General features: G+C 68.3%; 71 protein-coding genes and 2 tRNA genes (1 of these 73 running past the window's edge). 17 read left to right on the top strand and 56 right to left on the bottom strand.

Going from position 1 to position 84275, the window contains the following annotated elements; genetic code table 11:
• From WC326_03595 to rpsL, 4 genes are all read right to left on the bottom strand, one after another.
• Positions 1 to 112 (bottom strand): GTP-binding protein (locus WC326_03595; protein MFA7330138.1); only part of this gene is annotated, 112 nt, incomplete at its 3' end.
• 229 nt (positions 113 to 341) lie between these two features.
• Positions 342 to 2420: an elongation factor G gene (fusA, locus tag WC326_03590; protein MFA7330137.1), complete on the bottom strand. Its 2079-nt coding sequence runs from the start codon at positions 2418 to 2420 to the stop codon at positions 342 to 344.
• Between the two features lie 40 nt (positions 2421 to 2460).
• Complete coding sequence (gene rpsG, locus WC326_03585) at positions 2461 to 2928, bottom strand: 30S ribosomal protein S7 (protein MFA7330136.1); 468 nt, start codon at positions 2926 to 2928, stop codon at positions 2461 to 2463.
• A 21-nt stretch (positions 2929 to 2949) separates the two neighbouring features.
• The gene (gene rpsL, locus WC326_03580) at positions 2950 to 3357 is read right to left on the bottom strand and encodes a 30S ribosomal protein S12 (protein MFA7330135.1); all 408 of its coding nucleotides are present in this window, start codon (positions 3355 to 3357) and stop codon (positions 2950 to 2952) included.
• Positions 3358 to 3743: 386 nt separating this feature from the next.
• Between rpsL and WC326_03575 the strand changes: the two genes are divergently transcribed.
• The gene (locus tag WC326_03575) at positions 3744 to 6242 is read left to right on the top strand and encodes a T9SS type A sorting domain-containing protein (protein ID MFA7330134.1); all 2499 of its coding nucleotides are present in this window, start codon (positions 3744 to 3746) and stop codon (positions 6240 to 6242) included.
• Between the two features lie 633 nt (positions 6243 to 6875).
• Complete coding sequence (locus tag WC326_03570) at positions 6876 to 8405, top strand: aldehyde dehydrogenase family protein (protein MFA7330133.1); 1530 nt, start codon at positions 6876 to 6878, stop codon at positions 8403 to 8405.
• Positions 8406 to 8513: 108 nt separating this feature from the next.
• On the opposite strand, the gene WC326_03565 is transcribed toward WC326_03570, so the two are convergent.
• The 46 genes from WC326_03565 to WC326_03340 all read right to left on the bottom strand — a co-directional run bounded on the left by WC326_03565 (position 8514) and on the right by WC326_03340 (position 59460).
• Positions 8514 to 9968 (bottom strand): hypothetical protein, encoded by a 1455-nt coding sequence (locus tag WC326_03565; GenBank protein MFA7330132.1) that lies wholly within the window; start codon positions 9966 to 9968, stop codon positions 8514 to 8516.
• Complete coding sequence (locus WC326_03560; GenBank protein MFA7330131.1) at positions 9965 to 11530, bottom strand: amidohydrolase; 1566 nt, start codon at positions 11528 to 11530, stop codon at positions 9965 to 9967. The genes WC326_03565 and WC326_03560 overlap by 4 nt, the downstream gene beginning before the upstream one ends.
• Positions 11531 to 11602: 72 nt before the next feature.
• Positions 11603 to 12460 carry a TIGR00282 family metallophosphoesterase gene (locus WC326_03555; GenBank protein ID MFA7330130.1) on the bottom strand — a complete coding sequence of 286 codons (858 nt, stop codon included), beginning with the start codon at positions 12458 to 12460 and terminating at the stop codon, positions 11603 to 11605.
• Positions 12460 to 14022 carry a ribonuclease Y gene (gene rny / locus WC326_03550; GenBank protein MFA7330129.1) on the bottom strand — a complete coding sequence of 521 codons (1563 nt, stop codon included), beginning with the start codon at positions 14020 to 14022 and terminating at the stop codon, positions 12460 to 12462. Before rny ends, WC326_03555 begins: the two co-directional genes overlap by 1 nt.
• Positions 14023 to 14296: 274 nt before the next feature.
• On the bottom strand, positions 14297 to 14587 hold the full coding sequence (locus WC326_03545; GenBank protein MFA7330128.1) for a hypothetical protein: 291 nt from the start codon (positions 14585 to 14587) through the stop codon (positions 14297 to 14299).
• 61 nt (positions 14588 to 14648) lie between these two features.
• The gene (locus WC326_03540) at positions 14649 to 14927 is read right to left on the bottom strand and encodes a hypothetical protein (GenBank protein MFA7330127.1); all 279 of its coding nucleotides are present in this window, start codon (positions 14925 to 14927) and stop codon (positions 14649 to 14651) included.
• A 1-nt stretch (position 14928) separates the two neighbouring features.
• Positions 14929 to 17331: a phenylalanine--tRNA ligase subunit beta gene (gene pheT / locus WC326_03535; protein MFA7330126.1), complete on the bottom strand. Its 2403-nt coding sequence runs from the start codon at positions 17329 to 17331 to the stop codon at positions 14929 to 14931.
• Between the two features lie 204 nt (positions 17332 to 17535).
• Positions 17536 to 18537, bottom strand: a complete 1002-nt coding sequence (pheS, locus tag WC326_03530; protein ID MFA7330125.1) for a phenylalanine--tRNA ligase subunit alpha — start codon at positions 18535 to 18537, stop codon at positions 17536 to 17538.
• 138 nt (positions 18538 to 18675) lie between these two features.
• Positions 18676 to 19026 carry a 50S ribosomal protein L20 gene (gene rplT, locus WC326_03525; GenBank protein MFA7330124.1) on the bottom strand — a complete coding sequence of 117 codons (351 nt, stop codon included), beginning with the start codon at positions 19024 to 19026 and terminating at the stop codon, positions 18676 to 18678.
• A 13-nt stretch (positions 19027 to 19039) separates the two neighbouring features.
• Positions 19040 to 19234, bottom strand: coding sequence for a 50S ribosomal protein L35 (gene rpmI, locus WC326_03520; protein ID MFA7330123.1), 195 nt, complete (start codon positions 19232 to 19234; stop codon positions 19040 to 19042).
• 2 nt (positions 19235 to 19236) lie between these two features.
• A complete protein-coding gene (infC, locus tag WC326_03515) occupies positions 19237 to 19770 on the bottom strand; it encodes a translation initiation factor IF-3 (GenBank protein ID MFA7330122.1) in 534 nt (177 codons plus the stop codon).
• A gap of 121 nt (positions 19771 to 19891) precedes the next feature.
• Positions 19892 to 21823, bottom strand: a complete 1932-nt coding sequence (gene thrS, locus WC326_03510) for a threonine--tRNA ligase (GenBank protein MFA7330121.1) — start codon at positions 21821 to 21823, stop codon at positions 19892 to 19894.
• Positions 21824 to 21916: 93 nt separating this feature from the next.
• Positions 21917 to 21990: transfer RNA gene (locus WC326_03505), tRNA-Val, on the bottom strand.
• Between the two features lie 295 nt (positions 21991 to 22285).
• Positions 22286 to 23710, bottom strand: a complete 1425-nt coding sequence (locus tag WC326_03500; protein MFA7330120.1) for an exopolysaccharide biosynthesis polyprenyl glycosylphosphotransferase — start codon at positions 23708 to 23710, stop codon at positions 22286 to 22288.
• Between the two features lie 40 nt (positions 23711 to 23750).
• The gene (locus tag WC326_03495) at positions 23751 to 25367 is read right to left on the bottom strand and encodes an SLBB domain-containing protein (protein MFA7330119.1); all 1617 of its coding nucleotides are present in this window, start codon (positions 25365 to 25367) and stop codon (positions 23751 to 23753) included.
• Between the two features lie 14 nt (positions 25368 to 25381).
• Positions 25382 to 26374, bottom strand: a complete 993-nt coding sequence (gene rfbB / locus WC326_03490) for a dTDP-glucose 4,6-dehydratase (GenBank protein ID MFA7330118.1) — start codon at positions 26372 to 26374, stop codon at positions 25382 to 25384.
• Positions 26375 to 26570: 196 nt separating this feature from the next.
• The gene (locus WC326_03485; GenBank protein MFA7330117.1) at positions 26571 to 28349 is read right to left on the bottom strand and encodes a hypothetical protein; all 1779 of its coding nucleotides are present in this window, start codon (positions 28347 to 28349) and stop codon (positions 26571 to 26573) included.
• Complete coding sequence (locus tag WC326_03480; GenBank protein ID MFA7330116.1) at positions 28349 to 29200, bottom strand: hypothetical protein; 852 nt, start codon at positions 29198 to 29200, stop codon at positions 28349 to 28351. The genes WC326_03485 and WC326_03480 overlap by 1 nt, the downstream gene beginning before the upstream one ends.
• Entirely contained in the window at positions 29200 to 29820 is a 621-nt protein-coding gene (locus tag WC326_03475; protein MFA7330115.1) for a hypothetical protein, read from the bottom strand. Before WC326_03475 ends, WC326_03480 begins: the two co-directional genes overlap by 1 nt.
• A gap of 42 nt (positions 29821 to 29862) precedes the next feature.
• Entirely contained in the window at positions 29863 to 30696 is an 834-nt protein-coding gene (locus WC326_03470) for a DUF6754 domain-containing protein (GenBank protein MFA7330114.1), read from the bottom strand.
• 135 nt (positions 30697 to 30831) lie between these two features.
• Positions 30832 to 32178: a TIGR00341 family protein gene (locus WC326_03465; GenBank protein ID MFA7330113.1), complete on the bottom strand. Its 1347-nt coding sequence runs from the start codon at positions 32176 to 32178 to the stop codon at positions 30832 to 30834.
• Positions 32179 to 32258: 80 nt separating this feature from the next.
• A tRNA-Ser gene (locus tag WC326_03460) sits at positions 32259 to 32347 on the bottom strand.
• A 361-nt stretch (positions 32348 to 32708) separates the two neighbouring features.
• A complete protein-coding gene (locus WC326_03455; GenBank protein ID MFA7330112.1) occupies positions 32709 to 33029 on the bottom strand; it encodes a heavy metal-binding domain-containing protein in 321 nt (106 codons plus the stop codon).
• Positions 33001 to 33522 carry a tRNA adenosine(34) deaminase TadA gene (gene tadA, locus WC326_03450; GenBank protein MFA7330111.1) on the bottom strand — a complete coding sequence of 174 codons (522 nt, stop codon included), beginning with the start codon at positions 33520 to 33522 and terminating at the stop codon, positions 33001 to 33003. Before tadA ends, WC326_03455 begins: the two co-directional genes overlap by 29 nt.
• Entirely contained in the window at positions 33519 to 34106 is a 588-nt protein-coding gene (locus WC326_03445) for a hypothetical protein (GenBank protein ID MFA7330110.1), read from the bottom strand. The genes tadA and WC326_03445 overlap by 4 nt, the downstream gene beginning before the upstream one ends.
• A gap of 83 nt (positions 34107 to 34189) precedes the next feature.
• Positions 34190 to 34990 (bottom strand): prepilin peptidase, encoded by an 801-nt coding sequence (locus tag WC326_03440; protein ID MFA7330109.1) that lies wholly within the window; start codon positions 34988 to 34990, stop codon positions 34190 to 34192.
• A 105-nt stretch (positions 34991 to 35095) separates the two neighbouring features.
• The gene (locus tag WC326_03435; protein MFA7330108.1) at positions 35096 to 36343 is read right to left on the bottom strand and encodes a type II secretion system F family protein; all 1248 of its coding nucleotides are present in this window, start codon (positions 36341 to 36343) and stop codon (positions 35096 to 35098) included.
• Between the two features lie 10 nt (positions 36344 to 36353).
• Positions 36354 to 38054 (bottom strand): ATPase, T2SS/T4P/T4SS family, encoded by a 1701-nt coding sequence (locus tag WC326_03430; GenBank protein ID MFA7330107.1) that lies wholly within the window; start codon positions 38052 to 38054, stop codon positions 36354 to 36356.
• 82 nt (positions 38055 to 38136) lie between these two features.
• Positions 38137 to 41094 (bottom strand): Ig-like domain-containing protein, encoded by a 2958-nt coding sequence (locus WC326_03425; protein ID MFA7330106.1) that lies wholly within the window; start codon positions 41092 to 41094, stop codon positions 38137 to 38139.
• An 11-nt stretch (positions 41095 to 41105) separates the two neighbouring features.
• Positions 41106 to 42554 carry a secretin N-terminal domain-containing protein gene (locus WC326_03420; protein MFA7330105.1) on the bottom strand — a complete coding sequence of 483 codons (1449 nt, stop codon included), beginning with the start codon at positions 42552 to 42554 and terminating at the stop codon, positions 41106 to 41108.
• A 33-nt stretch (positions 42555 to 42587) separates the two neighbouring features.
• Positions 42588 to 43121 carry a hypothetical protein gene (locus WC326_03415; protein MFA7330104.1) on the bottom strand — a complete coding sequence of 178 codons (534 nt, stop codon included), beginning with the start codon at positions 43119 to 43121 and terminating at the stop codon, positions 42588 to 42590.
• Complete coding sequence (locus tag WC326_03410; GenBank protein ID MFA7330103.1) at positions 43118 to 43813, bottom strand: hypothetical protein; 696 nt, start codon at positions 43811 to 43813, stop codon at positions 43118 to 43120. The genes WC326_03415 and WC326_03410 overlap by 4 nt, the downstream gene beginning before the upstream one ends.
• 20 nt (positions 43814 to 43833) lie before the next feature.
• Complete coding sequence (locus tag WC326_03405) at positions 43834 to 44442, bottom strand: hypothetical protein (GenBank protein ID MFA7330102.1); 609 nt, start codon at positions 44440 to 44442, stop codon at positions 43834 to 43836.
• 1 nt (position 44443) lies between these two features.
• Positions 44444 to 45502, bottom strand: coding sequence for a type IV pilus assembly protein PilM (pilM, locus tag WC326_03400; GenBank protein ID MFA7330101.1), 1059 nt, complete (start codon positions 45500 to 45502; stop codon positions 44444 to 44446).
• A gap of 37 nt (positions 45503 to 45539) precedes the next feature.
• Complete coding sequence (locus WC326_03395; GenBank protein ID MFA7330100.1) at positions 45540 to 47363, bottom strand: hypothetical protein; 1824 nt, start codon at positions 47361 to 47363, stop codon at positions 45540 to 45542.
• Between the two features lie 56 nt (positions 47364 to 47419).
• The gene (locus WC326_03390) at positions 47420 to 48061 is read right to left on the bottom strand and encodes a hypothetical protein (GenBank protein MFA7330099.1); all 642 of its coding nucleotides are present in this window, start codon (positions 48059 to 48061) and stop codon (positions 47420 to 47422) included.
• Positions 48058 to 48816, bottom strand: a complete 759-nt coding sequence (locus WC326_03385; protein MFA7330098.1) for a prepilin-type N-terminal cleavage/methylation domain-containing protein — start codon at positions 48814 to 48816, stop codon at positions 48058 to 48060. The genes WC326_03390 and WC326_03385 overlap by 4 nt, the downstream gene beginning before the upstream one ends.
• An 11-nt stretch (positions 48817 to 48827) precedes the next feature.
• The gene (locus WC326_03380; protein MFA7330097.1) at positions 48828 to 49283 is read right to left on the bottom strand and encodes a hypothetical protein; all 456 of its coding nucleotides are present in this window, start codon (positions 49281 to 49283) and stop codon (positions 48828 to 48830) included.
• Positions 49284 to 49307: 24 nt separating this feature from the next.
• Complete coding sequence (locus WC326_03375) at positions 49308 to 50375, bottom strand: type IV pilus twitching motility protein PilT (GenBank protein MFA7330096.1); 1068 nt, start codon at positions 50373 to 50375, stop codon at positions 49308 to 49310.
• A gap of 158 nt (positions 50376 to 50533) precedes the next feature.
• Positions 50534 to 50941 (bottom strand): prepilin-type N-terminal cleavage/methylation domain-containing protein, encoded by a 408-nt coding sequence (locus tag WC326_03370; GenBank protein MFA7330095.1) that lies wholly within the window; start codon positions 50939 to 50941, stop codon positions 50534 to 50536.
• A 395-nt stretch (positions 50942 to 51336) separates the two neighbouring features.
• Entirely contained in the window at positions 51337 to 53631 is a 2295-nt protein-coding gene (locus tag WC326_03365) for a TonB-dependent receptor (GenBank protein MFA7330094.1), read from the bottom strand.
• Between the two features lie 79 nt (positions 53632 to 53710).
• Positions 53711 to 55315, bottom strand: coding sequence for a FumA C-terminus/TtdB family hydratase beta subunit (locus WC326_03360; protein ID MFA7330093.1), 1605 nt, complete (start codon positions 55313 to 55315; stop codon positions 53711 to 53713).
• A 60-nt stretch (positions 55316 to 55375) separates the two neighbouring features.
• The gene (folE, locus tag WC326_03355; protein MFA7330092.1) at positions 55376 to 55951 is read right to left on the bottom strand and encodes a GTP cyclohydrolase I FolE; all 576 of its coding nucleotides are present in this window, start codon (positions 55949 to 55951) and stop codon (positions 55376 to 55378) included.
• Between the two features lie 37 nt (positions 55952 to 55988).
• Positions 55989 to 56645, bottom strand: coding sequence for an endonuclease III (nth, locus tag WC326_03350; GenBank protein MFA7330091.1), 657 nt, complete (start codon positions 56643 to 56645; stop codon positions 55989 to 55991).
• On the bottom strand, positions 56642 to 57034 hold the full coding sequence (locus WC326_03345; GenBank protein ID MFA7330090.1) for a DUF309 domain-containing protein: 393 nt from the start codon (positions 57032 to 57034) through the stop codon (positions 56642 to 56644). The genes nth and WC326_03345 overlap by 4 nt, the downstream gene beginning before the upstream one ends.
• Complete coding sequence (locus WC326_03340) at positions 57031 to 59460, bottom strand: PAS domain S-box protein (GenBank protein MFA7330089.1); 2430 nt, start codon at positions 59458 to 59460, stop codon at positions 57031 to 57033. The genes WC326_03345 and WC326_03340 overlap by 4 nt, the downstream gene beginning before the upstream one ends.
• Before the next feature lie 389 nt (positions 59461 to 59849).
• Between WC326_03340 and WC326_03335 the strand changes: the two genes are divergently transcribed.
• The 3 genes from WC326_03335 to WC326_03325 are packed head-to-tail and all read left to right on the top strand — an operon-like array spanning position 59850 to position 65609.
• Entirely contained in the window at positions 59850 to 60503 is a 654-nt protein-coding gene (locus WC326_03335; protein MFA7330088.1) for a PP2C family serine/threonine-protein phosphatase, read from the top strand.
• Positions 60500 to 63934, top strand: coding sequence for a protein kinase (locus WC326_03330; GenBank protein MFA7330087.1), 3435 nt, complete (start codon positions 60500 to 60502; stop codon positions 63932 to 63934). Before WC326_03335 ends, WC326_03330 begins: the two co-directional genes overlap by 4 nt.
• Positions 63891 to 65609 (top strand): ATP-binding protein, encoded by a 1719-nt coding sequence (locus WC326_03325; protein ID MFA7330086.1) that lies wholly within the window; start codon positions 63891 to 63893, stop codon positions 65607 to 65609. The genes WC326_03330 and WC326_03325 overlap by 44 nt, the downstream gene beginning before the upstream one ends.
• 51 nt (positions 65610 to 65660) lie before the next feature.
• Here WC326_03325 and WC326_03320 read toward each other — a convergent pair whose 3' ends face one another.
• The 5 genes from WC326_03320 to WC326_03300 form a co-directional block, all read right to left on the bottom strand.
• Positions 65661 to 66251: a hypothetical protein gene (locus WC326_03320; protein ID MFA7330085.1), complete on the bottom strand. Its 591-nt coding sequence runs from the start codon at positions 66249 to 66251 to the stop codon at positions 65661 to 65663.
• A 308-nt stretch (positions 66252 to 66559) separates the two neighbouring features.
• Positions 66560 to 67144, bottom strand: a complete 585-nt coding sequence (locus WC326_03315; protein ID MFA7330084.1) for a hypothetical protein — start codon at positions 67142 to 67144, stop codon at positions 66560 to 66562.
• A 236-nt stretch (positions 67145 to 67380) separates the two neighbouring features.
• Entirely contained in the window at positions 67381 to 67836 is a 456-nt protein-coding gene (locus WC326_03310; protein MFA7330083.1) for a ferritin family protein, read from the bottom strand.
• A 202-nt stretch (positions 67837 to 68038) separates the two neighbouring features.
• A complete protein-coding gene (gene gltA, locus WC326_03305; protein ID MFA7330082.1) occupies positions 68039 to 69478 on the bottom strand; it encodes an NADPH-dependent glutamate synthase in 1440 nt (479 codons plus the stop codon).
• Positions 69475 to 70338 carry a sulfide/dihydroorotate dehydrogenase-like FAD/NAD-binding protein gene (locus tag WC326_03300; protein MFA7330081.1) on the bottom strand — a complete coding sequence of 288 codons (864 nt, stop codon included), beginning with the start codon at positions 70336 to 70338 and terminating at the stop codon, positions 69475 to 69477. Before WC326_03300 ends, gltA begins: the two co-directional genes overlap by 4 nt.
• Positions 70339 to 70514: 176 nt before the next feature.
• On the opposite strand from WC326_03300, the gene WC326_03295 reads away from it, so the two are divergent.
• The 12 genes from WC326_03295 to WC326_03240 all read left to right on the top strand — a co-directional run bounded on the left by WC326_03295 (position 70515) and on the right by WC326_03240 (position 84136).
• The gene (locus tag WC326_03295; GenBank protein ID MFA7330080.1) at positions 70515 to 72494 is read left to right on the top strand and encodes a CHASE4 domain-containing protein; all 1980 of its coding nucleotides are present in this window, start codon (positions 70515 to 70517) and stop codon (positions 72492 to 72494) included.
• Entirely contained in the window at positions 72491 to 75034 is a 2544-nt protein-coding gene (locus WC326_03290) for a response regulator (GenBank protein ID MFA7330079.1), read from the top strand. Before WC326_03295 ends, WC326_03290 begins: the two co-directional genes overlap by 4 nt.
• A complete protein-coding gene (locus WC326_03285) occupies positions 75031 to 76734 on the top strand; it encodes a response regulator (protein ID MFA7330078.1) in 1704 nt (567 codons plus the stop codon). The genes WC326_03290 and WC326_03285 overlap by 4 nt, the downstream gene beginning before the upstream one ends.
• Positions 76731 to 77432, top strand: coding sequence for a TorF family putative porin (locus WC326_03280; protein ID MFA7330077.1), 702 nt, complete (start codon positions 76731 to 76733; stop codon positions 77430 to 77432). Before WC326_03285 ends, WC326_03280 begins: the two co-directional genes overlap by 4 nt.
• 75 nt (positions 77433 to 77507) lie before the next feature.
• Positions 77508 to 77693, top strand: a complete 186-nt coding sequence (locus WC326_03275) for a hypothetical protein (GenBank protein MFA7330076.1) — start codon at positions 77508 to 77510, stop codon at positions 77691 to 77693.
• Positions 77694 to 77697: 4 nt separating this feature from the next.
• Positions 77698 to 78633 carry a PAS domain S-box protein gene (locus WC326_03270; protein MFA7330075.1) on the top strand — a complete coding sequence of 312 codons (936 nt, stop codon included), beginning with the start codon at positions 77698 to 77700 and terminating at the stop codon, positions 78631 to 78633.
• A 151-nt stretch (positions 78634 to 78784) separates the two neighbouring features.
• Positions 78785 to 79339: a DUF2878 domain-containing protein gene (locus WC326_03265; GenBank protein ID MFA7330074.1), complete on the top strand. Its 555-nt coding sequence runs from the start codon at positions 78785 to 78787 to the stop codon at positions 79337 to 79339.
• On the top strand, positions 79336 to 80112 hold the full coding sequence (locus WC326_03260; protein MFA7330073.1) for a DUF1295 domain-containing protein: 777 nt from the start codon (positions 79336 to 79338) through the stop codon (positions 80110 to 80112). Before WC326_03265 ends, WC326_03260 begins: the two co-directional genes overlap by 4 nt.
• Positions 80109 to 81362: an FAD-dependent oxidoreductase gene (locus tag WC326_03255; protein MFA7330072.1), complete on the top strand. Its 1254-nt coding sequence runs from the start codon at positions 80109 to 80111 to the stop codon at positions 81360 to 81362. The genes WC326_03260 and WC326_03255 overlap by 4 nt, the downstream gene beginning before the upstream one ends.
• Positions 81359 to 82141 (top strand): DUF1365 domain-containing protein, encoded by a 783-nt coding sequence (locus WC326_03250; protein ID MFA7330071.1) that lies wholly within the window; start codon positions 81359 to 81361, stop codon positions 82139 to 82141. The genes WC326_03255 and WC326_03250 overlap by 4 nt, the downstream gene beginning before the upstream one ends.
• A 14-nt stretch (positions 82142 to 82155) precedes the next feature.
• Entirely contained in the window at positions 82156 to 83403 is a 1248-nt protein-coding gene (locus tag WC326_03245) for a cyclopropane-fatty-acyl-phospholipid synthase family protein (GenBank protein MFA7330070.1), read from the top strand.
• Position 83404: 1 nt separating this feature from the next.
• Complete coding sequence (locus WC326_03240) at positions 83405 to 84136, top strand: acyl-CoA desaturase (protein ID MFA7330069.1); 732 nt, start codon at positions 83405 to 83407, stop codon at positions 84134 to 84136.
• A 79-nt stretch (positions 84137 to 84215) separates the two neighbouring features.
• Here the strand turns inward: WC326_03240 and WC326_03235 are convergent, their stop codons facing one another.
• On the bottom strand, positions 84216 to 84275 hold the end of the coding sequence (locus WC326_03235; GenBank protein ID MFA7330068.1) for a hypothetical protein. The gene runs 1020 nt beyond the window's last position; the window shows 60 of its 1080 coding nt (coding positions 1021–1080); the start codon falls outside the window, past its right edge; the stop codon is at positions 84216 to 84218.

Raw genomic sequence — 84275 nt, 5'->3', positions numbered from 1 at the left:
TCGCAAGGGCCTGCGTGATCGCCGCCGTCAGCGTCGTCTTGCCGTGGTCCACGTGACCAATCGTCCCGACGTTCACGTGGGGCTTGGTCCGCTCGAATTTTGCCTTGGCCATTGGATCACTCCTACCTGATGTCTGAACTCATGCGGCCCACGCCGCCGTCGCCCCTGCGGACGACTCCTCCCGGCCCGGGCATCCACGCACACCACTCCGGGCGGCGCAAACGCCGTGCATGCCCTCCCCAATCCGGGAAGGCAGGTCAGATCCGACGCCACAACGGCGGCCGGACGATGTCCCACACTGTGAGTCGTTCGGTCAGGAACGCGAGCCCGGAGTCACCAGCCTACCGGCTGTTCTTCTCCAGGATCTTCTCCGCCAGACTCGCCGGAACCTGCATGTAATGCGAGAATTCCATGGAGAAGACGGCCCGTCCCTGCGTGATCGAACGGAGGGTAGTGGCGTAGCCGAACATCTCGGCCAGTGGAACGTTAGCGCGCACGACTTGCGCATCGCGGCGGGGTTCGATCCCGCTGATGCGTCCCCGACGGGAATTGATGTTTCCCATCACGTCGCCCATGTAATCATCATGGACGACCACCTCCACGCGCATAATTGGTTCCATGAGGACGGGGGCGGCCTTGTTGGCAGCCTCCTTGAAAGCCATGGAGCCGGCGATCTTGAAGGCCATCTCGCTGGAGTCCACGTCATGGAAGCCACCGTCGTAGAGGGTGACCTTGACGTCCTCCATCGGATAACCGGCCAGAACACCGTTCTTCATGGCCTCCTGGATTCCGTGCGAAGTCGGATTGATGTACTCCCGCGGAATCACACCACCCACAATCTTGTCTTCGAAAGTATACCCGGTTCCCGGCTCCCCCGGCTCCACGCGGATGACCACGTGGGCGAACTGCCCGTGGCCGCCCGTCTGCCGGACGAAGCGCATGTTGCTCTCGGCGGACTTCGTGATGGATTCCTTGTAGGCCACCATCGGGGCGCCCACGTTGGCTTCCACCTTGAATTCCTTCTTCATCCGGTCGATGAGGATTTCCAGATGCAACTCGCCCATGCCGGCGATGGTGGTCTGGCCCGTGTCCTTGTCCGTGCGGACCTGGAAGGTGGGATCCTCTTCGGAGAGCTTCTCCAGAGCCGTGGACAGCTTGTCCTGGTCGGCCTTGGACTTGGGCTCGATGGCGATGGCGATCACCGGTTCGGGGAAGGTGATCTGCTCCAGCACCACCGGGTGATTGATGTCGCAGAGCGTGTCACCCGTGCGGACCTTCTTCAGCCCGATGACGGCGGCGATGTCGCCCGCGTGCACTTCCTCGATGTCTTCGCGCTTGTTGGCGGACATCTGCAGCAGGCGGCCGATGCGCTCCTTCTTGTCCGTGCCCGTGTTCAGCACGCCGTCGCCCGTGGCGACCTTGCCGCTGTAGACGCGGAAGTAGGTCAGCTTGCCCACGAAGGGATCGGTCTGGATCTTGAAGGCCAGCGCGGCGAAGGGTTCGTCCAGCGCGCAGCGACGCTCCACCTGGACGTCGGTGCCGGGCTTGTGGCCGAACACCGTGGGCACGTCCAGCGGGCTGGGCAGATAGTCGCAGACACAGTCCAGCAGACGCTGCACGCCCTTGTTCTTGAAGGCGCTCCCGCACAAGACGGGGACGATGGACAGGTCGATGGTGGCCTTGCGGACGGCCGCCTGGACCTCGGCCACCGGGATCTCGACGCCGTCCAGGAATTTCTCCATTAGATGGTCGTCGTAGTCGGACACGGCTTCCAGCATCTTCTCGCGGTATTCGCGGGCCTGGGCCAGCATGTCCGCCGGAATGTCGGCCTCCACAAACAGCGAGCCCAGGGACTGCTCGTTGTAGAGGACGGCCCGCATGGTGATCAGGTCGATCAGGCCCGTGAACAGGTCGCCGGCGCCGATGGGGATCTGCAGTGGCACGGGATTGGCGCCCAGCCGGTTGCGCATGCCTTCCATCACGGCGTAGAAGTCCGCGCCGGTCCGGTCCATCTTGTTCACGAAGGCCAGGCGCGGCACGCGGTACTTGTCCGCCTGGCGCCACACCGTCTCGGACTGGGGCTCCACGCCGCCCACCGCGCAGAACAAGGCCACGGCCCCGTCCAGGATGCGCAGGCTGCGCTCCACCTCAGCGGTGAAGTCCACGTGGCCCGGAGTGTCGATGATGTTGATGTGGTGCTCGTTCCAGCTGGTGGAAATGGAGGCCGAGGTGATGGTGATCCCCCGGGCACGCTCCTGCTCCATCCAATCCATCACCGCCGCGCCGTCATGGACCTCACCCATCCGATGCACCTTGCCCGTATAGTACAGGATGCGCTCGGTGGTCGTGGTCTTGCCCGCATCGATGTGGGCCATGATCCCGATGTTTCGGGTTTTCAACAGCGTTTCGGTGAAGCTCATCGGTCTGGAACGATTCCTTTCTGGTCCAGTGGACTAGAGACTACCAGCGGAAGTGGGCGAAGGCCTTGTTGGCCTCGGCCATCTTGTGCACATCTTCGCGCTTCTTGAAGGAGTTGCCTTCCTTCTTGTAGGCGGCCATCAGTTCCCCCGCCAGGCGCTCGGCGAAGGTCTTCTCGCTGCGGTTGCGCGAGTAGGTGATGATCCAGCGGATGGCCAGGGCCGTCTTCCGCTTGGGACGCACCTCCACGGGCACCTGGTAGGTGGAGCCGCCCACGCGGCGGGACCGCACTTCCAGCAGCGGCTCGACGGTGCGCACGGCGCGCTCGAAGACCTCGAGGCCGCCCTTGTCCATTTTGCCGTCCACAATCTCCACGGCGCGATAGAACTCGCGCTCGGCCACGGCCTTTTCGCCGCCCTTCATCATGCTGTTGATGAAGCGGGCCGCCAGTTGGGAATGGAACTTCGGATCCGGGAGATTCACGCGCTCCGGCGCACGACGTCTACGCATGGGAGATACCTGCCCTGTTGCTTACTTCTTGCCTTTGCCCTTGGCCGGTGCCTGGCCTTCCTTCGGCTTCTTGGTGCCGTATTTGGAGCGGCCCTGGTTGCGGCCGTCCACACCCGAGGCGTCCAGCGCCCCGCGGATGATGTGGTAGCGGACGCCGGGCAGATCCTTGACACGGCCGCCCCGCACCAGCACGATGCTGTGCTCCTGCAGGTTGTGGCCTTCGCCGGGGATATAGGCCGTGACCTCGAAACCGCTGGTCAGGCGCACGCGGGCGATCTTCCGCATGGCCGAGTTCGGCTTCTTCGGGGTCGTGGTGCGCACCTGGGTGCAGACGCCACGGCGCTGGGGACAACGCTTCAGCGCGGGGCTGTTCTGCTTGTCGACCAGCTTTTCGCGGCCCATTCGGACCAATTGGCTGATGGTCGGCACATTTCCTCCGAAATTTGCAAGACGACCAATTAAGCGTTCGCTCTCCACGAGCGCAAGGGCAAGTGTGGGAAAAATCCTTGTGCCTGCTCAGTTTTCACCGAACGGGGAGGATGATCGCAGATTGTTCGGTATAGATTTGAAGGCATTGGCAACAATTTCGCCCCATCCACACCAACGTGACTCCGATTCCCAGACGCGGGCGGGTCGCGCAACCAGACCTGATTCGCTGCGCCGTGCGAGATGGAAGTGCCCGGCCCATCCGTCAACCCATGCGTTCCTGTCACGCAGTGCGCTTGACGGCGGCAGCAGTCAACCCGGGTTTGGAATATCTCCGAATACTACGCTGGGGATGTCCGCACGTCGTGTCCCCTTGGCCCGAGGTCCCCATGCGCTGTTGGATCTGCCTGTTCATGCTCACCCTGCGCCTCCAGGCTGCCCTGCTGCACGTCCCCGCCGACCACGCCACAATCCAGGCTGCCATTGACGTCGCCGCGGATGGCGACACCGTGCACGTGGCGCCAGGTACGTACAACGGGCTGCTGACGATTCCCGACCGCAACCTGAGTCTCGTCTCCGACGATTTTTTCACAGGGGATAGTCTAGCTATCGATTCTACGATCCTCGACGGGCAGTGGCAGGGATCTTTGATCACCGTGCAGACGCGAGGGGACAGGGTCTTCCGACTGGAAGGGGTAACTCTGAAAAAGGGGAAGGGGTCAGAGACACAACCCTATCGAGGTGGTGCGATCTATCTGCGAGACAGCTCAAATGCTACGATTCGCCACGTCGTCTTTAGAGAAAATAGAGGTCCACATGCCGGCGCTTTGTTACGATCTGATAGCGGTTTACGATTAGGTAGAATTGTTTTGGAAGACATACGCGGGCATTTGTATCGTCGGCAGCAGGACCCGGAAACGTCAAATGATATGATTCACTTATTGGGTGCTGAATCAGTTGTTTGCTCAAAATTGCGCTTCCTCCCTAGTGAATATCCATCGGACGTTATTGCTATTGGCGCAGATTCAGTAATCGTGCATGACGTGGTGGTTTCATCACAACATAGTATTGGAACATGTATTGAGATTGGCGCCTTTATCTGTGACATAGATTCCGTATTTGTCTCAGATTGTCATTCTCAGGAAAATACGGTTCTAATGATCAATACGGCGTTAGGGGAGCAAAGCGTCCTGGCGGTTTCCCATCTGATGGTCGACCGCTGTACGAATGAGAAACGGTACGAAGTCAGTTCTTTGGGATTGATTGTGGATTTATCCTCGGATACGCTTCGAGTGGATCATATGTCCGTTACCAACTGCTACGGTGCGTCAGACAAATTGGTCCGAATCAATGCAGCCGCTTGGGGCACCGTGCGTCACCTCCTGGTCGAGGACAATGAATGTGGTTCCCCCTCGCAGGGCGAGGAATCCATGTGCCAGCTGAATTGTTCGGGCCATATTGTGGACTCGGAGCGATGCAGTTTTGAAGATGTCCTCATCCAACGAAATCTCTCCCATGTATATCCCATGACCTGGAGTGGACAACCACAGGTACGAAGCTACGGATATGGGTTGGCACTGAATACAACAGCAGGGTTACGCCGGAACATAGAAGACAATTTTTACCGGCGCATGATTATCCAAAACAACGTAGTACATGATCATGACGATTACGATAACCCCAACAGTCTCCGCGAAGCCAATCGAGGACGTGCATTTTATTTATGGGTGGATAATACCCAAATTCGCAAGCAAGTCCTTATAGAAGACTGCATTCTTCGTGGAAATCGCCAAATCAACACCATCCCGGAGTCCTTTTCAGGAGATCCAGTCTTAGATGGATTTTGCGTAGGGAGTACTTTGGAAGTGTATGGAGGCCATTATTCGTTCCGACCCCCCAAGATCTGGCTGCGCAATGTCCTCGTGGAAGACAACGACGATGGCGGCATCTTCCTGTACGGGGGGTCGAGTTATGACGCCCAGAACATCAGCGTTCGTAACACGTCACGAATGGGCATGCTGTGCCTGGCGGATACCTTAGTCTTGGCTAATGTGGTGGTGGAAGGCGTGGAGTCCTGGGAGGCCCATTTCACATATCCATATGTGGATGATCATCCGACATGGCAGGGTGTTCTCACACTCTTGGGAGGTCCAGCCAGCAAGCTGAGTAACATCAGTTTGCTCAATAACCACACAGAATTCTTGTTCAGTACCTATGACAACACAAGACCGCAGCTGACCTTGCAGAATTCCATTCTATCGGGAAACGGCTGTCGGTACTTCGTCGACCCCTACACCGATAGCACGGACTTTCAGCCACCTCTCTTCTCCTACTGCCTGCTGCCTTCTTGGTACTCGGGGGATCATAATCTCTACGGCCAAAATCCCTTGTTTGATGCGGAGCTGGGGCCGCCCTATCTCAGCGCGGAATCTCCCTGCGTGGATGCTGGCAACTCAGCAGTGGAATGGAACGATCCTGAGGATTCAACTCAACCTGGCTTCCCGCTCTGGCCAAGTCTGGGCACCCTGCGCAATGACATGGGCTATACGGGTGGACCGCAAGCTGCCGCCATTGACACGGGCTGGGTGGCCGTCCAGCGCCCGAAGCCCCAGCCGGGACGGCCCGCGAGCTTCACGCTGGGCAATCCTTATCCCAATCCGTTCAACCCGGTCTCACTCATTCCCTATTCGCTGGACCGCCCACGCCATGTGCGGTTGGTCGTGCACAATCTGCTGGGTCAGGAAGTGGCCGTGCTGGTGGACGATATCGTACCGGCTGGTACGCACACGGCGCAGTTCGGCACGTGGCGTCTAGCCAGCGGTACCTACCTGGTCACGCTGGAGACGGGCGGGCGGCAAGAAACACGCAGCGTCACCCTGTTGCGCTGACCTTCCGTCGGCAGCTCACCACAGAGTCACAGAGGCACAGAGGCCAGATAGGTCTTGGCTTGGGTTGTGCGTGATACGTCCGAGATTCCACTCGCGCACGAAGACTTGAAGGCTTGAAGGCGGGCTGACTGTGGAGATAGAACGACCCCCATCCCATCGCGCCCCGGCGTTACCGGGTCGCGCCTTCCCCATGCCCACGCTCGCGTGGGCCCGGGGCAGCGAGGGAAGGGAATTGGCTTCGCCTCGCACATGCCATGGGATCCCAGCTTTCGCTGGGATGACAGTCACTTTGCCATGGGATCCCCCGGTCGAGCCGGGGGATGACGAAATGGTTCAGTGAGGTGAAGCCCGCAGGGCTGAACCAGAAAATGGGTGAAGCCATCAGGCGAACCAACTACACGGAGCAAGGAAGGCCAAACTGCGGCTAGCGGAAGGCCACCGCGAGGTGGCCTGACTCTAGCCGTTGAGAAAAAGCGCCTCTTTGGCTCCACCTTTCTGGCGCAAGCAGAAAGGTGGAAAACATGGCGCCGCAGCTACTGCCAGGCTTCCTGTTTGCTTCTTGACGCCCCTCATTCGATCTTGGGCGGCCCTCTCACTAGGGAGCGCGAAACGCCAAACCGCAGGAGCTTCGACATGAAGGATATCCTCGCCAAACTGGGCATCGAGGACGTGAACCAGGGCGCCAGCACGGGATCATGGATCCCCTGCAAGGGCAGCCTGCTGGAGTCGGTTTCCCCCATCGACGGCAAGGTGCTGGCCAAGGTCCAGCAGTGCGAGATGGGCGAGTACGAGCAGGTCATGCAGACCGCCGCCAAGGCCTTCATCGAGTGGCGCATGTGGCCGGCCCCCAAGCGCGGCGAGATCGTCCGCCAGCTGGGCGAAGAGCTGCGCGCCCACAAGGAGGAGCTGGCCGCCCTGGTGACCATGGAAATGGGCAAGGTGATCCAGGAAGGCCGCGGCGAAGTGCAGGAGATGATCGACATCTGCGACTTCGCCACGGGCATGAGCCGCCAGCTCTACGGCGTGACCACCCACAGCGAGCGCGCCCGCCATCGAATGTTCGAGCAGTGGCACCCGCTGGGCATCGTGGGCGTGATCTCGGCCTTCAACTTCCCCGTGGCCGTCTGGTCCTGGAACACCACCCTGGCCCTGATCTGCGGCGACGTGGTGGTCTGGAAGCCCTCCAGCAAGACCCCGCTCACCGCCGTGGCCTGCCAGACCATCGCCGCCCGCGTGCTCAAGCGCAACGGCGTGCCCGAAGGCGTCTGCAGCCTGATCATCGGCAAGGGCTCCAGCGTGGGCGACGCCCTGGTGCGCGACGCGCGCGTGCCGCTGATCTCCGCCACCGGCTCCACGCCCATGGGCAAGCGCCTGGCGGGCATCGTGGGCGAGCGCCTAGGCCACACCATCCTCGAGCTGGGCGGCAACAACGCGATCATCGTGACGCCCCACGCCGACCTGAGCCTGGCCATCCCCAACATCGCCTTCGGCGCCATCGGCACCGCCGGCCAGCGCTGCACGTCCACGCGCCGGATCATCGTCCACGAGTCGCTGGCCGATACGCTGGTCCAAAAGCTGGCCGCCGCCTACAAGACGGTGCGGATCGGCAACCCGCTGGAGGAAGGCGTGCTGATGGGCCCGCTGGTGGACACGGGCGCCGTCAAGGACTTGCAGGATGCCATCGCCAAGGTGAAGGCCCAGGGCGGGGAGATGGTCTGCGGCGGCGAAGTGCTGAGCGGGCCGGGCTACGAGAGCGGCGCCTACGTCACGCCGGCCATCGCCAAGGTGCGCAACGAAATGGAGATCGTCCAGGACGAGACCTTCGCGCCCCTGCTCTACATCATCACTTACCAGGGTGGAATCGAGGACGCCATCGCGCTGCAGAACGGCGTGCCCCAGGGCCTGTCCAGCAGCATCTTCACCAACCACTTCCTCGAGAGCGAGACCTTCCTGTCCGCCATGGGCAGCGACTGCGGCATCGCCAACGTCAACCTGGGCACCTCGGGCGCCGAGATCGGCCTGGCCTTCGGTGGCGAGAAGGACACGGGCGGCGGGCGCGAGTCCGGCAGCGACGTGTGGAAGTACTACATGCGCCGGCAGTCCAACACGCTGAACTGGTCGGGCAAGACGGCCTTCGCCCAGGGCATCCACTTCGAGATGTAAGCCCTGCGACGCTTCGACATGAAAAGAGCCCGGCTGTCCGGGCTCTTTTTTTGCTTGGGATGCGCCCGGGGTCTCCTGCGCTGGGCCGCAGCGGGCGAATGGAAAGGGTCAGAGAACGCCCTGCCAGCCGGTTTCCAGGACCAGAGCCAGCGAGGGCGGGCCCCACTCCGGCAGAAAGAAGGCGCTCTCCAGGAAGAGCGTGTCCTCCAGGGCCGCCGGAGCCGCCCCGTTCAAGCGATCGCCGCCCTGCTCGTGGCGCCAGCGCAACCGGCGCAACTCCCGCGGGGCGCCGGGGTTCTCGTGCACCCACCACGCCCAGCGCTCCTGCCGCCGGGCGGAGGCCAACTCCTGCCGGCGCAGCTGCTGCAGGCGCTGGTGGGAGCGCTGCAGCTGATCCGGCGACAAGGCCCGCTCGCGCAGCAGTCCCTCCGCCACCCCCACGGTCCAGCGCAGGTCCTCCGGCAGCAGCTCCACCACGGGTTCCAGCCGGCTCAGCGCCCGGCCCCGCTCCGTCATGGCGCGATGAGCCGCGTGCAGGTGGCGCAAGAAGCGGCAGAGGTCGTCGGAGAGCTGGTAGGCGCTCAGGCGCAGGACAGGCAGCCGGCGCTCGGGCAGCCAGGCGCAGAAGTCCAGTTCGAATTTTCCCGGGCGATCCTGCAGATCCAGCAGGCGCGAGGTGCGCAGCCGGGTCAGGGTGTCGTCCACCGCGGGTTCCGCCACAGCCAGCCACTCCTGCAGGTCGGCCAGCACCTGTTCGGGCTCCGCGCCAGCGGTGTCCTCCTCGGGCGTGCAGGAGGCCAGCGCGTCCCAGGGGGCCAGCGTCGACTCCTCCCCGGGGCTCTCCTCGCCCGGCCAGGGCTCGCGGCCCAGCAGGGCCAGATAGCCGTTCCAGTCCTGGCAGCCGGCGTTGCGGGCCACCTGCTCGCGCAGGGCCAGGGTCTCGTCCAGCAGGTCTTCCAGTTCGGGGCGCAGAGTCGCCAACCCCGCCGCCCGGGCTTCCCAGACCCGCCGCCGGGTGAGCGGGTCGCCGCTCTTCAACTGGTGGCGCAGCTCGGGCAGCGACGCGGGCCGTCCCACCCACTGCACGTTGAGATTGCCCATCAGCTGGATGTACTCGAGCTGCAACTCCTGCAGACGCTCCAGCAGCGCCAGATTGGACTCCATCCAGCAGCGCTGCCGAACCAGCAGCGGGCCCTCCACCGCCGCGCGCAAGGCGTCCGGCAGGCGGTCGCGGGCCGGCGAGGCCAGGTAGTGTCCGTCCAGCCGGTGGTCCAGCTCCGTGCGCGCGGCCCCCAGGTCTTGATGCAGTCCGTTCAACCACTCGCGGCGCGAGGGATCCGCCACCTGGTCGCCGTGGTCCAGTCGGGCCAACAGCAGGGTCTCGCGCAGGCAGGCCTCATACTCGTGACGGCGCTGGATCCACTCCAGCAGGGCCGGAGCGCCCGCCACCTCCGTGTCCAGCAGGCTGCGCCCGTAGGCCAGAGCCGCGCGGATGTGGTGAAAGGCCAGATCCTCCGGCACCCACTGGCGGGCCGGCCGGGGCAGTCGCCGCAGGTGGTTCATGGGGCGGGCTCCAGCACCGGCTCGCCGCCGCTCCAGAGGGCCTGCACGCGCAGCCCGGCCAGCTGCTCGAGGGAACTCTCCAGCGGGTCCTGCTCCCAGAGCAGCAGATCGGCGTGGGCGCCCAGGGTCAGGCAGCCCAACTCCTCGCCCCAGCCCGCGGCGTGGGCGGCGTCCCACGTCATGCCGCGCAGCAATTCGGGCAGGCTGAGCGCCTCCTCCGTGCCGATCAGGCGCTGGCCCGAGCGGCTGAGGCGCGTCAGGCCGTGCACGAAGTTGAAGCGCGGATCCAGGGGCTCCACGGGCCAGTCGGTGCCGATGGGCAGCGGCAGACCGGCCTCCAGCAGCGAGCGCCAGGGGAAGGCGCGGGCCACGCTGGCCGGTCCCAAGCGCGTGGAAAAACCATCCTGATCGGTGGAGCAATGCAGAGGCTGGATGCTGGGCAGGATCTCCAGGCGGCGGAAGCGCTCCAGATCCGCGGGCCGGATGAACTGGGCGTGCTCGATGCGGTGGCGCCAACCCCGGGTGGGCAGACCCTCACGCCCCAGCTCGGCGAAGAAGTCCAACACGCGGGCCACCGCCAGATCGCCGATGGCGTGGACGGCCAGCCGCCAGCCGCGCTCCAGACCCAGGCGCATCCAGTGCAGCAGATCTTCGGGCGCCGCCACCAGGGTGCCGCGCCGTCCGTCCAGATAGGGTTCGTCCAGCGCCGCCGAGCATGAGCCCAGCGCGCCGTCGGCGAAGAGCTTGAGGGTGTCCACCCGCAGGCGCGGGCTGAAGAAGGGCTCCAACTCGAGAGTGTCAGGATTCAGGTTGCCGTCGTTGCGCCAGCCCTGGATGCGCAGGCGCAATCGATCCTCCGCCTCCAACTGCTGGAACAGGGGCAGGTCCGCCCGTCGCAGGTTGTCGCCCACCCCCGTGATGCCGTACTGGTGGGCGTGGCGCTGGGCGGCCAGGATAAAGGCCCGGCGCTCGGCGTCGCCCGCGGCGGGGATCACGGGCCGCACCCAGAGCGCGGCGTTCTCGCGCAACAGGCCCGTGGGCCGGCCCGCGGCGTCGCGCTCCACTTCGCCCCCGGGGGGATCCGGCCGACCCTCCACGCCGATCAGGGCCAAGGCGCTGGAATTGCAGAGACAGGAGTGCAGGTCGTGGGTATCCAGGCAGAGGGGAACGGCGCCCGTGGCCTCGTCCAGCTCCGCCAGGGTGGGCACCAGGGCGCCGGGCTGCAAGCCCTGGCCCAGCACCCAGCCGGCGCGCCGGTCGGGGGCCTGATCCACCGCGGCCGCCCGCCGGGCGATCTCCTGCAGCAGGTCGGCGCGCGTGCCGTGCCGTGAGGCGTCCAGGCGCACCAGGGCCTCGCCGCCGAAGACCAGATGCACGTGGGCGTCGTAGATGCCCGGCATCAGCAGGCGGCCGGCGCAGTCCACGCGGCGGGCGGGTCCGCCGGGCTCCAGCCCGGCGGACCCCAGCCGGGCGATGCGTCCGCCTTCCATCAGCAGCGAACCCGCGCGCAGCATGCCGCTGCGCGGATCGTAAAGACGGGCGTTGTGCAAAAGCGTGCGCATGGAGGCTCCGCGTTGAGGCGACCCCGCTGGACGCAGGATGGGCCGGGCCGGCCACCGGGGTTGTGGCCGACGCTAGGCTGTTTCCCGCACGAAATCCGGTCGACGAATCCGCTCGATGGCCCGGGCCTTGCGCGTGGCCGTGTCCAAGGTCAGCAACACGCCTTCCAGCTGGGCGGGCCCTTCCACCGACTCGTACTTCTGGGGCGTCTGCAGCAGGAAGCGGCGCAGCGCCACCTCGGTCTTCATGCCGATCACGCCCTCATGGCAGCCTGTCATTCCAGCATCCGTCAGGAAGGCCGTGCCGCCGGGCAGCAGCCGTTCGTCGGCGCTCTGCACGTGGGTGTGCGTGCCCACCACCGCCGCCACCCGGCCGTCCAGGTAGCGGGCCAAGGCGATCTTCTCCGCGCTGGCTTCAGCGTGCACGTCCACCAGGATCAAGGGCGGCTGGGTGCGCTCGGCCATCCGGGCCAGCGCCGCCAGTTCCTCGTCCATCCGCCGGAAGGGACAATCGATGGGCGACATGAACACGCGGCCCTGGACGTTCATCACCACCAGGGGCGGCAGATCGGGCGCCATGTGCGCCGTCCAGCCGCAGCCGGCCAGCGGCGAGGCCCACTTGGTCCCCTCCGGATCGGAGATGCGCGGGTAATTGAGCGGCCGCAGCAGCCCGGGCTCGTTCTTCAGCAGGTTGTGGATCTGGAAGCGATCCCAGGTGTGGTTGCCGCCCGTGAAGACCCGGACGCCCGCCGTCCGCAGCCGCTTGAGGATCTCCGCGCTGACGCTCTTGCCCTCCCAGGCGTTCTCCACGTTGGCCACGCAGAGATCCACCCCGTGCTCGTGCAGCAGGTTGGGCAGCTCGCGTTCCACGGCCTTCAGCCCGGACTCCCCCACCACGTCGCCGACAAACAGGATGCGCGCCAGAGCCTTCATCACTTGGCCGTGCCGATGCTGCGGAACTCGCGCACCACGGTGACCCGAATCTGCCCCGGGTAGAGGATGCGGCGCTGGATCTCCTCGGCGATCTCCGTGGCCAGCAGGTCCAGCTGATCCTCCGGCAATTCGGCGGGATTCACCACCACGCGCAGCTCGCGGCCGGCCTGCAGGACGAAGGCGCTGTCCACGCCCACGAAGCCGTTGGCCACGTCCTCGATCTGCGTGAGCCGCTGGATGTAGCGGCCCATGTGCTCGCCGCGGATGCCCGGCCGGCTGAGGCTGACCTTGTTGGCCACGTGGATCAGCGTCGCCATCAGCGAGCGCGTGCCCGCGTCGGCCTCCTGGAAGCGGATGGCCTCCTCGATGTCGGTCTTCTCGCCGTACTTGCGCACCAGATCCGCGCCCAGCGAGCAGGAGTCCGCCTCGGTGTAGCCGTCCACGGCCCGGCCGATGTCATGCAACAGGCCGGCGCGTCGCACGCGTCGGCTGTCCACCTGCAGCTCGGCCGCCAGGATCCCCGCGATGCTGGCCACTTCCTTGGAATGGGCCAGGATGTTCTGGCCCTGGGTGTTCTTGAACGAAAGCAGGCCCAAGTGCCGGATCAGTTCCTGCTGCAGGCCGTGCACGCCCAGGTCCAGCATGGCTTGTTCGCCGATCTGCAGGATGGTCTGGGCCATATCCTCGCGGACGCGCTCCACCACTTCCTCGATGCGGGCCGGATGGATCCGGCCGTCGTTGATCAGGGAGGCCAGGGTGATGCGGGCGATTTCCCGCCGCAGGGGATCGAAACTGGAGAGCAGGACCGTGCGCGGCGTGTCGTCCACCAGCAGTTCCACCCCCGTCACCGCCTCGAAGGAGCGGATGTTGCGCCCCTCGCGCCCGATGATCCGGCCCTTGATCTCGTCGGAGGGCAGCTCGAAGACCGTCACGGTGGACTGCGCGCTGTGCTCCACGGCCGTGCGCTCCATGGCGTTGACCAGGATGCGGCGGGATTCCTGCGAGGCGTAGAGGCGGGCCTGTTCGCGGATTTCGTTGAAGTGCTGGGCCGCCTCCGACTGGACCTTGTGCTCCAGGTTGCGAAAGAGCTGGGCCCGCGCCTCCTCGGTGGTCAGCCGCGCGATGCTCTCCAGCTTCTCGTTCTGCTGCTCGACGATCTCCTCGGCGCGCTTGCGGGCTTTCTCCAACCGCTCGCCCTGGGCTTCGATCAGCTGCTCGCGATGCTTGAGATCCACCTCTTTCGTGTTGAGGTGCTCGCGCTTCTTCTCCACCGTGAGTTCCTTCTCGCGGAGCTGGTTCTCGCGCTCCTTGAGCTGATCCTCCCGCCGCTGCTTCTTCTCCTCCAGCTTCTCCAGTTCGCGGCTCAGACTCTCTTCGGCCTCCAGCCGCGCCTCGTGGGCCAGGGTCTCCGCCTCGGCGCGCGCGCCCCGCAGCAGGTCCTCCGCTTCACGCAGCCGCAGCTGATAGTGGGAATTCGCGCCGCGCAGGGCCAAGCGGAAGCCAACGAGCACTCCGGCTCCCAGCGCAAGCAGGCCAATCAACAGAGTGAGAAGAATGGTCATCGGACATCCCTGGATTGAGGGATGACGGTCATGGTCTGATGAGGGAAAAGAGCCCCTGCGAGTGGTCCATACAAAAGAAACCTCTATACGTCACGGTGGGTGCCCGCCTGAATGCGTCTGGAATCCGCCGGTCCCGAAGGACTCCTCACCGAAGTGAGGCACGGCCTGTCATCGGCACTCGTGAGAGACAAGCTCCCATGGTCATTCTTATACGGTTCTTTTATAAAGGTTGGCACCCGCAGGGGCATTCTTGTGAAAGAACGCCCGCCGCGTCTCAAACGCCGCCGGCCTCCTTGGTCATCAAGTGATTCTCGATCCGCTTGCTTAGAACATCCAATGCGCCGGCGTCCCGGCCGCCCTCGAGTTCCCGTCCCAGCAGTTCCCCCGCCAGGTTCAGGGCCACCAGGGCCGCCACAATGGCCGGCTCGCGATGCGTCGCGCCGTGGGCGACCTGATCCATGCGCTGGCGCACCAGCAACACGGCGGCATCCAGGTCCATGTCGGACAACTCAGTCCGCAAGGGCACCCGGATCCCATGCAAGGTCACGGTTCGACTGACACTCATGTTGTTTCGCTCGCGGGATTCGGTCCCGTCATCTATGGCCACGACCCGCATCCGGGTCTGTTCAGATCTCCAGGGTCTCGAGCAAGGCCTGCAGCCGACGCCGGGCCTCGTCCAGGCTGGCCGGATCGGGTAGGGCCGCCAGACGCTCGCGCAGGATGCCCCGCTCCTGCTCCAACTCATGCACGTGTTTCAAGGCCTGGGCCAGCCGCTCTTCCAGTTGGCGCAGCTTCTGCCGCGTCTCGCCCTGCTCCCGGTCGCGGCGCTGCAGCTCCCCCAGCGTCTCGGCGTGGGCGGCCAACAGCCGATCCACCTGCTCTTCGAGCCGCGCCAGGGGTTCCACGTCAACTCCGCAGCCTGGCTCCATGCCGCTGTTCCGCCTGCTTGAGCAGGTCCGTCACCACCGGGTCCACGTCGGCGTCCGTCAGGCTGCGCTCCCGGTCGTTGAAGCGCAGCCGGTAGCTGCGGCTCACGCAGCCTTCGGGCACACCCTTGCCCTGATACACGTCCACCACCTGGACCTGCTGCAACAGCGGACGTCCGGCTTCCAGCAACGTGTCCGCCAAGGCACCGGCCGGCAACTCCGCGGAGCTGATCAGGCTCAAGTCCCGCAGGACCGAAGGCTGGCGGGAGAAGGGCTGGTAGCGGGGCAGCCCCGGCGCCAGGCGCGCCACGGACTCCAGGTCCAGATCCAAGGCGAAGACCGGCCACTCCGTGCCCATCCGTTCACACAGGCGGGGTTCTAGTTGGCCGAACACGCCCAGGCGCTCCCCGTCCCGCTCGATGGCCAGCGAATTGGCCGAAAAGACGCCGTCAAGGTAGGGAAGCAAGCGGAGGCCTTCAAGGTGAAGATGGCTCAGCAACAGCTGGACGACTTCCTTGAGATCGTGGAAGCCATAGGCCTCGGCCGGGCCCTGCCAGCTTTCCGGGCGCAGCTGGCCCACCAGCAGCAGGGCCAGGTGCAGGGACTCGCGGCAGCCGGTGGCGGAGGCGGGATCGGGATGGAACTCGCGGTCCAGTTCGAAGAGCCGCTGGCCCTCCGCGCGCCGGTTCAGGTTGTAGACGGCGGTCTCCAGCAGGCTGGGCAACAGGCTGGGCCGCAGCACGGACATCTCCTGGGAGAGCGGGTTGCGGATCTGCAGCACCGGGCGCTCGGGCAGCACGCGTTCCAGCTGGCGCGGATCCGTCATGCTGTAGCTCATCACCTGGCGGAAGCCCAGGCCCACGGCCTCCCGGCGCACGCGCTCCAGCAGCTCGCGCCGCGGGTTGCCGCGCTGGCCCAGCGGGACGCGGGCGGAGTCCGGCTGGGGCACCTGCTCGTAGCCTTCCAGCCGCACCACCTCCTCGATCAGGTCGATCTCGCGCTCCAGGTCGTGGCGCCAGCTGGGGGGCGTGACGAGAATCTCCTCGGCGCCGGCTTCGCACGCGCAGCCCAGCGCTTCCAGGTGCGCGCGCATGCGCTCCGCACTCAGGGCCAGACCCAGCACGGCGTTGCAACGCGCCGTGCGCAGCGTCACGTGGCGGGGCTGCCAGGGTCGGGGATCCGCGTCGGCGCAGCCGCCGGCCAGTTGGCCGCCGGCGGTCAGGGCCACCAGCGAGCTGGCCCGCCGCAGCACGGCCTCCACGTCCCGGGGATCCACGCCGCGCTCGAAGCGCCGGCTGGAGTCCGAGGAGAGGCCCGCCCGCCGGGCGCCCATCCGGATCCCGACGGAATCGAAGACCGCGCACTCCAGCAGGATCTCCGTGGTGTCCGCGGCGATGCCCGAGTTCAGGCCGCCCATGATGCCCGCCAGGGCCACCGGGCGCTCGCCGTCGCAGATCAGCGTGTGCTCCGCGTCCAGCGTGCGCTCCTGCCCGTCCAGGGTGGTGAAGCGCTCGCCCGCTGCGGCGTTGCGCACGTGGATGCGCCCACCCCGGACCTCGCGCAGGTCGAAGGCGTGCAGGGGGTGGCCCAGCTCCCACATCACGTAGTTGGTCACGTCCACCACGTTGGAGATGGAGCGCAGCCCGACGGCCTCCAGGCGGTTCACCAGCCAGCGCGGACTGGGACCCACTTGCACGCCGCTCATCCGCTGGCCCGCGTAGCGCGAACAACCGGTGCAGGTGGGATCGAGCACGATTTCCACGCGCTCGTCCACCGCCGCCAGCGGAGCCGCCGGCGCCTCCGGCCGGCTCAGCGGAACGCCGCGCAAGGCGGCCAGGTCCCGGGCGATGCCCAGGATGGAATAGGCGTCGCCGCGGTTCTGGGTGATCTCCAGATCCAGCACCACGTCCTGCAAGTTGAAGTCCTGGGCCAGCGGATCGCCGGGCTGCCAGTCCGCCGGGTCGAGGAGCTTCAGGCCGCTGTGGTCGTCGGAGAGGCCCAGCTCCACCTCGCTGCAGAGCATGCCCTCGCTGTCCACGCCGCGGATGCGGGCCTTCTTGAGCGGCTGTTCCACGCCCGGCAGCACGGCGCCCAGCCGCGCCAGCGGCACGGTGAGCCCTTCGGCCACATTGGGCGCGCCGCAGACCAGGGTCAGCCGGCCTTCGCCGTGATTCACCGTGACCAGCCGCAGGCGGTCGGCGTTGGGATGGGGCTCCACCTTCTCCACGAAGGCCGCCACCACGCCGCTCAGCTCGCGCCCAATGCGCTGCACGCTCTCCACCTCGAAGCCCAGCATGGTGAGTTCGTGGGTCAGCGCCGCCACGCCCGCCGGGCTGGTGTCCACAGGCAGGAAGTCGTTCAGCCAGGAAAGGGAGATCTTCATCGTCACACCGCCGAAATTTGCTCACAACCCCAGGTTCAACCGGCAGGACAAGTTCACCACGAAGCTCACGAAGCGGGGAGAAGGACGCGAAGAACAGCAGCTGGTGAAGGCCCGCCCAGTGGGCCGGCAGACCCAACCCCGCTCCCTGCCATCACATCCCTTCGTGGTCTTCGGACTCCTTCCCGTCCTTCGTGGTGAAAGTGCCTAGAACTGTTCGAGGAAGCGCCAGTCGTTTTCGTAGAAGAGCCGGATGTCGTCCACGCCGTAGAGCAGCATGGCCATGCGCTCCACGCCCAGGCCGAAGGCGAAGCCCGTCCACTCCTCCGGGTCCAGGTCCACGCCCGCCAGCACGGCGGGATCCACCAGCCCGCTGCCGCCCATCTCCAGCCAGCCCGAGTGCTTGCAGACCCGGCAGCCCGCGCCGCCGCAGAAAATGCAGCTCACGTCCACCTCGGCGCTGGGCTCGGTGAAGGGGAAGAAGTGCGGCCGGAAGCGCAGGCGCGTGTCCGGCCCGAACATGCGGCGGTAGAACTCCAGCAGCGTGCCCTTCAGGTCGGCGAAGGTCACGCCGTGATCCACGTAGAGGCCCTCCACCTGCATGAACATCGGGCTGTGGCTGGCGTCCGGCTTGTCGTTGCGGTAGACGCGGCCCGGCGCGATGATCCGCACCGGCGGCTTGACCTGCTCCAGCACTCGGATCTGCACCGGGCTGGTCTCCGTGCGCAGCATGTGGCCCTGCTTCAGGTACAGGCTGTCGGACTCCATCCGCGCCGGATGCCAGAAGGGCGTGTTGAGCATGTCGAAGTTGTAGCGCTCGGTCTCCACCTCCGGGCCGTCCTCCACGGTGAAGCCCATCCGCGTGAAAATGCCCGTGATGCGGTCCAGGATCTGCTGCAGTGGGTGCAGCGAGCCCGTCCGGACGGGGTGGCCCGGCAGGGTGAGGTCCACGCGGACCACGCCCTCGCGGTTCAGCAACTCCTCCTGGCGGGCCATGAAGACGGCCTCCAGCTCCTCCTTCAGCACGTTGATTTGCGCGCCGAAGGCCGGGCGCTCCTCGGCGGGCAGCTCGCGCATCTGCTTGAAGAGGTCCTGCAGCCGCCCCTTGCGGCCCAGCCAGCCCTGGTGCACGGCCGCCAGGGCCTCGCGGTCCGCGGCGGCGGCCAGGGCGGCGTGGAACTCGGCGCGCAGGCTGTCGAGGGTGTTCATGATGTGCTCCACGTCCATTGGAAACTCAACGGCCGGGCGACCGCGCCGACCGCGCTCGGCGCGCGCGGATCCTGGCGCGCCCCGAACAAGGAAATGTCCCCGCGCGGGGGACATTTCCAGGTGCGATTCCGGGCTGCGCTAGCGCAGGGATCGCACCAGCTCGCCAAAGGCCTCCGGTTCCCGGACGGCCATGTCGGCCAGCTGGCGGCGGTCCAGCGTGACGCCCTTCACATCCAGCAGGTGGATGAAGGTGCTGTAGTTCATCTCGGTGTCGTGGATGCGCACCGCGGCGTTGATGCGGGCGATCCACAGCCGGCGGAACTCGCCCTTGCGAACCTTGCGGTGCATGGTCGAGGTGGCCAGGGCGCGATCCACGGCCTGCAGGGTCTGGCGCAGCAGGTTCTTGCGACCGCCGCGGAAGCCCTTGGCCAGGGCAAAGACGCGCTTGCGACGAGCCTTGGAGGCGGGATTGTTTGTTGCTCTCGGCATCTGTCAGGCCTCCTTAGCAGGTCAACATGCGCTTCACGCGCGGCTCGTCGGCTTCCGAAACCAGGCTGGCGTGGCGCAGATTGCGCTTGCGGCCCGGGGACTTGCTGGTCAGAATGTGGCTGGCGTAGGCCTTGTGGCGCTTCACCCGACCGGTCCCGGTCAGTTTGAAGCGCTTGGCCGCGGCGCGATTGGTCTTCATCTTGGGCATCTCTATTCCTCCGTCTTCTTCTTCATCACTTTCTTCGGTGAAAGCAGGGCGCTCATGCTGCGCGGACCGTCCATCTTGGGCTCCTGCTCGACCAGGGCAATGTCCTTGAGGATCTCGATGAACTTGTCCAGCGTGTCCTGACCGAACTCCTTGTGCGTGATCATGCGCCCCCGGAACACCACGAAGGCCTTCACCTTGTGCCCGTCATCCAGGAACTCCCGACCCTGCGCCGCTTTGGTCTCCAGATCATGCCCGCTGATCTTGGGGGTCAGGCGCACGCCCTTCACCGTGATGGTGTGCTGCTTGACCTTGGCGGCCTTGTCCTTCTTGGACTGCTGGTAGAGGAACTTCCCGTAGTCCATGATCTTGCAGACCGGCGGGTCCGCATTGGGCGCGATCTCCACCAGATCCAGCCCGTCCTGGAGGGCCATCTCCCGGGCCACCTGTGTGTCCACGACCCCCGCCTGGGAACCATCCGCCGCGATCAGCCGGACATTGGGAATGCGGATGTGCTCGTTGATCCGGTGCTTGGGCACCAGGATCGTCGGGCGTTGCAGGAATTTCCTTCTGGCGATGATGGGCTCCTTGTGCTGTGCCTGCGCGGTTCAGGCGTTCGCCGTTCCCATGACCGGCGGCCCGCGACGGGTTCGGGCGCGACTACGCCGTCACCGACTCCTCCAGGCGGCGGCCGTCCACCAGGCCCCGCAGTTCGCTGACCAGTTCCGCCACCGGACGCACGCCCAAGTCGCCCTGGCCGTGCCGGCGCACCGCCACCAGGCCCTGCTCGGCCTCGCGCGCCCCCACCACCAGGATCCAGGGGATCTTGCGCAGTTCGGCGGCGCGGATCTTGTAGCCGATCTTTTCCGAGCGCGTCTCGAGCTGGGCCCGCAGGCCCGCCTTGAGCAGCTCCTGCTGCACGCTCCGCGCGGCCTCCAACTGCCCCTCGGTGATGGGCAGCACGATGGCCTGGACGGGGGCCAGCCAAGTGGGCAGGTTGCCGGCGAAGTGCTCGATCAGGATCCCGATGAAGCGCTCGAAGGAGCCGAAAATCGCGCGGTGGATCATCACGGGGCGCTGGCGCCCTCCGTCCTCCGCCGTGTACTCCAGCTCGAAGCGCTCGGGCATGCTGAAGTCCAGCTGGATGGTGGCGCACTGCCAGCGGCGCCCCAGGCAGTCCTTGATGTGGAAGTCGATCTTCGGACCGTAGAAGGCGCCGTCGCCGGGGTTCAGCTTGTAGGTGGCGCCCACCCGCGCCAGGGCCGCCTTGAGGGCGCCCTCGGCCTGCTCCCAGATCTCCAGGCTGCCGATGTACTTCTCCTCCGGGCGGGTGGAGAGTTCCATCTCGTAGCTGAAGCCGAAGGTCGAGTAGATCCGGTCCACCAGCTGGATGACCTTGACGATCTCGTCCTCGATCTGGGGCGGGGTGCAAAAGATGTGCGCGTCGTCCTGCGTGAACATGCGCACGCGGAACAGGCCCTGGAGCACGCCGGACTTCTCGTGGCGGTGCACCTGGCCCATCTCCGCCAGCTTGAGCGGCAGTTCCTTGTAGGAGTGCGGCTGGCTGCCGAAGACCGTGCAGCAGCCCGGGCAGTTCATGGGCTTGACCGCGTAGTCCTGCTCGTCGATCTGCGTGAAGTACATGTTCTCGCGGTAGTGGTCCCAGTGGCCGCTCTTGTGCCAGAGACTCTCCGAGAGGATCATGGGGGTGCGAATCTCGCTGTAGCCGGCCTCGCGGTGCAGCTCGCGCCAGAAGCGCACCAGCTCGTCGTAGACCACGGTGCCGTTGGGATGCCAGAAGGGGAAGCCCGGCCCCACCTCGTGGAAGGAGAACAGCTCCAGCTCGCGGCCCAGCTTGCGGTGGTCGCGCTTCTTGGCTTCCCCGATCAGGAAGAGGTGCTGGTCCAGCTCCGCCTGGCTGGGGAAGCTGATGGCGCGCACGCGCTGCAGCTGCTCGTTCTTCTCGTCCCCGTGCAGATAGGCGCCGGCCACGCTGAGCACCTTGACGGCCTTGATCTTGGCCGTGTCCAACAGGTGCGGACCACGGCAGAGGTCGGCCCAGGCGCCCTGCTCGTAGACGGTGATGGATTCGCCGCGCGCTGCGATGGCGTCGATGAGTTCCAGCTTGAAGCGCTCGCCCCGGGCCGCGAAGAAGCTGCGGGCCTCGTCGACACTCAGCTCGCGCCGGACCAGGCGCTCCTTGCGCTTGAGCACCTCGCGCATCTTCTCCTCGATGCGCGGCAGGTCCTCTTCGCCGATGGGGGCGGGAAACTTGATGTCGTAGAAGAAGCCGGCCTCGGTGGCGGGGCCGTCGTCCAGCAGGGCCGCGGGCCACAGCTCCTTGACGGCCTGGGCCAGCACGTGGGCCGAGCTGTGCCAATACACGGTCTTGCCCGCCTCGTCTTCCCAAGTCAGGAAGCGAATGCGGGCATCCTTGTGGATCGGATGAACCAAGGAAACGAGCTCGCCGTCCAACTCAGCCGCGAGGGCGGCCTTGGCGAGGGAAGGGCTGATTTCCTTGGCGACTTCCAGCGGCGTGGCGCCAGGTTGAACCTGACGTTGGGCGCCGTCCGGAAAGGTCAGGGTGAACATGGTCCCCAGCCTTTCAATTTGACCGGAGTGACGTGCGCCAGGACGTCATCTCCTTGTCGCGGAATGATTTCGGTCCTTCAGGACCTCCGCGAGTGGGCGACACGGGATTTGAACCTGTGACCTCTTGCGTGTCGAGCAAGCGCTCTAACCAACTGAGCTAGCCGCCCCCAGAAGCCGCGAAATGTAGAGTTGCTCGAGGCTGGAGTCAAGAACTCAGGTAGATTTCTCGTTGACTTTGTCGTTGGGGAGGAGATGTCCACAGATTACACAAATTACACAGATTAAAAGCTGTTTTCAGCCGAAACCAAAATTTACCGCAATTGATGGTCATTCTAAATGCCTGCCACTTTCAAATCTAATGACAGAAAACATGAGTTTAACGATGCAATTTAACATTTATTAATTTCTTTGTTTTAATTTGTGAAATCTGTGTAATCTGTGGATACCTGGTTTTACCTAACCCTACCTCCCGGCGCCACGCAGTACCGTGCGCACGGTGTAGAGCAGGATGCGCAGGTCCAGGCCCAGGCTCATGTTCTCCAGGTAGAACAGGTCCAGGCTGAGCTTGTCCTCCAGCCGGGTCAGGCTCTGGTCGTAGCGCTGACGCACCTGGGCCCAGCCCGTCAGGCCGGGCCGCACGTTGTGGCGGCGGGCGTAGAGCGGCCAGCGGCGGATGTAGTCGTCCACCAGCACCTTCTGCTCCGGGCGCGGCCCCACCAGCGCCATCTGCCCGCGCAGCACGTTCCAGACCTGGGGCCACTCGTCCACCCGGTAGCGGCGCAGCACGCGACCCAGCGGCGTCAGACGCGGATCATGCTCGGTCACCGGGGGCGGCGCGCCGCCCTCCACGGTGGCGGCGGCGTCGGCGTGCAGCATGGCCACGTGTTCGGCCGGGTGCAGGGTGCGGAACTTGAGCAGCGTGAATTCCCGCCCGCCGCGGCCCACCCGGCGCTGGCGGAAGAGGGCCGGCGCCCCCGGGCTCTGCCAGTGGATCAGCGGCGGCAGGACGAGCAGCAGCGGCAGGCCGGCCAGCCCCAACAGCAGGCCCGCGCCCAGGTCCAGCCCGCGCTTGAGCAGGAACTGCCAGGGCGCCATCAGGTGCGGGAAGACTTGGATGACCGGCATGCCCCAGATGTCGAAGGCCTTGAGGTTGCCCAGCACCAGGTCGTAGAGGTCCGGCACGATCAGCACGTCGGCGCCCTGGCGCGTGGCACGCTGGATCACTTCGAAGAGCAGCTCGCGCTCGGGCTCTGTGACCACCACCTCCACCACCTGGCGCTCGCGGATCAGCGGCTCCAGCTCGTCCAGGCCGCCGTCGGCGGCGGGCAGCCCGGCGGCCTCGTCCCGCCCGGGCGGCCGCACCCGGGCCACCACGCGATAGCCCATCCCGGGATGGAGGCGAAACTGCTCCAGCAGCTGGCGGGCCCGCTCGCCGGAACCCACCACCAGGGTGGCGCGCTGACCCAGCCCGCGCTCCAGCAGGCGCTTCTGCGCGGTGCGGAACAGCACGCGGCCCGTGCCCGCCCCCGCCGCCAGCACCAGGCCGTAGCTGAGCAGCAGCAGGCGCGAAGCCGAGAGCGCCGGGCGGCCCGGCTCCAGCGTGATCACGAAAAGCAGGATCAGGCCCACCAGCACGGAGGCCGCCACCTCCTGCACGGCGCGGTAACGGCTGACGTGGTAGAGCTTGCGGTACTGCCCGCGCAGGGCGAAGATGGCCAGCCAGAACAGGCTGAGCACCAGGTAGGCGGACAGGGGCAGCTGGAAGGGTTCGGGCTCCGTGAACAAGCCCGAGCGGAAGCGCAGGAACCAGGTGAGCCAGGTGGAGGCCCAGATGCTGGCGAAGTCCACCACCACCAGGAACAGCCGTTCCCAGGACAGGCGTCTCACGGCCTTCACCCCCTCAGGTCCCGCGCCGCCAAGGGGCGGATCAAATGCTGCGCACCACCAGCACCACGGTCATGATCTGCGCCGTGACGGCCAGACCTTCCTTGAACTTCTCCCAGGCCGTCATCTCGTCGCGGTACATGATCATGATCACGTCGCCGGCCTCGACGTTCGCGCCCTGGCTGGCCGGGGCGAACTGGTCGGCGCCCGCCCGGCGCAGGCGCAGTTCCGAGTTCCGCGCGCCGCGCAGCTTGCCGCCGGCGGCCTGCACGTAGTCGCCCACGGTCCAGCCCGGCTGCAACTTCTGGCTGCCCGGCTCGTGGACGGCGCCCAGCACCTCCACGTCGGGGGTTTTGCGCAACACCTGGATCCGGTCGCCGTCCAGGATGGGCACGCGCGCCGGATCGAAGTACTGGCTGTCGTAGGTCAGAGACACGCGCCCGCCCTCGTGCAGCAGGCGGCTCTTCAGGTAGTCGTGTTCGAAGCGGTTCAGCCAGCCCGAGCGCAGGATCTCGCCCATGTAGCGCGTCTCCGGGTCGTGGCGCAGCTCGCGGATGACCCGCACGTGGGCCAGGTCCGCCCGGGCGCTGTCGGGGCGGGCCAGGGCCAGCAGATCAGCCAGCGTGGTCTCGCCGTCCACGGCAAAGGTTCCGGGCATCAGCACCTCGCCCTCCACGCTGGCCTCGTCACCCGCGGCCCGGGCGTTGTCCACCCGCAGGAAGAGCCGGTCGTGGGGCTGCAGGGCCAGGCTGGCGAACAGGGGATCCGCCGGCGTCAAGTTCCAGCTCCGGGCCGGCCCCGCCGCCGGCGTGCGCACCACTTCGTAGCGGGCGCCCGTCAGGCCCTGGCGCGGGCCGCCCAACAGCTCCACCACGCTGCGGGGCGTGTCGCCGGGCCGGTACTCCAGTTCGCCGTCGGCCTGCCGGAAGGGTCCGGAGACGGTGAGCACGGCGTCCTCCAGGCCCCAGACCACGCGGTCCCCGGCCTCCAGGATGGGATCGCTGTCCGCGTCGCCCGTGCGCAGACGGCGCAGCAGGTCCACGCTCAGGGTGTCGGCCCCGCGCAGGATCCGCACGTTGCGCCAGCTTAAGCGGACCTCGTCCTTCTTGCCGCGCAGAAAGGCAGGCAGCGTGGCCTCGGGGTCGGGCAGCTTCTGCTCCTCGGGTTGGCGCTCCAGGGTGGCGCTCAGCCGGGTCAGGTAGGGCAGCTCCACCCAGCGCGGCTCCTCCACGGCCCCCGAGATCTGCACGCGGATGGTGCGCGGCCAGGTGATCCAGAGGTCCACCGAATCACAGCGGAACAGGCGCGCCAGCTGCCGGGCGTTCTCCCGGCGCAACTCGGCCAGCGTCAAGCCCGCCGCGGGCACGCGGCCCAGCCCGGGCAGCTCCAGCCGGCCGTCGCTCTCCACGATGCGCTCCTCGCGGTTGCGCTCCACGTTGTAGGCGAACAGGCCCACGTGATCGCCCGGCCCCAGCCGGTAGGTGGACGGATCGATGGGCCCTTCCAGCACCCAGGAGGGCGCGGGGACGCTGGGCGCGGAGCCCGTTCCGGCGGAGCCCCCCAGGCCTTCCAGATCCTTCAGATCCAGGGCGTGGGCCGCCAAGCACAGGCACAAACAGAAGCAAAGCGCGGTCAGGCCGGGAAGCAGGGTCAGTCTCATCGTGCGACATCCACTCAGCTGGCGGCCACGCGCCGACGCAGGGCGTCGGTCCAGGCCGTGTTGTTGGAATACCAGTCCAGGGTGCGGGCCAAGCCGTCCTCGAAGTTCACGCGCGGGCGCCAGCCCAGCTCGCGCTCCAGCCGCCCGGCGTCGATGGCGTAGCGCAGGTCGTGGCCCGGGCGGTCGCCCACGAAGCGGATCAAGCGCTCGGGTTTGCCCAGCTTGCGCAGCAGCAGCTTGACGATCTCGATGTTTCGCCACTCGTTGTCGCCGCCCACGTTGTAGACGGCGCCGTCCGTCGCGCGGGTGAAGACGGTCCAGAGCGCCTCCGCGTGGTCCTCCACGTAGAGCCAGTCGCGCACGTTGAGGCCCTGGCCGTAGACGGGCAGCTCTTCGTCGCGCGCGGCCTTCCAGATCATCAGCGGGATCAGCTTCTCGGGAAACTGGTAAGGCCCGTAGTTGTTGCTGCAGCGCGTGAGCACGGCCTCCACGCCGAAGGTGCGGCGCCAGGCCTGCAGCAGCAGGTCGCCCGCCGCCTTGCTGGCGCTGTAGGGACTGGAGGGCGCCAGCGGCGTCTCTTCCGTGAAGCGCCCGCCGCCCTCGCCCAGGTCGCCGTAGACCTCGTCCGTGGACACCTGCAGCAGGCGCAGACGCCGGCCCCGGGCCAGCTGGGCGCGCAGGCCGTCCAGCAGCACGCGCAGCCCCAGGATGTTGGTGCGCAGGAAGACGTCGGGATCGTCGATGCTGCGGTCCACGTGGCTCTCGGCCGCGAAGTTGATCAGGCCATCCACGCGCTCCAGCAGGGAATTCACCAGCCCCGCGTCCTGGATGTCCCCGTGGACGAACTCGTAGCCCTCCCGGCCTTCCAGCTCCGCCAGACTGGCGCGGCAGCCGGCGTAGGTCAGCGCGTCCAGGTTGACGACGGCGTGCTCCGGGTGCCGCTCGCGCAGCCAGCGGATGAAGTTGCAGCCGATGAATCCCGCCCCGCCGGTGACCAGCAGCCTCATGCGGCCTCCGCTCCAGAGGTCACGAAGAGCACGAAGGCCGGAGAAGCACACGAAGAGAAGAATCGAGTTGAGGATCGGATCATTGCGGCATCATCCATGCCATGCGTCAATTGTTCGCTTGCCAACAGACAATCCAGTTCTCTCATGCTCTGGCCCTTCGTGCCCTTCTTCCGACTTCGTGGACTTCGTGACCGCCCTACGCCTTCGCCCGGCGGCTCTCCAGATAGAGGGCCACGATCAGCACCAGCAGGGCCGTGCCGGCCATCACGGGCCAGGCCAGCAGATCCTGGAAACGGCCGATTGCCAGGCTGATGCGGCCCATCACCGTGTAGCCGAAACTGGCGCCGAAACTCATCATCAGGAAGGCGATGCCCACCTTGGAGACCACGCCCAGCGCGCCCGTGTGCTTCTTGGAGAAGAAGAAGTAGAACACGCCCGCGCAGACGCCGATCACCACCAGCAGGTTGGAGAGGATCTCCACCAGCATGTCCACGCGCATCCGGGTGGAGCTCCCCGTCACGCCGTAGGGCTTGAGGAAGCCCGCCGGATCCCGCCGGAAGGCGTCCAGCTGGGGCCGCGTGTAGGGCGTCACCCTGTCTGGACTGGTATGCAGCGCGATGGTGTGCAGCAGCCAGCCCTGGCGCAGCAGACGCAGTTCGCGCAGCACGCCCGCGCGCCAGTAGGTCAGGAAGGCCGTGCTCGCCGCCCGCCGCGTGGAGTCCGGCAGTCCGGCGAAGACCGCCAGCCGGGCCTCGAGCTCGGCCCGGTAGCCGCCGTCCAGCGGGGCCAGCCGCTCCAGCAGGTTCCGCACCTGCTCGGCCTTCCACTCGCCCAGCAGCACGGGCCGCGGATTGACTTCGCTCAAGAGCGAATCCGCCAGCCGGCGCGTGACGGGCAGGCTCCAATCGGGCTGGCGCTCCGCGGGAAAGGCCTCGCTCTTCAGCAACTGGACCAGGGGCGGACGGCCCGCCGGGAAGGCCAGGGCCTCCGCGGCGACGGCGGGCGCCAGATCGAGGTAGGGGCCGCAGGCTTCCGCCAGACCCGCGCGACCGGCGGGCGACTCCAGCCAGACGCGCGTGGCCACCAGCAGCAGCCGGTCCTGCCAGGGCGCCAGCTCCTCCGTGGGCAGCTGGCCCGGGACGGGCAGGCTCTCCTCCACGGGCGTGCCGCCCAGCCCGGCACAGAGCAGGCGCTCGAACTCCGCGTCCGCGCCCACCACCTGGGCCTGACCCACGCGCATGGCCTTGAAGCCCTCGCGCACCCGGGACTCCGGCGCTTCAATGTCGGCCAACCCTGCGAGCCCGTTGAGGCGCTGCTCCAGCTCCCCCTGCCAGGCCCGTCCGGCGGCGGCGGCGCGGCTGGAATCCTCCCCCAGCGCCTGCAGCCAGTCGGCGATCCAGTCCGCCTGGGCCTGGCGGCGCGCGCCCATTTCGCCTTCCGGCAGCACGCCCGCCGACTCCATGGCCGTCACCACCGTCTCCTTGCCGGAGAAGTCCTTCATGGTGGCTTCCAGCTGCGGCACCAGCGCGCCCTGGGCGGCCTGGATGATCTGGATCCCGGCGAAGGCGCCGATCACGTAGGCCAGCGGCCAGCGGCTCAGCCAGTGCAGCTTGCGGCTGATCTTGAACAGCATCAGGATGCCCAGGGCCAGGAACACGTAGTAGATGAACTGCCCGTGGGCCAGCCGCTCCAGCAGGCTGACAGGCTGGTCCGGGTAGGCCTCGGGCGCCAGCTGGCCCGCGCGGAAGAGCTGCTGCCGCACCGCGTCCACGGGGGGCAGCAGGCGGTTGATCAGGTTGGGCTTGAGGATCTGGAACCAGACCAGCACCACGCCGTAGCCCGTGGAGACGCCCACGAAAACATGCTCGGCGAACTTGTAGAAGGGGTTGTCCTTGTAGAGGAAGCTGAAGATCATCAGCGTCGAGAAGCAGACCAGGAAGGCCCCCAGGACCTCCACGGAGAAGAGCGCGCCCATCAGTTTCTCCTCCCGCGGGTCATGAAGTAGGCCACGTTGCCCAGCGCGATGAAGGCGATGATCAACAGGTGCCCGAAACTCTGGGCGTCCATGCCGCGCGTGGCCAGCCCGGGCACGCCCACCAGCTGCTCATAGTCCGCGCTGCCCTTCATGCCGCCCGCCAGTCCGGCCAGCTGGCCGGCCTCGTAGTAGGGGATGTTGTCCGGCGCCATCACGGCCGTGCAGGCGGCCACCATCTTCAGCCCGAAGCGGCCCTGGGCCGTCTCCACCCACTCCTTGGTGCCCGGGCTGCCGCCCGAGACGTTCACGAACAGGTCGCTGTCCCCCAGTTTGCGCAGGCTCTGCATCAAGGGGATTTGTGACACGGGCGTGCCGTCGTAGCTCTGCGGAAAGGTGGCGTGGATGTTCTCGCCCATCCCCAGCATGGCCAGCTGGCGGCCGTCCTTGTAGCCCAGATTGACGTAGTCGATTTTATCCTTAAGACCCAGCGGCTTGATCTCCTCGGCCTGCAGGGCCTGCTCGATGGCCTGGTTGACCAGGGGCGGGGCGCCGGCCCACAGGCAGCTCACCACAACCTTCAGCTTGCGGCGGAAGAGGTGGCGGAACAGGGCCTCGCTGAAGGGCTGCAGCTCGGGCTTGGAGCCCGGATCGTAGTCGCACGAGACCAGCACCACGCTGCCCTCGTCCAGGTCCTCGATGGCCTGGTAGAGGTTCTGCACCGCGGGATCCGTGCTGAAGGGCAGGCCGAAGGGCACGATCAGCGGCGTGAGGATGCAGAGCGCCATCAAAAGGAAGATCCAGCGCCGGTCCAGGGCCAGGAAGCGCTGCAGGCCGCGCAGGAGGGCGTTCATCACTCACCTCCCAGGTAGCTGCGCTCCAGGCCCAGGATCACGCGCAGGCCGGTGGAGATGGCCCCCAGCGAGGCGCCGATCATGATCGCGCGCTTGCCCGCCAGGTTGGGGAAATTCATGATCCAGTCGCTGATGCCGGGCAGGCCGCTCCAGATCTTCTCCCCCACCGGAATGCGCCCGATCATCACCAGCGTGGCGCAGCCCAGCAGCAGCGTGGCCTCCAGGCTGCGGGCCCGGAAGGCGCGGAAGGCCGCGCTGGCGATGTAGAAGGCCAGCAGGCTGAACATGGTGGCCTGGAGCGGCACGTAGAGGTTCAGGTAGAGCCAGTTGAAGGGCGAGCCCTCGGCGATGCCGCGCCAGAAGCCCAGCCCCACCATCAGGGCCAGGGCGGCCAGCAGGGCGATCTTGGGCACCACGTCCTGGCCGCGCTTGATGCGGGCCACGTTCACCGAGACGATGCTGTAAATGCCCAGCACGTAGGTGAAGGCCATGATCACGATGCCGCCGTTGGTGATGGCCTCCTTGGTGGTGCTGACCCAGGGGATTCCCGTCAGGAAATTCTCCAGGATCATCCAGGTGCCCAGCAGGAAGGCGATGATCAGCGGGATTTCTTTTTTCATCTCGGTGTGGACTCCTCGGGGCTGCGGGCGCGCTTGCCGGGCTTATTGAATCAGGAACCAGTCCCGGAAGCGCCCGGCGCCCTCCAGCCAGCCCAGGGAGTCCAGGGTGACCAAGAGGGAGCCCAGCAGCATCACGGCGATGCAGACGATCTTGTACCAGTCCGTGGCCTTGAGATTGGAGAGCAGCTTGGGGTCGCGGCTCAGGTAGGCCGAGGCGGCGAACAGCTCCTCGCCGATCAGCGTGTAGTCGCAGGCCGCGATGAAGAAGGGCAGCTGGGTGACTTCCGCCGTTCCCGCCACCTGGATGGCCTTGGCCTCGAAACCCGTCTCCGAGAGGATCAGCGATTCGGCGAAGAAGCGCCCCAGCAGCAGGTTGGCGGCCGGCCGCTCGCGCAGCATGATCCCGTTGACGCCCGCCGTGTAGGCGAACTGCTCGTCGGAGATGAAACTGATGTTGCCCGGCCGGTGGTCTTCCGGCACGCCCGCGTTATAGAAGCCCTGGCGCACCATCTCCTCGGCCACGCTCATGACGAAGGGAATGCGGCAGGGCACGAAGATCTCGGTCTTGTAGCGGGCCGCGGTCTCGGCCACTTTCCCCAGGATCAGCATGGAGGCGATGGTCTGGATGTCCTGCATGTCCTCGATGCCCGGCACGTAGAGGATGGGCCGGCCCATCTCCGTGCAGCGGCCCACGGCCTCCTCGATGGCGTCGATGCCCGCGATGCGCCGGATGAACAGGGAGCCGGGATCGCGCTTGATCCGCTGGTAGAAGTAGAAGAGCAGGACCACCATCAGCACGATGGTGCAGAAGACCGTGATCTGCCCGGCGCTGAGAGTGAGCGACCCCAGGGCGACCTGGGCAAGGGAGACCGGCATGAGACCCCCGGATTGGGAAGCGGTGGAAGGCCGGGCGAGGGACCCGGACACGTCGGCCCGTGGACGGAAACAGGCTCGGCCAGTGTAGCGAAAGACCGGCGACAGGGAAAGAAAGCCGACCCTGCCCGGCCCCTCTCAGGGTTCCGTGCGCAGGAGCACGGTGCGCTGCCCGAGCCGCTCGCCCAGCCACGTCCGCAGCCGGTCCTGCTCTTGGGCGGTGAGCCCCTTGGTGCTGACCACGTGGGCCAGCAGCACGGTATCCGCAGGTTCGGTCTGGACGCGGAGGGCCGGTGCCAGGATCAGGTCCTGCAACCCGGGCTGGATGGCCCGGGCCTCGCGCAGCAGGCGGGCGGATTCCTGCCGGTCGGGCCGCCAGAAGCCCAGCTCCGTCTCCACCTGCCGCAGGCGGGACTCCAGCAGGCCGCCGGCCTCCGGCAGGCGCTGGACGGGGCCGGCGTCGCGGCCGGCCAGCAAGCCGTCGTCCAGCCGCGCCCCCTCCTGGTGAAAGACCAGCTCGATCTCCTGCAACTGGTAGACGCCCCGCCGGGCCCGCAGCAGCTCCTTCACTTCGGGCGAGAGGGGCTGACCCACCAGCATCACGTCCAGGCGCGGCGGCCGTGCGCGCACATCCATTTCCCAGGCCAGCACGCGCGTGCCCGGGAACTGGAATTCGCGGGTCAGGAACTGCTCCAGGCTCTGTTCGCGCAGACTGGCCCGCACCATGTTCCAGGCCAGAAACAGGCTGGGCAGCACGGTGACCAGTACCACGGCCCAGATCACCCGCCGGACCCGGCCCAGCAGGCGGGGATCGGTGAGTGTCACGTGCCGGAAGCGCAGTACGCGCGTTACCGCCAGCGTGCCCAGGCTGATGAAGACGGTGTTGATGAAGAAGAGGTAGAGCGCGCCCGCCAGATAGGTCCACTGGGCCGTGGCCAGCCCGTAGCCCGCGGTGCAGAGGGGCGGCATCAGGGCCGTGGCGATGGCCACGCCGGGCAGCACGTTGCCCCGTTCGCGGCTGTTCATGGCCACGATGCCGGCCATGCCGCCGAACAGCGCGATGCCCACGTCCCAGATGGCGGGTGTGGTGCGCGCCAACAGTTCGCTGCGTGCGGCGGAGAGGGGCGTGATCAGGAAGTAGAGCGTGGAAGCGGCCAGGCTGATGGTCACCATCACCAGGAAGTTCTTGAGCGACTTCTTGTAGAGGGGCCAGTCGAGGATGCCCACCGCCAGACCGATGCCCATGATCGGCCCCATCAACGGGGAGATGAGCATGGCGCCGATGATGACGGCCGTGGAGTTCACGTTCAGTCCGATGGAAGCCACAATGATGGCGCAGACCAACACCCACACATTGAAGCCGCGAAACTCCACGCCTTTGCGGATGAGGGCGCCGACCTCCTCCTCCGGCAGGCGGTCTTCGCCCAGGTTGAAGCGCTCACTCAGGAACGATTGGATGACGCGCAGCAAGTCGCGGCTTTGCATCGGCCCCTCCATTGGCGGTCAAGATTGACACGTGCTGGCGTAGTCGGGATAGAAAAGGCCCCGCCGAAGCGGGGCCTGAGCGGAGGAGGTGGGATTCGAACCCACGGTGCACAGTTAAGCACACAACGGATTTCGAGTCCGTCCGATTCAACCACTCTCGCACTCCTCCGGGAGGCTGGTCAACGGGTTCGTCGGAGCCGGCGGGCGCTGGATGAACCACGAACAACCAAATACCGGCGTCCGGCCGGGTCGAACGGGCAGCAACGTAACACACGAGGCAGCCGGAGCCAAGCTGTGCCGGTCTGTCCGCCACGCCAGACACAAGGTGCGGGGCGCGGGAAGGACAGGAAGCCCGGGTCCAGGCGACGTGACGACAGCGGGAAAAATTGGCCCCGGGTCTCCACTTTGCGGGGAACCTGAATAGGCCAAATTTCTGTTCAGCCGGCGCTCCCCAACGCCTTTGGGCGGGTGGGGGGGGTGGGAGGGCGCAGCTCTTCACTTTCCCGAACACCGTCCACGCCCGGCCACGCTCAACGGAAGGCCACGGCGGTCCCGCTCACGCTCACCATCAGCATGCTGCCCGAATTGCCCACCACTTCATAGTCCAGATCGACGCCCACCACGGCATCCGCGCCCTTGGCCCGGGCCTGCTCCTCCAGCTCGCGCAGGGCCACTTCGCGCGCCTTCTGCAGCTCCTTCTCATAGGCCTGGGAGCGCCCGCCCACGATGTCGCGGATGTTGGCGAAAAAGTCCTGGATGATGTTGGCGCCCAGGATGGCCTCGCCCGTCACGATGCCCAGGTAGCGGGCGATGGGCTGGCCTTCAATACTCGGGGTCGTCGTCACGATCATGCTGCACCTCCGGTTGTTCGCGTGTCCTGGCCAGGCGGGCCTCCGCCCGGCGCTCCCGAAAAAACTGCCGCAGCAGCTCGCCGCACTCGAGCTCGCGCACTCCCCCCAGCAGTTCCACCCGGTGATTCAGCTCCGGGCGCTGGACCACGTTGTGGACGCTGCCGCAGGCCCCGGCCTTGGGATCCCAGGCGCCGAACACCACGAGTGGAATCCGCGCCAGCACGCAGGCGCCGCCGCACATGGTGCAGGGTTCCAGCGTGACATAGAGCGTGCAGGCCTCCAGGCGCCAGGAACCCAGCTGGTTGGCCGCGGCGGTGATGGCCAGCACTTCGGCGTGGGCCGTGGGATCCTGCAGGCTCTCGGTGCGATTGTGGCCGCGGCCGATCACCTGGCCCTGGTGGACGATCACGGCGCCCACAGGCACCTCGCCCAGCTCGGCCGCCCGGCGCGCCTCGCGCAGGGCCATGTCCAGGAAGATCTCGTGTGGGTTCACCGGGCTTTCCGGCGCTCTTCCGGCAGTTCCGCCCGGTGCAGCCAGCCGCGGGTCCCGGCGGCGCTCCTCACCTGCAGAAAGCCCTGGCGGCTCTCCGGGGCCAGCACCGTCAGAACCTGGCGCCCGGGCAGCACCTGATGCTCGCCCAGCAGGTCCTGTTGCGCATAGAGCAACGGACCGGCCAGGCTCAGGGTGTCGCCCGCCGCCGGTGGCCGGCTGGCCAAGCCCCGGGCCAGCTCCGCGGGCAGCGCCGCGGCCCGGCCGCTCGTCCCGCTCGAGCGGACCTCCAGCTCGCTGCGGTAGACCCAGACGCGCCGCCGGGGCTGGGCGTCCTGCGCCTCCAGCTCCAGGTGGTAGAACCCGCCCTGGACCCCCAGCACCTTGGCCTTGCGGTCCTGCTTGAGGGAGTGGGAGGAGTCCGCGAAGGACGGCGCCAGGAAGACCCGGGTGGGGGCCAGGGTGATGGTCTCGCCCGTCTGCAGCGGCGCGCGGCCGCCCACAGGGACGTGATCCGGCAGCAGGACCTGGGCGCCGGCCGTCCCCAGGGCCAGCAGCAGGAGCAAGGGCAGGATGCGTGCGTACATGGTCGACCTTTCGTTGGGGATCCCGGGCGGGCTCAAGGTACGCAGCCCGGCAGGCCTCCGCCAGCGCCCGGCCCGCCGGTCGGCTACAGGCCCAATGCCCAGTCCAGATAGGCCCGGATCCACTCCGGCCCCTGCAGCAGGGCCAACCAGCTGCCCAGGGCCAGCCAGGGGCCGAAGGCCAGCTCCACGCCGCGCCGCCGGAGCAGCAGGCCCCCGATGCTGCCGCCCAGCGAGGCCAGGAAGATGGCCAGCAGCGTGGACTGCCAGCCCAGCAGCAGGCCCAGCGCGGCCATCAGTTTCACGTCGCCGGCGCCCATGCCTTCGCGCTTGAAGAGCAGCCAGCCCAGCCAGGCGAAGCCCCAGAGCAGGCCGCCTCCCGCCAGCACCCCCAGCAGCGCGTCCGTCACAGCGGGCAGGCGGCTCTCCGCGCCGGCCAGGCCGCTGGCGCTGAGAAGCAGGCCCAATCCGCCCAGCGCTCCCAGGGCCGCGGTCAGCGGGTTGGGCAGGCGGCGGCAGTCCAGATCGATCACCGCCAGGGCCACGAGCAGCGCCAGGGCCGGCAGCCAGACCAGCCACGACCAGCCCAGCGGCACGCGCCAGGCCACGCTGAGGGCCGTCAGCGCCGTCGCCAGCTCCACCAGCGGATAGCGGAGGGGAATGCGCCAGCCGCAGCCCGCGCAGCGCCCGCGCAGGCCGAGCCAGCTTACGATCGGCACGTTCTCCCAGGGCCGGATGAGCCGGCCGCAGGACGGACAGGAGGACCCCGGCCGCACCAGGCTGCGCCCTTGGGGCACCCGGTGGATCAACACGTTGTTGAAACTGCCCAGCGCCAGCCCCAGCAACAGAGCCAGCCACCACGGGGTCAACAGAACAAGAGTCTCCATCCGGTCTCCTCACGCGAGGTGCTCTGGCACGGTGCCTGACACCACTGGCCCAAAGAAAAGGGGCCGGAGCAAGCTCCGACCCCTGGTCGTCGTCGTCCGCGGGGCTTAGTAGCCCAGCTGCTGCACGGCTTGACCGAACTCGAAGACCGGCAGGTAAATCACCACCACGATGGTGGCGATGACCACACCGATGCCGATGATCATCATGGGCTCGATCAGACTGGTCAAGCGCGTGATCACCGATTCCACCTGCTTCTGGTAGAACTCCGCCGCCTTTTTGAGCAGCGTGTCCAGCTCGCCCGTTTCTTCACCCGTTTGGGTGAGCTGAATCAGGGTGGGCGGGAAAATGCTGGTCTTGATCATGGCGTTGGAGAGCGAGTAGCCCTCCTTGAGCATCTCCTGCAGGTCGCCCACGCCGCGGGAGACCACGGCGTTGCCCACCACACCCTGCACCAGTTTCAGCGCTTCGGTCACCGTGACGCCCGAGCCGAACAGGATGCCCAGGGTCTTGGCAAACTTGTTCATCACGCTGTCGTGGATCAGGCCGCCGAAGACGGGCAGCTTGAGCAGCATCTGGTCCAGCACCAGTTCGCCGCGATCCGTCAGGGTCAGCACCCAGAGCCAGAACGAGACGAACAGGATGCCGAAGACCGAGATGAAGAAGTTCTGCGCGATGATGTCGGAGAGCGTCACCATCAGGCGCGTGGGAGCGGGCAGGGTCGCCCCCAGCTGGGTGTAGATGTCCGTGAACTGGGGAATGATCTTCCACAGCAGGATGAACACCACCACCAGCAGGAAGCCGAACATGAAGATCGGGTAGTACATGGCGCCCTTGACTTCCTGGCGCGTGTCTTCCACGGTCTCCAGGTAGTCCGCCATGTCCTGCAGCACGGTGTGCAGCGAGCCCGACACCTCGCCGGCCTTGGTCAGCGCGACGTAGAGGCTATTGAAGTGGTACGGGTAGTGGGCCATGGCGTCGGAGAGCTGCAGACCCTGCTTGATCTCCATGTGGACGCCCATCAGGGTGCGCTTGAACTTCTTGTTGCGCTCCTCCCGGGCCAGGTTGCCGATGGCCTTCTCCAGGGTCAGGCCGGCGGAGAACATGGTGGAGAGCTGACGCGTGAAGAAGACCATGACCTTGAGCGGCACGTGGTTCTTCAGGTTCTCCATGGCCGCGTTGATCTTGTCCAGCACGGTCACGCGCTGCACCTGATCGGCCTTGACCTCTTTGAGCTGGATCAAGGTGCCCTGGTTCTTCACCACTTCCAGGGCGGCGTCGAAGGTGGCGGCCGTCAGCGAGGATTCCACCCGCTGCCCGGCGGCGTTGCGGATCACATAGTTGTATTTCGGCATTCAGACCTTCCTAGAAGTCTTCCACCGTGGCACGCTTCACTTCCGCCAGCGTCGTGATTCCGTTCATGGCGCGACTCAGGCCCGCGTAGCGCAGGGAGATCATGCCATGCTCCTTGATGGCCACCTCGCGGATGCGCTCCTGGCTGGCCGCCTCATAGATCAGCTTGCGGATGTCCTGCCGGACTTCCAGCACCTCGAAGATGCCGGTCCGGCCGCGATAGCCGGAATTGCGGCAATGCGGACAGCCCTTGCCGACGTAGATCGGCTTGCCCGTGAACTTGTCCGGATCCTCGTGGATGGCCAGCCAATCCTCGGGCGTGGAGATCTTCTCCTCCTTGCAGTGGGAGCAGATCCGGCGCACCAGGCGCTGGGCCATCACCAGGTTCAGGCAGCTGCCCACCAGGAAGGGCGGGACGCCTAGGTCGATGTAGCGCGTGATGGTGGAGGGCGCGTCGTTGGCGTGCAGGGTGGTGAAGACCAGGTGGCCGGTCAGGGCGAACTTGATCGCGATGTCCGCCGTCTCCTGGTCACGGATTTCACCGATCAGCAGGGTGTCCGGGTCCTGGCGCAGGATGGAGCGCAGCGAGGCGGCGAAGGTCAGGCCGATCTTCTCCCGCACCTGCACCTGGTTGATGCCCTCCACCTGATACTCCACCGGGTCTTCCACCGTGGTGATGTTCGAGGTGATGGAACGCACCTCGCTCAGCGCGGCGTACAGGGTGGTGGACTTGCCCGAGCCCGTGGGGCCGGAGATGATCACCATGCCGTAGGGCTGGGTGATCCAGTGGCTGAATTTGACGTGGTCGTCGTCGTTGAAGCCCAGGTTGCGCAGGCTGAACATGAAGCCCGACTTGTCCAACAGACGCAGCACGACCTTTTCGCCGAAGACCGTGGGCAGGATGCTCACGCGGACGTCCACCAACCGGTCCTGGGTCTTGATGGAAAGACGGCCGTCCTGGGTCAGGCGCCGCTCGGCGATGTTGAGTTTGGAGATGATCTTGATGCGGCTGACGATGCCCGCGTGGCTGGTGATGGGAATGCTCATGGCTTCCATCAGCACGCCGTCGATGCGGTAGCGGATGCGCAGCACGTTCTCCTGCGGCTCCACGTGGATGTCCGTGGCGCGCTCCTGGATGGCCTGGGTGAACATCTGGTTCACCAGGCGCACCACCGGGCTGTCCGCCAGGTCGCGCTCGACTTCCAGCCCGCCTTCCTTGTCGTCCGCGTCGGGATCTGCCACGAACTCCATCTTCGAGATGGTGTCGTGGATTTCCGTCGAGCGCCGGATCTTGGTGTAGAGCCGGTCCACGGCTTCGTCGATGGTGCGTTCGCCGCCCAGCCGGGCCTGGATGGGCATGGTCACGGAGCGCTTGAGCCCGTCCAGCACCACCAGGTCGTCGGTGTCGGCCATGGCCACCACCAGCACGCCGTTCTCGATGCTGATGGGCACCGCGCGGTTGGCCTTGGCAAACTCCTCGCTGACCTTGATCAGCGCGTCGTCGTCCGCCAGCAGGATGCGCTCCGAGGAGACCCAGTCCACGCCCAACTGCTCGGCCAATCCCTCCACCAACTGGTCCTCGCTGAGCAGGTTCAGGTCCAGCATGACCTGACCGATGCGCTTGCCCATGTAGTTCTGGCTGATGGCTTGCCGGACCTGATCCGGGGTGACGTACCCCTTGCGGACCAGGATTTCGCCGATCTTTTCAAACATGCGGATTCATTCCAGTGCTAGAAATCGTGAACCGTGATGAAAACGGCGGGGGCCCACCCGGTGGACCCCCGCCGGAACTGCATCAGTCGCAGGGACGCGTGACCTGAATGATGCCCACGTCCGAGGACGGGCCACCCGGCTGGCGGACGGCGCCCAGGCTCAGGTTGTAGGGATTGTACCGGTAGCAGGGCGGGGTGTCGTCGTCGCACAGCACGCCCGTGTTTTCCAGCACGTCCGGACAGATGGTCAGGGTGACGGTCACCTGGCCCATGATGTCCGTGATCCCTTCGGTGGGATCGAAGGTGCCGCCGTTGGAGCACCAGAACTGGATCAACTGGTTGCTCACCAGGCAGCCGTAGCCGTCGCGCAGCGTGGCGCGCACGGTCACGTCCTGACAGGGCGGCATGCCCGGGCAGGGAAGCATGGGGAACACCACCTGGTCCGTGCTGACCTCGATGGTCAGGTTGTCGTCGCGGTCGCCGGGCTGGAAGGGCAGCTGGAATTCCGCCGTGCCGTCCGGGGTCTGCTTGAAGACGCAGACGTTGCCCGTGCGCCACCCCGTGATCTCTTCCGGATCGAAGGGATTCTCGAAGAGCGGGATCTCGCCGGCCGTGCAGGCCCAGGCCGTGTCGATGACGGCGCCGATGGCCTGACAGTGGTACAGCATGTAATCCTTGGCCACGCCGTGCAGGTCTTCCTCGTCCTCGGCGTCGAAGCCCGTCATGCCGAAACCGTCCATGGAGGCCAGGTTGGCCGGATCCAGGAAGAAGTAGACGGCCGTGCTGTCCTTGACGTCGTTGGAATAGCGATCCCAGAAGTGCGCGGCCCAGGTGACGCGCCACATGGAGGCGCCCACCTGATCGCCCGTGGGATCGAAGTCCAGCGTGCCGTAGGCCGGCGGGCCGGCCACGATGGTCACCAGCGGATAGCTGGAATACACGTCGATGCCCATGTCGTTGATCACGGCGCCCACCTGGACCACGCCCGGCCGGCGGCCGGCGTTGATCACCATCTGGGCGATGCCGTTCTGGGACACCGCGACCAGGGTGTCACCCATGAAGTGGACGTCCTCCATGCCCGGGGTGGAGAGGTAGCTCTCCGGCGGGCTGGCCTGCAGGAAGAACTTGACCGGGATGTCCATGGTCACCAGCGAACCCGAGGCGTCCACCACGCGGGCCTGGACCAGCGCCTCCGAGGCCGAGCCGAAGCCCAGGATCTGGATGCGCGGCGTGGCCGTGGCCATGGTGACGTTGACGGGCAGGCCCGAGTTGACGGTCACGGTGGAGACGTTGCTCCACAGGGTGTCGGCCTGGGTGCCCGAACCCGTCACGAAGTAGGCGCGCACGCTGCTCACGCCCGTCTGGTTGTTCATGCTGAAGACGGCCGCGGCCTGGCCCTGCTCGTTGGTGAAGGCGCCCGCGGTGACCTGGCCGATGCCATTGGTCTTGAAGCCCAGCGGGACGCCGGAGCCCAGGCGCTGGTTCTGGCTGTTGAAGACCGTGGCCAGCACGTTGCTCTGCAGGGAGCCGTTGTCGGGATCCGGCAGGGTCTGGTTGTCGATGCTCAGCGTGATGTGGTGCGGCGTGCCCAGCGGCAGGTCCACCGGGTAGTCCTGCACGTCCTGCAGGTTCGTGGCCGAGCCGTAACCCACCAGCGCCACGCTGAGGGAGAGGGTCTGGCCGGCGTGGCTCTCGTCGCAATCATGCCAGGTCACGCTGGCTACGCCGTTGGCGTCCGTGATGGCCGTGGCCCCCATCTGGCCGAAGGTGGCGCTGAAGGTCACGGTCTTGCCCACGATGGCCGTGTTGGTGTCGTTGTATTTCAGCGACGCCCGCACGTTGGTGACGTTCTCTTCCAGGCACTCGCTGTCGATCTCCAGCTCGCCGCCCGGCACCGGATTGAAGATGACCAGGTCGATGGGCCGCGCGTCCGCCACCTCGAAGAGGTAGTTGAAGGCCCGCCCGCTGGACTGCACCATGGAGAGCACCAGGTCGCCACCCTCCAGCTCGCAGGAGCGCCAGGCGAAGGTCAGGATGCCGGCGTCGTCGGTGACGAGGCTGTACATGCTCTGGTCGGTCAGTTCGCCGAAGCTGGGTTCGATGTTGAAGCGCGCGCCGGAGACCGGGTTGTTGTTGCGGTCGCGGAACTGGTAGACGAAGCGGGTGGAATCCGAGCAGAGCTGGTCGCCGCGCAGCTGCGGATTCTGGGGCAGCACGCGCTGCAGGCTGTAGCCGAAGTCGTTCAGCAGATTGACGGTGGAGGTGGTGAAGAAGTCCGAGCTGCCCGAGATGGCGGCCGTGAAGCGGACGCGCACCGTGTCCGTCGGTTGGTTCGAGGAATTGGCGTAATACACGTTGCCGGTGACGCCGTCGGCGCCCGTCACGCCCTGGGCGGAGACGACGCCCGCGATGCCCGGGCCCACGGAGGCGACGCTGAAGTTCAGCGCCACGCCCTGCACGCCCACGCGCTGGGTCTCGTCGCCCACGGTCACGTCGCGATAGGCGTAGACCTGCACGGGCAGGGTCTCGGCCGCGTCTTCCATTCGATAGATGGTGCTGCCGTCCGCCGGATTGAGGAAGGCCAGCTGGATGTCGCTCTGCTCGATCAGGGTCAGGCTGGCCGAGCCGGTCCGGTTGCCCGCCGCCGCCACGAAGGTGACGGTCTGGTCACCCTCGAAGGCTTGGTCGCTGGGCAGCACGCGGAAGGCGTAGCGCGCCTCGCCGTTGTCGTCCGTCAGGTGGTTGGTCAGCGGAATCAGGGCGCCGCCGAAGGCGGACTGTACCTGGCAGCTCACCGTCACGCCGGAGATGGCCGTGCGTTCGGCGTCCAACACCAGCACGGTGACGGTGTCGCGGATGGCCGTGCGCGAGGACTGGCTGTAGTAGACCTCGCCGTTCTGCACGCTGACTTCCACCTGCGCCACCTGCCGGCCGCCCGTGCCCGTGTTGTCCTGGTTGGTCACCGTGCGACTGTCGCAGGCCGTCCACATGAGGGCGGCGAACGCCAGGAGCGCGGGGAGTAGGAATCTCAGACTCTTCATCGTGGCACTCCTTACTTGTCGTTATCCATGATCAGGTCGTCCAGGCGCAGCTCGTCCTCGACTTCCTGGATGTTGGCCGGCAGCGGCTCGGTCCAGGTGCCTTCGGGCATGAGGATGTGCGGGGTGATCTGGATGACCAAGTCGGTCTTCGAAATGCGCTCCTCGTTGGAGCGGAACAGGCCGCCGATGAAGGGCAGCTTGGAGAGGATGGGCATGCGGTTGACCACGCGGGTCTTCTGGGTCTCCAGCAGGCCGGCGATGATGATGGATTCGCTGTCCTTCACGCGCACCGTGGTGGTCGCCGTCCGGCGCTTCACCTGGGGCACGTCGGAGTTGATGCCCTTCCAGTCGACGATGGAGCTGACTTCCGGGGAGACCTCGGTGGTGATCCAGCCCTCGGGGTTGATGTGGGGCAGGATGCCGAGCTTGATGCCGACTTCCTGCTCCTTGACCGTGATCTGCTGGGACTGGCCGCCGGCGTTGAACACGTAGCTGACCACGTCCACCACGCTGATGTTGGCGGGGCGGTTGTTCAGGGTGGCCACGCGGCTGGCCGCCAGGACGCTGGCCTTGTTGTTGCGCAGCATGAAGTTCAGCGTGACGTCGAAGGCGGTCATCTGCCGGCTGAAGTGGCCGATGTTGTCCAGGTCCAGCGGCTGGAAGGGCGCCGTCTGGGGCAGGGAGCCGCGCGGGGTTTGGATCTCATTCATCCACAGCCAGGGGCCGCCGGCGTTGTTCTTCCAGCCCTGGTTGGAGGTCGGATTCCCCCAATCGTCCGGGATCATCCAGTCCTGCCGGACGGTCCCGTTCTCGGCCAAGATGTTGGTGATCTTGTTCAGCTTGCCCCAATCCACGCCCATCAGTTCCTGGTCGCCCACGACCACTTCGATGAGCTTGGCCTCGAGCATCACCTGGGGCGCCGGGCGGTCCACCCGGGCGACCACGTCGCGCACTTCCTCGAGCACCTTGGTGGAGGTGCGCAGGATCAGCGCGTTGCCGCTGGTGTCCACCTGGGCCAGCTTGGTCATGTCCTGGACCATCTTCAGCACTTCACTGGCCGAGACGTAGTTCAGCGGAATCACGTAGCTGTTGAGGCCCACCTGGGTCTGGATCTTGGCGGGGTCGGCCACCAGGAAGCTGTTGCCCACTTTTTCGTAGGAAAGGCCCGCCGCGCGCACCACGAGATCCAGGGCTTCCTGGACCGGCGTGTCCTTGATGTGCAGCGAGATGCGGCCGAAGTCGTTCTCCTTTTCCTGGCTGAGCTCGGAGCCGGTGACAATGTTGTAGCCTGACTGGCGCGCCAGAATGGCCAGAATGTCCGCCAGATTGGCATCCTGGGCGTCAATGCTGACCCGGTTGTCCAGACTGGGAGTGACGGCCAGGGCCGTCGGCGCGAGCCAGCACGAGGATGCCAGCAGGATGCCTCCGCAGCAGATGGAAAGGAGGGATCGTTTGGTCATCGGGGTCTATCTCCGTGTTTCAGTGAATTCGACCTAGAATTCGAAGTTGCCCTGGGACAGGCGCTTGGCCAGATCCTTGGTGGCGGCTTCCACCTTGAGGGTCAGGGATTGGCCATTGCCGCTCAAACGGACCTGATCGCGACCGATGTCCGCCACCTGGTAGCCCTCGAAGCGGTCGCCCGCGGACACCACGTGGTTCTTGTTGCGCAGCCGGATGATCGCCCGGGGCAGGTCGCCGCTGATGATGCAGGACAGCCGGGGCTTCTTCTCCAGGGCAGCGAGGAAGTTCTTGTCGTCCATCATGATGTTTTTGGAAATCACCACGCGGGACAGTTCCAGCGGATCGATCCGGCTCTCGAAGACGAAGGTCTGGCGCTCCTTCAGGCGCGCCTCCAGCTCGTCCACCGTGCCTTGCAGACGCTGGTCGCTGCCCACGGTGATGTCCGGCTTGGCCTTCAGCTCGGCCACCTGCTGGTGCAGACCCCAGGCCTGCCACCCGAACCAGCCAATGGAGACGAAGAAGAGGGCGATCAGCAGATTCCAGAACAGCTGGTTGTAGGTTTTCATTTGCCCGCCTCCTTGGGGCTCTTGCCGGTTGCCTGCCCGACAGCCTGCACGTCGGAATCGCCCTTGGCGCTGCCGCCCGCGCTGGCGGCCGGCTTGGCGCCCGGCTCGTCCCCGGAGGCCACGGCGTCCGTGTCCTGGTCGCTGCGCACCAGCGTCAGGGTGGACATCTTGATGGTGAAGTCATGCTTCTTCAGGTCGTCGAAGGTCCGGGCGAAGTTCAGCTGGACCAGGTCGTTGCTGACCTTGAAGTACTCCATGGTCACCAGGCGGCTGTCCTTCTCCAGTTCGTTGATCAGCTTGCCGAACTGGGTGAAGTTGCCCTTGAAGGAGACCTGGTAGGGCGTGCGGATGTACTCGGAGATGTTCTTGTCCCGGGGATAGGTCTTCATGTCAGTGATTTCGCAGCCCAGGCTGTTGAGCCGGCCGATGAGGCTGTTGAGGAAATCCAGACTGGCTTCCTCGGTCAGGCCGTCGCGCGTGGATCCCGCCAGGTTCTCGGCGATCAGGTTGGACACACTGCGCAGCTCGCTGGCCAGGATCTGGGCGCTGATCAGTTTCTCCTGGTGGAACTTGAGCTCGGCGTCCAGCTCGGCGATGCGCTGGGGCTTGGCGATCACCACGCTGCCGAAGAGCCAGCTCATGAACAGCGCGAAGCCGATCAGCAGCACGTATCCGGTGATGTTGCGTTTCATTCGGGGCTTCCTTTGCTGTCCTAGGATTCCGGAGTGATCGAGGCGTCCTTCGCCAGGAAGCGCGGCAAGACCTTGCACTGGATTTCGAAGAGCAAGGCCTTCTGGTCATGGCTGATGATGTCCTGGCTGGAGGCGAACTGCACGCTCTCGAAGTCCTGGTTGAAGAGCTGGTTCGCCTTGAGCTGGTCGACAAAGGCCATGATGTTGTCGATGGGATCCTGCCCCTCGCGCACCTTGTGGATGCCCACGATGTACAGGTAGCCCTTTTCGAAGCGCACGCTGGTCAGGGCCATGTCATGGGAGACTTCCATGCCCATGCCCATGACCTTCTGGGTCCAGAGCAGGCGGCTCTTCTCCAGTTTGGCCAGTTTCAGGATGTCCCGCTTGGACAGCTTGTTGCCCGTGTCCGTCAGCTGCTGCAGGTCGGCCTTGACCTTCTCGATCTTCGCCTGCTTGTCAGAGATCATCTGATCCAGCTGCCGGTTCTCCGCCCAGGCCATCCAGCCCACGCCGACGGAGACCAGGGCAAACACGATGAGGAGGGCCCAGCGCTGGTTGTCCAGCTGCTGCGCGATGCGCGCGGCCTTGTCCTCGCCCTTGTTCAGGTTGATGCGATAGATGTGTTGCAACTCAGTCCCTCCTCAGCGCCAGGCCCACGCAATGGGCGAATTGCGGTCCCCGCGCCCCGGCCGGAGCGCCTTCCATTCCGGCCATGGGATCCCAGATCTCCACGGGCATGGAGAACTTGTCGGCCAGCAGCTCGGGCAGGCCGGGCATGGCCGCGCCGCCGCCCGTGAGCAGCACCTTGCCGAAGTCGCTCTTGCCGGTCTCCTTGGCATAGAAGCGCAGCGTGCGCCGCACCTCGTCCAGGAAGTCCTCGATCACCGTGCGCTGCTGCAGGGCCAGCGCGGGCTTGCCGTCGCTGCCGGCGCCGTGGAAGGCCTCCACGCCCTGGCGGCACTTGCGGGTCTCGGCCTCGTCCAGCGTGATGGACTGCTGGCGGGCCAGGTCCTCCGTCAGGTGGAAGCCGCCGATGGGGATCTCGCGGTAGAAGACCCGGCTCTGGTGCCCGGTGACGATGAACTGCGTGCCGCGGGCGCCCAGGCTCAGGAAGAGCACCAGGCCCTGTTCGGGCAGTTCCTGCGTCATGTTGTAGCTGTTGAGCAGGGCCAGCGGCTCGAGGTCCACCACGCCCGGCTTGAAGCCCGAGTCCTTGAGGATGGCCTCGTGCCAGCCGTACATCTTGCGCGTGGTGGCCACCAGCAGGATCCGGGACTTCTGCGGATCTTCGGGATCCTCGCCCAGGCTCTGGTGGTCGATGATGGTGTCGGAATCGTCCAGGGGCAGGTGCTTGCGGGCTTCGAAGATCAGGCTGGAAGCCAGTTCCTCGTCCGACATGCGCACCGAGACGATTTCCTTCATGCTGGTGGCCGGGCCACCCAGCGCCGACACCAGGGTCTTCACCTTGCCGGGATTGATGCGCATCTCGCTCATCAGCTCACGCAGTGTGAGCAAGGTCTCGGCACGGCGCAGCTTCTTGGGCTCGTAGCCCGTCTCGCCGCGGATCTCCCGCACCCCGGCCTTGAGGATCCGGGGAGTTTTGTGATGGGACTCGCACAGCACCGCCTTGATGGAGTGCGTGCCGATGTCAAGCCCCAGCGTCTGATTGGAACTTCCACCGAAGAACATGCGCAGTGTCCTTGCTATTGCTGATCGCCCGAAAAACTTACTCGTTCAATTCCGTCTGCCGCAGGCTGCGCCAGCGGTCATAATCCGGCACCACCATCTCCGTCGCCACGTCCTGGGCGCCGCTGTCGTAGGTCACGCGGAACCAGACCGGCGGCCCGCCGGAGAGGTAATTCTCATCGTAGCGGTAGTTCTTCTGCTGATAGCCGATCCAGGCGTTGCCCCAAGGCCCAACCGGGTTGCGGATGATGAAGCCGCGGTGGGTCTGGACGATGGAGCCGCAGATGTGGATCGTCCCACGCCGGTCATCCAGGTCGGGGGCCCCGATGCAGTCCGGCCGGGCGCCGCCGGGCGCGCTGTCCCAGACGGTGACGTTCGTATTGGACAGACCTTCGCAGCCCTCCACTTGGGGTGCCGGCGTGGGCACCGAGGCATTCCACGCCGTGGTCTTCCAGAACTCGGCCCCGAAGCTGCAGCCCACGGCGAAAATGGCCGCGGTGATGATCACGTCCCGCCGGCCCTGACCACATGGATTGCCGATGTTGCTGTCGCGGAGTCTGCCAGGTTCGAAGTCTTGCCCGCATTCCAAAACCGGGGTCATCATGCCGTTGGCGAAGCCGTTCTGCAGCGTGGCGGCCACGAGGATGTCCTTCTCGCAGGCCAACCCGATGCGGTTGGGGCTGCCCAGCGGGACCATGCCGAAGGGCGTGTTCTCCGCGGGCGGGTCGCCCGGGCAGGGCCCCAGGACCGTGTCCTCGGTGATGATGTTGTCCATGATGAACATGCTATCACTGGAGAGCACGGTGACCTTGCCGCGCACGATGCCTTCCAGCCGGCAGACGCCCTTGACGTAGATCAGCTCGCGGCCCGCCCCGGTGGGCAGGTACTTGGTCTGCCAGTCCAGCCCGCCGCCCAGGACGAAGAGCGTGTCGCCCCCCGGCCCCAGGCTGTCGGCGATGTACTGGGCCACGTGGTAGCGGCTGCGGTCGAACACGAGGTAGGTGGTCACCGGATGCTCGCTGCCACCGTCCAGGAGGATCTTGTCCTCGTAGGTGTGGCTGGGCTGGCGCTGTTCCTTGATCTGCTCGATGGCGCGGTCCGGCGGCCAGGCGATGCGCTGGTAGGGGATGATCCAGCCGCCCTGGAAGACCGCCGGGTACTGTCCCTCCAGCAGGTTGATCACCGCCGGCTCTGTCTGGCTGAACAGGCCGTAGAAGATCGGGTTGCCCGCCGGGGACATCTCGGCGGCGCCGTTGATGTGCACGCGGCCGTAGATGCGTTCGCCCACGCCGAAGCGGACGGGGTTGCCCTCCGGGCCGATCTCGCCGTTGGAGAAATACATGAAGCGCGAGAAGTCGCCGAAGGTGACGCCCACCGCGCTGCGGTGCATGACGGAGTGGTCGCGGCCCCGGTCGTCGCGCCAGGTCACCTCGCCCTGGGCGGACACGAAGTAGTAGGGCTTGGAGCTGGAGACGTCGAAGACCTTGTCCATCTTCAAATCGTGGTAGTTGAAGCGGAAGGTGTGCGCCGAGTTCCCCTCCATGTAGGCGGCGTCCATGATGTCGGTCAGGTTGTCGGGCTCGATCAGGTTGTTTTCGTCGGCGCCCGCGTCGGCCAGCTCCGGGTTGCGCATGAAGCGCGGCAGTCCGTGGACGGCCACGGCGTATTCCGCCGTGTAGCGGGCGTAGACCTGGGCGCGCTCGCGCATCAGCTGGAAGCGGTGCGAGCGGTTCTGCATGAAGTGCGAGGTGGCGATGCTCAGGGCGACCATGCTGAGGATGGCGGTGAGCAGCAGGATGGCCACGCCACTGTCCCCCGAGGCGGCCCAGTGCAGACTGGGACGGCGCTGCGTGATGTCCTTCATGGCGGACTCCTCCCTCGAAGTCGTGTTGGAGGCGGCTCCCCAGCGGATGGCGGTGTTCATTCGCCACCGCCCAGGTTCTGCTGACGCATTTCCTGGATGTGCTTGTTGGGAACCGTCACGATGCGGCGGAAGGAGCGGCTGATGCGCTGCTCCTGCTCCCGATCCTCCACCTCCAGGGTCAGCAGCACTTCCGTCAGGATGTTGGTGATCCGCGCGTTGACGAATTGGCGGTCCTGATAGGGCCGCAGACGGAAGTCCGTCACGTAGACGCGGAAGCGCTTGCCGTTGTTGATGCGCGGATCCAGCTGGGGGGGCGGAAAGTCGTCGATCCACTCCGGCCGGATGCCGTTGCGCTGGACGATCACTTTGCGATCCCCTTCCCGCGAGAGGGCGGTTTCCACCTGGCGGCCGGTGTTGAAGGAGCCCAGGAAGTTGAACTCGATGTCCTCCTTGGCCCGTCCGCCGGCATTGGCGTTGCGCGTGATCTCGTGGGCCGTGCCGAAGGAGTCGCAGGCTTCGGTCAGCACCTGGTCCGCGTAGAAGTGGAGGTCGTTGAGGATCTTGTCGCGGGCCATCTGGCGGGCCTGGACGATCAACACGGTGGTCAGGCCCAGCACCATGACGCCCATCATGGAGATGGAGACCATCAGCTCCATCAGGTAGACGCCCCTCTCGGAGCGCAGTCGACAGGGCTTCATGCGGACTCCCCTCTGACCCGGGACGGGTCGGATGAGTGGTTGAAGCGGTTCGTGGGGGGCCCCAAGGCCGCATTGGGCCGGAGACGGTCCCGCTGCTCGCGCTCGCGTTCCCAGAGCGGGGTGCGCAGGCGCAACAGGGCGGCATTGGGCAGGGAGACCACGCGGCGGTACTCCCGGCTCAGGCGCTGACCGTTGTCGCGGTCCTCCAGCTCCAGCACCAGCCGGAGCTCCACCAGATCCTGCCAGAGCACGTAGGGCATGTGCCACTGACGATCCGGGTAGTCGCCCACCGTCAGGTCCCGCACCGTGACGCGCTGGCGCCGGCCGTTGCCGCGCCGGGGATCCAGTTCCGCCGGCGGGAAGTCGTTGCACCAGTCCAGCCGCTGATTGTTGCGCAGGATCAGCACGTTGCGCCGTCGGTTGAGCAGCAGGCGGGTTTCCGCGGTGCGACCCAGGTTGCGGTAGGCGAGCCGGCGGAACTCCAGGTTCTCCACAAAGCGCGCGCCGGTCAACGGCTCGTTCAAACCGTTGGGCAGCACCTGGCTGGCCTGGGCGGCCGCGGCGGCGGCCTCGTCCAGCACGGCGTCGGCGTAGAAGTGCAGGTCGGTGAGCACCTTGTCCTGCGCCACCTGCCGCGCCTGCACCACCAGGAGGGTGACCATGCCCAGCACCACCACGCCCAGAATCGCAACGCCGGCCAGCATCTCCACCAGGGAGACGCCGGCGTCGGAACGCTGCGGAGCGTGGAGCCTCATGGTCATCCTTTCTAGCGCAGCTGGTTCACGGCCGTGCGCAGGGTTTCGCGGCGCATGGCGGTGCCCTCGGGCCAGGTGATGGACACGGTGATCTGGAAGGCGTCGATGCCCGCCAGGCGGATCAGGTCGATCTGGGGCGCCGGTTCGAACTCCGCCAGCACGTAGTCGCGCTCCCGGCGGTTGCCCGTGTCCAGGGCCACGAAGTGTCGCGCGCTGGGCCGCGGGTGGTTGATGCCGAAGACGTAGACCGAGGCTTTCCAGAACTCGATCTCGCCCTGCAACTCCTCCAGGGCCCGCATGCGGCGGTATTCCTGCTTGGTCAGTTCGTGGGCCTGGTAGATATTCTTTACCAGGGCCGTGGAGGTGACCATCAGCAGCAGCACGGCGATGAGCAGCTGCGGGTAGAAGGCGATGCCCGTCTCCCCCAGGATCCAGGCCCGCCGGGCCGGCGTCTCGTGTGGCCGCATGGTCCCTCCTTCCCGTCGCCGGGATCAGACGTAATGGTCGCCCAGCTCCAGATCGAAGACCTTGGGATTCTCCGCGATCTGGATGGCTTCCTGCCGGTCCACCTTGCCCTCGCGCACCAGCCGCAGCAGGTCGCCGTCCAGCGTGTGCATGCCGGACTTGGACCCGCTCTGGATCACGTTGGGGATCTGGAAGATCTTGTCTTCGCGGATCAGGTTGCGCACCGCCGTGGTGGCCACCATCACCTCCGTCACCACCACGCGGCCCTTGCCGTCCTTGGTGGGCAGCAGGCGCTGGGCCACCACCGCCTCCAGCGACTCCGACAGCATGGAGCGGACCTGCTGTTTCTGGGCGCTGGGGAAGATGTCGATGATGCGGTCGATGGTCTTGGTCGCGCTGGAGGTGTGCAGGGTCGCCAGCACCAGGTGGCCGGTCTCGGCCGCCGTCAGCGCCAGCTGCACGGTCTCCAGGTCGCGCATTTCACCCACCAGGATCACGTCCGGGTCCTCGCGCAGGGCCACGCGCAGGGCGCTGGCGAAGGAATGCGTGTTCGCCCCCACTTCGCGCTGGTTGATCATGCAGTTGCGCGAGGTGTGGAAGAACTCGATGGGATCTTCGATGGTGATGACGTGCTTCTCGTAGGCATCGTTGATGATGTCCACCATGGCGGCCAGGGTGGTGGACTTGCCCGAGCCCGTGGGCCCGGTGAGCAGCACGAGGCCGCGGTCCTTGAGCGCCAGTTCCGTCAGCACCTTGGAGGGCAGCCCCAACTCGTCCAGGGACTTCAGCGAGTCCGGAATGGTGCGGAAGACGGCCGAGGTGCCCAGGATCTGCTGGAAGAAGTTGACGCGGAAGCGCGCCACGCCTTCCAACTTGTAGGAGAAGTCCACCTCGTACTTCTCTTCGAAAACCTGCTTCATGCGGGAGTTCATCACCCGGGAGCCGTAGGTGTCCATCGCCTCCTGGGTCATCACTCCCATGTTCAACTTCTTCAGCGAACCGTGCAGGCGGATCATGGGCGTGTTGCCCACCGACAGGTGCAGGTCCGAGGCGCCCTGCTCCACCGCAAAAGTCAACAGCTGGTCGATTTCCACGCGGACCCCAGTGCTTGGTCAGGATTGAGAAGTGGCGTGTCCGGCGGTCCGGGCAGTCCAGTCACTCGCCCCGACGTGTGGTCGGGGACGGTCAAGTTGAGCGTGCCGGTCCGGCAAAGGGCCGGCCATCCGGAGGGACGGCCGACCCGCGCGATTCGCTAATTGCCGGCGGTCTTGGGGAAGCCGTAGCCTTCCCAGCGCCCTTCCTGGATGTTGAAGGTGACCACGTTGCCCGCGCCGCCCTTCATTTCGGCGGTGGAGGTGGCCTGGATCTGCTGGTCGCCGACCAGCTGGAAGGTCCACTGACGCATGGTGGCGTTGTCCAGCTCCAGGTAGCCGCCCTCGGTCATGATCGTCAGGTCCGACGGCCACGAGCCCGTCTCCTGCTGATAGATCTTGGCCGCGTTCAGGATGGCGTTGATCTGCACCTTGGCATCGGACGCCCGGGCGCCGCGAACGGCCTGGATGTACTTGGGCACGGCGATGGCAGCCAGAATGGCCACCAGGATCACCACGATCAGCACTTCGACCAGGGTAAAGCCGCGTTCGTCTTTGCGGAACTTCATTCCATGTCTCCCCGAGTTGAAAGGTTTCTGAGTGGCCCGCCGGCCCTCGCAGGCCTGGCCCCATTGAACGGTTTCCAAAGTAGGTACCTGCCCAGAGGCAGACAAGGACAAGGATCCGGAAGGGCGAGATTCCCTTCCCCGGCCGCGTCCATCAAACCTTACACCTTGCCTTGGCCCTTAACATGTCGCCGCCCCTGCCTGACGATGGGGCGACCTGAATCAGGCTTTCAGCCCGGTTTTCGGCCGTCTCCGAAACTGGTGCAAGAATTCGGCCAATAATTGCCCCCGCCGCTTCAGCAGCGGGAACCTGGCCGGCCCCCAGAGCGCGGCGACCCCGGCTGAGGTCCGGGGGCGCGCGGGAGCGGACAGGATCCACATTCGGCCCCGCGGGGGGCCTAAAACTCCAGGGTCAGCCCGTAGACCGGCATGATCCGCCAGCCATACCAGGTCTTGACCTCCCCGTCGCGGTGGTGCCAGTAGCGGTAGGCCACGTTTTTCTGGTTGTAGGCGTTCTCGATGTCCCAGAACTGGACCAGGTTGCAGCGCTTGCCCTGCGTGCGGTGATCCAGCCGCAGATCCAGCCGGTGGTAGACGGGCAGGCGCTCGCTCTGGTAGTCCTCCAGCCGGTGGCGCGTGTCCCCGGCCAGGGCGCTGGCCGCCGCGTCCACGGGCGTGGTGGGCAGGCCGCCGCTGATCCGCCACTTCAGGCTCATCTCCCAGCGGTGGTTGGGCACCCAGCCGAGAATCAGCGTGCCCATGTGGCGCCGGTCGAAGGGCCCGGGCCGCCAGGGACCGCTGGGGGTCTTGTAGCCGGAGACGGACCAGGAGTAGCTGGCGCTGCCGTAGGTCCGGTCGCCCAGCTTCTTCTGCGCCAGCAGTTCGAGGCCGTGGCTGCGGCCCGTCCCGCTGGAGCTCAGCCGCCCCAGGTAGGTGTAACCGTAGTAGCTGCCCGCGTCCGCCAGGGGCACGTCCGGGGAGAGCCCGCTGACGGGCAGGTCCCGGTAGCGGCGCGCGAACAGGTCCAGCGACACCAGCCATTCCGGCCGGGGCCGCCACTCCAGCCCGAGCTGGGCGTGCCGGCTCTTCATGCTGGTGACTGCCGTCCGGTCGTCGCTCTGCACGCGCCAGGAGACGGGCAGGCCCTGGGCGTAGCCGCCCGCCGCCAGGTTGAGCGCCCAGGCCGGCCCCAGCGCCTGGCGCAGGGAGGCGCGCGGCTGCAGATCCAGGCTGCCCGTGTCGTCGTCGTGGTCCAGCCGCAGGCCCAGCCGCAGGGAGCGGCCGGGGACGGGACGCCACTCCGCCTGGCTTAGTGCCCAGAGCCGCCGCTGCCCGTGGCGCAGGTCCAGGCGCTGATCAGGCAGGCTGTCGCCCCAGCTGGAGCGCATCTCCGCCAGCCGCACGTCGTGGACGGAGGCGCTGTGGTCCAGGCCCAGCCCCAGCGTCAGGTCCAGCCGCCGGCCCAGCCGGACCCGCTCGTGGGCCAGGCTGAGGGTCTGTTCGCGGGCCAGGTTGCGGATCCGGTTGCCGCCGTTCCAGGCGGAGAAATCGTGGTCGAAATCCAGCTGGTTGAGGGTGAGACGCCAGGACTGCAGCCGTCCGTCCGCCGCGGTCCGGCGCAGGGCCAGTCCGCCGGCCAGCGTGTGCTGCAGCTGGTCCACGTTGTAGTTCTGGTCCGGGTCCTCGGCCGTGGTGAAGCGGATGCGGTTGACGCCGCTGAGCAGCAGGCCCGACAGCCGCCAGGCGCGCGCCAGGTCCAGCTGGAACGAGCCGCCCAGGTCGGCCATCACCGGCGCGTTGGCGTAGCCGATCTGGCTCTTGAGCAGTTCCAGGTAGCTGCGCCGCGCCCCGGCCAGCCAGGAGCCGCGCCCGCCGGCCAGCGGGCCCTCCAGTTCCAGCCCCAGTCCGGCCAGGCTGAGAAAGGCCTCGCCCTGGCTGCGCTCGCGGTCGCCCTCGCGGAAGCGGATCTCCATCACCGAGCTGAGCCGGTCGCCGTAGCGCGCGTCGAAACCGCCCGGGGAGAAGTGCACCTGGTCGATGAAGTCCACGTGGATCATGCCCATTGGGCCGCCCGTGCCGCCCTGGCTGCCGAAGTGGTTGAGGTTGTGGATGGGGTGGCCGTCCACCAGGAAGAGGTTTTCCAGCGGGTTGCCGCCGCGGGCGATGATGTCGTTGCGCTGGTCGTCGGCGCCCATCCCCACGGAGGGAAGCGACTGCACCAGGCGGTTGACGTCCTCCGCGCTGCCCGGCGCCCGGCGGATCTCCTCGCGCCCGAACTCCTGGGTGACGGCGCCCGTCTGCTGACGCCCGGCGAAGTACTCGGGCCGCACGGTGAGCTCCGCCAGCCGCAGATCCACGGGCGCCAGCCGCGCCAGCAGCGGATCCTCCCGCCCCGGCCGCGCCACCACGTCCGTCAGCACCACGCTGCCGTAGCCCAGCATGCTGACCTGCAGCGACCAGGTTCCGGCGGGCACCTGGAGGATGCGGAAGCGGCCTTCCAGGTCCGTGGCGGCGCCCAGGCGCGGGCTTGCGCCCAGCAGTTCCACGTTGGCTCCGGCCAGGGGCTGCTGGGTGCGGGCGTCCAGCACGCTTCCCGCCAGGCTGCCGCGCGGATCGGCCTGCTGGGCGGCGGACAGCGGCTGCCCGCCGGTCAACCACAACAGGCCCAGGATGAAGAGCAGGGCGCGCCGCATCCGGACCGCCTCCCGTTCCTGCCGGCCTGGGCCTGCGCGGCACTTCGCACCCGAATACCGGCCCAGGCCCGCTCGACTGCTACAGCAGCTGCCGGAAGAAGTCGTTGCCCTTGTCGTCCACCAGGATGATCGCCGGGAAGTCACGCACCTCGATCTCCCAGACCGCCTCCATCCCGAACTCGACGAAGTCCAGGACCTTCTGGCTGAAGATGTGCTCCTGGGCCAGCAGGGCCGCCGGTCCGCCCGGGCTGCCCAGGTAAAAGCCGCCGTTGGCCTGGCAGGCCTCCGTGACCACCTGGCCGCGGTTGCCCTTGGCGATCATCACGTGGCTGCCGCCGGCTTTTTGGAAGGCGTCCACGTAGGGATCCATCCGCTGGGCCGTGGTGGGGCCGAAGGAACCGGTGGCCTTGCCGTTGGGGGTCTTGGCCGGGCCGGCGTAGTAGATCGGGTGGTCGCGGAAGTAGGCGGGCAGCGGCTGGCCGGCCTGCAGCATCTCGAAGAGCCGGGCGTGGGCCATGTCCCGGGCGACGACCAGCTTGCCGCTCAGGCGCAGCAGGGTCTTCACCGGGTACTGGGAGAGCTCCTCGCGGATCTCGGTCATGGGCCGGTTGAGGTCCACGGGCACGCTCGTCGAGGCGTCCAGCTGCCGGCCCGTCAGGAAGCGGCCCGGATCCAGCTCCAACTCCTCCAGCCAGACGCCCTCGGCGTCGATGCGCCCCTTGATGTTGCGATCGGCGCTGCAGGAGACGCCCATCCCGATGGGGCAGCTGGCGCCGTGGCGCGGCAGGCGGATCACCCGCACGTCGTGGCAGAAGTACTTGCCCCCGAACTGGGCGCCGATGCCCAGCCGGCGGGATTCCTCCAGCAGTTCGGCCTCCAGCTCCAGGTCGCGGAAGGCCGCGCCGCCGGGGCCGCCCTGGGTGGGCAGGCTGTCGTACCAGCCGCAGGAGGCCAGCTTGACGGTCTTCATCACGGTCTCGGCGCTGGTGCCGCCGATGACGAAGGTGAGGTGGTAGGGCGGGCAGGCCGCCGTGCCCAGGGTGCGCATCTTGTCCACCAGGAAGGGCTTGAGCGCCGCCGGGGTCAGCACGGCCTTGGTCATCTGGAAGAGCTGGCTCTTGTTGGCGCTGCCGCCGCCCTTGGCCACGAACAGGAAGCGGTAATCCGTGCCGTGGGAGGCCACGATGTCGATCTGGGCGGGGAGGTTGCTGCCGCTGTTCCTCTCCTCGTACATGCTCAGGGGCAGCATCTGCGAATAGCGGAAACTCTCCTGCGTGTAGGCCCGGAAGACGCCGCGCGAGAGGGCCTCCTCGTCGCGGCCGGAGGTGGCCACGTGGTGGCCCTTCTTGGCGTAGATGATGGCCGTGCCCGTGTCCTGGCAGAAGGGCAGCTGGCGCTCGGCGGAGATGACCGCGTTGCGCAGCATGGCCTGGGCCACGTAACGGTCGTTGTCGCTGGCCTCGGGGTCGTCCAGGATGCGGGCCACCAGTTCCTGATGGCTGGGCCGCAGCAGGTAGTTGACGTCGGAGAAGGCGCGGCGGGCCAGCAGGGAGAGGGCCTCGTGCCCCACGTAGAGCAGCTCGTCGCCCTGGAAGGCCTGCAGCTTCACGTCATCCTGGCCCAGCAGGGCGTAGGGCGTGGTGTCCGGGCCCAGGGGGAAGGGGTCGTGATACGTGAATTCCATGGCTCCTCCGATGCTCGACTTCTCTGTGACTTGCGCTCGCCGGGATGGGTGATCCCACTTTCAGATGGTCTTCATCCCGATGATCGACATGAACTCCGCCCGGGTCTCCTGGTCGTCGTGGAACTCGCCCAGCATGGCGCTGGTGGTGGCGTAGCTGTTCTGCTTCTCCACGCCGCGCATCTGCATGCACATGTGGCGGGCCTCCAGCACCACGGCCACGCCGCCGGGCTCCAGCACGCGCATCAGGGTCTGGGCCACCTCGTGGGTCAGGCGCTCCTGCACCTGCAGGCGCCGGGCGTGCATGTCGATGATCCGCGGAATCTTGGAGAGCCCGATGACCTTGCCACGCGGCAGGTAGCCCACGTGGGCGCGGCCGAAGAAGGGCAGCAGGTGATGCTCGCAGAGGCTGAAGAACTCCACGTCCTTGACGACCACCATCTCGCTGCAGTCCTCGTGGAAGACCGCGTCGTTGAGCAGCTTGCCCAGGTCCATTCGGTAGCCGTTCGAGAGGAATTCCCAGGCCTTGGCCACCCGCTGCGGCGTGCGCAGCAGACCCTCGCGCTCCGGGTTCTCGCCCAGGCGGGCCAGCAGTTCGCGGGTGAGTTCCTCCACCCGGGTCAGGTCGGCGGGCGTCATGTCAGGGTCCTTTCGTTTGCCCGGCGTCGGGCCTGGTTCACGTACTCGCCGCGGGGCAGAGGTCCGCCAGGCCGCAGTCCGCGCAGCGCGGCCGCCGGGCCACGCAGACCGCCCGGCCGTGGTCGATGATCCGGTGGGTGAAGGCCACCCACTCCTCCGGCGGCAGCAGGTCCATCACTTCGCGCTCGATCTGCACCGGATCCCGGGACTCCGTCAGGTCAAGCAGGCCCAGGATGCGGATCATGTGCGTGTCCACCACCACGGCGGGCTGGCCGTACCAGGTGCCCAGCACGCAGTTGGCCGTCTTGCGGCCCACCCCGGGCAGCCGCACCAGCTCCTCCAGCCGGTCGGGCACGCGCCCCGCGTGCTCCTCGACGATCAGCCGGCAGCAGCCCTGGATGGCGCGAGCCTTCTGGTTGTGGTAGCCGCAGCTGTGCACGGCCCCGGCCAGCTCCTCCAGCCCGGCCCCGGCCAGGGCCGCGGCGTCGGGCCAGCGCCCGAACAGGCCCGGCGTCACCTGGTTGACCCGGGCGTCCGTGCACTGGGCGGACAGGATGGTGGAGACCAGCAGCTCCAGCGCCGAGGCGTGCCGAAGCGCGCAGCCGCTGTCCGGGTAGGCCTCCCGCAGCCGCTGCGCCAGCGCCCGGGCCCGGGTCCGCCGGGCGGTCGCGGACTCTCCCGCCCGCCGACTCACGAGGTCTCGCCTTGGGGCGGGGCGTCCGCCCAGAGTTCGTCGGGCCGGCTCTCCCCGTCCGGGCGGGCCAGGCGCACCAGCAGGTGGCAGGGCAACGGCAGACCCAGCCCCGCGGCCCACTCGGGCTCGTGGAAGTCCGACGCCGCCAGCCGGCCCAGCTTGACCGTGGCCTTCTCCCGCAGACTCAGGGCGCCCGAGTTGTTGCCGCTTTCCCGGTGCAGCTGGGAGACGGCCAGCTGGATCAGCGCCTGCAGCCAGAGCCGGTCGTCCCCGCTCAGCTCCAGCCAGAGCTCCTCCCAGATCTCGTGGGCGGAAAAGCTGTGCCCGCGGCGGGCCTGGCGCAACCCGCGGGCGGCCAGCGAGCGCCGCTGCTCGGTGGGCGTGCTCATGCGCCGGACCCCCGCGCGCCGGCCGGCGTCTCCAGGGCCTGGCGCACGCGCCGGCTCAGCGATTCCAGCGTGAAGGGCTTGCCGAGCAGGGGCGCGCCCTGGGCGGGGCTCAGGTCGTGGCGGCTGAGTTCGCCGTCCGTGTACCCGCTGCAGAACAGCACGCGCGCGTCGGGCCAGATCTCCAGCAGGCGCCGCACGGCGGCGGGCCCGCTCATCCCGGGCATGATCACGTCGCTGAAGATCAGGTCGGCGGGCCGGGGCTGGGCGCGGGCCAACTCCAGGGCCTCCATCCCGTCGGCGGCGGCCAGCACCTGGTAGCCGCAGTGCTCCAGCAGCCGCACGGTCAGCTCGCGCACGGCGGGTTCGTCCTCCAGCACCAGGATGGTCTCGCTGCCCCGGGGCAGTTCGCCGCTCTCCTGGGGCACTTCGATCTGGCGGACCTGCAGAGCCCCGATGGAGGGGAAATAGAGCCGGAAACGCGTGCCCGAGCCCGGCCGGCTCTCCACGGTGATGGCGCCGCCGCACTTCTTGACAATGGCGTAGACGATGGAGAGCCCCAGCCCCGTGCCCTTGCCCAGGGCCTTGGTGGTGAAGAAGGGTTCGAAGATCCGGCTGTGCAGGTTCTCCTCGATCCCGTGGCCCGTGTCGCTCACCTCCAGCTGGACGTAGGGGCCGGGCGGCAGGCTCATCACGCGCCGGGCCTGGCCGGGGCTGAGTTCCAGGTTTCGCACGCGCAGGCTCAGCTTGCCGCCGTCGGGCATGGCGTCGCGGGCGTTCACCACCAGGTTGATCACCACCTGCTCGATCTGCCCGGGATCCGCCCGGATGGCCCAGCCCTCGTCGTCCTTGAGCCACTCCAGCTCCACCGACTCGCCGATCAGCCGGCGCAGCATGTTCTCCAGATCGTCCAGCAGGCGCTGCAGCAGGAGCGGCCGGGGGGCCATCTCCTCCTGGCGGCTGAAGGTCAGCAGCCGGCGGGTCAGCTCCGCCGCGCGCTGGCAGATCTGGATCTGGTCCTGCAGGTAGCGGCGCACGGAGTCCGGCTCGTCCATGTGCTGGAGCGCCAGCTCGGCGTTGCCGCTGATTCCCGTCAGCAGATTGTTGAAATCGTGGGCCAGGCCGCCCGCCAGGCTGCCGATGGCGTCCAGCTTCTGGGCCTGGCGCAGCTGCTGCTCCAGGTTGCGCAGCTCGGTGACGTCCTGGACCATGAAGATCGCCCCGCTCACCCGTCCGAAGGCATCCGCGTGGGGCGAGATCTGCACCAGCAGCTGGCTGCGCACCCCGTAGATCGAGGTGTAGTCCAGCTCCAGGTTGCGCACCACCTCGCCGCGCCCCACCCGCTCCAGCAGGTCGTCGATGGGCACGCCGTGCAGGCCGGGCAGTTCGGCCAGGGGCCGGCCCAGCGCCCGGGAGGCCGCCTGGCGCGGCACGCCCATCATCTGCTCCATGGCGGGATTCTCGTAGACCAGGACGCCGGAGAGGTCCACGTACATCACGCCCATGGGCGCGTGCTGGATCAGACCCCGGTTGAATTCCTCCGAGGCCTTGAGGACCGCCTCGGCGTACTTGCGGTCGGTGATGTCGCGCACGATGGCCAGCAGGAAGTGGCGCTCCCCCAGGTCCAGGGGCGAGAGCGAGACCTCGGCGTCGAAGGTGCTGCCGTCCACCCGGGCGTGCAGCCACTCGAAGAACTGGCGCTTGCCCGCCGCGGCGGCGGCGATGTGCCGGGCGGCGCGCTGTTCGCTGGGAATCCCGTCGCGCTGCAGGGGTGGCGAGAGTTCCAGCGGCCGCATGCCCGCCAACTCCGCCGCGGAGCGCCCGAACATGCGCGAGGCGGCGGGATTGCACTCGACAAAGCGCTCGCCCTCCATCAGGAAGATGGCGTCCAGGGCTTCCTCGAACAGGCCGCGGTAGCGGATCTCGCTCTGGCGCAGGGCGCTCAAGGTCTCCAGCTGCGGGCTCAGGTCCTGCACGCTGCCCAGCAGGCCCAGCGCGCCCTGCTGCTCGTCACGCAGAACGCAGAGCCGGACCTGGACCGGCAGCTCGCGGCCGTCCGGCCGCTTCAGGCCGCTCTCCAACTCCAGGGGCATGCGCTCCGCGCCGCCCGCCAGGATCTCCTCCAGCCCGAGCCGGGGCAGGAACTCCGTCGTCGGGTGGCCCTCCACCTGGCTGCGGGTCAGGCCCAGCAGGTCGCCCAGGGCCTGGTTGCAGAAGGTGATCCGCCCCTGCGGGTGGACGAAGAACAGCGGCGCGGGCACCAGGTCGCCCATTTCCTGCAGCATCAAGGCGGTTTCGTGGCCCAGGCGCGGGCTCAAGTCGCTGCCGGCGCCCAGATCCTGGAAGCGCTTCCGTAGCATGTGTTCCAGCGCCAGCAGGCGCTCGCGCAGCTGGCCCAGGGTTTCCGAGCGGTCCGGGTGGATCGTCATGCCGCCCTCCCGCCCGGGTCGGGGGCCCGGGTGGAGCCGTGTGGATGGAAGCAGAAGTTGTCCATGAATTCCGCACTCCTTTGCAGGCTCCGGCAGGCTCCAGTTATTCCACAAGGGCACGGGGTCCGGGAAGATCCCGGACGCCGGCAGGCGGAAAGCTGGTCTGGAAACACGCTGCGCTCGAAACAGAACGTGATTCAAGGTACTCGACAGGGTCCGATCCCCCAAGACCGGGCTTGTACTTGGGCGCATTCTACCGGACCCTTTCTCGTGGATGTCGGCTGCCGGGACGCAATCTCCCCCTCGCACCTGCCGATAAGCCGGGGACCAACTCTTGAAGGGACCTGAAAACGGGCGCACGGATCCACATCAGCCAGCATCCGGGCCGGGTGCGCAACTCCACTGAGGACTGGGCCGCCGGCGAGGAGCGGGCGGGCCGGCTGGCCTGCGCCATCTGCGACGGGATGGGTGGCATGCGGCACGGCGACCGGGCCGCCCGGGCCGTGGCCGACCGCTTCCTGACCCTCTGTCTGCACGACGAGCGCAGCCTGAGCGCCGCCTGGCCGCCCAGCTCCCAGCGCGTGCAGCTGGAACTGGCGGTGGTGATGGCCCGCCTGCAGGCCGAACTGCGCGAGCGCCGGGTGGCCACCACCTTCACGGGTCTGGCGCTGACCGGGCTGCGCGGACGGCTCTACCACGTGGGGGACAGCCGGGCCTACCTGCTGCGCGGCGGCGGCGCGCGCCAGCTCAGTCGCGACCACCGGGTGAGCGCGGACCAGCCCCAACTGCTCAGCCAGGCCCTGGGCTCGCCCCAGCACGACCGGCTGGAGTGCCTGGACCTGGAGTTGGAGCCCGGCGACCGCCTCCTGCTCTGCAGCGACGGCTTCACCCAGACGGGGCTGGAATCGGCGGATTTGCCGCGCCTGCTGGCCGCGGACGAGGCGGACGCCCGGGTGCCGGAGTTGTTGCTGGAGGAGGCCCTGCGGCGCGGCGCGGAGGACAACCTGAGTCTGGTCTGGATCATTCCCGAGGCGGCGGCATGACCCCCCATCCGGCAGCCGATTCCCTGCGCTTCACGGAGCTGCGCCCCCAGGGCGAGGGCGCCAGCGCGCGGGTCAGCTGCGCGCTGGACCGCTGGACGGGCCGCGAGGTCGTGCTCAAGGAGGCCCGCGCGCTGGGCCAGGGCGGCCACGGCTTCCTGAAGGAGGCGCGGCTGCTGCAGATGCTGCGCGCCCCGGTCTTCCCCGAGCTGGTGGAGTTCGATCCCGGCGGCGATCAGCACCCCGCCCGCCTGGTGTTGGAGAAACGCCCGGGACCGGCCCTCTCGGAGCTGACGGACTCCCCGGCCTGGGCCCTGGCCGCCGGCGAGGCGGATTGGATCGCCGTCCAGGTGCTGCAGGGGCTGTCCGAACTGGCCGAACACGGCTGGATCCACGGCGACCTCGGTCCGGCCAACCTGCTGCTGGACGGCAGCCGGGCCAGCCTGCTGGATCTGGGACTGGCGCGCTCCACGCACGACCGCCACCGGGCCCGCTCGGGCACGCTCAGCGTGATGCCGCCGGAGATCCTCAGCGACGGGCTGCCCCATCCGCGCTCGGACATCTTCTCGCTGGGCGCCCTGCTCTTCCAGCTGCTCAGCGGCGCCTCGCCCTTCCCGGAGAATCCCGACGAGGCCGTGGGCGCCATCCTGGCCGGCCGCTTGCGACCGGCCGGCCGCGCGGCCACGCACCCGCTCTTCCCCTTCATCCTGCGCTGCCTGCACACGGAACCCGGCCGGCGCCCCGCCCCGCGGGAGGCCCTGGCCGAGCTGGCGGCCGCCCTGCCCGCCGCCCGGACGGCCCTGCTGCTGCCCCGCCGCGGCCCGGGCAACTGGGAGGCCGGCCTGCTGGAAGACGTGGTCACCCGGCTCGCCGCCGGCGCCTGCGTGCGCCTGCACAGCGGCAGCGCGGGTCCTTGGCGCGCCCGGCTGAACCAGCTGCAGGTGGAGGTCTCCGCCCGGCGCGGTCCGCTGCTCGGCATCCAGCGCGCCGAAGGGGAGTCGCTGCTGGACTGGCTGGCCCGCCGCGTGGACCATCCCGGCCGTCTGCAGCACTACCCGGAACTGGCCGGCGCCCTGGAGCGCCGCCGGGGCGGGCGGGACCTGCTGCGCCTGGTGCTGGGCTTCCTGGACGACCAGCTGGGCCGGCCCCGCCAGGGCCTGTGCTGGCTGACCCGACCCGGCGATCCCGACGCGGCCCGGCTGGACGATCTCGTCGCCCTCTGCGGGCGGCAGGGCCGTCCGCTGCTGATTCTGGAACTGGACACTGCTCCGGCGGACGCCCTGCGGCTGGAAGCCCCCGGCCGGGACACCTGGCAGGGCTGGCTGCGCCGGCCGGCCCCGGGCATCGAACTGAGCGAAGCGGCCGCCGCGGCCCTGGACGCCCTCACCGGCGGGCAGAGCGAGCACATCCCGCCGCTGGTGGCCCGCTGCATCAGCGAAGAGCGCCTGCTGTGCCGGAACGGGCTCTGGGAATTGAGTCCGCTGGGCCTGCCCGCCCAGGGAGCCCGCGGGGCCGCGGATCTGGACGCCCTCGCCGGACCGGTCCGCCGGGCGCTGCTGCGGGCCTGCGCCTGGCTGGAGCCCGCGCCGGCTGGGGCCTGGCGCTCCCACGTCCTCCAGGGCCGCGAGCGCGAGTTGGAGAGCCTGGAGGGCGCCGGCTGGCTGCGCGACCGGGGCGACGGCCAACGGGAGCCGCAGGCCGGCGTGCGCGAGCTGCTGGGGCTGGCCCGTCTGCAACCCGAGCACCTGGAGATCCTGCACGAGCTCTGGAAGCTCCCCGAGCCGCCGGCCGAGCTCTGCCTCCTGCACCTGGGCCGCTGCGAACTGGGGCTGGTCGATCCGCTGGTGGCGCGCGACGTGCTGTTGGCGGCCCCCGGTCTGGTGGATCCCGCGCGCCGGGTCCGGTTGATCGAGGAGCTGCTGCCCTCCCTGGCGCGGGGCGAAGTGGGCGAACTGGAAACCCTCTTGGCCACGGGCCTGCTGGCCCAGGGGCGCCCGGCGGAGGCCCGGCGCCTGCTGCGCGGCCTGTTGCGCCGCGCCCGGGGCGGGTCCGTGCTGCCGCTGATAAACCGCTTGGCCTTCGTCTACAGCCTGCTGGGCCGCAATCGGCTGGCCCTGCGCCTGCTGCAGCGGGCCCGGGAACTCGCCACCGAACCCCTGGACCGCCTGCTGCTGCGGGTGACGGCGCTGGATCCGCTGCTGCGCAGCGGCCAGCACGCCCGGGCCGCCGCGGAACTGGAGGCCTGCCTGCCCGATCTGCGGGACTGCGATCCGGCCGCCGGACCCCAGCAGGCCCACGCGCTCAATTCCGCCGGGGCCGCGGCCTTCCAACTGGGACGAACGGAGGACGCCGCGCACCTCTGGACGCAACTGGACCGGGCGGGCCGGCAGCTGCTCCAGGTCCAGCAGCGGGTCTGGCTGGCCAACAACCTGGGCATCCTGCACCTGCAGGCCGGGCGGATCGAACAGGCCCGCGGGGAACTGGAGCAGGCCGGACGCGAGGCCGCGCTCTACCACTTGGAACGCTACGAACTGATGGCCCGGGTCAACCTGGCGCTGGCCCAGCTGCGGCGCGGCGCGGCGGACCAGGCCGTGCGCGAGCTGGAGCCGGCCCTGCAGCAGGCCCGCGACCTGCAGGAGCCGGTGACGGAACTGGCGGTGCTGGACCACCTGGGGGAATCCTGGGCGGCCCTGGGCGACCTGGAGGGCGCCGAGCGCGTCTGGCGCGAGGAACTGGCCCGGGCCGTGGAGCTGGACAGTCCCCAGGACGAGCTGGACCCGCTGGTCCAGCTGCTGCGGCTGGATCTGGACCTGGGGCTGGCGCCGCGCGGCGACCTGCTGGCGCGCTTCCAGGAGGTGGCTGCCCGCCACGACACGCCCCCGGCCCGGCAGTGGCGCCTGTTCCGCGACCTGCTGGACACCTTGGCCCCGGAGCGCGGCAAGGGCCCGGGTCCCGGAGTCGACTGGCCGGCGGATCTCGCCCCCGCGCTGCGCCTGCAGGCCGCCGGCCGCGAGGTGCCCCGGGGCGAGCTGCTGCACGCGCTGCTGGAGCTGGATCCGCGCCTGGATGGCGTCCGCGTGGCCCTGGCCATGCTGGAGCACCGCTTGGCCTGGCTGGCCGACTGGTCCACGCCCCTGCGCGAGGAGCGCGAGATGCACCGCCTGCAACAGATCCGCCTGCTGGGCCTGGAGGGCGAGCTGGCCGCGCGACGCGAGAACTGGCCCGAGGCGGGCCAGCGGCTGGGCCGCGCCGTCCGCCTGCTGCACGGCATGGCCCAGGACCTGTCCCCCGCCTGGCAGGCCCGGTTGCGGGAGTCGCCCTGGCTGGAGCGCCTGCTGGAGCGGTCCGAGGAATGTCTGCTTCGAGTGACCGAACTGGAGAGGAGAGACCATGGCCACACTGCTGGAACAGTTGGCCGCGCTGCAGGAGCTTGAGCTCAGAAGCGAGGGATTGGCCCAACGCCAGGAACGTTTCTCCCGCCGGGAGTTGGACCTGGTGCTGGGACTGGCCCGGGAGCTCAACACCTGCACCACCCCGGGCGAAGCCCTGCATTTTCTGCTCCACCAAGCCATCCGGCTGGCGGGCGCCCAGCGCGGCGCCATCGTGGAGCTGGACGAACAGGCCGAGGGCGGCCTGCGCTTCACGCTGGGAGCGGACCGCGACGGCTTCCCCCTGGCGCGGCCGGAGACCCAGGTCTCCCACTCCATCATCCACCTGGTGCTGGAGAGCGGCCAGCCCCTGCGCAGCTCCAATCTCTCCCAGCTCGAGGAGCTGGCCCAGGCCCGCTCGGTGATCGACCTGGACCTGAAGAGCAGCCTCTGCGCGCCCCTCCGCCGCCACGGCCGGGTCTTCGGCGCGCTCTACGTGGACAGCTCCAGCACCACGCTCTACAGCGAGCACATGCTGGTCCTGCTGGACGGCTTCTGCGAACTGTGCTCGCTGACGCTGACCCAGCTGCAACTGCGCCGCTCGGAGCAGGCCCAGCAGCAGCGCTTCGACCATTTCGAGCGCCTGCACCTGCACATCGTGGACTCGCTGCCCAACGCGCTGGCGCTCTACGACGACCAGCTGCGCCTGCACTTCGCCAACCTGACCTTCCGGCGCGAGTTGGGCTCGCTCTCCCTCGTCCAGCCGGACGCAGGGTCCCCGCTGGGCTGGCGCTTCGAGAACACCTTCGCCCGCTTCCTGGCGACGCTGGGCGAGCGGCAGGAGCACACGGCGGACTGGTCCGTGGACGGCCGCCGGCTGCGCTGCCGTCCCTTTCCCCTGGCGCCGGAAGAAGGCGGCGACGCGGTCTGGGGCCTGATCCTCACCGACGTCACCACCGAGGTGCGCATGCAGCAGGAGCTGCTGGAGAGCGAGAAGTTCGCCATGATGAGCCGCACGGCGGGCTCCATCGCCCACGAAATCCGCAACGCGCTGGCGCCCCTGCACGGCCACGTGCAGCTGGCCCGCCTGACCCTGCAGGAGCGGCCCTCCGTCCTGGACGACCTGGATCCCGATCTGCAGGTGGTGGAGGAGATGGCCGGCCGCATCGAGCGCATCGTGCGCACGCTCTCCGATCTCTCCCGTCCGCCCCAACGCCAGTTGGGCGAGGTGGACCTGAACGCGCTGGCCGCGGGCACCGTCACCCTGCTCAAGGACATGGGGGGAAAGATCAAGCACTTCGATCTCTCCGTGGGCGGACCGGAACCCGACCAGGACGACCGTGCCGGCCTGCGCATCCGCCTGGACGCCATGCCGCGCCTGCCCAAGTTGCTGGCCGACCAGGAGCAGTTGCAGCAGATGCTGCTCAACCTGTTGATCAACGCGGCGCACGCCGTGGAGGCGGTGGGCGGCGGCTGGGTGCAGTGCCGCACGCGTGTGGTAGGCGACCAGCTGCTGCTGACGGTGGAGGACACGGGCTGCGGGATGGACGAACAAGTGCTGGCGCGCCTCTGGGAGCCCTACTACACGACCAAGGGCGAGGGCGGATCGGGGCTGGGCATGCCCCTGGTCCGGCAGGTGGTGGAGGCGCACCAGGGCCTGATCCAGGTCCAGAGCAAACCCGGCGTGGGCACCACCTTCCGCATCCTCTTCCCCGTGGCCAACCCGCGCCAGCCGGCCTGAAAAAGAACCGCCCCGGCAGGGCCGGGGCGGCAGGTTCCATTCGCGGAACTCCTACTGGTTGCCACCAGCAGGTCCGTCGTCGGGCGGCGGGCCCGTGGCGATGAGATACTTGGAGAAGTGCTCGAGGCGGGCGTCCACGCGGGCTTCCTCGTCCGCGCTCATCCAGTGCACCTCGTTGGACACCACTTCATACCAGCCATCTTGCCGGTCGTAGACCACCAGCAGTTCGTCGCCGGCAGGCAGGTCGGCCTCGCTCAGCGGCAGCACCAGCTCGAATTCCAGCGGCGTCAGGAACTCCTGACCCTCCGGCCCGAACTCGAAACCGATGGCCGGCGAGGCTTCGTCGCCCTGCCAGTTGGCCACGATGGTCACCGGGGTGCTCACCGCACCGGCCGGCGCTTTCAGACTGAACCCGGCACCCGTGTACTCGGAGGCCGCGCCCGGAGTCACCACCAGGGTGAAATCCGTCATGGCATCCAAGTCGTGGGCTTTGGCGGGAAGGTCCGCCGGCGTGAGCAGGCGGATCTGGTCGCGGGACAGCAGCCGGCCGCTGGACTCTGGCGCACGGCTCCCGTCAGTGGAGCAGCCGAACGCGAGAAGCAGGGCGAGACCGGCTGCACCAAGGGGCAGGAAGCGTCTCATGAACACCTCGTTCTGTTGTGGGGGGTGGTACAACTGCTTGCTCCGGAGGACACGTCCCCAGTGGAGCGCTCAGAGTTTAGTCAACGAGGTGGCTGGGAAAAAGCAAAAAGTGTGTAAAAAATAACGGTCCCGTTTCCGGGACCGCTGGCGGGGACTGAGAGAGGCAAGCCGGGCCTGGGCGCCGGCCCCGGGTGAGGCCAACCTGCCGGGGCTGCCGGAATGCGGCGCCCGCCTTCGGCCACGGGCCGGAACCGAAAAGGGCCCGTTCCAGGTGAGGAACGGGCCCGTCCAAGCGGCATGGATGGCAGCTAGCGCGTGGTGTTGTTGTCCGGCGGCGGGCCGATGGCGATCAGGTAGCGGCTGAAGTGCTCCACCTGCGCCAGCACACGCACCGCCCCGGGGTTGCCGGGTCCATGGGCCGGCAGCACCTGGACCTCGCTGGGGATCACTTCGTAGGTGCCGTCCTCGTGATCCAGGACCCAGGTCAGGCGGGCCGGATCCAGTCCCTCCAGACTCTGGGGAAGGAAGACGAACATGACCCGCAGCGGCACGAGGAATTCGCTGCCGTCCGGGGCGAAGTCGTAGCCGACCACCGGATCCTGCGCATCGTCCCCGCACCAGTCGCCCGTGATGGTCAGGGTCTGCTCCACGGCGCCGCGCGGCGCGTGCAGGAGGAAGCCCGGGACGACCACCGTGGCGGGCCGGTTGGGGTGCAGGGTCAGGCTGAAGTCCATCCAGGTGTCGGTCTGGGCCGCCTTGGCCGCCGGCGGGGCCACGAACTGGAGCTGGTCGGCCTGCAGCAACTGGGTTGCGGGTTCGTCGCCGGTGTTGGCGCAGCCGCTGAAGAAGGCCAGGGGCAACACCAGGGCCAGTAGATATTTGGGGTGACGCATCGGTCTGTTCCTTTCGACTTGGAATCCTGCCCACTCGGTGCGGACAGAAGCCAACATCGTGCCAGAATTCACAAGCCCAATGCGTAGCGGATCGTAATCATTTTTTACGCCCTGAGCCGGGCCAAGCCCCAATCCGGTGGATTTGCCCCACCCGCGCGCGCCGCGTCCCCACCAGGCCCGGGCATGAAAAAGGGCGGCCCGGGCCGCCCGCTTCCACTTGCCATGCGCTGACGCGCTCAGTTGCCTTCCAGCACGCGCTCGTCGTACTCGGCCTCGAAGCGCCGCTTGTGCAGGCCCTCCTCCTCGGCCAGCCGCAGGAAGAGCGCGCGCAGGGATTCGCCGGGCGCCACGCGGGCCAGCTCCAGGTAGAGCTCGCGGGCCGCCGCCTCGCGCTTCATGGCCACGATCAGGGCCTGGGCGTAGTCCAGGTCGGTGGTGATCTCCGGCATCTCCACGTAATCGGAGATCTTCAGGTCCGCGAAGGAATCCGCCGGAGCCTCCTCGAAGCCGCCCTGGTCGCGCACGGCGATCAGCCGGTCGCGGTGGCTCTTCTCCTCCTCGGCCATCTCCAGCAGGGCGTCGCGCATCTCGCGCTTCTGCATTTTCACCGAGAGCTGGGTGTAGAAGCGCGCCGCCTCGATCTCGCGCTTGATGGCGAAGTTCAGCGCCTCTTCGGCGTGGGCGAATTGCATCGTTCGGTCTCCTGCTGCTCGCTTCTACTACTACACCTCAACCCGGGGAGTCAACACAGAGGCACAGAGACACAGCGTCAGAAAATGCTTGGAAGAGCACCGGACCCCGCAGCGTTTGCGCCGCGCCTGCTTCTCAAATCAAACCTTGTCTCTGTGCCTCTGTGCCTCTGTGGTGAGAAGCCTCACCCCGGTCGGAGTCGCCTCAGGCGGCGGACTCCTCTTTGCCCATCAGATCCTCGTGGATGGCCAGCGCCGCGCTCTTGCCCGCGCCCATGGCCAGGATCACCGTGGCCGCGCCGATCACGATGTCGCCGCCGGCGTAGACGCCGGGCATGCTCGTGCGGCCCGTGCCGTCCTCGGCCACGATGTTGCCCCACTTGTTGAGCTTCAGCTCCGGCGTGACCTCGGTGAGCAGCGGGTTGGCCCCGTTGCCGATGCTGACCACCACCGTGTCCGCCTCCACCACGAACTCGCTGCCCTCCACGGGCACCGGCCGGCGCCGTCCGCTGGCGTCGGGCTCGCCCAACTCCATCCGCAGGCAGGTCACGCCGCTCACGTTGCCCTGGCCGTCCCCCAGGATGTTGACCGGGTTGCAGAGCAGGCGCATGTGGATGCCCTCCTCCTCGGCATGGTGGATCTCCTCGCGCCGGGCGGGCATCTCCTCCATCGAGCGCCGGTAGATGACGCTCACCTCCGCGGCGCCCATCCGCAGCGCGGTGCGGGCCGCGTCCATGGCCACGTTGCCGCCGCCGAAGACGGCCACCCGCTGGCCGGGCCGGACGGGCGTGTCGTTGCGGGGGAAATCATAGGCCTTCATCAGGTTGACGCGGGTGAGGTACTCGTTGGCGCTGTAGACGCCGTTGAGGTTCTCCCCGGGGATGTTCATGAAGTAGGGCAGGCCGGCGCCCAGGCCCAGGAAGACGGCATGGAAGCCCTCCTCCTCCAGCAGCTCCTGGACGGTGATCATCTTGCCGATCACGGCGTTGTAGATGATCTCCACGCCCAGTTTGCGCACATAGTCCACCTCGGCCTCCACGATGCCCTTGGGCAGGCGGAATTCGGGGATGCCGTACATCAGCACGCCGCCGGGCTTGTGCAGCGCCTCGAAGATGGTCACCGAATGGCCGCGCAGGGCCAGCTCGCCGGCCACGGTCAGCCCGGCCGGCCCGCTGCCCACCACGGCGATGCGCTTGCCCGTGGAGGCCGCCAGCGCCGGGGCCTTGACCTCGCCCTGCTCGCGCTCCCAGTCCGCCGCGAAGCGCTCCAGCCGGCCGATGGCCACGGGCGTGTGCTTGCGTCCCACCACGCAGACCTGCTCGCACTGGGTCTCCTGCGGGCAGACCCGGCCGCAGACGGCGGGCAGGGCGTTGTCGTGCTTGATCAGGTCGATGGCGCCCTGGAAGTCGCCCTGGCGGATCTTCACCACGAAACCGCGGATGTCGATGCCCACCGGGCAGCCCTGGACGCAGGAGGGATCCTTGCACTCCAGGCAGCGGCTGGCTTCCACCATGGCCATCTCCGGCGTGTAGCCCACGGGCACTTCCAGGAAGTTGCGGGCGCGCACGGCGGGATCCTGCTCGGGCATGGGAACCCGCGTCACGGTGCCCGGCCGGGCCTTGGGCAGGGGGGCGTAGGAACTCATTCACTCCTCCCGGAGAAAGGCTGGTCGCGGCCGATGTGGCAGACGTGGTCCGCCTCGAGGGCCTGGCGTTCCTGGGTCAGGTAGGCGCGCTGGCGCTGCTGCAGCTCGGCGAAATCCACCGCGTGGCCGTCGAATTCCGGGCCGTCCACGCAGACGAAGCGGCTGCGGCCGTTCACCGTCACGCGGCAGCCGCCGCACATGCCCGTGCCGTCCACCATGGTGGCGTTGAGGCTGACCACCGTGGAGATGCCGTGGGCGCGGGTGACCTCGCTCACCGCGCGCATCATCACCACCGGACCGATGGCCACCACCTCGTGGATCGTCTCGCCGCGCTCGATGAGATCCTGCAGCACGTTGGTGACAAAGCCCTGGCGGCCCTTGCTGCCGTCGTCCGTGCAGATCAGCAACTCGTCGCTGGTGGCGCCCATCTCCTCTTCCATGATCAGCAGCTCGGCCGTGCGAGCGCCGAGGATCGAGATCACGCGGTTGCCCGCGGCCTTCATGGCGCAGGCGATGGGATGGACCGGCGCCGTGCCGATGCCGCCACCCACGCAGACCACCGTGCCCTTGTTCTCGACGTGGGTGGGGCGACCCAGCGGCCCGGCCAGGTCGAGGATGGAGTCCCCCACCTCCAGGCGGCCGAGCTCCAGAGTGGAGTGGCCGACTTCCTGGAAGATCAGGCGGATCCAGCCCGCCTCCGGATCGGCGTCGGCGATGGTGAGCGGAATGCGCTCCCCCGTCTCGCTGACCCGCAGCATGACGAACTGGCCGGCCTGGCGCTTGCGGGCGATGCGCGGGGTCTCCACCAGCAGGTCCTTCACGCCGGGAGAGAGGATCCGTTTGCGTAGAATTTTGTTCATGGTCTCCATCCGTATAGGGGACGTCCTGCGGAAAGATTAACAGCTACCGGGCGGAACTCAAAGCTCCCAGGAGACTGTTTTCACACTGAACCATTGAACCATGATTCACGTCAAAAAAGTCGGACTGAACCTGCCCCAACTCTTTTCCGATAAAGCGGCCAAGAACAGGACGAACCATGCAACCACGGTTTTCCAGCCTCCGGGTCGCGACCCCCTCCGGCACCCGGCCGGGCTACTCGCTGCAAATCAAGATCGCCGTGCTGGTGGGCGGCGTGTACGTGCTGCTCATCGGCCTGAGCCTGCTGGGGCTGGAGCGCTTCGTGATGCCCAGCTTCCGCCACATGGAGCAGGACTCCGCCCGGCAGGACCTGGCGCGCGTGCAACAGGCCCTGGAGCGCGAGGAGGTCTTCCTCAAGGCCACGGCCGCCGACTGGGGCGTCTGGACGGAGACCTGGGACTACCTGGGCGGACAGGCCCCGGACTATGAAAGCAACAACCTCACCCCCAGCGCCATGCAGGCCCTCAAAGTGGACCTGCTCTGCCTCTACGACCAGGAAGGCCGTCTGGTCTGGGGCTCCGCTCCGGACAAGGAGAATGGGACCCTGCTGCCGCCGCCCGCCCTGGGTCCCGACCCGCTGCCCGCCGGCCATCCGCTGCGCGCCGCGGGGGACCTGCACCAGAACCCCGCCGGCATCCTGATGACCCGCGCGGGCCCCATGCTCGTGGGAGCCCGGGCGGTGGTGACCAATGAAAACCTGGGCCCCGTCCGCGGGACCGTGGTCTTCGGCCGCTTCCTCGACGCCGCGGCCATCCGCCAGTTGGGGGAACAGGCCGGCGTGAACCTGCAGATCAAGCCCCTGGCGGAACTGGACGCCCGGGAGCGCTCGGAGCTGGCCGGTCTGGACGCTGCGCATCCCACGCAGCTCGAGACCCTCGAGCAGATGACCAGCATCTGGCACCTGCTGTCGGACATCGAGGGACGACCCGTGCTGGCCGCCCACCTGGACGTGCCCCGGGCCATCAGCGCCCAGGGGCGGCGGGCCATTCGGCTGGCGCTGGGAGCCCAGGCTGCCTCCGGGCTGCTGGTTTCCCTGTTGTTGCTGATCGTGCTGGCCCGGGGCGTGGTGAAGCCCCTCCAGCGGCTGACCGCCCACGCCATCCAGCTGGCCAAGTCCGGCTCCCCCGCACCCGCCTTCGGCCGGGACCGCGACGACGAGCTGGGGATTCTCGCCCGGGAGCTGAACCACCTGATGGAGCAGCTGGCGGAAACCCGCCGCCGGCTGCTGGAGCAGTCCTACGACTCGGGCAAGGCCGAACTGGCCGGCGGCATCCTGCACAACATCGGCAACAGCGTCACGCCGCTGGCCGTGCAGGCCGAGCAGCTGCGCCAGGAAATCCGCGCCCTGCCCCTGGAGGACGTGGGCCTGGCGCTGGGCGAACTGGAGCGCCCGGAGCTGGACGCCGGGCGGCGGCGGGATCTGCAGGCTTTCGCCCGGCTGGCGCTGGAGGAATTGCGGCAGGGGCTGGAGCGGGCCGACGGCTCCCGCCAGCAGATCGCCCACCAGATCACGCACATCAGCCGCATCCTGGCCGACCAGGAACGGCACAGCCGGGCCGAGCAGATCCTCGAGCCCACCCGGCTGGACCTGCTGCTGCAGGAGGCCCTCACCCTGCTGGGGTCGGAGCCGCTGGAGCGTTTGGAAATCCGGCTGGATCCGGAGCTGGCCCGCTTCGGGGAGGGCTGCGTGGCCCGGGTGGCCCTGCAGCAGGTGATCATCAACCTGATGATCAACGCCGCCGAGGCGGTGGCCCAGGCGGGCCGCGCCCACGGCCGGCTGGAGATCCGCGCCACGCGCGACCAGCAGCTGCTCCGGCTGGACTTCATCGACGACGGCTGCGGCTTCGACGCGGCTCAGGCCGAGCAGCTCTTCCAGCGCGGCTTCTCCACCAAGCAGAAGGGCCGCAGCTCGGGACTGGGCCTGCACTGGAGTTCCAACACCTTGTACGCGCTGGGAGGCTGGTTGCGCGCCACAAGCCCGGGGGCGGGCCTGGGCGCAACCTTCAGCCTGGCCCTGCCCTGGAACGCGGTCCCCGGCCCGACCCGCCCGGCCGCGCCGCTTCCATCCCCCCAGGCAACCGGAGACCTGCTGTCATGAGCGAGTTCATCCACCCCGAGAACCTGCCGCTGCGCGTGCTGGTGATCGACGACGAGACCCAGATCCTCGACGCCTACCGCCAGGTGCTCGACCCCGCGCGGGAGGCCTCCACCCAGGATCTGCGGGACATGAAGGCGCGCCTCTTCGGCGGAACCGCCCCCCGGAGCACCGGCCCGGGCTTCGAACTCGCCTGCGCGCGCCAGGCCCCGGAGGGCGTGGAGTTGGCGCGCCAGGCCCTGGCGGAGGGCCGGCCCTTCGCCGTCGCCTTCGTGGACATGCTGATGCCCCCGGGTCCGGACGGCCTCTGGGCGGCGCGCGAACTGCGCAAGCTGGCCTCTGACCTGGACATCGTGATCGTCACCGCCTACTCCAACGTGGATCCGGAGGAGATCAGCCGCCAGGTCCCGCCCGCCGACCGCCTGCTCTACCTGCAGAAGCCCTTCCACCCCTTCGAGCTGCGCCAGCTGGCCACGGCCCTGGGGCGCAAGTGGCAGGCCGAGCTGCGCTCGATGGACCTGCTGGAGGCCCAGAGCCAGGCCCTGCTGGCCGCCGAACTGGCCAGCCGGGCCAAGTCCCAGTTCCTGGCCAACATGAGCCACGAGATCCGCACCCCCATCAACGGCATCCTGGGCATGTCGGAGCTGCTGCTGACCACGCCGCTCAACGAGCAGCAGCAGGGCTTCGCCGAGACCATCCACCGCTCGGGCGAAGGCCTGCTGCGCGTGATCAACGACATCCTCGACTTCTCCAAGATCGAGGCGGGACGGCTGGAGATCGACGAGTCGCCCTTCGACCTGCGCCGGCTGGTGGAGGACGTGGGCAGCCTGTTCACCGTGGCCGCCCAGCGCAAGGACCTGGAGCTGGCCTGCCAGATCCTGGAGGACACGCCCACCCTGCTGCTGGGCGACGCCGGCCGCATCCGCCAGATCCTCACCAACCTGGTGGGCAACGCCGTGAAGTTCACGGCCCGGGGCGAGGTCCTGCTGCGCTGCGGGGCCGTCCAGCCGGCGGCGGTGGGCGAGGAACTGACCCTCTGGATCGAGGTGCGCGACACGGGCATGGGCATCGGCCCCGAGGCCCGGGAGCGGATTTTCGAGGCCTTCACCCAGGCGGACGCCAGCACCACGCGGCGCTTCGGCGGGACGGGTCTGGGCCTGAGCATCTCGCGCCAGCTGGCCCGGCTGATGGGCGGCGACCTGAGCGTGGAGAGTCGGCCGGGCAGCGGATCCGTCTTCCGCCTGACCCTGACCGTCACGCGGCTGAAGGAACAGGACGCCCTCTCCGGCGACGTCCGGCGCCTGCTGGCCGGCCTGCGCGTCCTGGTGGTGGACGACAACGCCACCAATCGGGACATCCTGGCCAACCAGCTGCGCAGCTGGCAGGTGGACGGCGGACACGCGGAGAGTGGTCGGGTCGCCTTGGAGCGGCTGCGGGAAGCCGCCGCCGCGGGCCGACCCTTCGACGTGGTGCTGCTGGACTATCACATGCCCGGCCTGGACGGGTTGGAGACCGCCCGGGCCATCCAGGCCGATCCGGCCCTGGCGGGGGCGCGGCTGGCCATCTTGAGCTCCGCCGGGCTGGACGGCGCGGACTGGCGCGCCTGCGGCATCACCTCCTGCCTGAGCAAGCCCGTCCGCCAGGTGGAGCTGCTGGAGTGCCTGCGCGGCCTGGCCGGCGGCGTCTCCCCCGCCGCGCCGCCGGCCGACGCCTCGGACCTGCCGAGTTTCAACGCCCACGTCCTGGTGGCCGAGGACAACCTGGTCAACCAGGAGGTGGTGGCCCGCATGCTGGAGAGCCTGGGCTGCCGGGTCCGGCTGGCCAGCGACGGCGCCGAGGCGCTGGACTGCCTGGCGGGCGGTCGCTTCGATCTGATCCTGATGGACTGCCAGATGCCCGGGATGGACGGCTACGAGGCCACGGCGCGCATCCGGCAGTGGGAGCAGGAGGGCCGGCTGAGCGCGCCGCCCGTGGTGGCCCTGACGGCCAACGCGCTGGGCGGCGACCGCGAGCGCTGCCTGGCCGCCGGGATGGACGACTACCTGTCCAAGCCTTTCTCCCGGAGCGACCTGGCCGGCGTCCTGGCCACCTGGGGCCAGGCCGCGCCCGCCCGGCGCCGCGAACCGGCGGCGGCCCGCCCGGCGCCGGATCCGGACACGCCGGACGCCACCACCCTGGACCCGCGCGTGCTGCAGGCCTTCGAACAGCTCCAGCCGCCGGGCGCCGCCGGCCTGATCGGGCGGATCACGGACCTCTACCTGAAGGAGTCGGCGCGCGGGCTGGCCAGTCTGCTGGCCAGCGCGGAGAACCGGGACGCGGCGGAGGCGGGCCGGCAGGCCCACGCGCTGAAGTCCTCCAGCTCCAACGTGGGCGCCCTGCGGCTGGCGGCCCTCTGCCGCCGTCTGGAAGAAGACCTGCGCGGCGGAGCGGAGGTGGCGCTGGAGTCGCGGATCGGCGAGATCGGGCGCGAGCACGGCCGGGTGGTGGAGGCGCTGCAGGGTCTGTTGGCCGATGCGCCGCCGCGGCCCGAGACGGTCGGATGAAGCCCGGCGAGGCCCGCATCCTGGTGGTGGACGACGACGCCACCACGCGCTTCCTGGCCCGCACGGTCCTCGAGGCCCAGGGCTGCCGGGTGAGCGAGGCCGCCAACGGCCGGGAGGCCGTGGAGCAGTTCCTGGCGGCGCCCTTCGACCTGGTGTTGATGGACGTCCAGATGCCCGAGTTGGACGGCTTCTCCGCCTGCCGGGAGATCCGCCGCCTGCCCGGCGGCCGGGACTGCCTGCTGTTGATGCTTAGCGGACTGGAGGACGCGGACTCGCTGGAGCGCGCCAGCCAGGCCGGCGCTTTCGACTTCCTGGGCAAGCCGCTGGACTATCCAGCGCTGGGCCGCCGCGTGCGGCTCATGCTAAGCAACCGACCCGCCGCCACGGATCACGGGTTCATCGCTCCCTGGTCGCGCGACCAGGCTCTGCTGCGGCTGGAAGGCTTGCTCTCCCAGGCCCGGCGCCACGGGCGGCGCGTCGCCGTGCTGGCCATCCGACCAGTGGCCGAACTCCAGCTCGGACGGCTGGCCACCCGCCCGGAGCGCGACCTGCGACGCGCGGCGGCCGAGCGGGTCCAGGCCCACCTGCGGTTGGAGGACGCCGGGGATCCCGTGGAGTGGGAGCGCCGCTGGGCGGACGGGGCGGACGACGAGCGGCCCGCGGACGAGACGCCCTGGCTGATCCTGCTGGGGGACTTGCACGGCCCGGACGACGCGGCCCGGGCGGCCGGCCGGCTGGCGGGCTCGCTGACGGCCCCGCATCCGCAGGACGGACAGCCTGGCCTGCCCTGTCCGCGGCTGGGCATCGCGCTTTTCCCGGAGGACGGCGGCACGGCGGAGGCCCTGGTGGAGCGGGCCCTGGCCGCCTGCAGCCTGGCCGCGGAGGGGCGGACGCCCATCCGCTTCCACGATGCCGCCCAGGACGCCCTGACCCGCGAGCGTCTGTTGCTGGCCTCGGAGCTGGCGACGGTCCTGGCGGACCAGGGATTGGACCTGCACGCTCAACCCGTCCGGCTGGCGACCGGCGGACTGGCCGGCGCCCGGCTGCGTCCAGGCTGGCGGCATCCGCGCCTGGGTTTCCTGGCCAGCGCCGAACTGGAGGAACTGGCCCGGGAGGGCGGCCTGGAGCGCGACCTGGCCCTGACCCAGTTGCGCCAGGCCGGCGCGCTACAGCAGGGTCTGCCCCGGCCCGCCTGCCGGCTGACCCTCGGCCTGCCCGCCCCGCTGCTGGGGGAGCCCACCCTGCACGACCGGCTGGACGAACTGGCCGGAGCGGGACCGCTGGACTGGCTGGAACTGAAATGCCGCGGGCTGCCGGCCTTCCTGAAGGTCCAGGGGGCCGAACTGCCCGCGCGCCTGCTCCGGTTGGGACTCCGGCTGGCCGTGGGAGCGGAGGGCTTCGGCCTGGAGCCGGGCGGCCTGGACAGCCTGCCCGGAACCCGCCTCTGCCTGAGCGTGGCCGGCTGGCGCGCCGGCCCCACGGGGCTGGCGCGGGCGCTGGCCGCCGTGGGCGAACTGGCCCGCGCGCAGGGACTTGCCCTGCGCCTGGAAGACGTGGATCACGACGCGGAGCGGGAAGCCGCGCTGGCGGCGGGCTGCGACGAGTGGACGGGCGGCCTGGCGGGGCCGCTGGTGCCCGTGGCGGAGTTCCTGGCCACCCACGCCGACCGCCGTCGGCCGACTCCGGAGGAATCCGCATGAACGTGCTGCTGCCGCTCCTGCTGCTCGGCGCCGTCGCGCCCCTGGTGCGGGCGGACTGGAACGGCTCGCTGGGCCTGGTTTCAGACTACGTCTCCCGGGGCTGGACCCAGAGCGACGGAACCGCCGCACCTCAGGCCGGCCTGGGCTGGAGCCACTCCCGGGGCCCGCACGTGGACGCCTGGGCTTCGCGGGTCAAGTTCCCCGGCGACGACAGCCGGGCGGAGCTCGATCTGGGCGCCGGCTGGGCGGGCAGCTGGGTCGGCCCGGCCCTGGACTGGGACCTGCAGCTCCAGGCGATCCTCTATCCTGGCACCAGCGGAGCCGACTACCCTGAATTCCTGCTGGGAGTCGGGCGTGAGAGCTGGTCCGCGGAGCTCAGCTGGTCGCCCGACATCTGGGCCAGCGGCGCCGACGGCTGGTACCTGGCGGCCGAGCGCAGCCAGGGGCTGGGAGACCGGCTGAGTCTCCGAGGCGGGCTGGGTTGCACGCGCTTCTCCCGCCCGGCCGCCGGCTGGCTCTTCGGTTCCTCCGGCAGCCAGACCCTGCTGGATGGCCACCTGGCGCTGGACGGCCGGCTGGCGGGCCTGGACCTCTCGCTGGTCTACTACGACGCCGACGCCCGCACCCGGGAGTTGGCGGGAGATCAGTCCGGCCGCAGAATTGTGTTGGAAATTCTCCGTCAGTTCCCTAATGACTGACCCCGACCTGGTTGACCTGCCGCCACTGAATCCACTCCCCGAACTGGTCGATAGGACGGAGGAAAGGAGCACGCCATGAGCCAGATCCTGCGCATCCGCCTGGACTGCCAAGGTCCCCGCGTCCTGCACGGCCGGCGGGCCGAGCGCCGGCACGCGCATCCTCCCATTCAACCCGAGGGCCGCGAGGGCCCGCTCTGGGTGGGACGGGATCCGGCCGGCGCTCCCGGACAACCCAACGAAGCCGACCTGCGGAAAGGATGATCACATGAATGCGGACGGGCCGAACCCGACCCCGACTCCCTTCACGGATCGCCAGGAGCTGCTGGAGTCCCTGCTGATGGGCCACGGCGACGCCATCTGCGCGCTGGACCTGGACGACCGCATCCTGTTCGTCAACCACGCGGCGGCCGAGCTGCTGGGCGGCAGCGTGGACGACCTGGTGGGCCGCTTTCAGCAGGAGGTCTTCGGCGACCGCGTCTATGCGGAGACCCAGAAGCAGCTGGACGAGCGCCTGCAGGGCCGCAGCTCCACCTACGAGCTGGGCATGTACGACGTCCAGGGCCGCGAGCGCACCCTGCTGGTGACCGGCAACCCGCTGCGCAACCGCCAGGGCGGCATCGTCGGCTCCTTCGGCGTGCTCAAGGACATCACCGAGCGCAAGGCCCGGGAGCAGGCCCTGGAGACCCGCCTGCTGCTGGACCAGGCCGTCTCGGACTCCGTCCGGGCCCTGGTGCGGCCGGGGCGCTTCGCCGAGGCCTTGGGCGTGGCCCTGGGAGGTCTGGGCATCCTGCTCAACGCCGACTGCGTGCGCGTCTACCTGATGGATCCGGCCCGGGCCGAGCTGTGCTGCACCCAGGAGTGGCCACCCCTGCGCGGCGAACGCAGCGTGCTGGGCCGCCCCTTCCCCGCGGAGCGCTATCCCTGGTGGTTGTTGGCCCTGCGCAGCGGCGAGATCCTCTACGTGAAGGAGATGGACAAGCTCCCCGTCGCGGCCGTGAAGGAGCGGGAGACGATGGAGAAGCTGGGCATCCGCAGCCTGCTGGCCATTCCCCTGCTGCAGAACGACGTGCTGCTGGGCTTCGTTTCGCTGGAGAACCCCGATCCCTTCGGTGAAGTGCTGAGCGGCGACCTGGGCAGCCTGCTGGTGTTCGGCGACGTGCTGGCCGCCAGCCTGGCCCAGCGGGAGACGCCGGCGAGCTGATCCCCATCCGCTTGCGGACCTGAACACGGGGGCGCATCCTGCGATGCCGCCCCCGTTTTATGTGGGTCCCGCACCTCGATCCGGCGCGGAAACTTGGCGGGCGACTCGCCACTTCTTATATTAGACCAAAATGGTTCAATTTGAGAGTCGAATGCCGGCCCCGCGCACCTGGATGATCGCCAACGCCCTCGCCAACCAGCTTGTCTGGGCCGTCGCCGTGTGGGGCGCGGCGCGCGGGACCTCGCTGCCGGGCGTGCTGGCGGCCCTGGGGTTCCTCGGCCTGCACCTGGCGCTGCTGCAGCGGCGCGGAGCCGAGCTGCGCCTCATCCTGCTGCTGACGGCGGCGGGCAGCGCGCTGGACTCCGGCCTGGCCGCCAGCGGCCTGGTGCGCTACGCGCCCTTGCCGGCCGATGCCTGGCTGGCGCCGCCCTGGATCACGGCCCTCTGGCTCTCGTTCGCCACCACCGTCCGGCATTCCCTGCGCCCCCTGCTGACCCGCGCCTGGGTCGCGGCCCTGCTGGGCGCCGTCGGCGGCCCGCTGGCCTATCTGGCTGCCGCCCGGCTGGGGGCCGCGCAGTTGCTGGATCCCGCCGCCCTGCCGGTGATCGCCGCGGCCTGGGCCCTGGTGATGCTGCTGTTGCGGCGCGGACAGACCGCCCCCAGCGCCGCGCCCCGGCCGGCCCTTTCCCTCGCGGGCCGCGCGTGAGCGGACTCCTCCGGCATCCCTGGGGCGACCTCCTGCCCGTTCTGGGCCTGGCGCTGCTGCTCTGGCTGCTCAGCCTGCGGCTGCGCGACGCCAGCATCATGGACATCGCCTGGGGCCCCGGCTTCCTGGTCCTGGCCGCCTGGCACGCCGCGGGCGCGGGCGCGCACCTGTCGCTCCGGGGCGGACTGGTCCTGGCCCTCTGCGCCGTTTGGAGCCTGCGCCTGGCCTGGCACATCGGCGCGCGGCACGGAGGCCGGGAGGATGCGCGCTATCGCCGCTGGCGCGAGCAGTCCGGCGCCGCCTGGTGGTGGAAGAGCCTGCTCAAGGTCTTCCTGCTCCAGGGCGCCGTGCTCTGGCTGGTGGCCCGGCCGCTGGCGGAGGCGATCCGCCGCCCCGGGGAGGCCACGGGCTGGCTCACGGCGGCGGGCGTCCTGCTGGCCCTCGGCGGGCTGGTCTACGAGAGCGTCGCCGACCGGCAGCTCCAGCGCTTCCGCTCCCGCCCGGACAGCCGGGGCGGCATCTGTCGGGAAGGACTCTGGCGTTTCAGCCGCCATCCCAACTATTTCGGCGAAGCGCTGGTCTGGTGGGGTATCTTTCTGACGGCGGCCGCGACGGGCGCCTGGTGGACGCTGGTCTCGCCCCTCCTGATGACCTGGCTGCTCCGCTTCGGCTCGGGCGTCCCCCTGCTGGAGTCGACCATGGGCCGGCGCGCCGGCTGGGCCGACTACGCCCGCACCACCAACGCCTTCTTTCCCGGGAGACCCCGTAGATGAGACAACGGCTGGCGGTGATCGGCTCCGGCATTGCCGGCCTGGGCGCGGCCCTAGTGCTCGGGCGCGCCTACGACGTGGACCTCTTCGAGGCCGGCAGCCACTTCGGCGGCCACGTGCACACCCACGACCTGCGCGTGGAAGAGCGCGACCTGGCCGTGGACTCGGGCTTCATCGTCTTCAACGAACTCAACTACCCGAACTTCGTCCGCCTGCTGCAGCAGCTGGGCGTGGCGGCGCGCCCCACCAGCATGAGCTTCTCGGTGAAGGACGAGCGCAGCGGGCTGGAGTACAACGGCAGCAGCCTGAACCAGCTCTTCGCCCGCCGGCGCAATCTGTTCTCCCTGCGCTTCCACCGCATGCTGCGCGAGATCCTGCGCTTCAACGCGGAGGGCCGCGCCGTGGCGCGCGCCGGGGCGATGGCCGAGCTCAGCCTGGGCGAGTTCCTGCGCGCCGGGGCCTACAGCAAGGCCTTCGTCGACTGGTACATCGTGCCGATGGGTTCGGCGCTCTGGAGTGCCGATCCGGTGCGCCTGCTGGACTTCCCGGTCCTGACCTTCCTGCGCTTCTTCGACCACCACCGCATGCTGGACGTGAAGGGCCGGCCGCAGTGGCTTACCGTGACGGGCGGCTCGCGCGAGTACGTGCGCGCCCTGCTGGCGGCCTTCTCGGGCCGGGCCTTCCTGGCCAGTCCGGTGGCGGGGGTCCGGCGCCTGGAGAGCGGTGTGGAGCTGCAGTTCGCCGACCAGCCGGCCCGCCGCTACGACCAGGTGGTGCTGGCCGTCCACAGCGACCAGGCCCTGCGCCTGCTGCAGGATCCCTCGCCCGCGGAGCGCGAGCTGCTGGGGGCCGTGGGCTACCAGGCCAACCCGGTCCTGCTCCACACGGACGCCAGCCTGCTGCCGAAGCGCCGGCTGGCCTGGGGCGCCTGGAACAGCCGCCTGCCCCGGGAGCCCCGGCGCGCGGCCACGGTCACCTACTGGATGAACGGCCTGCAGGGCCTGGAGGTGCAAACCCCGCTGCTGGTCAGCCTCAACAGCGCCGAGGCCGTGGATCCGGCGCGCGTGCTGAAACAGCTGGACTACCAGCACCCGGTCTTCACGCGGGAGGCCGTGGCCGCGCGCGACCTGCTGCCCGCGCTGAACGGGACGCGCCGCACCTGGTTCTGCGGAGCCTGGTGCGGCAATGGCTTCCACGAGGACGGTCTGGCCAGCGCCCTGGCCGTCTGCCGCCGCTTCGGGCTGGAACTGTGAGCGGGCCGCGGCGCAGCGCGCTCTTCGAGGGCGAGGTGTGGCACGAGCGGCTGGCGCCCCGCCGCCACCGCTTCCGCTATCGCCTGTCCATGTGCGCCTTCGACCTGGACGAGCTGCCCGGCCTCTTTCCCGAGTCCTGGCTCTGGAGCACGCGCGGCCGGGCCCTGCTGGCCGTGCGGCGCGCGGACTACCACGGCGACCCCGCCCTGCCCCTGGCCGAGGCGGTGCGCCGCAGCGTGGCGGCCATCCTGGGCCGGCGGCCGGAGGGCCCCATCCTGCTGCTGACCCAGCCGCGCATCCTGGGCCTCTGCTTCAATCCGGTGAGCTTCTACTACTGCTACGGGCCGGACGGCCGGACCCTGGAGGCCATCCTGGCGGAGGTGACCAACACGCCCTGGGGCGAGCGGCACGCCCGGGTGCTGCCGCTGGAAAGCGCCGAAGTGAGCGGGGAGTTCCACCGCTGGCGCTTCGTCAAGGACTTCCACGTCTCGCCCTTCATGCCCATGGAGCAGGACTACGACTGGCGCTTCACGACCCCGGCCGAAGACCTGGCCGTGCGCATGCTCACGCGGCAGCAGGGGGAGGTCGTGTTCCACGCCCGGCTGGAGCTGAAGCGCCGGCCGCTCAGCGCGGGCGCCCTGGCCCTGGCCCAGGCCCGCTTCCCCTGGATGACCCTGAAAATCGTCGGCGCGATCTACTGGGAGGCCCTGCGCCTCTTCCTGAAGCGCGTGCCCTTTCACCCCCACCCCAACCGTCAGCAAGGAGGATCGACCGCGTGAGCCAAGGACGAACCGTGACGTGTGCCGACCAGGTCGCGGCCCTGCCCCGGCCCAGCTGGGCCTGCCTGCTGCGTTCCCAGGTGCTGAAACGGCTGGAGGCCCTGAAGGGCGGCCGGCTGATCCTCCACGAGGGGGCGCAGACCCACGTCCTCGGTCTGGCTGGGGAGCCCGTCGACCTGCTGGTGCGGCGTCCGGCCTTCTGGAGCGCCGTGGCGCTGGGCGGCGGAACCGGCGCGGCGGACGCCTATGCCGCCGGCCACTGGGAGTGCCCGGACCTGGTGGGCTTGACGCGCCTGATGGTGCGCAACCGCGACCTGCTGCTGGGCCTCGACGGCGGCCTGGCGCGCGTGGCCGGCCTGGCGGCCCGGCTGGCCCACCGGCTGCGCGGCAACTCCCTGGCCGGCAGCCGCCGCAACATCGCCGCCCATTACGACCTGGGCAACGAGTTCTACCGGCTCTTCCTGGACGAGACCCTGAGCTACTCGGCGGCCTATTGGAGCGAACCCGGCCTCAGCCTGGCCGAGGCCCAGCGGGCCAAGATCGAGCGCCTCTGCCGCCAGCTGGAGTTGTCGCCGCAGGACCATCTGCTGGAGATCGGCACGGGCTGGGGCGCGCTGGCCATCCACGCCGCGCAAGTCCACGGCTGCCGCGTGACCACCACCACCATCTCGGCCGAGCAGCGCCGGCACGCCCTGGCGGCCGTCCGGGCGGCGGGGTTGGAGGAGCGAGTGACCGTGCTGGACCAGGACTACCGGACCCTCACCGGCCAGTACGACAAGCTCGTCTCGGTGGAGATGATCGAGGCCGTGGGGCACGAGCACCTGGGGGGCTTCGTGGAGACCTGCTCGCGGCTGCTCAAGCCCACCGGACGGCTGGCCCTCCAGGCCATCACCTTTCCCGACCGCCACTACGCGGGCTACCGGCGCCGGGCCGACTTCATCCAGAGCCGGATCTTCCCCGGTTCCTGTCTGGTCTCGCTGGCCCACCTGCTGGAGCAGCTGCAGCGCCGCAGCGACCTGCGCCCCACCGGGCTGACCGACATCACGCCTCACTACGCGCGCACGCTGGCGGCCTGGCGCGGTCAGCTGCACGCCCGCTGGTCCGAGGCCCGCGCGCTGGACCTGCCCGAGGAGTTCCTGCGACTCTGGGATTACTATCTCGCCTACTGCGAGGGCGGGTTCCGCGAGCAGTTCATCGGCGACGTCCAGCTGGTGCTCTCCAAGCCGCTGGACCGCCCCGGCGAAGCCTGCCTGGAGGTGTGAGATGTGGCCCTTCCTGATCGTCCACTGGTTCACGTCGCTGTTCTTCCAAACCTTCTACCACCACCGCTACGCGTCGCACCAGATGTTCCAGCTGACGCCGCGCGCGGAGCGCGTGATTCACGTGCTGGCCTTCCTGGCCCAGAGCCCGTCCTTCTTGAACCCCCGGGCCTACGCCATCCTGCACCGCCAGCACCACGCCTACAGCGACACGGCGCGCGACCCGCACAGCCCCATCCGGCACCGCACGGTGATCGGCATGCTGCGCGAGACCCTGACCCACTTCGACGCGGCCCGCCGGCGGGACAACCCCGAGCTGGAGCGCCTGGCCGCCCACACGCCGGACTGGCCGGCCTTCGATCGCTGGGCGGACACCTGGACCACGCGGATCACGCTGGGCGGCGTCTGGACGGTGGTCTACCTGCTCTGGGCGCCCTCGCCCTGGTGGCTGGCGGCGCTGCCCGTCCACTGGCTGATGGGGCCGATCCACGGCGCCATCGTCAACTGGGCCGGCCACAAATACGGCTACGTCAACCACCGGGACACGGCCGACCACTCGCGCAACACGCTGCCCGTGGACCTGCTGCTCCTGGGGGAGCTCTACCAGAACAACCACCACCACGCGCCCACCCGGCTGAACTTCGCCCACCGCTGGTTCGAGCTGGATCCGGCTTATTGGATCATCCGCCTGTTGGGCGGACTGGGCGTGCTGCGGGCCCGTCCCGTCGCCCGGTGAACAGCGGGGCATCCCCGCAAAAAAAAGCGGGGCGCGCCACTCGCGCACCCCGCCTGGGTCCGACCGGCTGGGCAGCCGCTCAGATCTTGAACTCGAAGTTGACGCGATAGTAGGTCAGCGCGTCGCGGTCGGAATCCTC

It is taken from the genome of Candidatus Delongbacteria bacterium, from assembly GCA_041675285.1.
Classification (GTDB): domain Bacteria; phylum CAIWAD01; class CAIWAD01; order CAIWAD01; family CAIWAD01; genus CAIWAD01.
The sequence above is the reverse complement of the archived record's forward strand: the minus strand, read 5'-3'. Positions and strand labels throughout refer to the sequence as shown.

Coding starts and splice junctions, on each gene's coding strand:
- WC326_03340 (MFA7330089.1), bottom strand. CDS start 59,460: ATGACGATCCACCCGGACCGCTCGGAAACCCTGGGCCAGCTGCGCGAG.
- WC326_03370 (MFA7330095.1), bottom strand. CDS start 50,941: ATGAAGTTCCGCAAAGACGAACGCGGCTTTACCCTGGTCGAAGTGCTG.
- fusA (MFA7330137.1), bottom strand. CDS start 2,420: ATGAGCTTCACCGAAACGCTGTTGAAAACCCGAAACATCGGGATCATG.
- WC326_03385 (MFA7330098.1), bottom strand. CDS start 48,816: ATGAGGCTCCACGCTCCGCAGCGTTCCGACGCCGGCGTCTCCCTGGTG.
- WC326_03430 (MFA7330107.1), bottom strand. CDS start 38,054: ATGTTTGAAAAGATCGGCGAAATCCTGGTCCGCAAGGGGTACGTCACC.
- pheT (MFA7330126.1), bottom strand. CDS start 17,331: ATGAAGATCTCCCTTTCCTGGCTGAACGACTTCCTGCCTGTGGACACC.
- thrS (MFA7330121.1), bottom strand. CDS start 21,823: ATGTTCACCCTGACCTTTCCGGACGGCGCCCAACGTCAGGTTCAACCT.
- WC326_03345 (MFA7330090.1), bottom strand. CDS start 57,034: ATGAGCACGCCCACCGAGCAGCGGCGCTCGCTGGCCGCCCGCGGGTTG.
- folE (MFA7330092.1), bottom strand. CDS start 55,951: ATGACGCCCGCCGACCTGACCCGGGTGGAGGAACTCACCCGCGAACTG.
- WC326_03445 (MFA7330110.1), bottom strand. CDS start 34,106: ATGTACGCACGCATCCTGCCCTTGCTCCTGCTGCTGGCCCTGGGGACG.
- rpmI (MFA7330123.1), bottom strand. CDS start 19,234: ATGCCCAAGATGAAGACCAATCGCGCCGCGGCCAAGCGCTTCAAACTG.
- rfbB (MFA7330118.1), bottom strand. CDS start 26,374: ATGAGGCTGCTGGTCACCGGCGGGGCGGGATTCATCGGCTGCAACTTC.
- WC326_03495 (MFA7330119.1), bottom strand. CDS start 25,367: ATGAGACTGACCCTGCTTCCCGGCCTGACCGCGCTTTGCTTCTGTTTG.
- WC326_03545 (MFA7330128.1), bottom strand. CDS start 14,587: ATGAGTGTCAGTCGAACCGTGACCTTGCATGGGATCCGGGTGCCCTTG.
- WC326_03240 (MFA7330069.1), top strand. CDS start 83,405: ATGTGGCCCTTCCTGATCGTCCACTGGTTCACGTCGCTGTTCTTCCAA.
- WC326_03320 (MFA7330085.1), bottom strand. CDS start 66,251: ATGAGACGCTTCCTGCCCCTTGGTGCAGCCGGTCTCGCCCTGCTTCTC.
- rplT (MFA7330124.1), bottom strand. CDS start 19,026: ATGCCGAGAGCAACAAACAATCCCGCCTCCAAGGCTCGTCGCAAGCGC.
- WC326_03480 (MFA7330116.1), bottom strand. CDS start 29,200: ATGAACGCCCTCCTGCGCGGCCTGCAGCGCTTCCTGGCCCTGGACCGG.
- WC326_03290 (MFA7330079.1), top strand. CDS start 72,491: ATGAGCGAGTTCATCCACCCCGAGAACCTGCCGCTGCGCGTGCTGGTG.
- WC326_03285 (MFA7330078.1), top strand. CDS start 75,031: ATGAAGCCCGGCGAGGCCCGCATCCTGGTGGTGGACGACGACGCCACC.
- rpsG (MFA7330136.1), bottom strand. CDS start 2,928: ATGCGTAGACGTCGTGCGCCGGAGCGCGTGAATCTCCCGGATCCGAAG.
- WC326_03440 (MFA7330109.1), bottom strand. CDS start 34,990: ATGGAGACTCTTGTTCTGTTGACCCCGTGGTGGCTGGCTCTGTTGCTG.
- WC326_03315 (MFA7330084.1), bottom strand. CDS start 67,144: ATGCGTCACCCCAAATATCTACTGGCCCTGGTGTTGCCCCTGGCCTTC.
- WC326_03300 (MFA7330081.1), bottom strand. CDS start 70,338: ATGAACAAAATTCTACGCAAACGGATCCTCTCTCCCGGCGTGAAGGAC.
- WC326_03390 (MFA7330099.1), bottom strand. CDS start 48,061: ATGAAGCCCTGTCGACTGCGCTCCGAGAGGGGCGTCTACCTGATGGAG.
- WC326_03425 (MFA7330106.1), bottom strand. CDS start 41,094: ATGAAGAGTCTGAGATTCCTACTCCCCGCGCTCCTGGCGTTCGCCGCC.
- WC326_03280 (MFA7330077.1), top strand. CDS start 76,731: ATGAACGTGCTGCTGCCGCTCCTGCTGCTCGGCGCCGTCGCGCCCCTG.
- WC326_03395 (MFA7330100.1), bottom strand. CDS start 47,363: ATGAAGGACATCACGCAGCGCCGTCCCAGTCTGCACTGGGCCGCCTCG.
- WC326_03275 (MFA7330076.1), top strand. CDS start 77,508: ATGAGCCAGATCCTGCGCATCCGCCTGGACTGCCAAGGTCCCCGCGTC.
- WC326_03270 (MFA7330075.1), top strand. CDS start 77,698: ATGAATGCGGACGGGCCGAACCCGACCCCGACTCCCTTCACGGATCGC.
- WC326_03470 (MFA7330114.1), bottom strand. CDS start 30,696: ATGCCGGTCTCCCTTGCCCAGGTCGCCCTGGGGTCGCTCACTCTCAGC.
- WC326_03310 (MFA7330083.1), bottom strand. CDS start 67,836: ATGCAATTCGCCCACGCCGAAGAGGCGCTGAACTTCGCCATCAAGCGC.
- WC326_03455 (MFA7330112.1), bottom strand. CDS start 33,029: ATGATCGTGACGACGACCCCGAGTATTGAAGGCCAGCCCATCGCCCGC.
- WC326_03485 (MFA7330117.1), bottom strand. CDS start 28,349: ATGGGCGCGCTCTTCTCCGTGGAGGTCCTGGGGGCCTTCCTGGTCTGC.
- WC326_03410 (MFA7330103.1), bottom strand. CDS start 43,813: ATGAAACGCAACATCACCGGATACGTGCTGCTGATCGGCTTCGCGCTG.
- pilM (MFA7330101.1), bottom strand. CDS start 45,502: ATGTTCTTCGGTGGAAGTTCCAATCAGACGCTGGGGCTTGACATCGGC.
- gltA (MFA7330082.1), bottom strand. CDS start 69,478: ATGAGTTCCTACGCCCCCCTGCCCAAGGCCCGGCCGGGCACCGTGACG.
- WC326_03330 (MFA7330087.1), top strand. CDS start 60,500: ATGACCCCCCATCCGGCAGCCGATTCCCTGCGCTTCACGGAGCTGCGC.
- WC326_03560 (MFA7330131.1), bottom strand. CDS start 11,530: ATGCGCACGCTTTTGCACAACGCCCGTCTTTACGATCCGCGCAGCGGC.
- WC326_03420 (MFA7330105.1), bottom strand. CDS start 42,554: ATGACCAAACGATCCCTCCTTTCCATCTGCTGCGGAGGCATCCTGCTG.
- WC326_03555 (MFA7330130.1), bottom strand. CDS start 12,460: ATGAAGGCTCTGGCGCGCATCCTGTTTGTCGGCGACGTGGTGGGGGAG.
- WC326_03435 (MFA7330108.1), bottom strand. CDS start 36,343: ATGCCGAAATACAACTATGTGATCCGCAACGCCGCCGGGCAGCGGGTG.
- WC326_03415 (MFA7330104.1), bottom strand. CDS start 43,121: ATGAAAACCTACAACCAGCTGTTCTGGAATCTGCTGATCGCCCTCTTC.
- WC326_03575 (MFA7330134.1), top strand. CDS start 3,744: ATGCGCTGTTGGATCTGCCTGTTCATGCTCACCCTGCGCCTCCAGGCT.
- WC326_03255 (MFA7330072.1), top strand. CDS start 80,109: ATGAGACAACGGCTGGCGGTGATCGGCTCCGGCATTGCCGGCCTGGGC.
- WC326_03325 (MFA7330086.1), top strand. CDS start 63,891: ATGGCCACACTGCTGGAACAGTTGGCCGCGCTGCAGGAGCTTGAGCTC.
- WC326_03295 (MFA7330080.1), top strand. CDS start 70,515: ATGCAACCACGGTTTTCCAGCCTCCGGGTCGCGACCCCCTCCGGCACC.
- WC326_03265 (MFA7330074.1), top strand. CDS start 78,785: ATGCCGGCCCCGCGCACCTGGATGATCGCCAACGCCCTCGCCAACCAG.
- WC326_03360 (MFA7330093.1), bottom strand. CDS start 55,315: ATGGAATTCACGTATCACGACCCCTTCCCCCTGGGCCCGGACACCACG.
- WC326_03365 (MFA7330094.1), bottom strand. CDS start 53,631: ATGCGGCGCGCCCTGCTCTTCATCCTGGGCCTGTTGTGGTTGACCGGC.
- WC326_03465 (MFA7330113.1), bottom strand. CDS start 32,178: ATGCAAAGCCGCGACTTGCTGCGCGTCATCCAATCGTTCCTGAGTGAG.
- WC326_03475 (MFA7330115.1), bottom strand. CDS start 29,820: ATGAAAAAAGAAATCCCGCTGATCATCGCCTTCCTGCTGGGCACCTGG.
- pheS (MFA7330125.1), bottom strand. CDS start 18,537: ATGAACACCCTCGACAGCCTGCGCGCCGAGTTCCACGCCGCCCTGGCC.
- WC326_03380 (MFA7330097.1), bottom strand. CDS start 49,283: ATGCGGCCACACGAGACGCCGGCCCGGCGGGCCTGGATCCTGGGGGAG.
- WC326_03570 (MFA7330133.1), top strand. CDS start 6,876: ATGAAGGATATCCTCGCCAAACTGGGCATCGAGGACGTGAACCAGGGC.
- WC326_03565 (MFA7330132.1), bottom strand. CDS start 9,968: ATGAACCACCTGCGGCGACTGCCCCGGCCGGCCCGCCAGTGGGTGCCG.
- rny (MFA7330129.1), bottom strand. CDS start 14,022: ATGACCATTCTTCTCACTCTGTTGATTGGCCTGCTTGCGCTGGGAGCC.